74 protein-coding genes and 26 pseudogenes (2 of these 100 cut by a window edge) are annotated in these 115,343 nt (G+C 61.2%); 45 read left to right on the forward strand and 55 right to left on the reverse strand.

Going from position 1 to position 115,343, the window contains the following annotated elements; genetic code table 11:
* From ACZZZP_RS22595 to ACZZZP_RS22605, 3 genes and pseudogenes are all read right to left on the reverse strand, one after another.
* Positions 1-189 (reverse strand): annotated as a pseudogene (locus tag ACZZZP_RS22595) (fimbria/pilus periplasmic chaperone) (it extends 171 nt beyond the left edge of the window).
* A gap of 125 nt (positions 190-314) precedes the next feature.
* Positions 315-788: pseudogene (locus ACZZZP_RS22600) on the reverse strand (fimbrial protein); the annotation flags it as partial.
* A 147-nt stretch (positions 789-935) separates the two neighbouring features.
* The gene (locus tag ACZZZP_RS22605) at positions 936-1,499 is read right to left on the reverse strand and encodes a fimbrial protein (protein WP_463384192.1); all 564 of its coding nucleotides are present in this window, start codon (positions 1,497-1,499) and stop codon (positions 936-938) included.
* 358 nt (positions 1,500-1,857) lie between these two features.
* Here ACZZZP_RS22605 and mtgA point away from each other — a divergent pair.
* Positions 1,858-2,593, forward strand: a pseudogene (mtgA, locus tag ACZZZP_RS22610) (monofunctional biosynthetic peptidoglycan transglycosylase).
* Here mtgA and ACZZZP_RS22615 read toward each other — a convergent pair.
* The 5 genes and pseudogenes from ACZZZP_RS22615 to ftsY all read right to left on the reverse strand — a co-directional run bounded on the left by ACZZZP_RS22615 (position 2,583) and on the right by ftsY (position 7,301).
* Positions 2,583-3,191 carry a hypothetical protein gene (locus tag ACZZZP_RS22615; RefSeq protein WP_122492132.1) on the reverse strand — a complete coding sequence of 203 codons (609 nt, stop codon included), beginning with the start codon at positions 3,189-3,191 and terminating at the stop codon, positions 2,583-2,585. The pseudogene mtgA and the gene ACZZZP_RS22615 sit on opposite strands and share 11 nt — an antisense overlap.
* Positions 3,192-3,273: 82 nt before the next feature.
* A pseudogene (gene rpoH / locus ACZZZP_RS22620) lies at positions 3,274-4,128 on the reverse strand (RNA polymerase sigma factor RpoH).
* Between the two features lie 111 nt (positions 4,129-4,239).
* Positions 4,240-5,264, reverse strand: a pseudogene (gene ftsX / locus ACZZZP_RS22625) (permease-like cell division protein FtsX).
* Complete coding sequence (gene ftsE, locus ACZZZP_RS22630; protein WP_463536861.1) at positions 5,264-5,932, reverse strand: cell division ATP-binding protein FtsE; 669 nt, start codon at positions 5,930-5,932, stop codon at positions 5,264-5,266. Before ftsE ends, ftsX begins: the two are co-directional and overlap by 1 nt.
* Positions 5,929-7,301, reverse strand: a pseudogene (ftsY, locus tag ACZZZP_RS22635) (signal recognition particle-docking protein FtsY). The gene ftsE and the pseudogene ftsY overlap by 4 nt, the downstream one beginning before the upstream one ends.
* Before the next feature lie 146 nt (positions 7,302-7,447).
* Between ftsY and ACZZZP_RS22640 the strand changes: the two are divergent.
* The 4 genes and pseudogenes from ACZZZP_RS22640 to ACZZZP_RS22655 all read left to right on the forward strand — a co-directional run bounded on the left by ACZZZP_RS22640 (position 7,448) and on the right by ACZZZP_RS22655 (position 11,907).
* Positions 7,448-8,803 (forward strand): annotated as a pseudogene (locus ACZZZP_RS22640) (M16 family metallopeptidase).
* Positions 8,796-10,344, forward strand: a pseudogene (locus tag ACZZZP_RS22645) (M16 family metallopeptidase). Before ACZZZP_RS22640 ends, ACZZZP_RS22645 begins: the two co-directional pseudogenes overlap by 8 nt.
* Positions 10,319-10,921 (forward strand): annotated as a pseudogene (gene rsmD / locus ACZZZP_RS22650) (16S rRNA (guanine(966)-N(2))-methyltransferase RsmD). Before ACZZZP_RS22645 ends, rsmD begins: the two co-directional pseudogenes overlap by 26 nt.
* Before the next feature lie 2 nt (positions 10,922-10,923).
* A complete protein-coding gene (locus ACZZZP_RS22655; protein ID WP_463536862.1) occupies positions 10,924-11,907 on the forward strand; it encodes a hydrolase in 984 nt (327 codons plus the stop codon).
* A 3-nt stretch (positions 11,908-11,910) separates the two neighbouring features.
* Here the strand turns inward: ACZZZP_RS22655 and ACZZZP_RS22660 are convergent.
* Positions 11,911-12,569, reverse strand: a pseudogene (locus ACZZZP_RS22660) (TetR/AcrR family transcriptional regulator).
* 305 nt (positions 12,570-12,874) lie between these two features.
* Between ACZZZP_RS22660 and ACZZZP_RS22665 the strand changes: the two are divergent.
* The 6 genes and pseudogenes from ACZZZP_RS22665 to ggt all read left to right on the forward strand — a co-directional run bounded on the left by ACZZZP_RS22665 (position 12,875) and on the right by ggt (position 19,313).
* Positions 12,875-14,306: pseudogene (locus ACZZZP_RS22665) on the forward strand (coniferyl aldehyde dehydrogenase).
* 80 nt (positions 14,307-14,386) lie between these two features.
* Positions 14,387-14,931 (forward strand): annotated as a pseudogene (locus tag ACZZZP_RS22670) (twin-arginine translocation pathway signal protein).
* Between the two features lie 24 nt (positions 14,932-14,955).
* Positions 14,956-16,590, forward strand: coding sequence for a GMC family oxidoreductase (locus ACZZZP_RS22675; RefSeq protein WP_463536979.1), 1,635 nt, complete (start codon positions 14,956-14,958; stop codon positions 16,588-16,590).
* A gap of 108 nt (positions 16,591-16,698) precedes the next feature.
* Complete coding sequence (gene coaD, locus ACZZZP_RS22680) at positions 16,699-17,178, forward strand: pantetheine-phosphate adenylyltransferase (RefSeq protein WP_122492143.1); 480 nt, start codon at positions 16,699-16,701, stop codon at positions 17,176-17,178.
* Between the two features lie 166 nt (positions 17,179-17,344).
* The gene (locus ACZZZP_RS22685; RefSeq protein ID WP_463384198.1) at positions 17,345-17,596 is read left to right on the forward strand and encodes a YfhL family 4Fe-4S dicluster ferredoxin; all 252 of its coding nucleotides are present in this window, start codon (positions 17,345-17,347) and stop codon (positions 17,594-17,596) included.
* 4 nt (positions 17,597-17,600) lie between these two features.
* Positions 17,601-19,313: pseudogene (gene ggt, locus ACZZZP_RS22690) on the forward strand (gamma-glutamyltransferase).
* 80 nt (positions 19,314-19,393) lie between these two features.
* On the opposite strand, the gene ACZZZP_RS22695 reads toward ggt, so the two are convergent.
* From ACZZZP_RS22695 to ACZZZP_RS22705, 3 genes are all read right to left on the reverse strand, one after another.
* Positions 19,394-19,744 carry a multidrug transporter gene (locus ACZZZP_RS22695; protein ID WP_122492146.1) on the reverse strand — a complete coding sequence of 117 codons (351 nt, stop codon included), beginning with the start codon at positions 19,742-19,744 and terminating at the stop codon, positions 19,394-19,396.
* Positions 19,745-19,950: 206 nt separating this feature from the next.
* Positions 19,951-20,763, reverse strand: coding sequence for a bifunctional DNA-formamidopyrimidine glycosylase/DNA-(apurinic or apyrimidinic site) lyase (mutM, locus tag ACZZZP_RS22700; RefSeq protein ID WP_463384200.1), 813 nt, complete (start codon positions 20,761-20,763; stop codon positions 19,951-19,953).
* A 77-nt stretch (positions 20,764-20,840) separates the two neighbouring features.
* Positions 20,841-21,653 carry an HDOD domain-containing protein gene (locus ACZZZP_RS22705; protein ID WP_163016487.1) on the reverse strand — a complete coding sequence of 271 codons (813 nt, stop codon included), beginning with the start codon at positions 21,651-21,653 and terminating at the stop codon, positions 20,841-20,843.
* A gap of 269 nt (positions 21,654-21,922) precedes the next feature.
* On the opposite strand from ACZZZP_RS22705, the gene ACZZZP_RS22710 reads away from it, so the two are divergent.
* The 3 genes from ACZZZP_RS22710 (at position 21,923) to ilvD (ending at position 25,957) form a co-directional block, all read left to right on the forward strand.
* Positions 21,923-22,462, forward strand: coding sequence for a type 1 glutamine amidotransferase domain-containing protein (locus ACZZZP_RS22710; protein WP_463384201.1), 540 nt, complete (start codon positions 21,923-21,925; stop codon positions 22,460-22,462).
* A 162-nt stretch (positions 22,463-22,624) separates the two neighbouring features.
* Positions 22,625-23,821, forward strand: coding sequence for a class I SAM-dependent rRNA methyltransferase (locus ACZZZP_RS22715; RefSeq protein ID WP_463384202.1), 1,197 nt, complete (start codon positions 22,625-22,627; stop codon positions 23,819-23,821).
* Between the two features lie 294 nt (positions 23,822-24,115).
* Positions 24,116-25,957, forward strand: a complete 1,842-nt coding sequence (gene ilvD / locus ACZZZP_RS22720) for a dihydroxy-acid dehydratase (protein ID WP_122492150.1) — start codon at positions 24,116-24,118, stop codon at positions 25,955-25,957.
* A 196-nt stretch (positions 25,958-26,153) separates the two neighbouring features.
* On the opposite strand, the pseudogene ACZZZP_RS22725 reads toward ilvD, so the two are convergent.
* A pseudogene (locus tag ACZZZP_RS22725) lies at positions 26,154-27,212 on the reverse strand (HAD family hydrolase).
* A 186-nt stretch (positions 27,213-27,398) separates the two neighbouring features.
* On the opposite strand from ACZZZP_RS22725, the gene ACZZZP_RS22730 reads away from it, so the two are divergent.
* Positions 27,399-27,857, forward strand: coding sequence for a metallophosphoesterase family protein (locus ACZZZP_RS22730; RefSeq protein WP_122453003.1), 459 nt, complete (start codon positions 27,399-27,401; stop codon positions 27,855-27,857).
* Positions 27,858-27,864: 7 nt separating this feature from the next.
* Here ACZZZP_RS22730 and ACZZZP_RS22735 read toward each other — a convergent pair whose 3' ends face one another.
* Entirely contained in the window at positions 27,865-28,752 is an 888-nt protein-coding gene (locus ACZZZP_RS22735; protein WP_463384204.1) for a LysR substrate-binding domain-containing protein, read from the reverse strand.
* A 240-nt stretch (positions 28,753-28,992) separates the two neighbouring features.
* Here ACZZZP_RS22735 and ACZZZP_RS22740 point away from each other — a divergent pair, with 240 nt between their 5' ends.
* Positions 28,993-30,900: a HAMP domain-containing methyl-accepting chemotaxis protein gene (locus tag ACZZZP_RS22740; protein ID WP_463384205.1), complete on the forward strand. Its 1,908-nt coding sequence runs from the start codon at positions 28,993-28,995 to the stop codon at positions 30,898-30,900.
* Positions 30,901-31,077: 177 nt separating this feature from the next.
* Here ACZZZP_RS22740 and trpA read toward each other — a convergent pair whose 3' ends face one another.
* Both trpA and trpB read right to left on the reverse strand, forming a co-directional pair.
* Entirely contained in the window at positions 31,078-31,887 is an 810-nt protein-coding gene (gene trpA, locus ACZZZP_RS22745) for a tryptophan synthase subunit alpha (RefSeq protein ID WP_122492155.1), read from the reverse strand.
* Positions 31,884-33,101 (reverse strand): tryptophan synthase subunit beta, encoded by a 1,218-nt coding sequence (gene trpB, locus ACZZZP_RS22750; RefSeq protein ID WP_463384206.1) that lies wholly within the window; start codon positions 33,099-33,101, stop codon positions 31,884-31,886. The genes trpA and trpB overlap by 4 nt, the downstream gene beginning before the upstream one ends.
* A 116-nt stretch (positions 33,102-33,217) precedes the next feature.
* On the opposite strand from trpB, the gene ACZZZP_RS22755 reads away from it, so the two are divergent.
* Complete coding sequence (locus ACZZZP_RS22755; RefSeq protein ID WP_463384207.1) at positions 33,218-34,102, forward strand: LysR family transcriptional regulator; 885 nt, start codon at positions 33,218-33,220, stop codon at positions 34,100-34,102.
* A 13-nt stretch (positions 34,103-34,115) separates the two neighbouring features.
* On the opposite strand, the gene ACZZZP_RS22760 is transcribed toward ACZZZP_RS22755, so the two are convergent.
* On the reverse strand, positions 34,116-34,439 hold the full coding sequence (locus tag ACZZZP_RS22760) for a DUF883 family protein (RefSeq protein ID WP_122492158.1): 324 nt from the start codon (positions 34,437-34,439) through the stop codon (positions 34,116-34,118).
* A 138-nt stretch (positions 34,440-34,577) separates the two neighbouring features.
* On the opposite strand from ACZZZP_RS22760, the gene ACZZZP_RS22765 reads away from it, so the two are divergent.
* From ACZZZP_RS22765 to ACZZZP_RS22780, 4 genes are all read left to right on the forward strand, one after another.
* Entirely contained in the window at positions 34,578-34,793 is a 216-nt protein-coding gene (locus ACZZZP_RS22765; RefSeq protein ID WP_463384208.1) for a dodecin, read from the forward strand.
* 151 nt (positions 34,794-34,944) lie between these two features.
* On the forward strand, positions 34,945-35,169 hold the full coding sequence (locus ACZZZP_RS22770) for a DUF1161 domain-containing protein (RefSeq protein WP_463384209.1): 225 nt from the start codon (positions 34,945-34,947) through the stop codon (positions 35,167-35,169).
* Between the two features lie 308 nt (positions 35,170-35,477).
* Positions 35,478-36,473 carry an LLM class flavin-dependent oxidoreductase gene (locus ACZZZP_RS22775; RefSeq protein WP_463384210.1) on the forward strand — a complete coding sequence of 332 codons (996 nt, stop codon included), beginning with the start codon at positions 35,478-35,480 and terminating at the stop codon, positions 36,471-36,473.
* A gap of 85 nt (positions 36,474-36,558) precedes the next feature.
* On the forward strand, positions 36,559-36,984 hold the full coding sequence (locus ACZZZP_RS22780; RefSeq protein ID WP_122492162.1) for an OsmC family protein: 426 nt from the start codon (positions 36,559-36,561) through the stop codon (positions 36,982-36,984).
* A 94-nt stretch (positions 36,985-37,078) separates the two neighbouring features.
* Here ACZZZP_RS22780 and ACZZZP_RS22785 read toward each other — a convergent pair whose 3' ends face one another.
* From ACZZZP_RS22785 to ACZZZP_RS22795, 3 genes are all read right to left on the reverse strand, one after another.
* Positions 37,079-38,428, reverse strand: a complete 1,350-nt coding sequence (locus ACZZZP_RS22785; RefSeq protein WP_463384211.1) for a cation:proton antiporter — start codon at positions 38,426-38,428, stop codon at positions 37,079-37,081.
* A gap of 80 nt (positions 38,429-38,508) precedes the next feature.
* Positions 38,509-38,940: a PA0061/PA0062 family lipoprotein gene (locus ACZZZP_RS22790; protein WP_463536863.1), complete on the reverse strand. Its 432-nt coding sequence runs from the start codon at positions 38,938-38,940 to the stop codon at positions 38,509-38,511.
* Between the two features lie 40 nt (positions 38,941-38,980).
* Positions 38,981-39,394, reverse strand: coding sequence for a PA0061/PA0062 family lipoprotein (locus ACZZZP_RS22795; RefSeq protein ID WP_463384213.1), 414 nt, complete (start codon positions 39,392-39,394; stop codon positions 38,981-38,983).
* A gap of 107 nt (positions 39,395-39,501) precedes the next feature.
* Here ACZZZP_RS22795 and ACZZZP_RS22800 point away from each other — a divergent pair, with 107 nt between their 5' ends.
* Positions 39,502-40,572, forward strand: a complete 1,071-nt coding sequence (locus ACZZZP_RS22800) for an aminopeptidase (protein ID WP_463384214.1) — start codon at positions 39,502-39,504, stop codon at positions 40,570-40,572.
* On the opposite strand, the gene ACZZZP_RS22805 is transcribed toward ACZZZP_RS22800, so the two are convergent.
* Both ACZZZP_RS22805 and ACZZZP_RS22810 read right to left on the reverse strand, forming a co-directional pair.
* Entirely contained in the window at positions 40,569-41,216 is a 648-nt protein-coding gene (locus ACZZZP_RS22805) for an HAD family hydrolase (protein WP_463384215.1), read from the reverse strand. The genes ACZZZP_RS22800 and ACZZZP_RS22805 overlap by 4 nt on opposite strands.
* Positions 41,217-41,454: 238 nt before the next feature.
* A pseudogene (locus ACZZZP_RS22810) lies at positions 41,455-42,355 on the reverse strand (LysR family transcriptional regulator).
* Positions 42,356-42,476: 121 nt separating this feature from the next.
* On the opposite strand from ACZZZP_RS22810, the pseudogene ACZZZP_RS22815 reads away from it, so the two are divergent.
* Positions 42,477-43,236 (forward strand): annotated as a pseudogene (locus ACZZZP_RS22815) (SDR family NAD(P)-dependent oxidoreductase).
* Between the two features lie 104 nt (positions 43,237-43,340).
* On the opposite strand, the pseudogene ACZZZP_RS22820 reads toward ACZZZP_RS22815, so the two are convergent.
* Positions 43,341-43,880 (reverse strand): annotated as a pseudogene (locus tag ACZZZP_RS22820) (gamma carbonic anhydrase family protein).
* Between the two features lie 116 nt (positions 43,881-43,996).
* On the opposite strand from ACZZZP_RS22820, the gene prlC reads away from it, so the two are divergent.
* From prlC to ACZZZP_RS22835, 3 genes and pseudogenes are all read left to right on the forward strand, one after another.
* The gene (gene prlC, locus ACZZZP_RS22825; RefSeq protein WP_463384219.1) at positions 43,997-46,045 is read left to right on the forward strand and encodes an oligopeptidase A; all 2,049 of its coding nucleotides are present in this window, start codon (positions 43,997-43,999) and stop codon (positions 46,043-46,045) included.
* The gene (locus ACZZZP_RS22830; RefSeq protein ID WP_122492172.1) at positions 46,045-46,311 is read left to right on the forward strand and encodes a YheV family putative zinc ribbon protein; all 267 of its coding nucleotides are present in this window, start codon (positions 46,045-46,047) and stop codon (positions 46,309-46,311) included. The genes prlC and ACZZZP_RS22830 overlap by 1 nt, the downstream gene beginning before the upstream one ends.
* Positions 46,312-46,316: 5 nt before the next feature.
* A pseudogene (locus tag ACZZZP_RS22835) lies at positions 46,317-47,098 on the forward strand (DUF1835 domain-containing protein).
* A gap of 98 nt (positions 47,099-47,196) precedes the next feature.
* Here the strand turns inward: ACZZZP_RS22835 and ACZZZP_RS22840 are convergent.
* Positions 47,197-47,998 (reverse strand): annotated as a pseudogene (locus tag ACZZZP_RS22840) (AraC family transcriptional regulator).
* A gap of 87 nt (positions 47,999-48,085) precedes the next feature.
* Here ACZZZP_RS22840 and ACZZZP_RS22845 point away from each other — a divergent pair.
* The 11 genes and pseudogenes from ACZZZP_RS22845 to ACZZZP_RS22895 all read left to right on the forward strand — a co-directional run.
* Positions 48,086-48,421 (forward strand): annotated as a pseudogene (locus tag ACZZZP_RS22845) (bile acid:sodium symporter); the annotation flags it as partial.
* A 79-nt stretch (positions 48,422-48,500) separates the two neighbouring features.
* Positions 48,501-49,078, forward strand: a pseudogene (locus ACZZZP_RS22850) (bile acid:sodium symporter).
* Between the two features lie 84 nt (positions 49,079-49,162).
* Positions 49,163-50,225, forward strand: a pseudogene (locus tag ACZZZP_RS22855) (PA0069 family radical SAM protein).
* A gap of 69 nt (positions 50,226-50,294) precedes the next feature.
* Positions 50,295-51,199, forward strand: a pseudogene (locus ACZZZP_RS22860) (helix-turn-helix domain-containing protein).
* A gap of 224 nt (positions 51,200-51,423) precedes the next feature.
* Complete coding sequence (locus tag ACZZZP_RS22865) at positions 51,424-52,734, forward strand: ABC transporter substrate-binding protein (protein WP_463384223.1); 1,311 nt, start codon at positions 51,424-51,426, stop codon at positions 52,732-52,734.
* Positions 52,735-52,824: 90 nt separating this feature from the next.
* Complete coding sequence (locus tag ACZZZP_RS22870) at positions 52,825-53,757, forward strand: carbohydrate ABC transporter permease (protein WP_463384224.1); 933 nt, start codon at positions 52,825-52,827, stop codon at positions 53,755-53,757.
* A gap of 16 nt (positions 53,758-53,773) precedes the next feature.
* Positions 53,774-54,607 carry a carbohydrate ABC transporter permease gene (locus ACZZZP_RS22875; protein ID WP_463384225.1) on the forward strand — a complete coding sequence of 278 codons (834 nt, stop codon included), beginning with the start codon at positions 53,774-53,776 and terminating at the stop codon, positions 54,605-54,607.
* A 27-nt stretch (positions 54,608-54,634) separates the two neighbouring features.
* Complete coding sequence (locus tag ACZZZP_RS22880) at positions 54,635-55,744, forward strand: ABC transporter ATP-binding protein (RefSeq protein WP_463384226.1); 1,110 nt, start codon at positions 54,635-54,637, stop codon at positions 55,742-55,744.
* A 7-nt stretch (positions 55,745-55,751) separates the two neighbouring features.
* The gene (locus tag ACZZZP_RS22885) at positions 55,752-57,260 is read left to right on the forward strand and encodes a mannitol dehydrogenase family protein (protein ID WP_463384227.1); all 1,509 of its coding nucleotides are present in this window, start codon (positions 55,752-55,754) and stop codon (positions 57,258-57,260) included.
* 9 nt (positions 57,261-57,269) lie between these two features.
* On the forward strand, positions 57,270-58,751 hold the full coding sequence (gene xylB / locus ACZZZP_RS22890) for a xylulokinase (protein ID WP_463384228.1): 1,482 nt from the start codon (positions 57,270-57,272) through the stop codon (positions 58,749-58,751).
* A 34-nt stretch (positions 58,752-58,785) separates the two neighbouring features.
* Positions 58,786-59,724: a carbohydrate kinase family protein gene (locus ACZZZP_RS22895; protein WP_463384229.1), complete on the forward strand. Its 939-nt coding sequence runs from the start codon at positions 58,786-58,788 to the stop codon at positions 59,722-59,724.
* Positions 59,725-59,760: 36 nt separating this feature from the next.
* Here the strand turns inward: ACZZZP_RS22895 and ACZZZP_RS22900 are convergent, their stop codons facing one another.
* From ACZZZP_RS22900 to ACZZZP_RS22925, 6 genes and pseudogenes are all read right to left on the reverse strand, one after another.
* Positions 59,761-60,687 carry a phosphatidate cytidylyltransferase gene (locus ACZZZP_RS22900; protein WP_122492185.1) on the reverse strand — a complete coding sequence of 309 codons (927 nt, stop codon included), beginning with the start codon at positions 60,685-60,687 and terminating at the stop codon, positions 59,761-59,763.
* A 1-nt stretch (position 60,688) separates the two neighbouring features.
* Entirely contained in the window at positions 60,689-61,333 is a 645-nt protein-coding gene (locus tag ACZZZP_RS22905; protein WP_122450040.1) for a lysophospholipid acyltransferase family protein, read from the reverse strand.
* Entirely contained in the window at positions 61,221-61,778 is a 558-nt protein-coding gene (locus tag ACZZZP_RS22910) for a hypothetical protein (protein ID WP_463536864.1), read from the reverse strand. Before ACZZZP_RS22910 ends, ACZZZP_RS22905 begins: the two co-directional genes overlap by 113 nt.
* Positions 61,775-63,121, reverse strand: a pseudogene (locus ACZZZP_RS22915) (phosphatase PAP2/dual specificity phosphatase family protein). The gene ACZZZP_RS22910 and the pseudogene ACZZZP_RS22915 overlap by 4 nt, the downstream one beginning before the upstream one ends.
* Entirely contained in the window at positions 63,118-64,896 is a 1,779-nt protein-coding gene (locus ACZZZP_RS22920) for a bifunctional alpha/beta hydrolase/class I SAM-dependent methyltransferase (RefSeq protein ID WP_463384232.1), read from the reverse strand. Before ACZZZP_RS22920 ends, ACZZZP_RS22915 begins: the two are co-directional and overlap by 4 nt.
* Before the next feature lie 27 nt (positions 64,897-64,923).
* Positions 64,924-65,535 carry a CDP-alcohol phosphatidyltransferase family protein gene (locus ACZZZP_RS22925; RefSeq protein ID WP_463384233.1) on the reverse strand — a complete coding sequence of 204 codons (612 nt, stop codon included), beginning with the start codon at positions 65,533-65,535 and terminating at the stop codon, positions 64,924-64,926.
* Between the two features lie 192 nt (positions 65,536-65,727).
* Between ACZZZP_RS22925 and ACZZZP_RS22930 the strand changes: the two genes are divergently transcribed.
* Positions 65,728-66,462: a carbonic anhydrase gene (locus tag ACZZZP_RS22930; protein ID WP_122492190.1), complete on the forward strand. Its 735-nt coding sequence runs from the start codon at positions 65,728-65,730 to the stop codon at positions 66,460-66,462.
* A 106-nt stretch (positions 66,463-66,568) separates the two neighbouring features.
* On the opposite strand, the gene mhpT is transcribed toward ACZZZP_RS22930, so the two are convergent.
* The 4 genes and pseudogenes from mhpT to ACZZZP_RS22950 form a co-directional block, all read right to left on the reverse strand.
* Positions 66,569-67,759 carry a 3-(3-hydroxy-phenyl)propionate transporter MhpT gene (mhpT, locus tag ACZZZP_RS22935; protein WP_463384234.1) on the reverse strand — a complete coding sequence of 397 codons (1,191 nt, stop codon included), beginning with the start codon at positions 67,757-67,759 and terminating at the stop codon, positions 66,569-66,571.
* Between the two features lie 40 nt (positions 67,760-67,799).
* On the reverse strand, positions 67,800-69,674 hold the full coding sequence (locus ACZZZP_RS22940; protein WP_463384235.1) for a feruloyl-CoA synthase: 1,875 nt from the start codon (positions 69,672-69,674) through the stop codon (positions 67,800-67,802).
* Positions 69,675-69,763: 89 nt separating this feature from the next.
* Positions 69,764-71,213 (reverse strand): annotated as a pseudogene (locus ACZZZP_RS22945) (aldehyde dehydrogenase).
* A 15-nt stretch (positions 71,214-71,228) separates the two neighbouring features.
* A complete protein-coding gene (locus tag ACZZZP_RS22950) occupies positions 71,229-72,059 on the reverse strand; it encodes a p-hydroxycinnamoyl CoA hydratase/lyase (protein ID WP_463384237.1) in 831 nt (276 codons plus the stop codon).
* A gap of 262 nt (positions 72,060-72,321) precedes the next feature.
* Between ACZZZP_RS22950 and ACZZZP_RS22955 the strand changes: the two genes are divergently transcribed.
* Complete coding sequence (locus ACZZZP_RS22955; RefSeq protein WP_463384238.1) at positions 72,322-72,792, forward strand: MarR family winged helix-turn-helix transcriptional regulator; 471 nt, start codon at positions 72,322-72,324, stop codon at positions 72,790-72,792.
* Between the two features lie 246 nt (positions 72,793-73,038).
* On the opposite strand, the gene ACZZZP_RS22960 is transcribed toward ACZZZP_RS22955, so the two are convergent.
* From ACZZZP_RS22960 to ACZZZP_RS22970, 3 genes are all read right to left on the reverse strand, one after another.
* The gene (locus ACZZZP_RS22960) at positions 73,039-76,047 is read right to left on the reverse strand and encodes a beta strand repeat-containing protein (RefSeq protein ID WP_463536980.1); all 3,009 of its coding nucleotides are present in this window, start codon (positions 76,045-76,047) and stop codon (positions 73,039-73,041) included.
* Positions 76,028-77,998: an inverse autotransporter beta domain-containing protein gene (locus tag ACZZZP_RS22965; RefSeq protein WP_463536865.1), complete on the reverse strand. Its 1,971-nt coding sequence runs from the start codon at positions 77,996-77,998 to the stop codon at positions 76,028-76,030. The genes ACZZZP_RS22960 and ACZZZP_RS22965 overlap by 20 nt, the downstream gene beginning before the upstream one ends.
* 486 nt (positions 77,999-78,484) lie before the next feature.
* Positions 78,485-79,081 carry an apurinic/apyrimidinic endonuclease family protein gene (locus tag ACZZZP_RS22970; protein WP_463384241.1) on the reverse strand — a complete coding sequence of 199 codons (597 nt, stop codon included), beginning with the start codon at positions 79,079-79,081 and terminating at the stop codon, positions 78,485-78,487.
* A 24-nt stretch (positions 79,082-79,105) separates the two neighbouring features.
* Here ACZZZP_RS22970 and ACZZZP_RS22975 point away from each other — a divergent pair, with 24 nt between their 5' ends.
* Positions 79,106-79,576 (forward strand): MarR family winged helix-turn-helix transcriptional regulator, encoded by a 471-nt coding sequence (locus ACZZZP_RS22975; protein WP_463384242.1) that lies wholly within the window; start codon positions 79,106-79,108, stop codon positions 79,574-79,576.
* Between the two features lie 122 nt (positions 79,577-79,698).
* On the opposite strand, the gene ACZZZP_RS22980 is transcribed toward ACZZZP_RS22975, so the two are convergent.
* The 3 genes from ACZZZP_RS22980 to ACZZZP_RS22990 form a co-directional block, all read right to left on the reverse strand.
* A complete protein-coding gene (locus tag ACZZZP_RS22980; protein ID WP_463384243.1) occupies positions 79,699-84,924 on the reverse strand; it encodes an Ig-like domain-containing protein in 5,226 nt (1,741 codons plus the stop codon).
* Between the two features lie 438 nt (positions 84,925-85,362).
* On the reverse strand, positions 85,363-86,202 hold the full coding sequence (locus ACZZZP_RS22985) for a sugar phosphate isomerase/epimerase family protein (RefSeq protein ID WP_463384244.1): 840 nt from the start codon (positions 86,200-86,202) through the stop codon (positions 85,363-85,365).
* A gap of 11 nt (positions 86,203-86,213) precedes the next feature.
* Entirely contained in the window at positions 86,214-87,230 is a 1,017-nt protein-coding gene (locus tag ACZZZP_RS22990) for a fatty acid desaturase family protein (protein ID WP_463536866.1), read from the reverse strand.
* Positions 87,231-87,358: 128 nt separating this feature from the next.
* Here ACZZZP_RS22990 and ACZZZP_RS22995 point away from each other — a divergent pair, with 128 nt between their 5' ends.
* The 5 genes from ACZZZP_RS22995 (at position 87,359) to ACZZZP_RS23015 (ending at position 91,652) form a co-directional block, all read left to right on the forward strand.
* Complete coding sequence (locus tag ACZZZP_RS22995) at positions 87,359-88,252, forward strand: LysR substrate-binding domain-containing protein (protein ID WP_463384246.1); 894 nt, start codon at positions 87,359-87,361, stop codon at positions 88,250-88,252.
* 182 nt (positions 88,253-88,434) lie between these two features.
* Positions 88,435-89,664 carry a sensor domain-containing phosphodiesterase gene (locus ACZZZP_RS23000; protein WP_122492199.1) on the forward strand — a complete coding sequence of 410 codons (1,230 nt, stop codon included), beginning with the start codon at positions 88,435-88,437 and terminating at the stop codon, positions 89,662-89,664.
* A 137-nt stretch (positions 89,665-89,801) separates the two neighbouring features.
* Positions 89,802-90,308 (forward strand): DUF3455 domain-containing protein, encoded by a 507-nt coding sequence (locus ACZZZP_RS23005; protein ID WP_463536867.1) that lies wholly within the window; start codon positions 89,802-89,804, stop codon positions 90,306-90,308.
* Between the two features lie 82 nt (positions 90,309-90,390).
* Positions 90,391-90,945: a sigma-70 family RNA polymerase sigma factor gene (locus ACZZZP_RS23010; protein WP_463384247.1), complete on the forward strand. Its 555-nt coding sequence runs from the start codon at positions 90,391-90,393 to the stop codon at positions 90,943-90,945.
* A complete protein-coding gene (locus ACZZZP_RS23015) occupies positions 90,942-91,652 on the forward strand; it encodes an anti-sigma factor (protein WP_463384248.1) in 711 nt (236 codons plus the stop codon). Before ACZZZP_RS23010 ends, ACZZZP_RS23015 begins: the two co-directional genes overlap by 4 nt.
* Positions 91,653-91,730: 78 nt before the next feature.
* On the opposite strand, the gene ACZZZP_RS23020 is transcribed toward ACZZZP_RS23015, so the two are convergent.
* From ACZZZP_RS23020 to ACZZZP_RS23090, 15 genes and pseudogenes are all read right to left on the reverse strand, one after another.
* On the reverse strand, positions 91,731-92,474 hold the full coding sequence (locus ACZZZP_RS23020) for a DUF4160 domain-containing protein (protein WP_463536868.1): 744 nt from the start codon (positions 92,472-92,474) through the stop codon (positions 91,731-91,733).
* 186 nt (positions 92,475-92,660) lie between these two features.
* Entirely contained in the window at positions 92,661-92,912 is a 252-nt protein-coding gene (locus ACZZZP_RS23025) for a BrnA antitoxin family protein (RefSeq protein ID WP_463384250.1), read from the reverse strand.
* Between the two features lie 187 nt (positions 92,913-93,099).
* Positions 93,100-95,220, reverse strand: a complete 2,121-nt coding sequence (locus ACZZZP_RS23030; protein ID WP_463384251.1) for an ATP-binding protein — start codon at positions 95,218-95,220, stop codon at positions 93,100-93,102.
* Positions 95,221-95,637: 417 nt separating this feature from the next.
* Positions 95,638-97,268: pseudogene (gene gspL, locus ACZZZP_RS23035) on the reverse strand (type II secretion system protein GspL).
* Positions 97,265-98,239 carry a type II secretion system minor pseudopilin GspK gene (gene gspK, locus ACZZZP_RS23040; RefSeq protein ID WP_463536869.1) on the reverse strand — a complete coding sequence of 325 codons (975 nt, stop codon included), beginning with the start codon at positions 98,237-98,239 and terminating at the stop codon, positions 97,265-97,267. The pseudogene gspL and the gene gspK overlap by 4 nt, the downstream one beginning before the upstream one ends.
* A complete protein-coding gene (gene gspJ / locus ACZZZP_RS23045) occupies positions 98,236-99,003 on the reverse strand; it encodes a type II secretion system minor pseudopilin GspJ (RefSeq protein WP_463536870.1) in 768 nt (255 codons plus the stop codon). The genes gspK and gspJ overlap by 4 nt, the downstream gene beginning before the upstream one ends.
* Complete coding sequence (gene gspI, locus ACZZZP_RS23050; protein WP_122450111.1) at positions 99,003-99,392, reverse strand: type II secretion system minor pseudopilin GspI; 390 nt, start codon at positions 99,390-99,392, stop codon at positions 99,003-99,005. The genes gspJ and gspI overlap by 1 nt, the downstream gene beginning before the upstream one ends.
* Positions 99,389-99,940, reverse strand: a complete 552-nt coding sequence (gene gspH / locus ACZZZP_RS23055; RefSeq protein WP_463384255.1) for a type II secretion system minor pseudopilin GspH — start codon at positions 99,938-99,940, stop codon at positions 99,389-99,391. Before gspH ends, gspI begins: the two co-directional genes overlap by 4 nt.
* 6 nt (positions 99,941-99,946) lie before the next feature.
* On the reverse strand, positions 99,947-100,333 hold the full coding sequence (gene gspG, locus ACZZZP_RS23060) for a type II secretion system major pseudopilin GspG (protein ID WP_240994389.1): 387 nt from the start codon (positions 100,331-100,333) through the stop codon (positions 99,947-99,949).
* 49 nt (positions 100,334-100,382) lie between these two features.
* A complete protein-coding gene (gene gspF, locus ACZZZP_RS23065; RefSeq protein ID WP_122450014.1) occupies positions 100,383-101,600 on the reverse strand; it encodes a type II secretion system inner membrane protein GspF in 1,218 nt (405 codons plus the stop codon).
* Complete coding sequence (gspE, locus tag ACZZZP_RS23070) at positions 101,600-103,105, reverse strand: type II secretion system ATPase GspE (RefSeq protein ID WP_463384256.1); 1,506 nt, start codon at positions 103,103-103,105, stop codon at positions 101,600-101,602. Before gspE ends, gspF begins: the two co-directional genes overlap by 1 nt.
* A gap of 303 nt (positions 103,106-103,408) precedes the next feature.
* A complete protein-coding gene (locus tag ACZZZP_RS23075) occupies positions 103,409-104,404 on the reverse strand; it encodes a hypothetical protein (RefSeq protein ID WP_463384257.1) in 996 nt (331 codons plus the stop codon).
* Positions 104,405-104,412: 8 nt separating this feature from the next.
* Positions 104,413-105,537 (reverse strand): PQQ-binding-like beta-propeller repeat protein, encoded by a 1,125-nt coding sequence (locus ACZZZP_RS23080; RefSeq protein ID WP_463384258.1) that lies wholly within the window; start codon positions 105,535-105,537, stop codon positions 104,413-104,415.
* Complete coding sequence (locus tag ACZZZP_RS23085; protein WP_463384259.1) at positions 105,537-111,782, reverse strand: Ig-like domain-containing protein; 6,246 nt, start codon at positions 111,780-111,782, stop codon at positions 105,537-105,539. The genes ACZZZP_RS23080 and ACZZZP_RS23085 overlap by 1 nt, the downstream gene beginning before the upstream one ends.
* A gap of 24 nt (positions 111,783-111,806) precedes the next feature.
* Positions 111,807-115,343, reverse strand: partial view of a thrombospondin type 3 repeat-containing protein gene (locus tag ACZZZP_RS23090; protein WP_463536981.1) — the 3' portion only. The gene runs 1,233 nt beyond the window's last position; the window shows 3,537 of its 4,770 coding nt (coding positions 1,234-4,770); its start codon lies beyond the right edge, outside the window — the gene reads right to left on this strand; the stop codon is at positions 111,807-111,809.

Below are 115,343 nucleotides of genomic sequence, written 5' to 3' on the forward strand. Positions count from 1 at the left end.
GTGTCACTGTATCTTCGCGACCTGCCCCTTTTCCGGATCAATTCGGAAGATTGGGGTCGTCACGACAAATGGAACCCGAATATTTTCCGGACTCGCTTTTTTGTCGCCATCGTCAATCCAAATCTGAACGAGTTTTGGTTCTGCGCCTTCATTTGTCATACGTATAGAAACTTCGGTCTTCTTCGGGATATATCACGCGCGTGCCATCCAAAACGACCGAGGCAAATACAGGACCGGAAAAAATAATAGAAATAATAAACGGGGATATTTTAAAAGCTGACCGTAAGTACTGAAGTATATTAGTGTGCATATTTTCACCTGACACCGAAAACCAAAACTAAAACTATTAAAATTGACTCGACTAAAAAGGTAACTGTACCAGTCACTTTTCCTGCGACGGCTGCACCGATAGCGTAGTACTGAACAAAAAAATCGAATTTCACTCTATTTTCGTCCGCCCCTCCTACAGCAACGCCCGCGCTGCTAACTTGCTGGCCTTTCGCTGCATTTACATCCACTGCACTCCCATCGGAATTCAGTATCTGCAACTGGACATTTTGCGCCCCTTTAACCGCAGTATTTGGCAGTCGTCCTGAAGTCCCAACTACAATTGATGCGAGCGGATCGCCTTCGAAGTAGATGAACGAATCAGGTGGACAGCCTTTAATCTCGATTGAAAACGGTGTCCGGCCAGTCGTATCGCTGGCATTCCTAAGTGAAGTACTCGGCGCGATTGGTAACTTAACCCGCTGCTCTTTGCTTACAACAGCACATGTAGCGGCGGTAACTTTTCCTTCGACTGTGAAACTCGAAGTTGCCCCATTGCAATAGGTGCGAGAACAAAAACAAGAGTGCGTAAACTTTTGATTTTTTCATGTAGCACCCAGTATGTTGGAAAAGCAATGCCTGGCGAGGCCAGGCATTTAACTTAGACTTTACTCATAGTCAATTTCATAGTCGACACTGGAGGTCAAGCCACCCGCAGTAGCATTGCCTTGTGAGATGTACTGGACAAAATGGCTAAGATATGCGGTTCCTATACCATTAGCGTCAGCAACAAGGTCTTCTCCGATAGCGCCTTGCGAATCAGCCTCCAGAGACAAATCCATTACTTTGCCATCTTTGTTCAATATTTGAAGTTCGACGTTCTTGGTTGCGTTCGTTTGTGCAGTATTCCGCAAATGCCCTTCCGGAGTAATGTTACCTCCAGCGGAAAAAAACACTTTTGCCTTACTTGCCAGCGTGGACGCGGACGAGCAATCGGAAAGCTGAAAATTTAAGAAGACGCGACCCGCAGTAGAGTCTTTCGTCGCAAGAAGCTTGGATGAAACGATGGGCAGTTTCACCGTTGCGTTATTGGTTTGCTTATTTACTACTACCGTGCAAGTGGTATCAGAAACACCGCCTTCAAAGTTGATTTTTCCTTCGTTCGCAGTCGCCACTTGGGCAAAGCTAGCCAGAACGACGCTAGCGCTGAGTACAGCCAATTTGTTTTTCATAGAAGACCCGTAAAGTTTTGTTTAACTTGAAAAAATATTGATATCTAAAGCCCGAGTAATTTTAGTTAAATCTCACTTCGAAACTGCAATCAGCCTCCGACCGAGACGTGGGAATAATCCGTAGAGCGTGGAATTTCCCGACCTGAAAGACGGATATATGTCTAAGGTGTCGTCGAAATACTGTGCACGGCATGCCGGACTTCGGTAGACGAGACTCAGAAATGTTCGCTCCCGGACAGGTCGCGAAGACGCTCCCGTGAGCTTGCGGAAGCCTTTGAATTCAAAACCCTTAATGTGGGGGAAGCTCTCTATGCGACCAGCGCTATACTCTTTGCCTACTTTTAAGGCCCCGCTACGCATGGTTCGCAAACTTTTCGGACGTCTGTTTAGGTTCCTGCTCTGGTTCGCCACGGCCTCAGTGCTGGTGGTGCTTATTTTCCGCTGGGTGCCGCCGCCTGGTTCCGCTCTCATGGTGGAGCGGAAAATCGAGTCATGGATTGATGGCAAGCCGATCGACCTCAAGCGCACGTGGCGCCCATGGGCGGAGCTGTCGGATGATTTGAAAATCTCCGTGATCGCGGGTGAGGACCAGAAGTTCGCCGAGCATTGGGGGTTTGATGTGGAGGCTATTCAGGCTGCCCTTGATCACAACGAACGTGGCGGCAATTTGCGGGGCGCCAGCACGATCAGTCAGCAAGTGGCGAAGAACCTTTTCCTTTGGCCCGGTCGAAGCTGGCTGCGTAAAGGACTGGAGGTGTGGTTTACCGGCTTGCTGGAGTTGCTCTGGCCGAAGCAGCGAATCCTTGAGGTTTATCTGAACACCGTGGAATGGGGTAGCGGGGTGTTTGGAGCAGAGGCAGCTGCGCGCGCGCACTTTGGCGTGGGGAGCTTCTTATATAACCGCGCGGCAGGCCAGTTTGTTGGCGGCTGTGTTGCCCAATCCGCTGAAGTGGAGCGCCGGTAAGCCGACCGGCTATATCAACCGTCGAGCGAACTGGATTCGCCAACAGATGCGCCAGCTAGGCGGCAGTGACTACATCGTGCAAAATGCAGAAAGGCCGCCGCTCCTGATTGGCGATTCGCTTACTGTTTAAGCGAGCTGCGGGGCACGACGTGCAGTAGCAAGAGGGCCCCATTTTCTACATGAACCGTTAACCCCTGCGCGGGATACACCCAGCCTTCCCCGCTATTGAGCTGCAAGCGCAAACGCGGCGGCCCAAAAGTCGCGACGATCTGATCTTCGGCCACAGGCTGTTCCGGACGTAGCATCAAAGCAGAGAGCCCGTGACCGCTCAGCTCGCCCAGCATGTGACTGCTCAGGGGTTGTTCGGGGTCGGTAGGCTTGAGGCCCGTCGCCTTCATCAAGCTGGTGTGCTCTTGCTCGGTGAGCACCAGAACGGCTTCGAGCTTCCATTGTTCACCCATGCTTCCCAGCCTCGACCGGTACAGTAGCTGAGGGCCGTCCAGTCTAGGTTTTAGCCATAGCTCTCCAGTATTCACTGCGTTTAAACGTCCCAACGTGAGTGTGCCTTCTGCCATCGGCGAGACAATTTCTTTCTGCCAGCGCGCCATGCCAGGCAGCGGTTCCGGAACGCTCCGCCCGTACATTAACCAGCCGCCCCAGGCAAAGAAGGCAACGGCAATCACCACAAAAAGCAGCCAGTGCTGCATACGTAGCGGTGGCATGGACATGGTCAGTCTCCGAAACAGGGATAAACACACGGGCAGAAAAAAGCCGCACCTGGGTGCGGCTTCAGTCCTTTCGCTTTGACACTCAGGCGGCGATTGAGCCTTTGAGTTTGTTCATAGCGTTCTTTTCCAGCTGACGAATACGCTCGGCTGAAACGTTGTACTTCGCGGCCAACTCATGAAGAGTCGCTTTTTCTTCAGCCAGCCAGCGCTGGTAGAGAATATCGCGGCTGCGTTCATCAAGGCCTTCCAGCGCTTCATGCAGATTCGCCGTGGCGCTGTCGCTCCAATCGGAATCTTCCAATTGGCGAGCAGGGTCGTAGCGATGGTCTTCCAGGTAATTGGCCGGCGACTGGAAGGCGCTTTCGTCGTCCGCCTCTGCAGCGGGGTCAAACGCCATGTCATGACCGGTCAAGCGGCTTTCCATTTCGCGCACTTCGCGCGGCTCCACGCCCAGGCTTTCGGCCACAGCGTGAACTTCGTCGTTATTGAGCCAAGCCAAACGCTTTTTTCTGGCTGCGCAGGTTGAAGAACAATTTGCGCTGGGCCTTGGTGGTGGCCACTTTGACGATGCGCCAGTTGCGCAGGATGAACTCGTGAATTTCAGCTTTGATCCAGTGCACAGCGAACGATACCAAACGCACACCCATTTCAGGGTTGAAGCGCTTGACGGCCTTCATCAGGCCAACGTTGCCTTCTTGGATCAGGTCGGCCTGAGCCAGGCCGTAACCGGAATAACTTCTGGCGATATGGACAACAAACCGCAGGTGCGCGAGCACCATTTGGCGAGCGGCTTCGAGGTCTTGATGGTAAAAAGACTCTCGCCCAGTTCGCGCTCCTGCTCAACAGTCAGCAGCGGAATGCTATTGACAGCATGCACATAGGCCTCAAGGTTTGCACCCGGGACTAAAGCATGGACAGGTTGCAAAGAATTGCTCATGCGAATCCTCCGACTCACGAAACTCGTGCCTTTTGAGCACTGCCCGGATAAGACCAGACAGTTGACTCGAAAGTTCAAAAACACGAAAAAACACTAATAAACAATAACTTACTACTTCGGGGCCAACTCGTTCAAGTGACGGGCCACCGCAAGCCAGGCGCCAATATACCCCAACAGCACAGCGCCAAGCAGCAGGGATAGACCATCGGATAATGGCACCCCAGCCAACGCAAAGTCGCTGCCATACAGCCCGGCCAAACGCACCACGGCGCCGTTTAACCAATCCAGACCAAACGCCAGCACGGCCCAAGACAGGACGCCGGCACCCAAGCCATACAACGCGCCCATATAAAGGAAGGGACGCCGCACGTAGCTGTCAGTTCCGCCTACCAGCTTGATGACTTCAATTTCGGTGCGACGATTTTCGATGTGCAGCCGGATGGTGTTCCCGATCACCAGCAGCAAGGCCATCACCAGCAATAGCGTCAGCCCGAAGACGAACCGCTCGCCCAGTTTCAAAATGGCGCTCAAGCGTTCAACCCAGAGCAAATCGAGCTGCGCCTGCTGAACCTTCGGCAGTTCCGCCAGGCGTAAGCGCAAGGCTTCCAGCGCAGGTTTATCCACTTCCTTCGGCGTCACCAGAATCACGGCCGGCAACGGGTTCTCGGGTAGTTCTTTCAGCGCTTCACCCAAGCCGGACTGCTGCTGAAACTCGGCCAGCGCTTGTTCGCGGCTAATCCATTCAGACTCAGCCACATCGTTCATTTCTGCGATCTGCGCGCGCAGCTTTTCGCCGTCCGCTTCGTTGGCATCGAGCGTCAGGAACAAAGAAATCTGTGCCGCGCGCTGCCAGGAACCGCCCAAGCGCTCGACATTGTTGAGCAGCAGCGACAAGCCCATGGGCAAGCTCAGCGCCACGGCCACTGACCAGACAGGTAAAGAAACTGCCGATGGGCTGCTTGGCCAGGCGGCGCAAGCTGTCGATCAAGCTAGAACGATGGGCTTCCAACCAGGCGTGCAGCAAGGTGGAGAAATCTGGGCTGCCGTCGTCTTTTTTTCTGATCGTTCTTCTTTGGCGCGGCGCCGACGCGCTCAGCTGCGGATGACGGTTCCTGAGGATTACGAGTGGCGCTCATTAACCAGCCTCCCCATCACCGATCAATCGGCCGCGTTGCAACGTCAACATGCGGTGGCGCATGCGCGCGATCAGTGCCAGGTCGTGACTGGCGATCAGGACGCTGGTGCCCATGCGGTTGATGTCTTCGAATACGCCCATGATTTCCGCCGCCAATCGAGGGTCGAGGTTACCGGTCGGTTCATCCGCCAGCAGCAAGGCGGGGCGGTGCACAACGGCGCGGGCGATACCGACGCGCTGTTGCTGGCCAGTGGAAAGATCGCCAGGAAACAGATCACGCTTGTCGCTCAGCGCCACACGCTCCAGTGCGGCATCGACGCGCTTGGCGATGTCGGGCTTGGACAACCCGAGAATCTGCAGCAGCAACGCCACGTTGTTGAACACGGTGCGATCAAACAGCAGCTGGTGATTCTGGAAAACCACGCCGATCTGGCGGCGCAGGAAAGGAATCTGAGCGGTGGTGATTTGCGCCAGGTCCTGGCCCGCCAGCAGTAGCTTGCCGGACGTGGGCCGCTCCATCGCCAGAATCAAGCGCAGCAAGGTGCTCTTGCCGGCGCCCGAATGCCCGGTCACGAACAGAAATTCGCCGCGGCGTACGCGAAAACTCAGCTCATGCAGGCCGACGTGGCCGTTGGCGTAGCGTTTACCCACCTGCTCAAAGCGAATCATGCGTGCTCCCGCTCGGCGAACAAGGCCTGAACAAAGGCTTCAGCTTCAAAGGTGCGAAGGTCATCAATGCCCTCACCCACCCCGATGTAGCGGATAGGCAGACCGAATTGCTTGGCCAGCGCGAAGATCACGCCGCCCTTGGCTGTGCCGTCCAGCTTGGTCAGCGCCAGGCCGGTGAGGTTAACGGTCTGATTGAATTGCTTGGCCTGGCTGATCGCGTTCTGCCCGGTGCCGGCGTCCAGCACCAGCAACACTTCGTGCGGGGCGGTTTCGTCGAGTTTGCCGATCACGCGGCGCACTTTTTTCAGCTCTTCCATCAGGTTGTCTTTCGTATGCAGACGGCCCGCTGTGTCGGCGATCAGCACGTCGATGCCACGGGCAGTCGCCGCCTGAACCGCATCGAAGATGACCGAGGCCGAGTCGGCACCGGTGTGCTGAGCAATCACCGCAATCTGGTTACGCTCACCCCACACCTGCAACTGCTCGACCGCCGCCGCGCGAAAGGTGTCGCCTGCAGCGAGCATCACTTTCTTGCCTTCCTGCTGAAGCTTTTTGGCCAATTTGCCGATGGTGGTGGTTTTGCCGGCGCCGTTAACGCCGACTACCAGAATCACGAATGGCTTCTTCTCCGCGGGAATCACTAGCGGTTGCTCGACCGGTTTGAGCAGCGACGCCAGTTCTTCCTGTAGCGCCTTATATAAAGCCCGCTGTCGACCAACTGCTTGCGCGCTACTTTCTGCGTGAGGCTCTGGATGATTGCCGTGGTGGCCTCGACGCCAACGTCGGCGGTCAGCAGACGTGTTTCGATTTCATCGAGCAGGTCATCATCGATGGCCTTTTTGCCAAGGAACAGGCTGGCCATGCCCTCACCGAGGCTGGCGCTGGTTTTCGACAACCCCTGTTTCAGGCGCGCGAAGAAACCGGCTTTGCTTTCTGGCGATGCCGATGCGGCGGGCGCTGGCGCGACCACCACGGGGGCTTCGCTTACAGGCGGCGCGACTGGCGCAGCAACAACTGCCTCAGCCACAACCGGTTCCGGTGTCGGAAAGATCGGCTCTGGCGCTGGGATGGGTGCCGCAATGGGCTCCACAACCGGCGCGATGACCACTTCGGGCACTACGATCGGTTGCTGTTCCTGAGCGGGCAACTCGGTTACCGGAGCGTCGATAACCGGTGCCGCCTCAGCAGGCGCAAACTCGCTCGGCGCTACGGTTTCGACCGCAGTTTCAGGCGCCGCAGCGGGCTCCTGAGGCTTTTTGCGCAGCCAACCGAACAGGCTTTTTTTCTCGCCGGCCTTCTCATCGGAAGTGACCGGAGCGTCGTTCCCAGCAGCGGCTGGGGTCTTCTTGTCGTCTTTGGAACCAAACATGGAGAGCGGCTATCTCAAGGGTGCGACGCGCCAACCGGGTAAAAACCCAACAGCCGTGGCCGCCAATAAAATGGATGAGTATCCTAGCACCTCCGCGCCCGCCGACGCTAAGACCAAGCGGGCCTTCTCGACAGGTCATTCACTTCATGAAAATGCTTGCCCGCAGCGCCACCGGGCTGCTGCTCGCGGCCCTTTGCCTGCCGCTGTCTACATTTGCCGCCGATACCCAACCCACTGAAGAGTTCACCCTGGCCAACGGCCTGAAGGTCGTGGTGCGCGAAGATCACCGCGCGCCGGTGGTGGTTTCCCAAGTTTGGTACAAGGTCGGCTCCAGCTATGAAACGCCCGGGCAAACCGGTCTTTCCCACGCCCTCGAACACATGATGTTCAAGGGCAGCGCCAAGATGAAACCCGGCGAAGCGTCCCTGGTGCTGCGCGAACTGGGCGCCGAAGAAAACGCCTTTACCAGCGACGATTACACCGCCTACTACCAAGTGCTGGCCCGCGACCGTCTGCCCGTGGCCTTCGAGCTTGAAGCCGACCGCATGGCCAGCCTGCGCCTGCCGCCGGAAGAATTTCGTAGCGAAATTGAAGTCATCAAGAGAAGAGCGCCGGATGCGCACCGATGACAAACCCAGCTCCTTGGCTTATGAGCGCTTCAAGGCCATGGCCTATCCCGGCAGCGGCTACGGCACCCCCACCATCGGCTGGATGGCCGACTTGCAGCGCATGAGCGTGGAAGAACTGCGCCACTGGTACGAAACCTGGTACACGCCCAACAACGCCACGTTGGTGGTGGTGGGTGACGTCACGGTCGCCGAGGTGAAAACCCTGGCCGAGCGCTACTTCGGCCCCGTTCCCAGCCGCCCGATTCCCACCGCGGAAAGGCGCCGTTGGAACTGGCTGAGCCGGGTGAGCGACGCCTGCGTCTGTACCTACAAACGCAACTGCCAAGCCTGATGATGGGCTTCAACGTGCCAAGTCTGGCCACCGCCGCCAACCCGCGCGATGCCCACGCCCTGCGCCTGATTTCGGCGCTGCTCGACGGCGGCTATAGCGCGCGCTTGCCTACGCAATTGGAGCGCGGCGAGGAATTGGTGTCTGGCGCCTCCGCCAGTTACGACGCCTACAACCGCGGCGACAGCCTGTTCATGCTCTCCGCCACGCCTAACGTGCAAACCGGCAAAACCTTGGCCCAAGCCGAAGCGGGCCTATGGCGCCAGTTGGAAGCGCTGAAAAAGGCCCCGCCCACCGCTGCCGAACTGGCCCGCGTTCGCGCGCAGGTTATCGCCGGCCTGGTGTACGAGCGCGACTCCATCAGCAGCCAAGCCAGCACCATTGGCCAGCTTGAGAGCGTTGGCTTGTCGTGGAAGTTGATGGACGAAGACCTGGCCGCCATCGAGGCCGTCACGCCGGACGACATCCAGCAAGCCGCCCGCACCTATTTCACGCGCGAACGCCTTGGCGTCGCCGAAGTACCGAAGGAACAAAGCCATGAGTGAACGCAACGGTCTGCGATACGGCCTCCTCGGCCTAAGCCTGCTGGCCTTGCTGGCGGTGCTGGTGTTTGTGGTCAGCCGCCCGGCGCAAGCGCCAACCGAGCCGGCGCCTAGCGAAGCTGCCGCCGCTCAGCCGGCGGCAGAAACGCCAGCGAAAGCCGAAGGCCACTTGGAGTCGCTGGCTGCGTGGAAGGCCAGGCGCCGAGCCATGCGCGCCATCGACATTCAAACCTGGAAAACCGCTGAGGGCGCCAAGGTGCTGTTTGTTGAAGCGCACCAATTGCCGATGTTCGACCTGCGCCTGACCTTTGCCGCCGGCAGCAGCCAGGACGGCGACGTGCCGGGGCTGGCGATGATGACCAACGCCATGCTCAATGAAGGCATTGCCGGTAAAGACGTGAGCGCCATCGCCGCCGGCTTCGAAGACCTGGGCGCCGACTTTGGTAACGGCGCTTACCGCGACATGGGCGTGGCCAGCCTGCGCAGCCTCACCGCCGCCGACAAACGTGAGCCGGCGCTGAAACTGTTCACCGAAGTGATCGGCAAACCGACCTTCCCCGCCGACTCGCTCGTGCGCATCCGCAATCAGGTGCTGGCTGGCTTCGAATACCAGAAACAAAACCCCGGCCGCCTCGCGGGCCTGGAGCTGTTCAAGCGTCTGTACGGCAGTCATCCGTACGCGCATTCCAGCGACGGCGATGCGGCGTCCATTCCGCGCATTACCGTTGCGCAAATGCAGGCCTTCCATCGCAAGGCCTACGCCGCCGGCAACGTGGTGATCGCGCTGGTGGGCGACTTGTCGCGTGCAGAAGGCCGAAGCCATGGCTGCCCAGGTGTCCGCCGCGCTGCCCAAAGGGCCGGCGTTGCCGAAAATGCCACAGCCAGCCGAACCGAAAGCGGGCCTCAGCCACATTGAGTTCCCGTCCAAACAAACCACGTTGATGCTGGCGCAAATGGGCATCGACCGAGCCGAACCGGATTACGCCGCGCTGTTTCTGGGTAATCAGATTCTCGGTGGCGGCGGCCTCGGCACGCGTTTGATGGATCAGGTGCGAGAAAAACGCGGCCTTACCTACGGCATCTCCTCGGGCTTCACGGCTATGCAGGCGCGCGGGCCTTTCATGATCAGCCTGCAAACCCGGGCGGAGCAAAGCGAAGGCGCGCTGAAGCTGGTGCAAGACATTTTGCGCGACTACCTGGCCAATGGACCGACGCAAAAAGAAGTGGATGACGCCAAGCGGGAACTGGCCGGCAGCTTTCCGCTGTCTACCGCCAGCAATAGCGATATAGTTTCGCAATTGGGCGCCATTGGCTTCTACGACCTGTCGCTGACTTACCTGGAAGACTTCATGCAGCAGGTACAAGCGCTGGACGTGGCCTCGGTCAAAGCCGCCATGGCCAAGCATCTGAATGCGGATGCGCTGGTCATCGTCACGGCCGGACCTACCGTGCCGCAGAAGCCACTGCCGCCCCCAACCGATCATCCCGCCGAGCCCGCGCTTGGCGTTCCGAGCACTGATGGCCCGTCCCGTAAAACCAGGTAACGCCCCCGCCCATGGCGGCCAAGGCCAGTTGCGCATCATTGCCGGTGAGTGGCGTAGCCGCCAGTTCAGCTTTCCCATGGCTCACGGCTTGCGGCCAACGCCCAACCGCGTGCGCGAAACCTTGTTCAACTGGTTGGCGCCTTACATTCAAGGCGCTCGGGTGCTGGACCTGTTCACCGGCGGTGGCGCGCTATACCTCGAAGCGTTGTCGCGCGAGGGGCCAGCTTGGCATTGGCGCTCGACCTCAACGGCGCCGCGATCGCCAGCCTGCGGCAAACGCTCGACGCGTTGAAATGCGCCACCGGCCAACTGCTGCAAACCGACACCCTGCGCTACCTGGAAACCCAGAGCCCGTCGCCGTTTGACGTGGTGTTTCTCGACCCGCCGTTCAACCAGAACCTGCTACAGCCCACCTGCACGCTGCTGGAGGAAAAAGGTTGGTTGGCCGATGACGCATGGGTATACACCGAAAGCGAGAACCCGCCGTCGAGCCTGACCATGCCGGGCAACTGGCGCCTCGCGCCGCGAGCAGAAAGCCGGCCAGGTGTATTACGCCCTGTGGCACCGCACGGCGTAACCATGAACACTGGTTTCACCCCGGCCTGGTGGTTGCCCAACCCGCATCTGCAAACCTTGTGGAATTCGCTGTGTCGCAAGCCGCCTGCGCTTGAGCGTCAGCGCGAGCGGCTGTGGCTGGAGGATGGCGATTTCCTGGACCTGGACTGGCACGGCCCGCACGAAGCCGATGCGCCGTTGGTGCTGGTGCTGCATGGCCTGACGGGTTCATCGAGTTCGCTGTACGTGCTCGGTCTGCAACAAAACCTGGCCGCCCAAGGCTGGGCGAGTGTGGCGCTGAACTGGCGCGGATGCAACGGCGAGCCCGACTTATTGCCGCGCGGCTATCACTCCGGCGCCAGCGAAGACCTGGCCGAAACCATCCGCCACCTGCGCGCCAAGCGTCCCATGGCACCGCTGTATGCCGCCGGCTATTCGTTGGGCGGCAACGTGCTGCTCAAGTACCTGGGCGAAAGCGGCGCCGACAGCCATCTGCAAGGTGCGGTCGCGGTGTCGGTTCCGTTTCGGTTGGACCAATGCGCTGACCGTATCGGCTTGGGCTTTTTCAAGGTGTACCAGGCGCACTTCATGCGGGAGATGGTCGCCTACGTGAAGGACAAGCAGCGCCTGTTTGCTCACAAAGGCCAGGCCGATCAGTTATCGATTCTGGAAAAGCTCGGCCCGCTGACCGACATGCGCACGTTCTGGGATTTCGACGGCCGCGTCACCGCCCCGCTCCACGGTTTTGCCGATGCCGACGACTATTACAAGCGATCTTCGAGCCGCTATTTTCTGGGCCGCATCCAGACGCCGACGCTGCTGATTCAGGCGGCCGACGATCCGTTCGTGTTTCCCCACAGCCTGCCCGAAGCGAGCGAATTGGCGAGCTGCGTGCAATTCGAATTGCACGACCATGGTGGGCATGTGGGTTTCGTTCAGGGCTCGTGGCGCCGTCCGGAGTACTACCTGGAACGGCGCATTCCGCAGTGGCTAACCGCACTCGGTTAAGGCTTACACCACGCCATCGAGCGGCACGAACAGGCGCTGTTGCAGCGCATCCACCGCCTCGCGCGCCTGTGGTGCGATATAGCCACCCTCCAGCGCCAACACTTGATAAATGCCACGGCGCAGCATCTCTTCACTGAGGTCGCCCATGTCGCCTCGCGAGGTGCAGAGAAAGCGCACCCACGAGGTCATGATGATCCAGGCGTTCAGCGTCAACGCTTCAATCTGCCGTTCGCCCATCACCAGAATCTGCGCGTCGACAAAGCCCTGATAAATCGCTTTCGCCTGCCCCATGGAGCGCAGCGAAAACTGCTGGTACTGCGCCGCCAGGCCGGTTGTCGCTTTCCAGCAAATGCTCCAGGTCGCGGTGCAAAAAGCGGTAATGCCACATCGCTGCAAGCAAGGCTTCGAGGTAGAAGGTTTTGTCTTCCACCGTCATCGAACGACCCTCGGGCGGGCGCAGAAAGGTGTCGACCTGGTGTTCGTACTGGCTGAACAGTTCGGCGATGATCGCCTGCTTATTGCGGAAGTAGTAATACAAATTGCCGGGAAATCGCCAGATGCGCAGCGATGTGATTGGTCGTCACATTGCGCTCGCCCTGCAGATTGAACAGCTCCAGGCTGGCTTGAATGATGCGCTCACGGGTTTTCATTGGCGCGGCCATGGCGCTCGTACCTACACACTGTTTCTTGAACAAAAAGCCGTCAGCAACTGCGTCCTGCCTAAACGGTCCAGCTCCCTTGCTGCGCCAAAGGTACACGCACAAGCGCAGCAATTGTTACTCATCAACACAGCGACTGCGCACCCTAACTTTTCGTTGGGGTGCATCCCAGAGCCCTTCTCGGCATCCTATTTGACACATTAGAGTAATTGCTCTAAAAATCCAGCGACGTTGTTTTGCGCAACCCTAAACCGACCTTCAAGACGGTTCCGGGTTCTTTTAACTGGACTGCCCAGGAGCCTTCGAAAATGGTCGCCGACATTGCTTACCTGCAACACAACCAACAACAAATCGACCAGCTTGATTCATTGTTGCAGCGCCAGCGCGAAGCGTTCCGCGCCAACCCCATGCCCGAAGCCGGGCAGCGCATTCAGTGGCTCAACAGCTTGTGCGACCTGCTGCTGAAAGAGAAAGACACGCTGGTTCAGGCCATCTCCCAAGACTTCAGCAACCGCGCCGCCGAGGAAACCCTGCTGGCCGAGGTGATGCCCAGCGTGCACGGCATTCACTACGCCACCAAGCGCATCAAAAAATGGATGAGGCCGTCGCGCCGTTCGGTCGGTTCGGCCTTTCAGCCGGCCAGTGCGAAAGTGATTTATCAGCCGCTGGGCGTGGTCGGCGTGATCGTGCCGTGGAACTACCCGCTGTTCCTGGCCATGGGCCCGCTGGTTGGCGCCCTGGCGGCTGGCAATCGGGTGATGATCAAAATGAGCGAATCCACCCCGATAACTTCGCAGCTGATCAAAGACCTGCTGGCCCGCATCTTCCCCGAAGACCTGGTGTGCGTCGTACTCGGTGAAGCCGAAGTCGGCATGGCCTTCTCGAAACTGCCCTTCGACCATTTGCTGTTCACCGGCGCTACCAGCATCGGCAAGCACGTGATGCGCGCAGCAGCGGAAAACCTCGTTCCAGTCACCTTGGAGCTGGGCGGCAAATCGCCTGCCATCGTGTCTGCGGATGTGCCGTTGAGCGACGCTGCCGAACGCATCGCCTTTGGCAAAACCATGAACGCCGGGCAAACCTGCGTGGCGCCGGATTACGTGTTGGTGCCCAAAGATCGCGTGGAAGGGTTCGTCGAGGCGTACCGCAAAACCGTGCAGAGCTTCTACCCCAGCCTCAAAGACAACGCCGACTACACCGCCATCATTAACGACCGCCAGTTGAACCGCCTCAAAGGGCTGCTCACCGACGCAGAGAGCAAGGGCGCCACACTCATACCGTTGTTCCCGGAAGGCCAGGGCCGGCGTATGGCGCAAACCGTGGTGTTGAACGTGAACGACGACATGAAGCTGATGCAGGACGAAATTTTCGGCCCGCTGCTGCCCATCGTGCCGTACGACCGCCTCGGAAGACGCTTTCACCTACATCAACGACCGTCCGCGCCCGCTCGCCCTTTATTACTTCGGCTACAACAAGGCCGAGCAAAAACGCGTGTTGCATGAAACCCATGCCGGCGGCGTGTGCCTGAACGACACCTTGCTGCACGTCGCCCAGGACGACATGCTCTTTGGCGGCGTCGGCCCCTCCGGCATGGGCCATTACCACGGCCACGAAGGCTTCCTGACCTTCTCCAAGGCCAAGGGCGTGTTTATCAAACAACGCTTCAACGCCTCGAAAGTGATCTACCCGCCGTATGGCAAAGCACTGCAAAAACTGGTGCTGAAACTGTTCATCCGCTAAACCAAGCTGAGCTTTGCGGCGCCCGGTTTGCCTGCCGGTGCGCCGTTTTAAAACGCGCTAGCGCGAGGTCAATAATAAAAATGAATGACTCGGTAATCGCTACACCTGGCCTTTCCCGTCGCGGCCTGCTCAAAGTGGGGCTGATGGGCTCGGCCTTTCTGGCCGCGGCTGCTCACCGCCACCTTGAGTGGCTGCTCGGCCAGCCACCCCGGCTAACGGTTTCGCCATCTTGCGCGAGTCCGACCTGCCGTTTCTCAAGGCGCTGATTCCAGTGATGCTGACCGGCGCCGTGCCGCCGGAGCAAATGCCAAGCGCCGTGAACGGCACGCTGCAAAACCTCGATTACAGCCTCAATCGCCTGTCGCCGGAAATGCTCAAGCTCACCGTGCAATTGTTCGATGTACTGGCCATGGCGGTTACCCGCGGCCCGCTGACCGGCATTTGGGGCAGTTGGGAAAACGCCAGCAGCGACGACGTTCGCCACTTCCTCGACCGCTGGCAGAACAGCTCGCTCAGCCTGCTGCGCATGGGCTACGCCTCGCTGTTGCAGCTGGTGATGATGGCCTGGTACGGCCGCACAGAGTCGTGGGCGCATTGCGGTTATCCCGGCCCGCCTAAGGTCTGAGCCGCGCCGCAGCACCCTCTACTAATAAGAACCGACCGAAGACTTAACCGAGAACCGCCTGCATGCCCGTACCCGGATCTGTTTGCCGAAGGCCTGAGCCGCGGCTGGAAAACCTATAACGGCTCGCGCCTGGAACAGGACCTGACCCTGGAAGCCGACGTGGCCATCGTTGGCACCGGCGCGGGCGGCGGCACCACGGCCGAAATTCTCAGCGCGGCCGGTTACAAGGTGCTGCTGATTGAAGAAGGCCCGCTGAAAACCAGCAGCGACTTCAAAATGCAGGAGGCCGAGGCCTACCCGGCGCTGTATCAGGAAGGCATCGGGCGCATGAGCAAAGACGGCGCCATCACCATCATGCAAGGCCGAGCGGTGGGCGGCACCACGCTGGTGAACTGGACGTCGAGCTTTCGCACGCCCGAGCCGACCCTCGAGCACTGGGCCAAAGAGCACAACGTCAAAGGCCATAGCGCGGCCGAGATGGCGCCCTGGTTTGAGAAAATGGAACAACGCCTCGGTGTAGCGCCGTGGATCATGCCGCCCAATGCCAATAACGACGTGCTGCGCGCCGGGTGCGAGAAGCTCGGTTATCACTGGAAAGTCATTCCCCGCAACGTGCGCGGCTGCTGGAACCTCGGCTACTGCGGCATGGGCTGCCCAACCAATGCCAAGCAATCGATGCTGGTCACCACCATTCCGGCCACGTTGGAAAAGGGCGGCGAATTGCTCTATTTGGCGCGCGCCGACAAGTTGCTGATCGAGGGCGACAAGGTCACCGGCATTCAATGCCAAGCCATGGATGACCGTTGCGTGGCGCCCACCGGCCGCACCATTACGGTCAAAGCCAAGCATTACATTCTGTCCGGCGGCGGCATCAACACGCCGGCGATTCTGCTGCGCTCCAACGCGCCCGACCCGCACAACCGCGCGGGCAAACGCACCTTTATTCATGTGGTGAACTTCTCCGCCGCGCAGTTCGACCAGGTGGTGAACCCGTTCTACGGTGCGCCGCAGTCGATTTATTCCGACCATTTCCAATGGGACGACGGCACCACCGGGCGCATGTCGTTCAAGCTCGAAGTGCCGCCCATGCAACCGGCGCTCACCGCCACGCTGCTCGGGCGCTTCGGCATCGACAACGCCATGCGCATGGAGCAACTGCCGCATACGAACGCCATGCTCGCCTTGCTGCGCGACGGTTTCCATCCGGACAGCGCCACTGGCACGGTGGAGCTGCGCAGCGACGGCAGCCCCGTGCTCGATTACCCGATGACCGATTACACCTGGGACGGCATTCGCCGCGCCTTCCACACCATGGCCGACATCCAATTCGCGGCCGGGGCGAAAAGCGTGCTGCCGCTGCACGCCGACGCCGACTATGTAAAAACCATCGGCGAGGCGAAAACCCTGATCGACGGCTTGAGCATGGAGATCTACCGCACCCGCCTGGGCAGCGCCCACGTGATGGGCGGTTGCGCCATGGGCGAAGACCCAACGCAGGCGGTCACCGACAGCCTCGGACGCCATCACCAACTACGCAATTTGTCGATTCACGACGGTTCGCTGTTCCCCACCAGCATTGGCGCGAACCCGCAATTGTCGGTGTACGGCCTCACGGCGCAACTCGCCACACAATTGGCTGATCGCCTGAAAAGCGCATGAGACTAGGGGTGCAGGATTAATCCTACGCCCCAACGCGCCGATGACTTGGCCCACGGGGGTTGCTGCGCTACCATCCGACTCCCCTATGGCCTGCGCCAGGACGTCACGATGAATCGAGTGTTGTACCCCGGTACCTTTGACCCCATTACCAAGGGTCACGGCGACCTCGTTGAACGCGCCTCGCGCCTGTTCGATCAAGTGGTTATAGCCGTCGCGGCCAGCCCCAAGAAGAACCCGCTGTTCCCGCTGGAGCAACGCGTCGAACTGGCCCGTGAAGTCACCAAGCACCTTCCCAACGTGGAAGTGGTGGGCTTTTCCACGCTGCTGGCTCACTTTGCTAAGGAGCAGGGCGCCAACATTTTCCTGCGTGGCCTGCGCGCGGTGTCCGACTTCGAATACGAATTCCAGCTGGCGAACATGAACCGCCAACTGGTGCCGGACGTGGAAAGCCTGTTCCTTACGCCGTCCGAGAAGTACTCCTTCATTTCCTCCACCCTGGTACGCGAAATCGCCAACCTGGGCGGCGACATCAGCAAATTCGTTCACCCTGCGGTGGCCGAGGCATTGCTGGAACGCTTCAAGCGCTAAACGCCGCTGCCACCTGCGCGGTTTGCATGGGAGCGATCAGCTGCGGCTGGGCATTCATCGCCCGGCCGCCTCATGCCGATTGGCGCCTCCCCCGACAATCCGGCACAATTTGCGCTCCGCTGTCCGAACATGCCGTGGCCGTAAGCTGCGGCAGGAGTTGTGTTTCATGTCTTTAATCATCACCGACGACTGCATCAACTGTGACGTTTGCGAGCCTGAGTGCCCGAACGCCGCTATTTCGCAGGGTGAAGAAATCTACGTAATCGACTCCAACCTGTGCACCGAATGCGTCGGCCACTACAACGAGCCGCAGTGCCAGCAGGTGTGCCCCGTCGACTGCATCCCGCTCGATGAAAACAATGTCGAGAGCAAGGATGAGTTGATGCAAAAGTATCGAAACCTCACAGGGAAAGCGTAACGCCATGCACCGCTGCCGCCGATCCAGCTCCTTCTCAACCAAGGCTGTTTTGGCGGCCTGGCTGCTTCTTGTCGTATTCAGCGCCAGCGCGGCGCCGCTGCCCAATCAGGCAGCCATCTCCAGCGCGCACCCCGCCGCGACCATCGCCGGCCTCGAAACACTGGCCGCCGGCGGCAACGCCTTTGACGCCGCCATCGCCGTCAGCGCCGCATTGGCGGTGGTTGAGCCTTACAGCTCGGGCTTGGGCGGCGGCGGCTTCTTTCTGTTGCGCCAAGCCGGCGACCAACCCCAGTACCGCTTCCTCGACGCCCGTGAGCGCGCGCCGCTTGCTGCCCATGCCGACCTGTACAAGCGTGACGGCAAAATAGACCCGAAGCTATCGCTCGACGGCAGCCTCGCCGCCGCGATTCCCGGCTTACCCGCCGCCCTCGTGGAGCTGGCGCGCAAATACGGCCGCCTGCCGCTGATGGATTCGCTGGCCCCGGCCATTCGCTTGGCCCGTGACGGTTTCTCCATCGACCCCGTGTACCGTGAACGCGCCCAGTGGCGGCTCGTCGGCGCTGCGGGACGACCCGGAAACCGCACGGCTGTTTCTCGACGACAAAGGTGAAATTCCCGAAGCGCTCGCCCTGCTGCGCCAACCGGAGCTGGCCAACACCCTTGAGCGGCTTGGCCGCTACGGCAAGCCAGGCTTCTATAGCGGCGAAACGGCGCAACAATTGGTCGACGGTGTCCGCGCCGCTGGCGGCATCTGGACCCTCGCCGACCTTGAGCAATACGAGGTGGTGGAGCGCCAGCCGCTGCGTTATCCGTTACAGGATGGCCGTGAGCTAATCAGCGCCCCGCCACCGTCGGCCGGTGGTATTGCGTTGGCGCAAAGCCTGGCGATGCTGCAGCAGCTGCCGTGGCGCGAGGCCGACAAACTGCAACGCGCGCATTACGTGATTGAAGTGCTGCGCCGCGCCTATCGGGATCGCGGTCTATTGGGCGACCCGGACTTTATCGCCAACCCAATCGCCAAGCTGCTTGACCCTGCCTACTTGAAGCAGCTGGCCAGCGGTATCGACCCGCAAAAGGCCACGCCCAGCAGCGCCCTGCCGCCGTCGCCCGCCTGGAAAGAAGGCAACCACACCACGCACTTTGTGGTGCTGGATGCTGCGGGCAATGCGGTGTCCGCCACGCTGTCGGTGAACCTGCCCTTCGGCGCGGCCTTCACCCCGCCAGGCACCGGCGTGTTGCTCAATGACGAAATGGACGACTTCGCCGCCAACGTGCAAGGCGCCAACGCCTATGGTCTGAGCGGCAGCCAGGCGAATGCCGTCGCCGCCGGCAAGCGACCGCTGTCGAGCATGAGCCCAAGCTTTATCGAAAGCCCCACGCAATTCAGCGCATTCGGCACACCGGGCGGCAGCCGATTCCGAGCATGGTGCTACTGGCGATGCTGCAATACCTCGACGGCCAACCGGTAGCGAGCTGGCCAGCGGCGCCGCGTTATCACCACCAATATTTGCCCGACGTGGTCGAGTACGAACCCAACGCCTTCACGGCCGCCGAGCTCGACGCCCTGCAAGCGCGCGGCTACACGCCCAAACCGGTAGCGCGGCCCTATGGCAACCAGCAAGTGCTGCTGTGGAATAAAGACAGCCGCACGGTGGAAGCGGCGAGCGACCCTCGCGGCATTGGCCAGGCGAAGTTGTCGATGGGCGCCAAGCCCTAGCGATACCTTGCAAGGCGAAACGCGGGCGCAAAAAAGCCGGTCACATGGACCGGCTTTTTTATGTCGCCGAGCGAGGCGGGTTATTGCTGCTCAGGACGCTTGTAACCGCTTTCGGTGCAGCCCAGGCAGCGCACGAAGGCTTCACGGCCCGGATCAACCACCAGCGCCTTGCCGGCTTCGCCGACGTTACCGCCAGCGGCAGTGAACGGCAGGCTGATAACGAAGGCGCCGGCGCCGATGATGGTGGCGGCGATCAGCAACGGACGCGCAACGATCAGGTCGCCCATCATCGCCCAGGCAGGTGGCGCCTGAACGTCATAAGCAGGGTCGCCGCTCTGGTTGCTAGGACCCGACCCATTTGCCATCACCGGCAGAGCCAGGAAGCCAGTGGTCAGCGCCAGGACGACAGCGGTTGAGCGGAACAGGTTCATGAGTGCGGTCCTTCATCGATTCAAAGTGCGGTGGCTGTAACTATAACAGCGCCCCGGAAATTGTCAGCGTGACGGCCGTCAAGCGCTGGAGATCGCATTCTGCGGGTTTTGCAGGGCAATTGGCGAGCGAAAAACCGCCTGTAACTGTGCGCTTACACACGCCCTGCAAACAGCGCGCTCAAGCACGCTGCTTTTTCACCGCTGTATCAGCGCTGACACCGTGGGCAGTACACGCTGGCGCGCTGTCCGAGTTTCACTTCACGCAACGTGCTGCCGCAGGTTTTGCAGAACTCGCCGCCGCGCCCGTACGCGAACAATTCCTGCTGGAAATAACCCGGCTGACCGTCGCCGCCGACGAAGTCGCGCAGCGTGGTGCCGCCGCGCTCGATGGCGTGGGCCAGGATGCGTTTGATCTGTAGCGACAGCTCCAGATACCGCGCGCGGGAAATGGAGCCGGCTTCACGTCGCGGATCGATGCCCGCAGCGAACAACGCTTCGGTCGCGTAGATATTGCCGACCCCAACCACCACGGCGTTGTCCATGATGAACGGCTTCACCGCCATGCTTTTGCCGCGCGAGAGTTTGAACAGGCGGTCGCCGTCGAACAGCTCGGTCAACGGCTCCGGCCCCAACTTCACCAGCAACTCATGCAGCAGCGGCTCGGTGCTCCAGAGCATGGCGCCAAAGCGGCGCGGGTCGGTGTAGCGCAGCGCCAGGCCGGATTCCAGTTCGATATCGACGTGTTCGTGCTTGGCCACCGGCGTATCGATGGGCACCAGGCGCAAGTTGCCCGACATCCCCAAATGGCTGATCAAGGTGCCTGCCTCTGCCGTCAGCAGCAGGTATTTGGCCCGCCGCGTTACGCTTTCGATGCGCTGGCCAGACAGGCGCACGTCGAGGTCTTCCGGAATCGGCCAGCGCAGGCGGCGGTCGCGCACAATCACGCGGCTCACGCGTTGACCTTCCAGATACGGCGCAATGCCGCGACGCGTGGTTTCGACTTCGGGCAACTCAGGCATGGGTTCGCTCAGGCGTGACGCCAGGTCAGAAAAAAGAGGGAGAGCACCTTAGCAAAGCTCGGCTGCGGCGCCGAGGCTCAGTGCATGCTCAGATCGCGGATGCTTTCTTTAAGCGTCTGGAAGTCGTACTCAGACAGGCCGACGTACTCCAGCACCAGTTGCTCGATGCTCTGCCATTCGTAATCGTCGGTCTGGTTCCCCAGCACGCGGTGGCTTTCGCAGATGTGCTCGGACATTTTCAAAATCGCCAACAGCGTTTTCAGCTGCGCATCACGCACCGAATCGTCGGTAAAAATCGACAGCGCGTTGTGGTGGTTGGCGATGGCGTCGCACAGGTGCAACGGCAAATTCCACGACTTGGCGGTGAAGTAACCAACCACCGCGTGGTTGGTATTGAGCACGCGATTTTCCGTGTCGACGATGCGCCGCTCGGCCGTGGCGCTGGCATAGGCCTCTTCCAACACGGTCATGTAGTCGGGGAAGCGCTTGATCATCAGCGGAATGCCGCAGTTGTGGAACAGGCCCAGGGTATAGGCCTCGTCGGCCGCCTGGTAGCCGATGCGCTTGGCCAGCGTAAGGCAGGTCATGGCCACGTCTTGCGCGGTGTCCCAGAAGCGGTTGAGGGTGACGATGGCCTCGTCAGTCATTTCGCCTTTGATCGACTGCGCGTTGATCAGGTTGATGACCGTGTTGCAGCCCAACAGGTTGACCGCTTGCTGAATCGAAGCAATGCGGTTCGACAGCCCGAAAAAAGGCGAATTGACGATTTTCAGCAATGCGCCAGACAAGCCCGGGTCTTGGCTAATCAGCTTGGCGATGCTTTTCAGATCCGGGTGCGGCATCACCTGCTCCATCTGCAGGTCGACCATGATCTGAGGCTGCGGCGGCACGCTGATGCCTTGCAGGACTTTCTGGATTTGTTCGGCGGAGAGTTCGTGGGCCATGACTGCACGGGCTGCTAGCGTGACGAGTTACACAGTCTAACCGCCAACTTGGCAGACGTAACCCTCACCAACGTAGGAAAACACCGACAGACGGAAAGATTTCAATAACGGCGCGGGCGAGCGGCCAGCACCGCTCGTCTGGAGCAAACAGCCTGAACTTTCCCCTCGGCGGCGCCCTCGGAAATACACCTTCCACGAAATAAAAAGGAGCTCCCATGACGACCTCTCTGCAAGGTAAGCGCGTTGCCCTTCTGGTGACCGACGGCTTTGAACAGGTTGAACTGACCGGCCCGAAAGAAGCGTTGGAACAAGCCGGCGCCACGGTCGACATCTTGTCCAAGAGCACCGGCCAGGTGAAAGGCTGGAACCATGACAAGCCCGCCGACGACTTCCCCGTCACCAAAACCTTCGAAGCGGCCAACATCGACGACTACCACGCCTTGGTGCTGCCGGGCGGCGTGATGAACTCCGACACCATCCGCACTATTCCCGAAGCGCAAAGCCTGGTGGTGCAAGCGGCGCAGAAGGAAATCCCCATCGCCGTGATCTGCCACGGCGCCTGGCTGCTGGTGTCCACTGGCTTGGTCAAAGGCCGCACCATGACCAGCTGGCCCTCGCTCAAAGACGACATCACCAATGCGGGCGGCAAGTGGGTCGATGAAGAAGTGGTGCAAGACGGCACCTTTATCAGCAGCCGCAAGCCGGACGACATTCCGGCGTTTAGTAAGAAGCTGATTGAGACCCTGGCGGCATAACAACGCCCCTCCCCAACCTGTGGGAGCGGCTTCAGCCGCGATGCCTTTGATCCTATAGAAGAGCATCGCGGCTAAAGCCGCTCCCACAGAGGGTCATCGTCAGCGCTTCGGACGCTGCGCTGTCTGGGCTATACTCCCGCTCTTTTTTCGGAGAGCGCCCCCATGTCCCTGCCCAGCCTGCGCCTAAAAGCCAATGCCGATCGCCGTCTGCGCGCCGGGCATTTGTGGGTTTACAGCAACGAAATCGATGTCGCCGTCACGCCGCTGTCCGGCTTTCAGGCCGGCGATCAAGCCATTCTCGAAGCCGCCGGTGGCAAGCCACTGGGCGTTGTGGGCATCAGCCCCAACAACCTGATCTGCGCCCGCCTGCTGTCACGCGACACCAAACACGAACTGGATAAATCGCTGCTGGTGCACCGCATCAACGTGGCCCTGTCGCTGCGCGAGCGCCTGTTCGATCAACCGTGCTACCGCCTGGTGTACGGCGATTCCGACCTGCTGCCGGGTCTGGTAGTGGACCGTTTCTTTGACATTCTCGTGGTGCAAATCAGCTCGCCGACCATGGAGCGTCACAAAGACGACGTGCTCGCCGCTCTGGTGCAAGTGCTGCAACCGCGTGGCGTGCTGTTCAAAAACGATTCCGCCGCCCGCGATGTCGAAGGCCTGCCGCGTTACGTGGAAACGCCGTTTGGCGTGGTGCCGGAATGGGTGGCGCTGGAAGAGAACGGCGTGAAGTTCGAAGCGCCGGTAATCGAAGGCCAGAAAACTGGCTGGTTCTACGACCACCGCATGAACCGCGCGCGTCTGGCGCCGTACGTTAACGGCAAACGCGTGCTCGACCTGTTCAGCTACATCGGCGGCTGGGGCGTGCAAGCGGCGGCGTTCGGCGCCAGCGAAGTGTTCTGCGTCGACGCCTCGGCAACCGCCCTGGACGGTGTAGAGCGCAACGCCACCCTTAATGGCGTGGCCGAAAAAGTGACCTGCATCGAAGGCGATGTGTTCGCCGCGCTGAAAGAGCTGAAGTCGTCGGAAGAGCGTTTCGACGTGGTCGTCTGCGACCCGCCCGCCTTTATCAAACGCAAGAAAGACATCAAAAACGGTGAAGCCGGCTACCGTCGCCTGAACGAAATGGCCATGCGCCTGCTCAGCAAGGACGGCATTCTGGTCAGCGCCTCGTGCTCCATGCACCTGGAAGAAGACAACCTGCAGAACATCCTGCTGCAGAGCGCCCGTCACCTGGACCGCAACATCATCATGCTCGAACGCGGCGCCCAGGGCCCGGATCATCCGGTGCACATGGCGATTGCCGAAACCCGCTACATCAAGAGCCTGACCTGCCGGTTGCTGCCCAACGCCTAAGGCATTGAGGCCGATCGCGGCTAAAGCTCCCACCTCTGTCTGTGGAAGCTTTAGCCGCGATTCCTGCAAACGCCCATCCTGACAGCCAGCCTTTCCTCGCCCGCGCTGAGCGGCCGTGAGAATCGGGCCCATTCCTCGCCAACCATCCCCGGCGGGCTTATGAGCCCCGGCCGCACGAGCGGTGACCCCGTTTCGAATTGCGACCTGCCCCGACCGCGCGGCCATCTGCCGTTGCCCCAGGCTCTGCTCACACACGTAAATAAACAGACACCTGATTAGCCGCAGGAACACGTCATGCCTGATTACCGCTCAAAAACGTCTACCCACGGTCGCAACATGGCCGGCGCCCGCGCCTTGTGGCGTGCCACCGGGATGAAAGACGAAGATTTCAAAAAGCCGATCATCGCCATCGCCAACTCCTTCACCCAATTCGTGCCCGGCCACGTGCACCTGAAGGACCTCGGCCAGCTGGTAGCCCGTGAAATCGAAAAAGCCGGCGGCGTGGCCAAAGAATTCAACACCATCGCGGTCGACGACGGCATCGCCATGGGCCACGACGGCATGCTCTATTCGCTGCCGAGCCGCGAGATCATCGCCGACTCCGTGGAGTACATGGTCAACGCGCACTGCGCCGACGCCATCGTGTGTATCTCCAACTGCGACAAAATCACCCCCGGCATGTTGATGGCCGCCTTGCGCCTGAACATCCCGGTGATCTTCGTTTCCGGCGGGCCGATGGAAGCGGGTAAAACCAAGCTCGCCAGCCATGGCCTGGACCTGGTCGACGCCATGGTCATCGCCGCCGACTCCACCGCTTCCGACGAGAAAGTCGCCGAATACGAGCGCAGCGCTTGCCCAACGTGCGGCTCGTGCTCCGGCATGTTCACCGCCAACTCGATGAACTGCCTGACCGAAGCCCTGGGCCTGGCCCTGCCGGGCAACGGTTCTACATTGGCCACCCACAGCGACCGCGAGCAGCTGTTCCTGCAGGCCGGCCGCACCGTGGTCGAGCTGTGCAAGCGCTACTACGGCGAGGGCGACGAATCGGTTCTGCCGCGCAACATCGCCAACTTCAAAGCCTTCGAAAACGCCATGATGCTCGACATCGCCATGGGCGGCTCGACCAACACCATCCTTCACCTGCTGGCCGCTGCCCAGGAAGCCGAAATCGATTTCGACCTTCGCGATATCGACCGTCTTTCGCGCCTGGTGCCGCAGCTGTGCAAAGTGGCGCCGAACATCCAGAAGTACCACATGGAAGACGTGCACCGCGCCGGCGGCATCTTCAGCATTCTCGGCTCGCTGGCCCGTGGCGGCCTGCTGCACACCGACCTGCCGACCGTGCACAGCAAGTCCATGGCCGAAGCCATCGCCAAATGGGACATCACCCAGACCGACGATGAAGCCGTGCACCACTTCTTCAAAGCCGGCCCGGCGGGCATTCCGACCCAAACCGCGTTCAGCCAGTCGACCCGCTGGGAAACCCTGGATGACGACCGTGAAAACGGCTGCATCCGCAGTTTCGAGCACGCCTATTCGCAAGAAGGCGGCCTGGCCGTGCTGTACGGCAACATCGCCCTGGACGGCTGCGTGGTGAAAACCGCCGGCGTCGATGAGTCGATTCACGTGTTCGAAGGCAACGCGAAAATCTTCGAAAGCCAAGACAGCGCCGTACGCGGCATCCTCGCCGACGAAGTGAAAGAAGGCGACATCGTCATCATTCGCTACGAAGGCCCGAAAGGCGGCCCGGGCATGCAGGAAATGCTCTACCCGACCTCGTACCTGAAATCCAAAGGCCTGGGCAAAGCCTGCGCCCTGCTCACTGACGGTCGTTTCTCTGGCGGCACCTCCGGCCTGTCCATCGGCCACGCCTCGCCGGAAGCCGCCGCAGGCGGTGCGATTGGTCTGGTACGCGACGGCGACAAAGTGCTGATCGACATCCCCAATCGCAGCATCAACCTGCTGGTGACCGACGAAGAAATCGCCCACCGCCGCCACGAGCAAGACAAAAAAGGCTGGAAGCCTGTGGAAAAACGCCCACGCAAAGTGACCACTGCGTTGAAGGCTTATGCCTTGCTGGCCACTAGTGCCGACAAAGGCGCGGTGCGTAACAAGGCCATGCTCGACGGGCTGTAATGGTTCAGCGCTGAAATGAAAAAGCCCCGCCTCATGCGGGGCTTTTTCTTGTGTGTCGACATCAAGGGCCCCTCACCCCCAGCCCTCTCCCGAATCGGGAGAGGGGGTCAGACCGCGCTTGGCGTTGCACCGCGATTCGATTCCCCTGTCCCGCTCGCGGGAGAGGGGCTAGGGGTGAGGGGCTGTCGCTTGAGCCCTACTGAATCTCCTCCGGCTTCACCACCACCCAATTCTTATCCGCCGTCACCGGCACCCCTTCCTTGGCTTGCGCCGCGGCATGCTTGGCCATCATGGCGTTGATCTGGCCCATGTATTTGTCCTTGCGATTAACCCACAGGTGAATGCCGCCTTTGGCCACGTCGACGCTGTGGAACAGCATGTAGCCGTCGCTGCTCGGCGTATCGCCCCCCACCAACACCGGTTTTTTCCATTCGTCGATGTACGTAAGAATGGCCGCCTGCTGCCGGCCATCCACGTGGCGGGCGTCCACAGATACGGCGTGACTTCCAGGCCCATATTGGCCTTGGCGTCGTAAGTGCCGGCGGTGATCTGTTTGCGCGCGGTGGTCAGCGCGCCGGTTTTGGGGTCTTTGAGCAGCAGGCTTACACCGATGACGTTCTGCGGTTTGACGTTGTAGCCGTACGCCGGGTCCGAAGCGACCATGCGCACCAGCTCTTCCGAGGCGGCGGTCATCACGTACACCTCGATGCCGTTCTCCATCAGTTTGTTGTACAGCTCGGCCTGGCCAGCAAATACCTTCGGCGGCTGCACCTCGATGGTCTTCACCACATCGCCTTCGAAGTAGGTGCTCGGTACCGGTTTGTTCGAGGCCATCAGCTCATCGACATAGCCTTTGAGCTCGCTCAGCGTGAAGCCGGAAAACACCTGCGCCACCCACGGGTAGCAAACCATGTCGTCGATCTCGCACAGGCGGTAGTAGTAGCTGAACAGACTTTCTTTATGCTCGGCGGTGTCTTTGAAGGGGATCAGTTTTAACGACGGATCGAGCTTTTCGCGGGTCAGCACACCCTTGTTTTCCATGAACGGCAGCAGCGATTCTTCCAAGTCATAGCGGTAGCTGGTGTTGTCCATATCGAAGACAGCGAAGTTGCCCTTGTTGGCGTTCGCCGCAATCATGGCGTCCAGTTGCTTGGCGGCTTCGGCGGAGCCAGTGCTTGAGTTCAGTAGCAGCGGCGGCCGGGCCGGCCAGACTCAGCGCAACGCAGGCGGCGAATACGGTGTGGGCGAATGTCATCGTCGATCCTCCAGAATGAAAGCCCGACGCTAACAAATGGACATGACAGGCCCGGTCCGGCAACGACAGCGCGCTCGCTCTGCGCGCCATCCACTGTCGTGAAAACGTCAGCAAAACGCGGCGAAAACGACTCGTCGTCCACAACCCTATGTTTTTTAACGGCTTAGCCTGTAGGAGGAAACGCCCATGAAGATCGGCCTGATCTCCGACACCCACGGCTTGCTGCGCCCCGAAGCACTGGCCGCGCTTGAGGGCTGCGACCGTATCGTGCACGCCGGCGACATTGGCAAACCGGAGATCCTCGAAGCCCTGCGCGACCGCGCGCCGCTGACTGTGGTGCGCGGCAATAACGACCAGGACGACACCTGGGCCAGCAGCGTGCCGACCCATGCGGTGCTGCGCATTGATGGCATCGGCGTTTATGTGGTGCATGAAATGGCCGATGTGCCGGAACAACTGCCCGCCGGCATCGACGTGGTAGTGACCGGCCACTCCCACAAGCCGCTGCAAAAACAGCAGCACGGCGTGCTCTACATCAACCCGGGCAGCGCCGGACCGCGCCGGTTCAAGCTGCCCATCAGCGTTGGTTTTCTGCACATTGCCGACGGCCAAGTGACGGGCGAGTTGCTTGAGTTGGCGGTGTAGTTCGGCGCTACGGCTTCATCTGCTCGCTGACGTAATCGAGAAAGCAGGTAATGCGCGAGGCCAGCGCGGTGTTGCGGTAGTACACCGCGTGAATGGGCTGGCGGACCTCGACGGTGTGCGCCTCAAGCACCTGCACCAGCCGCCCTTCGGCGCGGTCGTCGTGGGTCATGAAATCGGCCAGACACACCAGCCCCACCCCTTCGATCGCCAACTGCCGCAACGTCTCGCCGCTGGACGCTTTGACCGTCGGCGTCGTCTGCCAATGCTGGCCCGAGGCATGGCGCAGCGGCCATTGGTTGAGCGTTTCCGGCTGAGTGAAGCCCAGCACGCTGCGCTCGCTCAGCTCCTCCACCGTTTGCGGCGCGCCCCATTGTTCGAGATAGCCGGGGCTGGCGAGCACCCGTAAGCGGTTACTGCCCAGCGGCCGCGCGTGCAGGGTGGAATCGCGCAACGGGCCGATGCGAATCGCCACATCGGTGCGCTGTTCGATCAGGTCGATGATTTGGTCGCTGCTGTGCAGCTCCAGTTCGATGTCTGGATAAAGCGCGCGAAAGCCAGGCACCAGCGGCACGATCACATGCAGCATGAACGGCGAGGCGGCGTTCACGCGCAAGCGCCCTGCCGGACGTTGGCGGCGCAACGCCATTTGTTCCTCGGCCTCCTCGACGCTGGCGACAATGCGCCGCGCCTGCTGCACAAACGCATGGCCCTCTTCGGTCAGTTCCAAGCGCCGCGTGGTGCGATGCAAAAGGGTGACGTCGAGTTTTTCTTCCAGGCGACTCAGCGCCCGGCTGACGCCTGAGGCGGTTTGTCCCAATTGCTCGGCGGCGGCGGTTATGGAACCGCTGTCGACCACCGAGGTGAAGGCAAGCAGTTCATCCAGCGTGGTTTTCATTGTTGCTCGATGCTCACAACTAAGCGGGCCAGCCCCGCGTTTCGCGCACAAGTGTGACGCACATGCAGTTTAGCGCCAGTGAGCCACACTGATTGCGTGGCCTGAGAGCCATCCGGGGCGTCGATGCAACGCGAGAACTGGTTCAAAAACAACAAGACCTCCAGGTTTCCTTTCCGACTTAACCGTAAGCCACGTCTTCATTATGCCAACGAAGACGCGCACAAAAGCACTGGAGTGTTTATGAACGAATGGTTCGGCAACATCAGCGTCAACAAGAAACTGGGGCTCGGCTTCGGCCTGGTTCTGGCCCTTACCGTGATTCTCGCCGTGACGGGTTGGAACAGCCTGGGCGGCCTTATCAACCGCAGCATCTGGATGGGCGACATTGCCCAGCTCGACGCGGCGCTGACCAAACTGCGCATCACCCGCCTGCAATACATGATCGCCAACGGCGACGAGACCATTGCGCAAACCGTGCAAACCACCCTCGAAGGCTTCGCCAAGCAGCAACAGAAACTGCTCGACACCTTCAAAAGCCCCGACGATCTCAAATTGCTCAGCGAGCAGAAAGCGCAGATCGAGGCGTACCAGAAATCCCTTAACGCCATGCGCGCCGGCTACATCGCTAACGGCGCCGCGCGTACCGAGATGGGCAGTAACGCCGAAGCGGCACTCAAGCTCCTCGACACCCTTAACGCCGACGCCGTGCAACGCGCCGACCTCGACACCTTTCAAACCATCACCCAGGCGCGCGAACAGCTGATTCTGGCGCGCTACGAAGTGCGCGGTTACACAGCCACGCCAAACGCCGACACCGAGCAGAAAGCCATCAAACAGCTGGACGCCGCCGTGGCCGGCCTGCAAAGCCTGCGCGGCCCGTTTGGTGAGACCCATGCCAGCGAGTTGCAACAACTCGAAGGCCACCTGCAGAACTACCGCGCCGCCCTCGGCCGTTTCAAAGCCGCCACCGACGCCATTGCCCTGGCGCGCAAGGAAATGACCGACCAAGGCGCCGCGATCGTTTCCCTGAACGAAGGGCTGAACAAAATCCAGATCACCCACCGCGACGCCGAAAGCGCCCAGGCCCGTGAACTGCAACTGGGCGCCACCCTGCTGGCGTTGTTGCTGGGTGTGCTGGCCGCCGTGGTCATCACTCGGCAAATTACCCGTCCGCTGGCGGAAACCTTGGCCGTGGTGCAGCGCATTGCCGATGGCGACCTCACGCAAAACCTAAACGTAACGCGCCGCGACGAACTGGGCGTGCTGCAACACGGCATTCAGCGCATGGGCGCCACCCTGCGCGACTTGATTGGCCACATTCGCGATGGCGTTACGCAAATTGCCAGCGCCGCCGAAGAGCTGTCTGCCGTCACCGAGCAGACCAGCGCGGGCGTCAACAGCCAGAAAATCGAAACCGATCAGGTGGCCACCGCCATGCATGAAATGTCGGCCACGGTGCAGGAAGTCGCGCGCAACGCTGAAGACGCGTCTCAAGCTGCAAGCCTTGCCGACCAAGAAGCCCGCGAAGGCGACCGTGTGGTGGGCGAAGCCATCGCGCAGATCGAACGCCTAGCCGAGGAAGTGGCGCGCTCCACCGAAGCCATGCACGTGCTGCAACAGGAAAGCGACAAGATCGGCAGCGTGATGGACGTGATCAAAGCCGTCGCCGACCAGACCAACCTGCTGGCCCTTAACGCCGCCATTGAAGCGGCGCGCGCCGGTGAAGCGGGCCGTGGGTTTGCCGTGGTGGCTGACGAAGTGCGCAGCCTGGCCCAGCGCACCCAGCAATCCACCGAAGAAATTGCCGGGCTGGTCGCCGGCCTGCAAAGCGGCTCGCAGCGGGTCGCCACCGTGATGAGCAACAGCCGCACCCTCACCGACAGCAGCGTGCTGCTCACCCGCAAAGCCGGCACCGCGCTGGAAAGCATCACCGCCACGGTGTCTAACATTCAGTCGATGAACCAGCAGATTGCGGCTGCCGCGGAGGAACAGAGCGCCGTGGCCGAAGAAATCAGCCGCAGCATTCTGAACGTGCGCGACGTGTCAGAGCAGACCGCCGCCGCAAGCGATGAGACCGCAGCGTCCAGCGTAGAGCTGGCGCGGTTGGGCGGACAGTTGCAGCAGTTGGTGAGCCATTTCCGGGTTTAAGCACGCCGTCCCGTAGGTTGGGTTGAGCGCAGCGAAGCCCAACGCAACGCACGCAGCAGAGTTTGGCGGCGCCTTGTTGGGCTTCGCCGTCGGCTCAACCCAACCTACGAGCGCGCTGCCCATAAAAAAACCGCCACACCCTTGCGGATGTGGCGGTTTTTTTGAGCGACGCTGCGCTTATTTGCGCGCGCCACGCACCCCTTCGGCCAGTTCGGCGCACAGGCCCAGCACGCCTTTTACGGCCTCCTGCTGGCTGCCGGCGTTGGCGATGTGGTCGATCAGCGCCGAGCCCACAACCACGCCATCAGCCAAACGCGCGATGGTCGCGGCATGTTCAGCGGTGCGGATGCCAAAGCCGATGCTGATGGGCAAATCGGTGTGGCGACGCAAGCGGGCCACGGCCTGCTCAACGTGTTCCAGCGTTGCCGAGCCCGCGCCCGTTACGCCGGCAACCGACACGTAGTAAACGAAGCCGGAGCTGCCGTTGAGCACTTTCGGCAGGCGCTTGTCGTCGGTAGTCGGCGTGGTCAGACGAATGAAGTCCAGGCCCGCTGCCTGCGCCGGGTCGCACAGGTCGGCGTTATGTTCGGGCGGCAGGTCGACCACGATCAGGCCGTCGACACCCGCTTCCTTGGCGTCGGCGATAAACGCCGGCACGCCGTATTTGTGGATCGGGTTGAAGTAGCCCATCAGCACCAGCGGCGTGTCACTGTTGCCTTCGCGAAATTCACGAACCATCTGCAGGGTTTTTGCCAGGTCTTGCTTGGCGGCCAGCGCGCGGATGTTGGCCAATTGAATGGCCGGGCCGTCGGCCATCGGATCGGTGAAGGGCATGCCAAGTTCGATCACGTCGGCGCCGGCTGCCGGCAAACCTTTGAGAATTTCCAGCGAGGTGGCGTAGCCCGGATCGCCTGCGGTGATAAAGGTCACCAGGGCGGCGCGGTTCTGTTGTTTGAGTTCGGCGAAACGGCTTTGCAGGCGGCTCATATGTGTTCTTCCTGTTCGTCGAAGTGGTGCATGACGGTTTGCATGTCCTTGTCGCCACGGCCCGACAGGTTCACCACCATCAAGTGATCTTTTGACAATTTCGGTGCGCGTTTGAACACTTCGGCCAAGGCGTGGGCGCTTTCCAACGCCGGAATAATGCCTTCCAGGCGGCAGCATTTGTGGAACGCGGCGAGGGCTTCGTTATCGGTGATCGAGGTGTACTCAACGCGGCCGATGTCGTGCAACCAGGCGTGTTCCGGGCCGATGCCGGGGTAGTCCAGGCCGGCAGAAATCGAGTGGGCGTCGATGATCTGGCCGTCGTCGTCTTGCAGCAGGAAGGTGCGGTTGCCGTGCAGCACGCCCGGTACGCCGCCGTTCAGGCTGGCGGCGTGCTTGCCGCTTTCGATGCCGTGGCCGGCCGCTTCCACGCCGATGATCTGCACGCCTTGGTCGTCCAGGAACGGGTGGAACAGGCCCATGGCGTTGGAGCCGCCGCCAATGCAGGCGACCAGCGAGTCCGGCAGGCGGCCTTCCTGATCTTGCAATTGGGTGCGGGTTTCTTTGCCGATTACGGCCTGGAAGTCACGAACCATGGCCGGGTACGGGTGCGGGCCAGCGACGGTGCCGATCAGGTAGAAGGTGGAGTCGACGTTGGTCACCCAATCACGCAGGGCTTCGTTCATCGCGTCTTTCAAGGTGCCGGTTCCGGCGGTGACCGGAATCACCTCAGCGCCCAACAGTTTCATGCGGAACACGTTGGCCTGCTGGCGATCGATGTCGGTGGTGCCCATGTAGATGACGCAGTCGAGGCCAAAACGCGCGGCCACGGTAGCGGTCGCCACGCCGTGCATGCCGGCGCCGGTCTCGGCGATGATGCGTTTTTTGCCCATGCGCCGCGCCAGCAGAATCTGGCCGATGCAATTGTTGATCTTGTGCGCGCCGGTGTGATTGAGCTCTTCGCGCTTGAGGTAAATCTTCGCGCCGCCGCAGAACTCGGTCAGGCGTTCAGCAAAATACAGCGGGCTCGGACGGCCCACGTAGTCGCGTTGAAAGTAAGCCAGCTCCTTGAGGAACGCGGGGTCTTCTTTGGCTTTTTCGTACTCGGCCGCCAGGTCGTGAATCAGCGGCATCAAGGTTTCGGCAACGTATTGGCCGCCGAACGAACCGAACAGGCCGGTGGCGTCGGGGCCGCTGCGGTAGGAAGTCTGGGTCATGGTGGGCTCCTGCTGGAAGCTGGATTTCGATGGCGTTCACTCTAGGCGCGACGTCCGCGGGAATAAAGCGATAAGATCGCTGCCATCTGTTAGAAAAACTCACAGGTTAAACCGCTATGGCTCGCGATCTTCCTCCACTTAATGCCCTGCGCGCGTTTGAAGCAGCGGCGCGCCTGCACAGCCTGAGCAAAGCGGCGCTTGAGCTGAACGTGACTCACGGCGCCGTGAGCCGGCAAATTAAAATATTGGAAGAAGACCTGGGCTTGGCGCTGTTCAGCAAAGACGGTCGCGGCTTAAAACTCACAGATGCCGGCAGTCGCTTACGTGATGCCAGCGCGGATGCCTTCGAGCGCTTGCGTAGCGCTTGTGCCGAGCTGAAACAACAAACCGCCGACGCGCCGTTCGTGCTGGCCTGCCCGGGCAGCCTGTTGGCGCGCTGGTTTATTCCACGCCTGGACCGCCTGAACCGTGAGCTGCCGCACCTGCGTTTGCAGCTCTCCGCCAGCGACGGCGACCTGGACCCGCGCCGGCCCGGCATCGACGCCACGCTATGGTTTGCCGAACCGCCGTGGCCGGCGGACATGCAGGTGTTTGAGCTGGCGGCCGAGCGCATCGGGCCCGTGCTGAGCCCACGCTACTCAGGCTTTGCTCTTCTCAATGAAGCCACTCCAAGCGCGGTCACGGGCGAAGCCCTGCTGCATACCACCTCACGTCCGCAGGCGTGGCCGCAGTGGGCAAACAGTCAGAATATCGAGCGCGCGAAACTACAGCTCGGGCAAGGCTTTGAGCATTTGTATTACTTGTTGGAGGCGGCGGTTGCGGGATTAGGCGTGGCGATTGCGCCACAGCAACTGGTCGCCGATGAGCTGGCGGCGGGGCGGCTGGTCGCGCCCTGGGGCTTTGTTGAAACCACCGCAAAGCTGGCGCTCTGGGTGCCGGCGCGCACGCCGTCGGCGCGGGCCGCCGAGTTGGCGCAGTGGCTGGCGCGCCAACTCGGCTAGTGTCGCCGGGGGATCAATCGTTGTTGCGGAAGATCAGGTAGCCGGCCAATGCCACTACGCCCAGCGCCAGGCTGGCAGAGGCAACCGGGTGCTCGCGGGTGTAGTCACGGGCAGCGACGCCGGTCTGGTAGGTTTTTTCCTTCACGTCGGCGTAGGTGTCGCTGAGCAGGTCGCGGGAATGGCCGAGCACACGCTCAGCGCTGGTACGCAGGCTTTTCAGCGATTTCTGCGATTCATCACTTACTTCGCTCTTTAAGCTGTCGAGGCTGGAGATCAGGTGCTCGATTTCCGTTTCGATGCTGTGCAGCGATTTATTGCGGGATGCAAAAATAGCCATGGTCCGTAACTCCTATCGATTAAGTAGCTCGTAGGGGTGTGACTGCGACCGTGTTGGAAAGTGCAGCTAATCTGAACTTATCAAGCGCTAGGCGGGACTGAATCTGTACAAGCGTTTCCACAAGAAGAGGACTTCAGCATGTCGGATCATCACACCTACAAACTGCTCGATATCGTCGGTTCGTCGCCTACCAGCATTGAAGATGCGATTCAAAGCGCACTCGCCGAAACAGCGAAAACCGTGCGCAACCTGGAGTGGTTCGAAGTGGTCGAAACCCGCGGTCACATTGTTGACGGAAAAGTGGGCCACTATCAGGTGACCTTGAAAGTCGGCTTCCGTATCGACGCGAGCTGATTGACCTGTTAACGCACGGCGGCTCGTGGCCGCCTGCATCCACCGTGGCCCGCCCGGTGTCTGTTTTGGCGACTCAGGTCGCCAATTTTGCTGCTCGAGGTTAGGCGCGGTGTTCGAGCATTTGTTGTTACCAACGAGGGAGCGTTACCCCATGAAAAAAGTGATGTTGGCCGTTGGCCTGTTAGTGATGACCGGCTCGGCCTTTGCGGCGGCGAAACCCTGCGAAGAGCTGAAATCGGAAATTGACGCGAAAATCCAAGCCAAGGGCGCCACGTCCTACAGCCTGGAAATTGTTGAGAAAGGCAGCGCCGGCGACAAGCAAGTGGTTGGCAGCTGCGAAGCTGGAAGCAAAGAGATCGTTTACGCGCGCAATTGACCGCGCTTGAGTAGATAACCGGCGCCCCGTGCGCCGGTTTTTTTATGGGTACGGGAGCGAGCGGCTGCGCGTCGGCATTGCTGCGTTGAAACGCCGCTTTGACTGCTCATTGGCTACAGCCAACTGCGCTTCAAAACGACGTTTCGCCTTGCACTGCTCTAGCTCGCTCGCTCTCGATTTCTGGGGGCTGAAATCGCAAAAGCGGCTGTTTGTTTGCCCGAGGGGTTGTGGAGCAGTACATTAAGCCCCACTTAAACAGTCGGGTATTACATTGCTGTTTTCCCCCGGTACCCGCCCGGAGAGCAATTATGAAGACGATTTCTGACATCAAAATTTCCGTTCTCGACCTCGCGCCTATCCGCGCCGACGGCGGTCCCGAGCAGGCTTTGCGCAATTCCTTGGCCCTCGCCCAACACGCAGAAAAACTGGGCTTCACCCGTTTCTGGGTGGCTGAACACCACAACATGGATGGCATCGCCAGTTCGGCGACGTCGGTGCTGATTGGCTACCTCGCCGCCGGCACCAGCTCCATACGCCTGGGCGCCGGCGGCGTGATGCTGCCGAACCACGCGCCGCTGGTGATCGCCGAACAGTTCGGCACGCTGGCGACCTTGTACCCGGGCCGCATCGATCTGGGCCTTGGTCGCGCGCCGGGCGCCGATCAATACACTGCGCACGCCTTGCGCCGCGAACGCTCGGGCAGCGCCGATGATTTCCCCGAAGACCTCACCGAGCTGCAAACCTACCTCGGCCCGCTGCAACGCAATCAGCGCGTGATCGCCATGCCCGGCGCCGGCACCGAAGTGCCGATCTGGCTGCTCGGTTCCAGCCTATTCAGCGCGCAGTTGGCGGGGCAGCGCGGCTTGCCCTATGCCTTCGCCTCGCACTTTGCGCCGCGCATGATGCATGAGGCGATTCGCGTGTACCGCAACCACTTCAAGCCCTCGGCGGTGCTCGACAAACCTTACGTGATGCTCGGCGTACCGCTGCTGGCAGCCGACACCGACGAGCAAGCGCAATACCTGGCCACCAGCGCCTATCAACGGATTCTCGCCCTGTTGCGCGGCCAGAGCCTGGTGCAAAAGCCGCCGGTGCAGAGCATGGAAGGCCTGTGGTTGCCCCATGAACGCCAGGCAGTCGGTGAGTTTTTTGGCCTGGCGATGGTCGGCGGCCCGGAAACGATCCGCAGCCACGTCAACCAATTGCTGGAGCAGACCGACGCCGATGAGCTGATTTTCACCAGCGACATGTATGACTTCGTCGACCGTCTGCACTCCTACGAAGTGCTGGCCGGCCTGCGCTAAGCCGAACGCCGCCTGACCAAAAAAATAGGAACGACTGCCGCTTCGCCGCCTCTGAAACCTATACCCACAGGTAAGGAGAACGACGATGAAAAAGACAGCATCTGCTCACTGGCAAGGCGGCATCAAAGACGGCAAAGGCACCATCTCCACACAAAGCGGCGTGTTGAAACAAAGCCCCTACGGCTTCAACACCCGCTTTGAAGATGGCCCGGGCACCAACCCGGAAGAACTGATCGGCGCCGCCCATGCCGGCTGTTTCTCCATGGCCTTGTCCAAAGAACTCGGTGAAGCCGGCATGACCGCCGAAAGCATCGACACCCACGCCGAAGTGACCCTCGACAAAGTCGACGGCGGCTTCGCCATCACCGCCGTACACCTGAAACTCAGCGCCAAGATTCCGGGCGCCGACCGTGACGCCTTCGAGAAAGCCGTGGAAACCGCCAAGACCGGTTGCCCAGTATCGAAAGTGCTGAACGCGGAAATTACGCTGGAAGCGACGCTGGAAAACTGAAAAAAGCTCGCGGCTGAAGCCGCTCCCACAGAGTACGGCTGTACCTGTGGGAGCGGCTGGGCGGCATTCCGATTAGCCGCGATTCCTGCAAACGCTAGTCTCCGCCTTTGCGCCGCCCTTTCACCCGTTCATACCGATCCAGCAACGGCTGCGTCGTCAGCCCGTGCACGCAAATACTCAACGCCACCACCGACAGCGTCAGCCCAATCGCTTCTTGCGCCGCCGGGCCTTCCAAGCCGTGGTTCAACACATACGCCAGGTAGTACAAGCTGCCGATGCCGCGAATGCCGAACCAGCCCATGAGCCAACGCTGCCCTGCGCTCAATGAATTGCCACGCACCAGCGCCACCACGCTCAGCGGTCGAACAATGCAGAACAGCGCCAGCCCAAGCGGCACCGCGCGCCAGTCCCAGTGAAAGGCCAGCAGCGCGCCGAGCAAGGTGACAAGCAGCACTTCGAGCACCCGCTCGACAATGTCGCCGAACGACAGAATTTCCCCGACTAACAACCCAGCGACCACTTTCGGTTCGTCGGTATGGCTGACTTGCTCTTTCACTTCATCCAGGGTGCCGCCTTCCTTGGGAACAGCCATGGCCACCTCCTCGGCGGGCACGCTGGAGTTGTCGGACGAGGCCACTTCCGCGTGCCGAAGCCCGATACCGGCGGCGAACGCGGCGAGAAAGCCCCAGGCGCTGACCGTTTCCGCCAGCCAGTACGACAACGCGATCAAGGCCATCGCCAAAAAGTCATTGGGCGAAATCGCCGCGTCGCGGTGGCGGGTGCGCAGGTAGATGGCCAAGCGCCCGACGCCGCGTCCGAGCACAAAGCCGATCAATAGCCCGGCCGGCACCGCCCATAGCAGGCGATGCAGCGCCCATTCGCCGACCCATTCCTGCGGCGCGCCTTCGTGCTGAATCCAGAGCAGGGCAAAAAACACGAAGGGGAAGGCCATGCCATCGTTCAGCCCCGCTTCGCCAGAAAGGCCATAGCGCAGCCGGTCGAAGTCGCGCGCGTGGTTGACCTGCACCAAGCTCGCCAGTACCGGATCGGTCGGCGCCAGCACCGCGCCGATCATCAGCGACAGCCCAACGCCCAGCCCGAACCCGTAATGGCCCACCAGCGCCACCCCGAGAATGCACGCCACCATCACCGGCCCGGCGAGTAGATAGGCGCTGCGCCATGCCGGGTCGGAGAAGCGCAGGCGCAGTTTCATGCCGCCACTGAACAGGGAAAACAGCACCGCCACTTCAGTCAGGTGTTCGAGCCAGGGGGCCACGTCTTCGAATTTCATTTCCCACAGGCCCAGCCCCAATGGCCCAATTGCCAGGCCAAACAACAAGTACAGGGCGGAGGTGGAAACCGGTAACCAACGCAGGTAGGCCGAAGCCAAGGTGAGAATCAGCAGAATGCTGCCGAGCACCGCCATCCAGTGCAGAAAGCTCATCGCCTGAAATGCCCCAGGTGCCTGGCGCCTCGGGATGACGGCGCGCTATCTAGGTTCGAGGCAGCGGCACGCCGTTAGGTTCAGGCCATCGCAGGGCTCACACCGGGCCGCATTTTTTTTTCCACGCTCACTTGCTTGAGCGCTTTTCGCGGCGATGCGTACAGCCAGGCTTGAGTGCTCATCGCCACGGGCCGCGCTTCCAGGCGATAGCGCTGACCGGCGACGAAGTCGTAGTTGACCTTCAAATGGCAGGTGATCTGCCTTGGATTGCCCATCATGCCGCCGCCGGTTTCCACCTCGAATTGAAAGCGCGCGCGCAGCTCGTGGCTGCCGGGGCTGACTTGGAAAAAACGGCCGTCGCTGACTTTTTTGCCGTCCAGCTTTTGCGCCATCAAGGTATTACCCGGCGTGCTGTACAGCTCGATCCACGCTTGCTGCGGGTCGGGCTCGGGCAGCGCCGCAGCGCAGGCGGTCAGGGGCAAGGCACAGAGCAAAATCGGCAGCAGGCGCATGGTCGTCTCTCTTTTTTACAAGCTCGCATCATCGGAGCAATTACACCTCGCCGCAACGGCTCTCCCGCGCCCGCGCCAGCAGCTGATGCTGCTGATCATAGAGCTTGGCCCATGGGCGAAAACCGATGCTGCCGGCGACTAGTTTGTAGCGCTGGCCGGCGGCGAATTCGGGGTAGTCGAGTTTGAGCACGCAGGTGCGTTCCAGCCCCTGGCTGTCGGGGCCGATGTTGCTGGGCGTCACGGCAAATTGCAGGCGCATGTGCAACTCGTGCTGGCCGGGGGTCACCTGGAAATAGCGATCATCTTCCAGCTCGCTGGCGTCTACTTTCGCGGCTTGCAGGGTGTTGGCTTCGCTGGTGCGTAAATCGACCCACGCCTGGCTAGGATCGGGGGACGGCATCATGGCGCAGCCACCAAAACTGAGCAGGCTGGTGGCGAGCAAAAATTGGCGCATGGTTCGGGCTCCGTGGTCGGTCTGATTTTTATAAGGACGAGCCTGGAGCGCGCCGTCGGGATGGGGTAGGTTTTGTGGCTTCGCCACCGCCCTGCCCGGATCGCCCGATGCTGCCCTGCTTATCCTGGTTACTCGACCTGCCGCGCTGGCGCTGGGTTCCGCTGCTGCTGGTTTTGCTGCTGAACGGTTGCAGCTACTACACGCAGCTGCTCACCGGCCAGGTCGACCTGCTGAGGCGCCGCGAGCCCATCAGCGAATTGCTCGCCAAGCCGGACCTGAATCCCGCCCTGCGCCAACGTTTGCAGCTGGCAGAGGAGGCGCGCCGCTTCGCCAGCGCCCAACTCGCGCTGCCGGATAACCAGAGCTACCGCCTGTATGCCGACCTCGGCCGCCCTTACGTGGTGTGGAATGTGTTCGCCACGCCGGAATTCTCTCTGGACCCGCAGACCCACTGTTTCCCGATTGCCGGGTGCGTGGCCTACCGCGGTTTTTACGACCAGAACCGTGCGCGCGGCGCGGCGGCGTTGATGAAGCAGGAGGGCCTCGACACGTATGTCGCCGGCATCGAGGCCTACTCCACCCTCGGCTGGTTTGCCGACCCGCTGCTCAACACCATGCTGCGCTGGGACGACCAACGCTGGGTGGCCGTTATTTTCCATGAGCTGGCGCACCAGCAGTTCTATTTGCCGGGCGACACCGCCTTCAACGAGTCGTACGCCAGCTTTGTTGAAACCGAAGGCCTGCGCCAATGGCGTGAGGCTCGCGGTTTAAAAGCGCCCGAAGAGGGCGCGCGGGAGAAGCAACGCGAGCAGTTCAGCGCCCTGGTATTGGCCAGCCGCGAGCGCCTGCAAACCCTCTACGCCAGCGGCAAACCCGAGGCGCAGATGCGCGTGGAAAAGGCGGCGGAATTCGAGCGCCTGCGCCGCGACTACCTCACCTTGCGAACCACCGCCTGGGCCGGTGATGGTCGTTACGACGCCTGGATGTTCGGCCCGCTCAACAACGCCAAGTTGCTACCTTTCGGTCTGTATGACCAATGGCAGCCGGCCTTTGCCGCGTTGTTCAACCAGGTGCAGGGCGACTGGCCGCGCTTTTACGCCGAGGTCAAACGCCTCGGCGAGTTACCGGACAACGAGCGACAAGCCCGCCTGGCTCAGCTGCAACGCGAAGGCCGTTAACGCGCGAATGCCTGGTGCAGCTCGGCCAGCGTGCGGAAGTGAAACGTCGGGTGTTGCGCCTGGATCTCTTCTTCGCTGCCAAAGCCATAGCCCACCGCCACGCTTTGCAGGCCATTGCGGTGCGCGCCGATGAGGTCGTGTTTGCGGTCGCCGATCATCAGGGTCTGGCTGGGGTCCAGTTTTTCCTGTTCCAGCAGGTGGGCGATCAGCTCGACTTTGTCGGTGCGGGTGCCGTCCAACTCGCTGCCGTAAATCACTTTGAAGTGTTTGGCGAAGTCGAAATGGCGAGCAATTTCGCGCGCGAACACGTGGGGTTTCGAGGTGGCGATGTACAACGTGCGGCCTTGCGCGGTGAGGCTGCCGAGTAACTCGCCGACGCCGTCGAATACGCGGTTTTCATAGAGACCGGTGACCTTGAAACGCTCCCGGTAAAAATTCACCGCCTGCCAGGCTTTGGCTTCGTCGAACCCGTAAAACTGCATAAACGCTTGGAGCAGCGGCGGGCCAATAAAGTGCTCGAGCTGGCGCAGGTCTGGCTCGTCGATGCCGAGTTGGGCGAGGGCAAATTGAATCGAGCGGGTGATGCCTTCACGGGGGTCGGTGAGGGTGCCGTCGAGGTCGAAAAGAATGGTTTGTTGATGCATGGCTAGGCGGGCCCAAGAGTTCGGAGGCGCCATGATAGCAAGCCAAACGCGGCCAAAACCTGTGGCAGCCGCTGGGCGGCATTCCCATCAGCCGCCGCGCGTTTATGACTGCCTACCCAAGCCAGATCACAAGCGGTGGATCACAAGCGGCAGATCAAGAACATCGCGGCTGAAGCCGCTCCTACGGTTTGCGGTGCTCTTGTGGGAGCGGCTTTAGCCGCGATGTGGGCGGGGCCACTCACGCATTCAGCTGCGGTTCCAGCACCTGCGCCAACCAGTCCATAAACACCCGCACCCGCTTGGGCAAATTGCGCCGGTGCGCGTAAAGCAAGGTGACCTTCATGGGCGCCGGGACAAACTCGGGCAACACCTCCACCAGCTCACCCCGCGCCAGGCTGTCGCGCTTTGCCGGCCACCGGCGCCTGAATAATGCCGAAGCCCGCCAGGCACGCGGCGTAGTAACAATCGGCGTTGTTAACCGTCACCGCGCCCGCCATCGGCAGGCAGTGGCGTTTGCCATGCAGCTGGTATTCAAACCCCGTCGGGCGCGAGCCAAAGGTGGACGCGTAATGCACCAGCCGGTGCTCGGCCATATCGGCCAACGAGCGCGGCGTGCCATAGCGCTTCAGGTAGCCGGGGCTAACGAAATTGCCTTGGCGATACGCGCCAAGCGGACGCGCCACCAGCGTGGTGTCGGGCAATTCACCAACGCGCATGACGCAGTCGAAGCCTTCGCGTACCAGGTCGACGAGGCGGTCGGTGGCGCTCACTTCTATTTCGATCAGCGGATGCTGGTCGCTGAATTCCGCCAGGCGCGGCAGCACGAACTCACGCGCGGTGACCGTGGGCATGTCGATGCGCAAGCGCCCGCGCACGCTCTGATCCTGGCGGAACAGGCTTTCCAACTCGTCCACTTGGTCGAGCATGTCTTTGCAGCGTTCGTAGAGCACCAGGCCGTCCTGGGTCGCTTGCACCTTGCGCGTGGTGCGCTGCAGCAGGCGCGCGCCGAGCATTTCCTCAAGCAAGCGCACGTGTTCAGACACGGTCGATTTCGGCAGCCCCAAGCTGTCGGCGGCGCCGGTGAAACTGGCCAATTCGGTTACGCGGGCGAAGGTTTTATACAGCTCAAGCTTGTTCATGGCGGCGGCCTTATTGTTCGGCTAATCCGCATGGTATGTGCAGATTCTTCGGCTTTATCGGCTTATACGTCGAGCCTACAGTGGCGTCGACTTCACCACCAGCCCACCGGGAGAAACCACCATGACGCGCAAAATTGCTCTTATCACCGGCGCCAGCCGCGGCCTCGGCAAAAACGCAGCGCTGCACCTGGCAGCCCAGGGCGTCGACATTATCGGCACCTACCACAGCCGTCGCGACGACGCCGATGCGCTAGTGAAGCAAATCGAAGAAGCCGGCAGCCGCGCTGTGATGCTACAACTGGACGTCGGCGACAGCGCCAGCTTTGCCGCGTTTGCCGACACCGTCGACACCGCGCTGGGCAGCCATTTTGATACCGACACGTTCGACTTCTTGCTGAACAACGCCGGCATGGGCATCCACGCCAGCTTTGCCGACACCAGCGAAGCGCAGTTCGACCAGTTGGTGAACGTGCACCTCAAAGGCCCGTTCTTTCTGACCCAACGCCTGTTGCCGCTGCTGGCCGATGGCGGGCGCATTCTCAATGTGTCGTCGGGCCTGGCCCGCTTCGCCTTGCCGGGCTACGCGGCCTACGCCGTGATGAAAGGCGGCATCGAAGTGCTCACCCGCTATCAAGCCAAGGAGTTGGGCGCGCGTGGTATCAGCGTGAACACCCTGGCACCCGGCGCGATCGAAACCGACTTCGGTGGCGGCGCGGTACGCGATAACGCTGACCTCAACGCCATGGTCGCCAGCAACACCGCCCTGGGCCGGGTCGGCGTACCCGGACGACATCGGCGCCGCCATCGCCCTGCTATTCAGCGACGGCAGCCGTTGGATCAACGCCCAGCGTATCGAGGCGTCGGGCGGGATGTTTCTGTAAAACTGCGCGGCGTTGATCCCCTGTGGAGAGGCTTTAGCCTCGATGCGTTTGATCTTAAAAGCATCGAGGCTGAAGCCTCTCCTACAGGGGTGTTAACCGCCTAGTTAGTCGTAACCTTCGGCGAGGTGCTGATCTTTCAACCGCACGTAATTCCCCGCGCTGTGGTAAAAAACGCCCGCTCCTTTTCCGTGAGCGGGCGCATTTGTTTGGCGGGGCTGCCCACGTACAGAAAGCCGCTCTCCAACACGCGCCCCCGGTGGCACCAGGCTGCCGGCGCCTAGGATCACTTCATCTTCGATCACCGCGCCGTCCATCACCGTCGAGCCCATGCCGATGAGGATGCGATTGCCCACGGTGCAGCCGTGCAGCATCACTTTGTGGCCGATGGTCACGTCATCGCCGATCAACAGCGGGAAGCCGTCGGGGTTGAACGGGCCGGCGTGGGTGATGTGCAACACGCTGGCGTCTTGCACGCTGGTGCGCGCGCCGATGCGGATGCGGTGCATGTCGCCGCGAATGACGGTGAGCGGCCACACCGAGCTGTCATCGCCCACCACCACATCGCCAATCACCACGGCCGACGCGTCGACAAATGCGTTTGCGCCGAGCTGCGGCGTGGTGCCCTGGTACGTTCGAATAGCCACGATAGAAACCTCTAAAGCTGCGTTAAAGGTTGATTGTAATTAAGATGGCGCCATATCTGCTTCAGCGCATCCAATGTTGATGAAGCACACCATTCATAGCCAGACAGGTGACCGTCGTGAGCGAGAACAACCCTCTACTGCAAGCCTTCGACCTTCCACCCTACTCCGCCATCCGCCCCGAACACGTTGAACCTGCCGTCGACACACTGCTGGCCGAAGGCCGCGCGGCGTTGGCCAAATTGCTCGCCGAACAACCCGCCACCCCGACCTGGGAAGGCCTGGTATTGGCGCTGGATGAGCAAGGCGAACGCCTGGGTCGCGCCTGGAGCCCGGTCAGCCACCTGAACGCCGTGCGCAATAGCCCCGAGCTGCGCGAAGCGTACGAGGCCTGCTTGCCGAAACTGTCGGAGTACTGGACCGAACTGGGCCAGAACCGCGCGCTGTTCCAAGCCTATGAAGCGCTGGCCCAGAGCCCCGCCGCCGCCAGCTTTGACGTGGCGCAGCAGACCATTCTGCAAAACGCCCTGCGCGATTTCCGCCTCTCGGGCATCGACCTGCCGCCGGCTGAGCAACAGCGCTACGGCGCCATTCAAATGAAATTGTCCGAGCTGGGCAGCCGCTTCTCCAACCAGTTGCTCGACGCCACTCAGGCGTGGACCAAACACATCACCGACGAAGCCGCCCTCGACGGGCTGCCCGATTCGGCCAAGGCGCAAATGGCCCAGGCCGCCGCCGCCAAAGAGCTGGACGGCTGGCTGATCAGCCTGGAATTCCCCAGCTACTACGCGGTAATGACCTACGCCAACGACCGCGCCCTGCGCGAAGAGCTGTACGCCGCTTACTGCACGCGCGCCTCGGACCAAGGCCCGAACGCCGGCCAGAACGACAACGGCCCGGTGATGGCGGAAATTCTCGACCTGCGTCAGGAACTGGCCCAACTGCTGGGCTTCGCCAACTTCGCCGAGCTGAGCCTGGCGACCAAAATGGCCGAGAACAACGAGCAGGTGCTGACCTTCCTGCGCGACCTGGCGCAGCGCAGCAAACCGTTCGCCGCCCAAGACCTGAGCGAGCTCAAAGCCTATGCCGCCGAGCAAGGCTGCGCGGACCTGCAAAGCTGGGACGTCGGTTATTACAGCGAGAAACTGCGCGAGCAGCGCTACAGCATTTCCCAGGAAATCCTGCGCGCCTACTTCCCCATCGACAAAGTGTTGAGCGGCCTGTTCGCCATCGTGCAGAAGCTCTACGGCATCGAAATCACCGAGCTAAAAGGCTTCGACACCTGGCATCCCGACGTTCGGCTGTTCGAAATCAAGGAAAACGGCGAGCACGTCGGCCGCTTCTTCTTCGACCTCTACGCTCGCCCCAACAAACGCGGCGGTGCCTGGATGGACGGCGCCCGCGACAAACGCCGCACCGCAGCCGGCAGCATCGTCAGCCCGGTGGCCAACTTGGTGTGCAACTTCATGCCTGCCGTGGGCGACCAACCGGCGCTGCTGACGCACGATGAAGTCACCACCTTGTTCCACGAATTCGGCCATGGCCTGCACCACCTGCTGACCCGCGTCGAGCACGCCGGGGCGTCGGGCATCAACGGCGTGGCGTGGGATGCCGTGGAGCTGCCGAGCCAGTTCATGGAGAACTGGTGCTGGGAGCCGGAAGGTCTGGCCTTGATTTCCGGGCACTACAAAACCGGCGAGGCGCTGCCGCAAAACCTGCTGGAAAAAATGCTGGAGGCGAAGAACTTCCAGTCCGGCCTGATGATGGCGCGGCAGGTGGAATTCTCGCTGTTCGACTTCGAACTGCACGCCACCCATGGCGACGGCCGTTCGGTATTGGACGTGCTGGAAAACATCCGCGCCGAGGTCTCGGTGATGCGTCCGCCAGCCTACAACCGCTTCCCCAACAGCTTCGCGCACATCTTCGCCGGGGGTTACGCGGCCGGTTACTACAGCTACAAATGGGCTGAAGTGCTGTCGGCCGATGCCTTCTCCAAATTCGAAGAAGACGGCGTGCTCAACCCGGACACCGGCCGCGCGTTCCGCGAAGCCATTCTGGCCCGTGGCGGCTCGCAGGCGCCGATGGTGCTGTTTGTCGACTTCCGTGGCCGCGAACCGAGCATCGACGCCCTGCTGCGCCACCTCGGCCTGAGCGCGGAGGCCGCGTAATGACCACCAGCAAAAAACGCTTTATCGCCGGCGCCGTGTGCCCGGCGTGCAGCGAGGGCGACAAAATTCAAATGTGGGACGTCGACGGCGTTCCCCACCGAGAATGCGTGGCCTGCGGCTACGCTGACACCCTCAACGAGCAAGGCCAGTCGGTTCCAAAAGAACTGGGCACACGGGTCAACAAAAACGCCGCGAAACCGGCAGACCCGAAAGTGCAGGGCGTGCAGTTTTTTCCGAATCCCAAGCTGAAGAAACCAAGCGAGTAGCGTCTATGTGGCATGTCGTGTGTGGCGACAACGCGGTGAAGGGCGTAACACGCGTGGTGGGTGAAGGGTTATCGCTGCAAGTGTTGCGCGATGACCTTGCGGTTGGGCCTTTGGTAGATGTCGACCAGCCGCCGTGCGCCGAGCGCGCTGCGTTCTGGCAAGGCGCGTGTGGCCCGCCGCCGTGCAACCGGCGCCGGACTTTTCCACCCTGGGCGACGACGTGCACTGGCTGGCCAGCCTCGCCAACGAAACCAAACCGGTCACCGTGTGGCATGGCGACAGTGCCTCGGAGCAACTGATGCTCTGTCGCGTGGCCGCTGCGTTGCAGCGCAGTAGCCTGCCCTTCTTCGAAGTGCCTTGCGGCACCGGTGACAGCCGCGTGGCCTGGCGCCGCGCCGTGGCCATGCACGCGCCGGACGAACTGGTCAGCCTGTACCAACCTCGGCTGGTCAGCTTCTTCGCGGCGCCAGCAATTGGGGGGCAATGGCGGCAGGTGGTGGCGGAAAATGCGGGAGTTCGGCGCTGGTCGAACAACCGCTTCCAAGGCGAGGGTTACCTCACCACCGACGAAACCCTGCTGGCAGCGTGTACCCAGGATTGGCAGCCGTTGGCGCAGGTGATGGCCGAGGTGATGGCCGAGGTGATGAAGCGCAGCGACGGGTTTTTCGCCACCGACTTCTTCGTATTTTGGCGAGCCCGGGAATTGGCGAAGGCGGGGCGGTTGGCGTTATCGGCGGATGCTGAGGCGGTGAGTTATGGGGGGTTGGAGGTTCGGAGGCTGGGTTAGGTTTGGGCGATTAAAAGCTCGAGGCTAAAGCCTCTCCTACAGAAGTCACCGCTCACCTGTAGGAGAGGCTTCAGCCTCGATCCCTGCAAACCTCGCAATCAGGCACTAGCCCCGCCGAAAAACTCCCCCGGCGTGCATTCAAATCTGCTGCCGAAACGCCGCAATAAACGCCGACGTCGAGTCATACCCGCACCCCAACGCCACATCCGTGACCCGCGCCCCTTGCTCCAGCGGCGACAGCGCGCCGAGCAAGCGCAGCCGTTGCCGCCAGGCGCGAAAGGTCAGGCCGGTGTCGCGCAAGAACAGCCGGCTCAAAGTTTTCTCCGAAGCGCCCAATTGCTTGCTCCAATCGCTCAGGCTGCGGCCATCTTCGGGATGCGCCTGCAACTGCCGGCACAGCTGCTGCAAACGCGGATCGGTGGGCAACGGTAGCGACAGCCGCACTTCCTCAGCGTTACGCAGCTGATCCAACAACACCTGCACCAGGCGGCCATCGGCGCCGGCTTCGTCGTATTCCACTGGCAATTGCGCGAAGCGGCTGATCAGTTCGCGGGTCAGTGGGCTCACGCTCAACACGCGGCAATGGCTGGGCGCCCAGTCGGTGACGGCGCAATCGAGGTACAAGCCGCGCAATTCAGTGCGCGGCGAACTGATCACTTCATGCTCCAGGCCCGCCGGAATCCAGATGGCCCGCTGCGGCGGCGCAACGAAACTGCCGGCGTTGGTGTGCACGTGCAGCACGCCCTGGATGGCGTAGGAAAGTTGCACCCACGGATGGCTATGACGCGGCGTGCTGACTTGCAGCGGCAGCGACTCAGCGCGGGAATACACGGGGCGCGGCAGGCGCGGAAGGTCCGGCACCTGGCGTTGCCCGAGAAAAATCTGTCCGTTTGCCGGCATATTGTGGCTTTCTTGCGTTAGTCGGTAACAAGGGCCCCACGGTAAAGTCCGCCCTACTCTTTGGCAACCCGACCGGAACCACCGCCCATGGCCCGCTCCCGACTTCTTCCCGACAATTTCACCCTCACGCTGATCGCCGTCGTCGCCACCGCCAGCCTGCTGCCGTGCAGCGGCCAGGCGGCGGTGGCGTTTGGCTGGATCACCAATATCGCCATCGCCCTGCTGTTCTTTTTGCACGGCGCCAAATTGTCGCGCGAGGCCATCATCGCCGGCGCAGGCCACTGGCGCCTGCACCTGGTGGTGTTTGCCTGCACCTTTGTGTTGTTCCCGTTGCTGGGCATGGCGCTGAAGCCGGTGCTGTCGCCGCTGGTGGGCACTGAGCTGTATATGGGCATGCTGTACCTGTGCGCGTTGCCGGCCACGGTGCAGTCGGCCATCGCCTTCACTTCGCTGGCGCGCGGCAACATTCCTGCGGCTATTTGGCAGCGCCGCTGCCTCCAGCTTGTTTGGGATTTTTCTGACACCACTGCTGGTTACGCTGCTGCTAGACGTACACGGCGAAGGCGGCTCCACCCTCGACGCCATTGTGAAGATCAGCGTGCAGTTGCTGCTGCCGTTTATTGCCGGCCAGATCGCGCGGCGCTGGATCGGAACCTGGGTGGCTGCCAATAAAAACTGGCTGCGCTTTGTCGACCAAGGCTCGATTCTGCTGGTGGTCTACACCGCCTTCAGCGAGGCGGTGATCGAAGGCCTGTGGCACCAGCGCCGTTGCCGAAACTGCTTTGGCTGGTGCTGGCCTGCGTGCTCTTGGCGCTGGTGTTGGTGCTGGTTCACCTGCTCGGCAAGTGGCTGGGTTTCAACATGGAAGACCGCATCACCATTTTGTTTTGCGGTTCGAAAAAGAGCCTGGCGACCGGCGTGCCCATGGCGCAGGTGTTGTTCGCCGGCGGCAGCATCGGCCTGTTGATTCTGCCGCTCATGCTGTTCCACCAAATTCAGCTGATGGTATGCGCGGTGCTGGCCCAACGCTACGCCGAACGCGAAGAACCCGAGATCAGCGCGACTGCAGAAAGCCGCTGAGCGGAAACTTCCCGCCCGCACTGGCGCGTTTCCGGCAAACGATTTACTGTACATCCATCCAGTTAAATCGTTTGCAGGTGCGCCATGTCGCAGTTTCTCCCGCCCCGTGGCCGAGGTACGGCCAGCAACCCGCACAACCGCTTCGCCGCCACCCGCTCGGTACGTGAAGACGACGGCTGGTTTCAGGAAGAAACCCCGCTGACCTTCACCACCGAAGTGCGTGAAGAGTTCGCCAAAAAGCGTGATCACCCGCAACACCTCGCCTGACGTTGGCTTCGACCGCTCGGTAAACCCTTATCGCGGCTGCGAACACGGCTGCATCTACTGCTTCGCCCGCCCGAGCCACGCTTACTGGGACATGTCGCCCGGCATCGATTTCGAAACCAAGCTGATCGCCAAAACCAACCTCGCCAGCCGCCTGGAAGAACAGTTGCAAAAGCCCGGTTACGAGCCGGCGCCCATCGCCCTGGGCATCAATACCGACGCCTACCAGCCCATCGAGCGCGAGCAACAGCTGACCCGCCGCAGCTTGGAAATCATGCTGCGCTACCGTCACCCGGTGCACATCATCACCAAGAGTTCGCTGATCCTGCGCGACCTCGATCTACTCAGCGAACTGGCCAGCCGCAACTTGGTCAGCGTGGCCTTTAGCCTGACCACGCTGGACGATGAACTCAAACGCATCATGGAACCGCGCGCCGCCTCGCCAAAGGCGCGCTTGCGGGCCATGAAAGAGCTGCACGAAGCCGGCGTGCCGGTGAGCGCCATGGTGGCGCCGGTGGTTCCGATGATCACCGACATGGAGTTGGAGCAGATTCTCGCCGCCGCCAAAGAGGCCGGCGCACGCTCAGCCGGTTATGTGCTGCTGCGCCTGCCGCTGGAAATCGCCGAGCTGTTTGAAGAGTGGCTGACCAGCCATTTTCCCGACCGCGCCGCCCATGTCATGAGCCTGATTCGCCAGTCGCGCGGCGGCAAAAATTACGACAGCCGTTTCGGCGTGCGCATGAAAGGCGAAGGCGTATTCGCCGAACTGCTGAGCCAGCGTTTCAAACTGGCCATCAAGCGCCTGGACCTCAACCGACGCGGCGACTACGGCCTGGATTGCACGCAGTTTTGCCCGCCCGGCGCACAAATGTCGCTGATCTAAGCGCTGGGCAGCGCAGGCGGCTCGCGCTAAGGTTTAGCGCCTCAGCCTCTCTGTTTCTGGTAGCGCAGCATGGCCCGTACGTCGCGAATTACCGACCCCTCCTACGAGTTGATGGATGACCACGAAGGTCATTCGCTGATCTATCGCCAGCACGGCTTCCCCAGCCCGCTGGTGCGTTGGCACTTCCACAAGGAGTACGAGCTGCACCTGATCGTGGCCAGCTCGGGCAAGGTGTTTATCGGCGACTACATCGGCAACTTCGCCCCCGACACGCTGTTTCTCACCGGCCCCATCTGCCCCACAACTGGATCAGCCAGGTGGCGGCAGACGAGGTGTATCCGCAGCGCGACATGCTGGTGAATTTCACCGACCAAGTGCTCGACAGCGGCAGCGCAGTGTTCTCCGAACTTCAGGGCTTGGCGCCGCTTCTGGGGCGCGCGCAGTACGGCATCGAATTTCGCTGCCCGCGTTTGATCAGCGAAGCGCGCGGCCTGATGCAGCGCATTGCCGAGTCCAGCGGCATGACGCGCCTGGGCCATTTTCTGATTCTGATGGAGCTGCTCGCCGCCACCGAGGACTACCAACTGCTCTCCGGCGTGCGGGCCACGCAACTGGCCGACGAGAGCAATGTGGAGCGCATCAACCGCGCGGTGGATTTTATCTTTCAGCACTACGTGCAAGACCTCACCCAGGAGCAGGTCGCCGAGCAGTTGGGCATGACGCCAACGTACTTCTCGCGCTTTTTCAAGCAGGCCACCGGGCGCGGTTTCGTGGAGTTTGTTAATCGCCTGCGGGTGAGCAAATCCTGCGAGTTGCTCAGCACCAGCGACAAGCCGGTGACTGACGTGTGCTTCGAATCCGGCTTCAGCAACGTGTCGAACTTCAACCGGCGCTTCCAGCAACTCAAAGGCATGACGCCGTCCGGTTACCGACGGCTGGTCACACAACGCATGACCGAGCAAAACCGGTACTGATTCACACCGCCTGACTCACCACTTCCGCCTCAAATCAGCGTGCTAAAGGGGCGCGGCGTACACTTTTGCGCGAATTGCCCTACAGACGGACTGCAAAAAAGTATCGGTCGCGGTGCAGGCAAGGCGTTGTTTGCGCTGGCGAGGCGGCGTGTAATCGACCCCGGTCAAACAAAAACAATAATGTCTTGCGCCGCCGACCTGGCTGCCAAGAGGAGTTCAACACCATGAACCACACGCTCAAGGCACTGGTTGCCGCCCTCTGCTTGTCGTCGTCCGCCGTTACCCTGGCGGGCGAAACCCTGACCATCGCCACGGTCAACAACAGCGACATGATCCGCATGCAAAAGCTCTCGAAAACCTTCGAAGAGCAGCATCCCGATATCAAACTGAAGTGGGTCGTTCTCGAAGAGAACGTCCTGCGCCAACGCCTGACCACTGACATCGCCACCGAGGGCGGCCAGTTCGACGTGCTGACCATCGGCATGTACGAAGCCTCGCTGTGGGGTGCCAAGGGTTGGCTCGAACCGATGAAAGACCTGCCCGCCAGCTACGACCTCGACGACGTGTTCCCCTCCGTGCGCGAAGGGCTGTCGGCCAAGGGTCAGCTCTATGCGCTACCGTTCTACGCCGAAGCCTCCATCACCTATTACCGCACCGACCTGTTCAAGGCCGCCGGCCTGGAAATGCCCGAGCACCCGACCTGGGAACAGCTCGCCGGTTTCGCTGAAAAACTGCACAAGCCTGACCAGGGCCAGTACGGCATCTGCCTGCGCGGCAAAGCCGGTTGGGGCGAAAATATGGCGCTGATTACCACCATCGGCAACGCCTACGGTGCGCGCTGGTTCGATGAGAAATGGCAGCCGGAATTTGACGGCAGCGAATGGAAAAACGCGCTGAATTTCTACGTCACCACTATGAATAAATTCGGCCCGCCCGGCGCCTCGAGCAACGGCTTCAACGAAAACCTGGCGCTGTTCAACAGCGGCAAATGCGGCATGTGGGTCGACGCCAGCGTGGCCGGCTCGTTTGTGACCGACAAAGCGCAAAGCAAGGTCGCCGACCACGTGGGCTTCACCTTCGCGCCCAAGCAAGTCACCGACAAGGGCGCGACCTGGCTGTACTCCTGGGCGCTGGCCATTCCCACCAGTTCCAAAGCCAAAGACGCCGCCAAGCTGTTCAGCGCCTGGGCAACCTCCAAGGAATACGGCGCGCTGGTCGCCGAGAAAGATGGCGTCGCCAACGTGCCGCCAGGCACCCGCGCCTCGACCTACAACGACGCCTACATGAGCGCCGCGCCGTTCGCCAAGGTCACCCTGGAATCACTAAAAGCTGCCGACCCGACCGCCCCTGGCGTGCGCCCGGTGCCGTACGTGGGCATTCAGTTGGTGACCATCCCTGAGTTCCAGGCCATCGGCACGCAAGTCGGCAAGCTGTTCGCCGCCGCGCTGACCGGGCAGATGCAGGTCGACCAGGCGCTGAGCGCCGCGCAGGCCAGCACCGTGCGTGAGATGAAGCGTGCGGGCTATCCGAAATAGTCAGCCGACGTAACGCCTTCTTTCCCCCGTAGAGGCACCCCGCCGGCACGCTCCCCCGCGCCGGCGTTTCAACCCTGTCATGGAGTCGCCATGAGTTCCTCGGTTCTCGACACCGTTGCCAACGCACCCGCTGCCGCACCGCGCGCCAGGCGGCGAGCGTTGAAACCGGGCTGGTTTCTGGTCAGCCCCTCCGTCGCCCTGCTGCTGTTGTGGATGATCGTGCCGCTGGGCATGACCGTGTATTTCTCTCTGATCCGCTACAACCTGCTGTCGCCCGGCGAGAACGAATTCGTCGGTCTGGAGAACTTCGAGTTCTTCGTCACCGACCCCGGTTTTATGCCCGGCGCGCTGCACACCCTTACCCTGGTGGGCAGCGTATTGGCCATAAGCGTGATCTTCGGCGTGCTGATTAGCGCCTTGCTGGAGGCCTGCGAATTCTGGGGTCGCGGCATTGTGCGCGTGCTGTTGATCTCGCCTTTTTTCATCATGCCGACCGTCAGCGCCTTGCTGTGGAAGAACCTGATCTTCCACCCGGTGTCGGGCATTCTCGCGGCCGTTTGGCGTTTCTTCGGCGCTCAGCCGGTGGACTGGCTGGCGCACTATCCGCTGCTGTCGATCATTCTCATTGTGTCGTGGCAGTGGCTGCCGTTCGCCATTCTGATTCTGATGACGGCCATGCAGTCCCTCGACCAAGACCAAAAAGAAGCCGCGCGCCTCGACGGCGCCGGCCCCATCGCCATTTTCTGGCACCTGACCCTGCCGCACCTGGCGCGTCCGATTGCCGTGGTGGTGATGATCGAGACCATCTTTCTGCTCTCGGTATTCGCCGAAATCTTCACCACGACCAGCGGCGGGCCGGGCTACGAATCGACCAACCTGGCGTACCTGATCTACAACCAGGCGCTGCTGCAATTCGACGTGGGCATGGCCTCGGCGGGCGGCTTGATCGCCGTGCTGATCGCCAATATCGCCGCCATCATCCTGGTGCGGATGATTGGCAAAAACCTCACCGACCAACCCTGAAAAAAGGAGCCTGACGATGCTGACCTTGAAGCAATCCCGGCGCCTGCAAAGCGTGGTCGTGGGCACGCTGTCCTGGGCGGTGGCGCTGCTGATTTTCTTCCCGATTTTCTGGATGATCCTCACCAGCTTCAAAACCGAAATGGACGCCATCGCCACGCCGCCGCAGCTGTTCTTTGTGCCGACACTGGAGAACTACCTGCACATTAACGAGCGCAGCGACTACTTCAGTTTTGCCTGGAACTCGGTGCTGATTTCCTTCGCCGCCACGGCGCTGTGCATGTTGATTGCGGTGCCGGCGGCGTACTCCATGGCCTTCCACGAAAGCCGCCACACCAAGCGCACGCTGCTGTGGATGCTGTCGACCAAAATGCTGCCGCCAGTGGGCGTGCTCATGCCCATTTACCTGCTGTGCAAAAGCATGGGCCTGCTCGATTCGCGCCTGGCGCTGATCGTGATCTACACGCTGATCAACCTGCCGATCGTGGTGTGGATGGTCTACACGTACTTCAAAGATATTCCGGTGGATATCCTCGAAGCGGCGCGGCTGGACGGCGCCACCACCTTTCAGGAAATCGGCCGCGTGCTGCTGCCCATCGCCCGTGGCGGCCTGGCCTCGACCATGTTGTTGTCGCTGATCCTGTGTTGGAACGAGGCCTTCTGGTCGCTCAACCTCACCTCGTCTGCCGCCGCCCCGCTCACTGCGCTGGTGGCGTCCTATTCCAGCCCGGAAGGGTTGTTCTGGGCCAAGTTATCCGCCGTCTCGACCCTCGCCTGCGCGCCCATTCTGATTTTCGGCTGGATCAGCCAGAAGCAGCTGGTGCGTGGCCTGTCTTTTGGTGCCGTGAAATGACCGGCCTGGTTTCCAAGGAGTGCTCACATGGCTGATCTCAGCATCCGCAATCTGCAAAAAGGCTTCGATGGCCACGCCATCATCCAAGGCATCGACCTGGACGTACGCGACCGCGAATTCGTGGTGTTTGTCGGCCCCTCGGGCTGCGGCAAATCGACCTTGCTGCGCCTTATTGCCGGCCTGGAAGAAGTCAGCAGCGGCACCATCTCGCTGGACGGCAAAGACATCACCGACCTGGCCCCGGCTAAGCGCGATCTGGCCATGGTGTTCCAAACCTATGCGCTGTACCCGCACATGACCGTGCGCAAAAACCTGTCATTCGCCCTCGACCTGGCGCGCGTCGACAAGGCCACCGTGCAAGCCAAAGTCGACAACGCCGCGCGCATTCTCGAACTGGAGCGGCTGCTGGAACGCAAGCCCAAACAGTTGTCTGGCGGGCAGCGCCAGCGCGTGGCCATCGGTCGGGCGATTGTGCGCAACCCCAAAATCTTCCTCTTCGATGAACCGCTGTCCAACCTCGACGCCGCGCTGCGCGTGCAAACCCGCCTGGAACTGGCGCGCCTGCATAAAGAGCTGAAGGCCACGATGATTTACGTGACTCACGACCAGGTTGAAGCCATGACCCTGGCCGACAAAGTGGTGGTGCTCAACGGCGGTCGCGTGGAGCAAGTGGGCTCGCCCCTGGAGTTGTACAACCACCCGGCCAACCTGTTTGTCGCCGGTTTTCTCGGCACGCCAAAGATGGGCTTTTTGCGCGGCACGGTTGGCCAGGTAGATGGCGGCAGCTGCGAAGTGCAACTTGATGCCGGCGCCAACCTGCACCTGCCGCGCGAGGCCTGCGGTTTGTCGGCGGGCGCCAGCGTGACCCTGGGCGTGCGGCCTGAACATTTCAATATCGTGCCGGCCGGGCAAGGCCAGTTGCAGGTGGTCGCCGACGTTAGCGAACGCCTGGGCAGCGACACCTATTGCCACGTGCGCACCGCCTCCGGCGAGGCGCTGACCATCCGCGTGCGCGGCGACTTCGGCCCGGCCTACGGCCAGCCGTTGGAACTGGCCTTCGACACCGCCCACTGCCACCTCTTCGACGCCAATGGCACGGCCATCGACAAACGCAGCGCTACCGAGCAGGCGGCGTAAGGACTTTATGAAACTCAGTCGCTCCACGTTGTCCCGCCTGGTGCCCTACATCGCCGTGCCCACCTACGACCTGGGCGCGCGCCAGCAAGGCATCGCCCATATTGGCGTCGGCGGTTTTCACCGCGCCCACCAAGCCATCTACACCGAAGCGCTGCACAACAGCGGCCAGGACATGGACTGGGGCATCTGCGGCATCGGCCTGCGCGGCGAAGACAAAGCCATGCGCGACGCGCTCGCCGGCCAGGATTACCTCTACACGCAAGTGGAACTGGGCGACGTGCCCAGCCTGGAAGTCCGCGTGGTCGGCGTGATCGGCGACATGCTGCTGGCTGCCGACGGCGCGCAGGCCGTGATTAACAAACTGGCCGAGCCGGCCATTCGCATCGTCTCGCTGACCATCACTGAAGGCGGCTACTGCATCGACGACGCCAGCGGCGAATTTCTCGCCGACTTGCCCGCCATTCAGCATGACCTGGCGAACCCGCAGGCACCGACCACCGTGTTCGGCTTTCTCTGCGCCGCCCTGGCCAAACGCCGCGCCGAAGGCACGCCGGCGTTTACGTTGATGTCGTGCGATAACCTGCCGCACAACGGCGCCGTCACCCGCAAAGCGCTGCTCAGTTACGCGCGGCTGGCCGACGCCGAACTGGCCGCATGGATCGACGCCAACGTCAGCTTTCCCAACGCCATGGTCGACCGCATCACGCCCATGACCAGCGACGCCCATCGCCAGCAATTGGCGCGCGAACACGGCATCGACGACGCCTGGCCGGTGGTGTGCGAGCCATTTTTGCAGTGGGTGCTGGAAGACAAATTCGTCAACGGCCGCCCGGCATGGGAAGCGGTCGGCGTGCAGTTCACCGACGACGTGTCGCCGTATGAAGAGATGAAAATAAAGCTGCTCAACGGGAGCCACCTGGCGCTCACGTACCTGGGCTTTATCAAGGGCTACCGTTTCGTGCATGAGGCCATGAACGACGAGCTGTTCCGCCGTTACGTGCGGCGCTTTATGGACCTGGACGTGACCCCGCAACTGGCGCCGGTGCCGGGCATTGACCTGACCACTTACAAGGACACGCTGATCGAGCGCTTTTCCAACCAGGCCATCGCTGACCAACTGGAGCGCGTGTGCTCCGACGGCACCTCGAAATTCCCTAAATTCATTGTGCCGACGCTGAACCGCTTGATCGCCGACGGCGCCGAACTCGACCGTGCTGCCTTGGTCGTCGCGGCCTGGGCGGTGTACCTCGATGGTGTGGACGAAAACGGCACCGCGTACCGCATTCCCGATCCGCACGGCGAATGGGCGCAAGGTCTAGTCGCCGACAAGGCCTCGCTCACCACGCGCTTGCTTGGCGCCGACCGCGTCTTCGGCCCGGCCATTCCAGCCTCGGCTGCGTTTGTTGCCGCCTTCGAGCGCCAGCTGCATAACCTGCGCACCCTCGGCGTAACCGGCACGTTGCAGACGTTGCTCGACGGCGACGGGCGTGCCGATCCGCTGAACCATCAGCGCTGAGGTCCGGCCATGGCCTTGTACCTCGGCATTGATTGCGGCACCCAAGGCACCAAGGCGCTGGTGCTCGACGCCAGCAGCGGGCAGGTGTTGGGCGCAGGCGGCGCGCCGCACCGGCTGATCAGCGGGCCCAACGGCCATCGGGAACAGCAACCGGCGGACTGGCTCAGCGCCTTCGAACACGCCACCCGCGCGGCATTGGCCGACGCGGGTGTTAGCGGTGAAGCGATTGCCGGCATCGGTGTTTCCGGCCAGCAACACGGCCTGGTATTGCTCGACGCCCAAGGCCAGGTGCTGCGCCCGGCCAAGCTGTGGTGCGACACCGAATCGGCGGCAGAAAATCAGCAATTGCTGGATTTTCTCGGCGGCGAGCAGGGCTCGTTGGCGCGCCTCGGCGTGGCGATTGCGCCGGGCTACACGGTGTCGAAACTGCTGTGGACGCAAAAACACCACCCGGCCCTCTACAAGCGCATCGCCCACATTTTGCTGCCCCACGACTACCTGAATTTCTGGCTCACCGGCCGCGCCTGCAGCGAATACGGCGACGCGTCCGGCACCGGCTATTTCAACGTGCGCACCCGCGACTGGGACCACGACCTGCTGCGCCTGATCGACCCCAGTGGGCGCCTTAACAACGCGTTGCCCACCTTGATCGGCGCCAACGAATCGGTCGGCACCGTACTGCCCGACATTGCCGCGCGGCTGGGCCTGAACCCACGCGCGCAGGTGGCCAGTGGCGGCGGCGACAACATGATGGGCGCGATTGGCACCGGCAACATCCGCCCCGGCGCCATCACCATGAGCCTGGGCACGTCGGGCACGCTGTACGCCTTCGCCGACCAGCCCCAGGTGAGCACGCACGCCTCGGTCGCCACGTTCTGTTCATCGTCCGGCGGCTGGCTGCCCTTGATCTGCACCATGAACCTGACCAACGCCACCGGCGCTATTCAGGAGCTGCTGGAACTGGACCTCGCCAGCTTCGGCGCCCTGGCCATGCAAGCGCCGATTGGCGCCGACGGCGTGCTGATGCTGCCCTTCCTCAACGGCGAGCGCGTACCCGCGCTGCCCAACGCCAGCGCCAGTTTGCTGGGCCTGACCAGCGATAACCTCACCCGCGCCAACCTGTGCCGCGCCGTGTTGGAAGGCGTGTGCTTCGGCCTGCGCTACGGCCTGGATTTATTGCGCGCCAGCGGCATCGAAAGCCGGGAGATTCGCTTGATCGGCGGCGCCGCAAAAAGCTCGGTGTGGCGGCAAGTAGTCGCCGATATCATGGCCACCCCGCTGGTCTGCCCGCAGCACACCGAAGCGGCGGCCCTGGGCGCGGCGATTCAGGCGGCGTGGAGCGGCGGCGAAGGCAGCTTGCACGCGTTGTGCGACCGCTGCGTGAGCCTCGACCTGCGCACGCGCACCGAGCCGAACCCCGCAGCCAGCGCCGCGTACGAGCCGGTCTACCAGCGTTACCGCCAGCAGGTGATGCAGGTGCAACAGGCGTAAAAACAGCCAATCCCTTTTGTTTCAGGAGTTCGACATGTACCTGGTTTGCGGCGAAGCGTTGTTCGACTTTTTCACCCAGGCGGCCGGCGCGCGCAGCAGCGAGCTGGACTACAAAGCCATCGCCGGTGGCTCGCCCTTTAACGTGGCCGTGGGCCTGCGCCGCTTGGGCGTGGAGTCGGCGCTGTTTGGCGGTCTGTCCACCGACTTTCTCGGCGCCCGCCTGCGCCGGGTGCTGGAAGAAGAAGGCGTACGCGACGACTTTCTGATCGCCAGCGACTGCCCCACCACCATGGCCATGGTTGCCCTCGACGGCAACGGCCACCCGCACTACTCCTTTCGCGGCGAAGGCTGCGCCGACCGCGCCGTGCGCCCGGAACATCTGCCGGCCTTGAGCCGCGAGGTACGCGGCCTGCACGTGGGCTCGTTCTCGCTGGTGGTGCAACCCATTGGCGACACCCTGCTGGAGCTGATTCGTCGCGAAAGCGGCAAGCGCCTGATCAGCCTCGACCCCAACGTCCGCCTCAACCCTCAACCTGATGCCGCGCTGTGGCGCGAGCGTGTGGAAGAACTGGCGCAGTTGGCCGACCTGATCAAAGTCAGCGACGAAGACTTGGGTTTGCTCTACCCCGGCATTGAGCCGGAACAGATTATTCAGCGCTGGCTCGGTGGCCGTTGCCAGTTGGTGGTGATGACCCGTGGCAGCCAAGGCGCCACCGCGTTTAGCCGTGAGCATGGCGTGGTGTCGGTGCCGTCACGGCGCATTGACGTGCGCGACACCGTCGGCGCTGGGGATACGTTTCAGGCGGCGTTGTTGGCGTGGCTGACGCGGGCGGAGCTGGACAGCCCGGAAGGAATGGCGCGGTTGAGCCGGGAGCAGCTCGCTGAATTGCTGAGCTACGCGGTGGCAGCCGCTGCCGTCACCTGCTCGCGCACTGGGCCGGATCTGCCCAGGGCGCATGAGGTGGTGGTTTAACCGGCCTCAACGCCCACGGCAGACGATCGCCCAGGCTCAGGTGAAGTTGTAGCGCACCAGGTGGAAGAACACCGGGGCGGCGAAACACACGGAGTCGAGGCGGTCGAGCATGCCGCCGTGGCCTTCGATCATATGGCCCCAGTCTTTCACCCCACGGTCACGCTTGATCGCCGACATCACCAGCCCACCGATAAAGCCCATCAGGCAAATCACAAACGCCAAGGCCAGCGCGCCCAGGAAGCTGAACGGCGTCATCCAGAACAGCGCACCACCCAGCAGGGTGGCCGATACCACGCCGCCGATCAGGCCTTCCAGGGTTTTCGAGGGCGACAGGTTTGGCGCCACTTTGGTTTTGCCCATCAGCTTGCCCCAGATGTATTGCAGTACGTCCGAGGACTGCACCACCAGAACCAGGAAGGCGATCAGCAGCAAGTTGCGGCCTTCGTAGCCGGCGATGTTCAGGGTCAGCAACGCTGGCACATGGGAAATGCTGAACACGCAAATCATCAGCCCCCACTGCACCTTGGCCGTACGCTCCAGAAAGCGCGTGGTGTCGCCGCCCAGGGACGCCAGAAATGGCATCAGCAGGAACACGAACACGGGGATGAAGATGCTGAACATCCCGTACCACTCGATGTACACCAGAAAGTACTGGAACGGCAGCACGCAGTAGAACGCGGCCACCAGTGCCGGGTAGTCGCCGCCACGGGTTTGCGTCAGGGTGATGAATTCGCGCAGGGCGAAGAACGACAGCAAGTAGAACAGCAGCAACACCCCGGGCTTGCCGAAGAAGAATGCGACACCCAGAACCGCGACCATCACCCACCACGCGTTGATCCGCGCGTTGAGGTTGTCGATGACTGGCGTTGCGCCTTTTTTCCACTTGAGGATTTGCCCCACCAGCGAGGCCAGTGCGAGGAATAAACCGACAGCGATAAATACGTTAAGCGTTTGCCGATCCACGTCAGGACTCCTTGGGCGTCAGGGCCAGCAATGCCTCGCGGCTGCGGGTGAGAAAGTCCGCCTTGGCTTCGCCTTCGAGCAACTGCAGGGGCGTGCCGAAGGTCAGGGTGCACAGCAACGGCAACGGCAGCGTGCGGCCTTTGGGCATCACGCGTTTTAGGTTATCGATCCACACCGGCACCAGCTCGACGTCCGGGCAGCGGCTGGCGAGGTGGAACAGGCCGCTTTTGAACGGCAGCAAACCGTCTTCAAGGTTGCGTGTGCCCTCGGGAAACAGAATCAGCGACTCGCCGCCTTCGAGCACCGCTGCCATCTGGTCGATGGGGTTGGGGTCGGTTGCGGTGGGCGAGCGCGCGATCAACACGCCGCGAAACACCTTGTTGATCAGAAAACTGCGCACACCGCCCTTGGCCCAGTAATCGGCGCCGGCCACTGGCCGGGTGCTGCCGCGCATGTGGCTGGGCAGCGACGACCACAGCAGCACGAAGTCGCCGTGGCTGTTGTGGTTGGCGAAGTACACCCGTGCTTTGGGCTCAGGCGTGCAGCCCACCCACAGCGCGCGGGCGCCGGTGATGGCAGCAGCAAAGCCGATAATCAGGCGGGCGACAAAGGCTCCGCGCCAGCTGTATTGCGATACACGTGACATGTGCCGTCCTCCAGGCAAACGCGCCAGCCGCCACTGCGGCCACCGCTAACAGCAGTTGTACAGCGAGTGTCAGACCCTGCTTGCGCAGCAGGCCCAGGGCGCCCTTGCAGCGCAGGGTCCAGTCACGTCCCACGTTGGCGGCCGGCATCAGGCCCAGGCCGAGCAAGCCGTCGTCCAGTTCCACGGTGGCCGCGCTCAGGTCAGCGGCATCGGCCAGACGGGCAAATAGCGCCGCGTCGAAGGCCACGCGCATGGCCCAGTATTTTTCCAAAGCGCCTGCCAACAACGTGAGCACCAGCAACCCGGCGACCAGCAGCAGTTGGTAGTGAATGGTCACCAGCAAGGCGCTGGCCAATGCCACGACGCTAAGGCCGGTGGACAACTGATCCAGACGCTGCCCCTGCTCCAGCAAGCGCGCGCAGCTGAGCAAACGCAGGTCGCTCATGTGCCGGCTTCCATCGCAGCCAAATTGCGCAGGTGCCCTTCTCGCAGCACTACGCCGGGGCGCACCTGACGCAGTATCGCTTCGGCGGCTTGCGGGTTGGCAGCCCGGCCGCTATGCAACAGCCATGCGGCTACCGCTGCGGCGCTGCGCGAATAACCAAGGGCGCAGCACACCAGCACGGGGCCTTGCTGACGCGCCTGCTCAATGGCCATGGCAGCCGCGCGCAGCAGCTCGGGGCTCGGCGGCAACAGGTCGAGCGTGGGCAGGCTTCGGTAAGCGCGGCCGCCGCTGGCGCACGGCAATTCGGCGCACAGGTCGACAATGGCGCGGATTGGCGTGTCGTCCAGCTCGCCTTTGTTGGGAACTCGCCCCAGCCATACGTCATCCATGATCAAAACCGGCGCCGGCTGACGCGCGGTCCACAACCGCGAGTTCACCCAGGCGCCAATCAGGTAGGGCCCGAACAGAAAGTTCGACGCCCAACTGAGCGTGCCGTCGCTGTGCTTCTGGAAACCGGTCGCGCCCACCAGCAGGTAATCCAGGGCCACCAGGCACAGCGCCGTGGCCGGCCAGGTCAGCCACCAACCCAGGCCGCCGACACTAACCCCCAACGCACCGAGCGCCACGCCGCCAAGCGCGTAGTAAAACGCCAGCCGGCGCCCTTGGCCTGTGGCTGCCAGCGCAAGTTCGCCAGCGGGCTGGGGCGGTCCAAGGGCCACAGCCAGATGCACAGCCAGCCCACCAGAACGCCGGTGGGTAAGTCGATGAAATGGTGCTGGTAGGTGGTCAGTACCGACAGGCCGATCAGCCCAAACCAGAGGTGCAGCAACCACCGCAACACGCCTTCCGGCGTGTGAGCGGCGTAGCGCACCCACAGCACAATCAGCAGCACGATATGCAGCGACGGAGCCTGGTTGAAGGGTTTGTCAAAACCCATCAACACCTCAAACATCCAGGCGAAAAAGCCGGTCATTTCCGGGCGGGAAAAAGGTGTATGTGAGCGGAAATAACAGGAACCCGGCAATCGCTAGAACCTGCGCGCTGAGCAAGCGCCGGGCATGAATATCCAGCTCATGGCGGCTACTGCACAGTAGCAGCGACAAGCCGTAGAGCAAGTCGATGGACCAGTAGGGCACGATGGTCCAGGCCCAAAATGGCGTGTGCTGTTCCCAGGCAAACACCAGGGTGCCGACGTCCGCGCGCTGGCTGGTAAACCAGTTGGCCAAACTGTAGGTGGCGAAAAACAGTGGCGCCAGAATCAGCAGCCACACCAGCGCCCGGGGAAAACGCTGGCGCACGCTCAGTTGCGGATAAACCGGCGCCAGGGTCAGGGCCTCGCTCATGCCTCGATCCGCTGCGCCAGGCTGACGCTGAAAATGCCCCATTGATCGATGCGCTGAGTCACCTTGCGAAAGCCGGCGGCTTCGACCAATTGGTCCATTTCCGCCTGCGTACGACGGCGCATCACCCAGGCCTGGCCGCCGCGATGGCTGGTCAGCGCGCGGGCAATCAACTGCAACTGCGGGTGCCAGGGCTGACCGGTGTAGATCAGATAACCACCTGGTTCCACGGCTTGCGCCAGGCCACCCAGCGAAGCGCTGACCATGCCGTTATCACCAAACAGCTCATACAGGCCGGACACAATCGCCAGGGTCGGTTTGGGGTCCAGGCTGGCCAAGCTGGCCAAGCTGGCCGGATCAAAGGCATCGCCTTTTACAAACGTAGCGACATCGCTCAAGCCCTTTTCGCTAATCAGCGCCTGGCCCTGGCTGACGTTGAGGTCGCTGTAGTCGCGCAGCAGGATTGAGTCCGGACGCTGGGCAAGACCTTGCAGCGCTTCGAGTACATAGCGGCCGTGGCCCGCAGCAATGTCGACAATACGCGTCGGCTTGCCCTGCGCCTGCAACGTTTGCAGGGTGTCGCGCAGCAGCTCCTCAATGTGCAGCTTGCGCTGACGAATGCCGCGCCAACCAATAGAGTTGAGGTAGTTGGTATCGATCATCCGGCCAAGCGAACCGGTGCCGGTCGGGGTGTTGCGGTACACGTAGTCCAGGGTGCTGCCCGAGTCGAAGCCGGTGTCGAAACCCAGCTTTACCCCGGCCGACAACTTGGCGCCCAAGCCCATCGAGGCGCGGGTGGCGCGCCAATACAGGCCGGTTGGCGACAGCGGCGGCAGCGGTGTGGCCAGGCCTTCGGCTTCGGCCTTGGTGAAGCCGATGCGGTCGGCCGTGAGCAGTTCCGGCCGGCTCAGCGGCTGGCTGAACAGCAGTTCGATAAAGCCACGCGCCTTGTTCACAGCCAGGTGGCGATCAGCCTCGCCGAGGGTGTCGTGGTAAAAACCCGGGAGCAGATGACGCTCTTTTTGCAACGTGCCCAGACGCTGAAAAAACAGCTCTTGAGGTTTGCGCTTGACCACGAAATCGGCGCCGGAAATCAGCAGTTGAGTCGGCACCTGAATCGCCTCGGCGTCGGCCACCACGCGATCAGCGGCCTCGTACAGACCGAGCAGCTGATTGACCGAAATTGCCTTGGCAATCAACGGGTCGTTGGCATAGCTGTCGGCGCGCGCCTTGTCATGGGTGAGCATGCCGGGGCGCACATAGCTTTTAACGAAGAAGTTGCCTTTGAGCTTGCGCAGCAAGGTCAGGCCGGGGCGCGCCAGGGGCACGTACAGGTTGATATCGAAGGCCGGCGAGGCCAGCACCATGCAGCGGATGCGCGGGGCGTAGTCATGGGCCCAGGTAGCGGCAAGCACGGCGCCGACGCTTTGCGCCACCACGGCGATGTTTTCGATGGCGAGGCCATGCTCGCGCTGGATGAAGGCGACGAAGTCTTCCACGTCGCGCACGCTGGCGGCAAAGCTCGGGCTGTCGCCGCGCTCGCCTGGCGAGTGGCCATGGCCACGGGCGTCCCACGCAAAAAAGCTGAAATCCGGCAGATTGAGTTCGTCCACCAGGTGCGCCATACGCGCGGAATGTTCATGGCCACGGTGCAGCAAAACGATGGCTTTGCGCGGGGTGTCGGCGGCGGCGTCGTGGGCAGGCCAGTGGCGGTAGAAGAGGTCTACGCCGTCATGGGTGGGAAACGTTGCGTGGTGCTGTTGGCGTTGAGTTTCCATCCGTAGAATTCCTGTAATGAATCGAGATTAGTGGGCAGGTTGCTCTGCCAGGCCGCGCTTGACGCGGTTGAAGGTGGTGTACACCAGCAAGACCGCCAGCACGGCCATGATTGCCGTCAGCCATGGCTCGACCGCGATGCCCAGGGCCAATAGAAAGCCCAGCAGGCCAAAAACGAAGGCGCGGTCACTTTTGCCCATTGGCCCGTCGTAACGGCGCGAAGCACCGACCATCAGTCCCAGCACGCCGGCGTATTCACTTAGCCAGGCCAACAGCACCACGGCGCCGACAGCCGCGCCGGACACGCCGGCCAGGCAGGCAAACGGCAGGTACAACGCGGCATCGGCAACCAGGTCGGTGATCTCGTTGAGGTAAGCGCCCAGGCGTGATTGCTGGCCAAACTCGCGCGCCAACATGCCGTCTACGGCATTCAGGCCCATGCGCAGGAGCATCCACAGCGGCAGGAGCGCAAACACCGCGCGGTGTTCGGCGAATACCGCCACCAGTGCGCCGACCATAATCGAAATGGCGCAGGCAAACAGCGTCACCTGGTTGGCGGTGACGCCACGCGCATGCAGACGGGTAACGGAGGGGCGCAGCAGGTTCTGAAAGCGGGGTTTGAGGTCGTAAATCGACGGCATGGGGCGCTCGCGGTGAAATAGGCCGAAAGGACTGTACTCACAACAGAACGCCAATGCCAAAAACTAGTCACACCGCTAGCTCGGTGGTGCGGTTAGGTCGATCAGCGGACCGAAGATAGCCCGTGAAGGGCGAAGCTGGAACAATAGCCGCCTATAGTCATCCAGGCCCCGTTTCTCGCTCAGGAGTTTTTTATGAACACGCGCGACCAACAGAACCTCGATCGCCTCGACCAGGCCGAAGGCGAGGGTGCCGATGAGGCGTTGCAGCAGATCGTTTCCGGCTTTCAACGCTTTCGCACCGAAGTGTTTCCCGAGCAGGAAGAACTCTTTCAAAAGCTCGCCACCGCGCAACGCCCGCGCGCCATGTTTATTACCTGCGCCGACTCGCGCATCGTTCCCGAACTGATTACGCAAAGCTCGCCGGGCGATCTGTTCGTGACCCGTAACGTGGGCAACGTGGTGCCGCCGTATGGGCAAATGAACGGCGGCGTTTCCACCGCCATCGAGTACGCGGTGCTGGCGCTGGGCGTACACCACATCATCGTCTGCGGCCATTCCGATTGCGGCGCCATGCGCGCGGTGATGAACCCCGACACGCTGGAAAAAATGCCCACGGTCAAAGCCTGGTTGCGTCATTCCGAAGTGGCAAAAATCATGGTGGCGGATAACTGTAATTGCGGCACGGAGCACGAAACCCTGGGCGTGCTGACTGAAGAAAACGTGGTCGCGCAGTTGCAGCACTTGCGCACCCATCCTTCGGTGGCTTCGCGCATGGCCAGCGGTCAGTTGTTTATTCACGGTTGGGTCTACAGCATCGACACCTGCGAGATTCGCGCTTACGACGCCGAGCGTGCCGAGTTTCTGCCGCTCGATGGCACCAGCCCGATTCCGGTGGCCACGCCGCGTCCGCGTTATTCGGCGCAATAAAAAACGCGAAGAAAAAACCGCGCCGTAGCGGGCTAAAGGCTGCGGCGCGGTAAAAGTCATCCTCAGTGGAGTCCAGTGGAGCTGAGGATGTGTGTCGCTCGGGAATTCAGTTGTTCAGGTCACGCTTGAGCAGCACGGCGGCAGCACACGCCGCTATCGCCACCAACGGCGTAGCGGCCAGCAACAAACCGCTGACGCCAGCACCGGCCGCCAGCAACTGGCCGGCCGCCAATGGCCCACTCATCGAACCCAAACGCCCCACCGCAACGGCCACGCCAACGCCCGTGGCGCGCACGTTGGCGGGATACAGACGCGGCGCCAGGGCGTAGAGAATCAGTTGCCCGCCGACCGCGCAGGCGCCGGCGGCCAGGCCAGCGAGGTACAGCCCTTGCGCCTGTTCAACGCTGCCCAGCGCCAGCAAGGCGGCGAGCATGCCGAGGTAGGCCAACAGCACCGCGAGCAGCGCCTTGCCGCTGTCCATCAGGCGTCCGGCCAACAGCGAGCCGGCGACGCCGCCGATGTTGAACAGCACTTGAATGGTGGCGGTGTCCAGGCGGCTGAGGCCGCGCTGGATGAGCAAGGTCGGCAGCCAGTTGAGCAGCATGTAGAGAATGGTCAGCGTGCAGAAACAGGCGCCCCACAGCAGCAAGGTCGACGCGCCACGGCGTTGCCCGAGCAGTTCGCGGCTGATGGCGCCCACCGGCAACGTCTGCCCTTGGCGCGCGTTGGGCGTTGGCAGCCAGCGCATCAGCAGCAAGGCGATCACCAGCGGCGCAAAGCCGCCGACGTAGAAGACCAGCCGCCAGTCGCCCGACACTGAAAAGATCCCCAACAGCGCCGCCACCGCGCCGCCCAGCGGCACGCCGCAGTAGGTGAGGCTGACGGCCAGGTTACGCAGACCGGGGCTGGCCACTTCCGAGGACAGCGCGATCAGGATCGGCAGCGCGGCGCCCATGCCCAACCCCGTCACCAAACGCGCCGCGAGCAGTTGCTCGTAGGTGGCGCTGTGGGCGGTGAGCAGCGAAAACAAACCGAACAACACCACGGCCGCCACTAGCACGCTTTTGCGCCCGAAGCGGTCGGCCAGCCAGCCACCGAACACTGCGCCCGGTAACAGGCCGAACAAGCCGGCGCTGAACACCCAGCCCAACGCGGCCGAGTTCAGGGCGAAGTGCTGGGCCATGGCCGGCGCCGCGACGCCGACGGCTTGCAGGTCGAGGCCTTCAAGCATGGCGACGATAAAACACAGGGCAATAGTGCGCAGCGACGCGCCGTTCTGCGCAGTAGAAGTGGGCATGTAAACCTCGAAGTTTTTATTGTTGTGTGCGGCGGTTTGCTCAGCCGTTGGAGCGAATGATCTGCGGCGCCTGGCCTCGATACAGCGCTTCCACCAACGCGCTGCGGTGCTGCAACACCGCGCGCTGGTTGAGCGAGCCTTTGTCGGTAATTTCGCCCCGGTCGATCGAGGGTGGTTCGCTCAACAAGCTGATCCATTCCAGTCGCGTGGCATTGCCGGTGGCGCTCTGGTTAAGGCGTTTGAGCCAGTCGGCGAACCAGCCGCGCACCCGCTCGTGGGCCAACACTTGTGCGTCGCTGGCCACGCTGGGCAGGCCGGATAACACGCGGCAGTCGGCCAGGCGCGGAAACACCAGCAAGCCCAGGCATTCGCGGTCCGGCGCGGCGACTACCACGTCTTGCACATAGGGCGTGCCGTCGAGAACGGCGCGGTTGCGCAGCGGGCCGACGCTGACGAACACGCCAGAGGACAATTTGAAGTCTTCGGCGATGCGGCCGTCGAACATCAGGCCCAGCTCAGGCCGCTCGGGGTCGGCAAATTTCAGCGCATCGCCGGAGCGGTAAAAGCCTTCGGCATCGAAGGCGTCGCGCGTCTGCTGCGGCGAACCCCAGTAGCCGGCCATGATGTGCGGCCCGCGAAAACGCGCTTCCAGCTTGCCGTCTACCGGCACCAGTTTGGTCTCGCAGCCAGGCGCCGGCAGGCCGACGTAACCGGCCAGGGAAAGCGGGCCGGTGGTGAAGGTGCACGAGGGCGAGGCTTCGGTCATGCCCAGGCCGGCCATCATGCGGATGCGCTCGCCGCAGTGCTGCTCGGCGATGCGGTCGAGACGATCCCAGATGCTTTGCGACAAACCCGCAGCGGCGAAAAAGAACAGCGTGACCTTGGCGAAAAAACGCGCGCGCAGTTCGGCGTCTTGCTCCAGGGCGGTGACCAGTTCTTCCCAGCCTTTGGGCACGGTGAGGTAGGCGGTGGGGGAAATGTCTTTGAGGTTGCGCAGGGTTTCGGCCATGCCGTTGGGCGTTGGCTTGCCGTTGTCGATGTACAGGCTGCCGCCGTTGTAGAGCACGATGCCGACGTTATGGCTGCCGCCAAAGGTGTGGTTCCACGGCAGCCAGTCGACCAGCACAGGCGGTTGCGCGGCGAATTCGGGGAAGGTTTGCAGCAGCATTTGTTGGTTGGCGCAGAGCATGCGCTGGGTGGTGGGCACGGCTTTGGGCAGCTTGGTGGAGCCGGACGTGAACAGGAACTTGGCGATGGTGTGTGGGCCGGTGGCATCAAAGGCGATGTCGGCCGCCTCGACGTTGCCGGTGGCGAGCAGGTCGGCAAAGGTTTCGCAGCTCCGACCGGGCAGCGCGCCTCGGGTGAACACCAGCGGCAGGTCGGCAGGCAGCAGCGTTTCGATGGCGCGCTGGTACGGCGGCGCATCGGCGGCAAACACCAGACCGGGCTGCAACAGCGTGACGATGTGGCGCAGCTTTTCCAGGTCTTGGGACAGCAGCGAATAGGCCGGCGACACCGGGCAGTACGGCACGCCGATATACATGGCGGCGAAGGCCAGCTGCAGGTGCTCAAGATCGTTGCCGGACAGAATCATCAGTGGCCGCTGCGCGCTCAGGTCGTAGCGCAACAGCGCTTGGCCGAGGGCGCGCACGTTGCTGAGCATTTCGCCGTAGCTGAGGGTTTGCCATTTGCCGTCATCACCGCGCTGCGCTGCAAACGTGGCCTGCGGTTTCACCTGCGCCCAATGCAGCAGCCGGTCGAGCAGGCGCGCCGGGGCAGGCTTGAGTGACTCCTGCGCGCGCAGGTAGATGGTGCCGTCGTCCGCCTGGGTGATGTTCACCCCTGGATTGCCGATGGCCACCTGGCGATAGCGCACCACGTGGTCAGCGCGGGTTGCTACGAATTCTCCATTCACGAGCCTTTCCTCTGTGCGCGCCCGCCCTCACCGGTCTGGCGGCGGGGGGGCTTGTTTGTTCTTGTTATTGCGGGATGGACCGGCGTGTTTCAGATCGGGTAGTGACGCGGCCCGTTCTGCACCGTGACCCAACGCAGCTGGGTGAAATGCTCAATCGAAGCGCGGCTGCCGAAGCTGCCGTAGCCGCTGGATTTCACCCCGCCGAAGGGCATCTGCGCTTCGTCGTGCACGGTCGGCCCGTTGATGTGGCAAATGCCCGATTCCACCCGTTGCGCCAAGGCCAGAGCACGGGAAACGTCGCGGCTGAAAATGGCAGCCGACAGGCCAAACTCCGAGTCGTTGGCCAGGCGCAGCAGCGCTTCGTCGCCCTCGCCACGCAGCACCACGGCCACCGGGCCAAACGACTCTTCGCGGTACAAACGCATGCTGTCGGTGACGTTATCGAGCAGCACGGGCTGCATGATGCTGCCCTGCACACCGCCACCGGCTGCCAGCGTCGCGCCTTTGCCAAGGGCGTCGTCCACCAGGGCTTGAATGCGCTCACCAGCGGCGGCGTCGATCAGCGAACCGAGCACGGCACCGCTTTCGTTCGCCGGGCCGGCGCGCAGTTGCGCCACCTTGGCAGCCAGCTTGCTGACAAAGGCATCGGCCACCTTGGCATCGACGATCAGGCGTTCGGTGCTCATGCAAATCTGCCCCCTGATTGAAATACGCACCAAAGGCGGCGGCTGCGACGGCGGCGTCCAGGTCGGCATCGTCCAGCACCAGCAGCGGCGCCTTGCCACCGAGTTCCAGCAAGGCCGGCTTCAGCTGCCGCGCGCACAGCTCGGCGACGATACGACCGACGTGTGTGGAGCCGGTGAAATTCACCCGCCGCACCGCCGGGTTGGCGATCAGCCGGGAGACGATGGCGGGCGCATCTTGCGGTGCATTGCAGATCACATTCACCACACCGTCACCCAGGCCGGCCTCGTGCAGCACCTGGCCGATCAGGCGATGGGTGAACGGGCTGGCTTCCGAAGCCTTGAGCACCACCGTGTTGCCGCAGGCCAACGGCATGGCCAGGGCGCGCACGCCGAGAATCACCGGCGCATTCCACGGCGCAATGCCAAGCACCACGCCGCAGGGTTGGCGCAGGCCCATGGCGAAGCTGCCTGGCACGTTGGACGGGATGACCTCGCCGAGAATCTGCGTGGTCATCGCCGCGGCTTCACGCAACATGCCGGCGGCCAGTTGCACGTTGAAGCCGTACCAATTGGCGGCGGCGCCGGTTTCGCTGGCGGCGGCCATGAATTCGGGGGCGCGTGCTTCCATCAGTTCGGCGGCCTTTAACAACCGCAAGCGCCGCTCGCCCGGCGCCAATGCCGACCAAGCCGGGAACGCGGCCTGGGCCGCTGCCACCGCAGCATCGGCATCTTCCAGCGTGGCGGCGGCCACGCGTGACACCACCTCACCGGTGAACGGGCTCAAGCGGTCGAAGGTGCGACCGTCAGCGGCGGGCCGGGCCAGGCCGGCAATCAGTAAAGGCACGTCGAACATGGAACACCTCCGGAATCAGCGTTTGTAGGCTTGCAGGCCGGGCTTGATGCTTTTGTCGTCGAGGAACTGCTTCATGCCTTCTTCGCGACCGCCTTCGGTGTCGAGCAACCGCGACTGGTCGAGCTTGGCGTAGAGGTAGTCCTCGTTCTGCTCCCACGTGAGTTCGCGGCAGCGCTTGAAGCCGACTTTCGCCGCGCGCAACACCACCGGGTTTTTCTCCAGCAGGTTCTTCGCCAATTCGACTGTGGTTTCGCGCAACTGCGCCAACGGCACGCTTTCATTGACCAGACCCATGGCGGCGGCTTTCTGCCCGCCGAAGGTCTTGCCGGTCATGATGTAGTACAGCGATTCGCGGTGGCCGCAGGTGTCGGCCATGGCCTTGCTCACCAGGTTGCCCGGCGGAATGCCCCAGTTGATTTCCGACAGGCCAAAGGTCGCTTCGTCGGCGCAAATCGCCAGATCACACGCCACCAACGGGCTGAAGCCGCCACCGAAACACCAGCCGTTGACCATGGCGATGGTCGGCTTGCTGTACATGCGCAGCAGCTTCCATTGCCAGTACGAGGCTTCGCGGCGAATTTTCTCTTGCAGGATTTCCGGGCCGGCGTCCACTTCGCGGAAGTATTCCTTGAGGTCCATGCCGGCTGTCCACGACTCACCGGCGCCGGTCAGCACCAACACGCGGGCGTCGGCGTCTTGTTCCAGGGTTTCCAGCACGTCGGCCATTTCGCGGTTGAGCGTGGGGCTCATGGCGTTGCGTTTTTCCGGACGGTTGAGAATGACCCAGGCGATGCCTTCGTCCACTTCCACCTTCACGGTTTGCCACCGGCCTTCGTAGGTACTCATGTCACTGCCTCATGTCTGGGTTGGATGAGGCGAAGTTAAGCCGGATTTTTAGTTATGTCAATTAACTATAAATCGGTTCTAGGTTTCGAAAAACAATCTACACCTTTAGCTGGAGGGCCGCAGAAACGCTGGCCATAGCCTCAAATACAGGGCAATCGCGAGCCTAACCGGTTATTACCAATAACTAAATATTCATCCCGATTGTGCATCTGGGCGGAAAAATTATTAACATGCCTAACCATTTCCCCATCAGGACGCCACCATGCCCCGCAAAGCCAAAACCCAGGCAGCGCCCGCCGACCCGACGACGCTCGACGCTGCGCTCGATAATCTGGTGGGCTATGTAATGCGGCGGGTGCAGCTGAAAATCTTCCAACACCTCACCGCCCGCCTGGAAGAACACGCCATCCGCCCCGCGCAATTCACCGCGCTGAGCATCATCGAGCAGTCGCCCGGCCTGATGCAGGCCGACCTCGCCAAAGCGCTGGCCATCGAGCCGCCGCAAGCGGTGCTGATGGTGAACAAACTCGAAGAACGCGGCCTGGCCATGCGCGTACGCAGCAACCCGGACAAACGCTCCTACGGCCTGTTTCTCAGCAAAGCCGGAGAGCAGTTGTTGAAGACCTTGAAGGACGTGGTGGTGCAGAGCGACCTGGACGCCACGGCGGCGTTGAGTGCGCAGGAGAGGGAGCAGCTGTTGGGGTTGTTGAATCGGTTGTATCGGGAGGGGTAATGCCATACCGGCGCGATCGTCGTTAGTCGCGGCGAGCCACTCGCAGAAGCGATCAGGTGCCTGATGCCCATGCAAATCCGCCAAAATGGCGATCGGCCCGGCACTAATGGCGTGCAACTCGCCCGGCGCGTTATCAATCAAGTTCGCTATCGCGTGGCACAGGCAGGCAAGTACTCCATCTTCCAAGACGCAAAAAAAAGCCCCAGGTGCTTATCCAGGGGCTTCTTATACAATTAAAACAGGACCTTAATAAGGGTTATACACACCAAAGATTGGTGTCTCGACGGTAGAGCGGAAACCGCTTCCGACTCCAGCCGAAACTGTATATGCCTGAGCCCAGTAGTGATGCAGCTTGGGAGCAAACGTCATTTGCGCGTTACCGGCAGAATCAGTGACTGAAAATGACTGGGTTGGCAGGAAGTGAATGTCGGATACATGGCTGTTCCAAATATCCAGGTCTAAATCAACGTAAGTTGCTTTCCAATATACCTTCACTCCTTTAACTGGTCGCCCTTGATCATCAGTTACCACCGCGTTAAATGTCGCCTGCCCCCTTAGTGACGCAGTCAAGTCAGGTATTGTTCCAAACCTCAATTGACCGCCAGTAAAGGCTACGCTTGCACGACCTTTAACCGAACCCACCGATGCTTCGATGGCAGCATTGGAAACCGCGTCGGAACTGGTCAACTCTGTTTTGGCTACACCAGCGGCGTCCGTCAAAGACGTTTTGTCTGAGAGAGTGCCGGCGCTTGATGTCCACTGCACCGCCACACCTGCGCCTACCGGTTTGCCTTGGTTGTTGACGACTGAAGCCGAGATAGTTGAGCTCGTATAACCATCGGCGATAATCGCCGCATTCGATACTGAGACCGTGACGCTATTCACTGTAGGGGCAAACGTCACTTCCGCCGAGCCAGTTATCTTGTCTACCGTCGCAACGACCTTAGCTACCGCAGCGGTTTTCGAGCTAGTCAGGGTCATAGTGGCAATCCCTAACGCGTTTGTAGTTGAAGCATCATTTACTAAGGTGCCTGCACTGGTCGTCCATCGAACCACTGCGCCAACGACAGGGTTGCCGCTAATGTCTGTGGCCGCAACGCTTAATAGCGACGTACTTTTGCCGTCCCCATCGATGACTGTAGGGGTAGGCGTCAGTTGAAGGTTCGCGGTTACGCCACCGGTAAAGCGCACATGGGTGAGATTAGTCGCGCTCTGTGCGGTGGCATGAACCGTAGCAGTGACCAGTTCTGAAGCGCTGGTCAGTTCCATAACTGCAACGCCGCTGGCATCAGTCGTGGATGAGCTATTACCAAGCGTACCTGCAGTGGTCGTCCAGTAAACCACGATGCCTGCACCTACCGGTTGTAGGTTAGAGTCCCAGACTTGCGCACTTAAAGTAGATTTCGAGTTGCTATCCGCAACAATGGAGGTATGGCTCGCACTGAGCGTCAAGGCTGCCGGCGCGCCCACAGTGAAGACCACCTTAGCCGAGCCCTGCACCGCACCCACCTCGGCGTCTACCAAAGCAACATGCGCGCCCGGAATACTGGTGAGGGTGGTACTAGCGACGCCATTTGCATTTGTCATCGACTCATCGCTCATAAGCGTTCCCACTGAGGTACTCCACTCAACCAGAACCCCTGCGCCTAGCGGCATTCCCCTTACATCTGTCAGCGCCGCGCTCACCACGGTGTTGCTAACGCCGTCGCCGGTAATGGAGGCTGCTGCGGGTGTGACCGCTATATGGGTCGGCGCGGGCGGACTGAAGGTCACGCTTGCGGCGTTATTGGCGGCGTTGGCGCTTGCCCCAATATTGGCGGCGCCGGGAGTCGTCCCGCTTGTCAGCTGTACGCGCGCCACGCCGTTGACATCGGTGCCGGTAATTGTGCTGGCCAACAGGCCGCGGCTGGCGGTCCAGGTGACCATAGTGCCGGGCGCCACCGGGTTGTCGAACCGATCGCGCACCTGCGCACTGAGCATGGTCGTGCTGCCGCCGTCGGCGGGAATAACCGCAGGTGTAGCCGTGATCGTCAAACCGTTTGCGCCAGCAGCTGGCACGCCCGGAGCAAAGGTGATGTCAAGCTGATCGTGGGCAGCGCCCGACACAGCCTGCACATCCGCGCTTCCCGAAACGGTCGACGAGGTAAGCACGGCATTGGCTTGGCCGTTCGAGTCGGTAGTGGAAACCGTCACGTTCAATTGACCGGCCGATGTTGTCCAGTTCACCGGAATACCCGCGCCAACTGGCTGACCTTTAATGTCTTTCACCGTCGCGGTCAGGCTCGACGTACTTGCTCCATCGGCGAGCAGCGAGCTTTGCGAAGCGGCCAGGTTTAGCGTCGCACTGGTGATGGTCGCGGCGCCGAGGACAAACAGAATATCCGCAGAATTTTGCGCGGCGCCGGCTTCAGCTTGCACGGTCGCAGTCTCTACCAATGCAGTGCTGGTGAGCACGGCAGTAGCCTTACCGGTCGCATCGGTGACGGCGTTAGACGGAGTCACACTGCCGGCGCTGGTTGTCCAGGTCACGTTCACGCCAGCGGCAACGGTGTTGCCGTGTTCATCTTTAACCACAGCGGTCAGCGCCGAGGTGCTAATACCATCAGCCTCAATCACCGAAGGAGCAGTATTGATCGCCAGACCGCGGTTGCCGGCGGCCGGAGCCCCCGCCGCGAAGGTAACGTCCACCGCGTTGGATGCCACGCCGGCAGAGGCGTCTACCGTGGCTGTGCCGGTGATCGTCGAACTGATCAATGTGACCGTGGCCACACCGTTTACATCGGTACTGGTGGCCTCGCTCGTCAATGTACCGATCGAGGTACTCCAATCCACTTGCACGCCGGCGCCGACGGGGGCGCCTTGGTTGTCGAGTACGGTAGCCGTCAGCACGGATGTATTGACACCGTCGGCTGTAATCGAATCAGGGGAGGCGACTAGGACAAGCCCGGCGCTGCCTGCCGCAGGCACACCCGCGGCGAAGGTAACGGTCACTTCGTTATTGGACGCGCCTGCGCTTGCCTTGACCTTCGCCGCGCCTGGCGATGCTTCGCTGGTCAAGGTCATCGTGGCGACGCCATCGGTGTCGGTATACGAAACATCACCAGTGAGGGAGCCGGCATTGGCGCTCCAGTTGACCGTTACGCCGGCTTCGACGGGGTTTCCTTTGTCGTCCGAAATCAGCGCGCTTAGCGTCGAAGTGCTAATACCATCTGACTTTATGGTCGTAGGCGTAGCGCTAAGCGCCCAGACCTTTATTGCCGGTCGCTGGAATGCCGGGAACGAAGCTCACAGGGACGCGCTGCTTGGCCGGGCCAATGCTGGCTTGAACCTGGGCTACGCCGGCTTCGATCGAGCTGGTCAGTTTCATCCTAGCCACACCAGTGGCATCGGTAAGCGACGCTGTATCGGCCAATTGTCCAGAGGTCGTTTCCCAGGCCACCGCATGGCCGGCATCGACCGGGTTGCCTAGGTCGTCGTAAATGGTCGCCGTCAGCGAGGAAGTGCTGACGCCGTCGGCGGTGATGGAAAGCGGTGTTGCCTCCAACAAGAGCGCGCTGCTATTGGCACTTGGAAGACCCGCCGCAAAGCGTACGGAGGTCGTGCCTTTGACGGTACCCATCTGCGCTTCAATCTTGGCCAGTCCGGCCGACGTAGGACTGGTCAAAACCACGCGCGCAACGCCGCGGCTGTCTGTATCAGATGTGTCGCTAGCCAGCGTGCCGGCGCTAGTAGTCCAAGTCACGGTTTGACTGGTACGCGTGCCCTTACCAAGTGAATCCACCGGATAAGCGCTGAGCGTGGTAGTGCTGAAGCCGTCGGCAGCGATAGTGGCGGGAGCCGCGTCAATCTGCAGAACCGTAGTCAGCACATTGACCGTCATCACGTTGGACAGCTGGCTACGACCCGAACGGTCCATACCCATGGCTTGCAAGGTGTAGGTGTTAACGCCGCCGTCAATATGCTCAGGCAACGTCAGGCTGGCAGTACCATCAACAGAGGGGGAACTGGCGAAGCTGGCAGCAGGGCCCACCCAGGAAAGCGACGCGAAGTTGCTCGCTCCGGTGACCGTAAACACTACGGTTTCATTGCTCTTGCCGCTAACCGCCGCCGGAAGTTTCAGCTCTAGCGCTTTTTTGCGGTTATCCAGCACGATCTCATTATTACGTGCGACAAGGTCGTACCGCGCGTTGGCCACCAGTCGGCTGGCAATGAGGCTCGACGATGAAACCTGTTTGGCGAAGGACTCGCCCAATCGGTAATTGAACGTAAGGTTGGCAGAGGTATCTGACAGACCGTCCTGGCCGATGCGGTGATTGACGCCGAGACTTAGCAGCGGCACCGGATTGTATATAGCGCCAAGGGTCATGGCGTGGGGGTTCTTCTGCCGATCGTTGGCCGAGAACAGGCTCACCTCATCGCCGTAATATTTTTCAACAATCATCTGGCCGCCCAATTGTGGGTAATCGGGCAGATAACCTTCCGCACGCACATCCCAGCCAGCAGCTGGGCGTTCCTGGTAATCGGCACGGTCGGGAGAATCCTTCCAGTTCGATAAGCGCTTGTAGCTGTTGGCGCTGACTTTCAGGAAATCAGTCCACGCTTCCACACCCATACCCAGGCGGTCATGCTCGCCCTGGGCATCGCGGTCCAGAAAGCTATTCACGCCAAGAAGCCAGCCATTCGTCTCGTGGCGATAACCAAGGCCCATGTTGTAGGTGTAGCGGTAGTCGGCGGTGTAGGAGTTCGCGCGGCGCATGCCAATCTGGGTGAAGACTAGATTTTTGCCCGCGTTGTAGAACGGCACGAGCATGTCGAGGCTGCCGCTACGAAGGCCACCGTCCTCGATATTGAGTGAGACCGCCGATGTGATGTGGTGCCCTGCAAGCCAACTTTCAGTAGCGGCGCTAGCAGCGCCGGAAAGCATTCCCGAGCCCATGCTTACTGCTTCATCGGCACCTTTGGTGCGGTCACGCAGGACGCTGGGCGCGAGGTCAACGTCGTGTGGCTGGGCAAGCCATGCTGAGTCCGCACTCTTCGGCGAGGACTTGCCAACGCTGCCACCCAACTCAGGTAGGTCTTGCTTTGCGGCGCACGAGCAAGGAGGTGGATCGGAGGTCGCAAACGCTGGCGCGATGGGCGCAAACAGCGTGCAAACAGATAGGTATACGGCAAGAGACTTGCGTAAAAACGATTGCGGTTGAGTCATGGTCATATGCTGCCTATGGGCGCCGGGTGGCGGTTAGGCGGCGAATACTTCCATCACAGCGAAGCGAATTCGGTCAGAAGGGAAAACACGGCCGGTAGGGCCATTCCGAATGGCCCACCTCCGAATTCTTTTTGCACACTGGGTGATCTGGCGGTTTTTAACGTACGTATTTGCCTGCAAGGAAACCAAAGTAAAATTAGGAACGACTCTTCCCCTGAGACCCTTAGCCCTTGCATACATTGGCCTCGGGCGCTATCGGTCGTCCGAGGCGAAGCCTTTTGTTCAAAACGCGACCCGGATCGACATCCGTTGGATACGTAAGACCGTTCCGCAATTCGAATCGGACACCGACACCCCTAACCTATTGCGACTCCGAGTCACGCATCGACAAAAGCACTTAAAAGTCAGACCGAAATCGCAGTGAAGCGCCATGTGCGATTACTCATCTGTCCAACTCCCCCCACAATTCTTCCGCCCACCCCTTAATCACCAACGCCTCCTGCCAACGATCCGACAGCTCCAACCCATCGCGCCCGGTAATCGCGTACGGCGGCGGCCCCAGTTCACAGAGGAACACGCAGTTCGCATCCGCCGCATTGCGCGCGCGCCAGCTGGCCATGCCTTGTTTCCACCAGACTTTGAACTGCTCGACCCACGCCTGGCGTTGCGCAAAGTCGATTTGAATTTGCACCTGCTCGGCCGTGGCGATGCGGCCTTGCAAGCGTCGGTACGTTCGTGAATGCGCTGGATAAACCCTTGGTCCCGCGCGCTGATGGGCAGCGGAAATTCGCGGTCGACTACAAAGTGCGAAAGGTCGGCGGTGAGCTGCAGTTCGGGAATGGCGTCGATCACTTCGAGGGTGAAGTACAGGTCGTTGAGGATGCCGTTGCGGTGGGTTTCAAACAGCAACTCAATGCCCATGCTTTGCGCTTCTTCCAGCCAGCGACTGATCAACGGCACGGCGCCGGCCACGCTCACCGGCATCACCTGGGCGATGGTGTTGACCTTCACTGCGTTCACTTCGCGGGCAAACTCCAGCAAGGGGCGCATGTCACTCACGCGGCGCGGGAACAGGTTGACCATGCTTTTTCTCATCAGGACGCCACCATGCCCCGCAAAGCCAAAACCCAGGCAGCGCCCGCCGACCCGACGACGCTCGACGCTGCGCTGGATAATTTGGTGGGTTATGTGATGCGGCGCGTGCAGCTGAAAATTTCCCAGCACCTCACCGCCCGCCTGGAAGAACACGCCATCCGCCCCGCGCAATTCACCGCGCTGAGCATCATCGAGCAGTCGCCGGGCCTGATGCAGGGCGACCTGGCCAAAGCGCTCGCCATCGAACCGCCGCAAGCGGTGCTGATGGTGAACAACCTCGAAGAACGCGGCCTGGCCATGCGCGTACGCAGCAACCCGGACAAACGCTCCTACGGCCTGTTTCTCAGCAAAGCCGGAGAGCAGCTGTTGAAGACGTTAAAAGACGTGGTGGTGCAGAGCGATCTGGACGCCACGGCGGCGTTGAGTGCGCAGGAGATAGAGCAGCTGTTGGGGTTGTTGAATCGGTTGTATCGGGAGGGGTAATGCTGGGTTGTTCCGGGGTAAAGATGTCGCCGTCAGCGATTGCAATTGGCCTCGCTGGGTACGGGTCGATTTCGAAAGCATAAAAAAACCCCGGGGGTTAACCCGGGGCTTGTTGCGCTTATTTATTTGAAAACGTAGGTAGTAGTTTGTTGCGGTGTAAGAAAATTACTCCCAACCCCTGCCGATACAACGTAATGAGCAGCAAAAATACTATCCCCTCCGCTCGATGCTCTAAAAATCATTCTCGCATAACCCGCGTTATCACTGGTCGAGCTAGTCAAATCTGGTTTAAAACCTTTTTCTGACTCAACGGCGTGGACCGGCGTAAACACAGCCCGCCAATTAATAGTCACGCCAGGTAGCGCTTTACCCTGCGCATCTTTGACCAACACTACATAAGTCACCGGACCACTTGCTTGGGAATTAGTGGTACTCCAAGACAGAACAACTTGCACAAATTCAACTTGCGCGGTGTTCGTTCCGGGTCCGGATTTGGCTGTAACAGTCGCGGTTTTGTAGGCATTGGCGCTGGTCAGCGTAATCTGGGCGACGCCCGAACTGTCGGTTTGCGAACTTGCGGCAGAAAGCGTCCCGGCAGAAGTGCTCCAGTTGACGGTCACGCCCTGGCCTACCAGGTTGCCGTTTACGTCTTTAACCGTTGCTTTCACGGTAGTAGTGGCGGCCCCATCACCTGGAACGCGCGCTGACGTGGCGGCAACCGTCAACGATGCAGCGGCACCTGCGGTGAACCGAACATTAACTGTGCGAACGGTGTTGCCCCCTGACACTTCAACCACAGCAGTGCCAATGGTTGTCGAGCTGGTGAGCACCATCGTGGCGATGCCGTTGGCATTCGTTTTTGAGGACAAACCAGCCAATGTGCCGGCATTGGTAGTCCAGCGAACAACAACGCCGCCACCCACCGCTACACCGTGTTCATCAAGCACTTGAGCGCTGATGGTTGAGGTAGAACTGCCGTCGGCTACCATTGCGGCCGGGCTCGGTGAAAGAACCAGGCCACCCGCTACACCGGGCGTAAACGTAACGTTGGTTTTAGCTTCGACCGCACCGATAGACGCCAGCACCTCAACCGGTCCCGCATTGCGCGAGCTGGTCAGTACCATGGTGGCGACACCCGAGCTGTTCGTAATGGATGTCTTATTGGCCAACGTGCCCTCAGTGGTGGACCACTGAACTGTTGCGCCGGCAACCGGGTGACCACCAATGTCTTGCGCCTCGGCAGACAAGCGCGTCGTGCTGCTGGCATTAGCAACAATTGAGGTTTGCGACGCCGACGCCTCGAGCGAGGTCGTAACGCCGGCTACAAACCGCACGTTGGTGGAGTTGCTGGCACTGTCTGCGGTGGCGTGTACCACAGCGGTTACCAATTCAGCAGAACTGGTGAGCTCCATGGTGGCGACACCCGTTGCGTCGGTGGTTGAGGAACTGTCCTTCAACGTTCCGGCTGTAGTGGTCCAGTAAACCGTTACACCTGCGCCGACTGGCTGGCGCTTGTCGTCCCATACGCGGGCAGTCAATGTGGATGTGGAATTGCCATTCGCGAGAATCGAAGACTGGCTAGGCGTTATCGTCAGTACGGACGGCGCGCCTACAACAAACACCACCTTACCGGTGCCTTCCACACTACCCACCGACGCCACGATGGACGCCGTATCGCCCGAGCGAGCGCTGGTCAATGTGGTAGTCGCTACGCCGAGGGCGTTGGTAATGGAAGAATCTGTGGTTAACGTGCCGGCCGAAGTGGTCCACTGAACCACCACGCCAGCACCCATTGGCATACCGCGAGCGTCCGAGAGCGTCGCGTTCACCACTGTGCTGCTGGCGCCATCGCCCTGAATGGATGCCGAGGCAGGCGTTACGGCGATGTGAGCCGGAACGGGCGCACCGAAGGTAACCGCGCCAGTATTGTTCGCTGGGCCAGCACTTGCGCCGATATTGGCCGTGCCTGACACGGTGCTGCTAGTCAGCTGCACGCGCGCCACGCCTGTGGAGTCGGTAGCGGTCGAGCTGCTGGCCAGAGTTCCGCGGCTGGTGGTCCACGTCACCATCACACCGGCTGCGACAGGGTTGCCGAACCGGTCTTGCACCAGCGCATTGAGGGTCGAGGTGCTACCGCCATCGGCAGGAATGGTTGCAGGTGTTGCGGTTATAGTCAGACCGCTCGCCCCAACCGCCGGTGAACCCGGGATAAACGCAATTTCTACGTCGTCATGTGCCGCCCCGGAAATCGCTTGCACATCCGATACGCCGGCTACGGTAGAGCTCGTCAAAATTGCGGTGGCCCGGCCATTTGCGTCAGTGTCGGAAACGCTTGTGCTAAGCGTGCCGACCGAAGCGGTCCAGTTCACCGGAATGCCCGCACCCACGGACTGTCCCTGGCTGTCTTTTACGCTGGCAGTCAGGGTGGAAGTGCTCACGCCATCAGCTAGCAGTGAAGTGGTGGAAGCGGTCAATTCGAGCGTTGCGCTGGTAACAGTCGCCGCGCCAAGCGCGAACATCACGTTAGTTGAATTCTGCGCGGCACCCGTTTGGGCTCCGACAGCAGCGGTTACGGCCGTAGCACTGCTGGTAAGCACGTTTGTCGCGACGCCTTTGGCGTCGGTAACGGTAACGGCGTCGGCCAACGTACCTGCGCTGGTGGTCCAGCTCACATTGATGCCGGCTCGTACGGGGTTGCCATGCACATCTTTAACTGCGGCGCTGAGCGCGGACGTGCTCACTCCGTCAGCTTCAATCACAGACGGACTTGCACTTAGGGCCAGGCCCGCATTGCCGGCAGCTGGCGCTCCCGGAGCGAACGCTACATCAACGGAATTGAATGCTGCGCCTGACGAAGCATCTACAGTCGCAGTACCCGCTGTGGTCGAGCTGATCAGCGAGACCGTAGCCACACCGTTTGCATCCGTATTGGAAGAGTTGCTCGTCAGGGTGCCGGCTGAGGTTACCCAATCAACGTTCACACCTGCCCCAACGGCATCGCCCTGATCGTCCAGGAGCGTAGCGGTAAGCACTGATGTACTGCTGCCGTCGGCGAGCACCTCATCAGGCGACGCCACCAACGCCAGACCCGCATTGCCAGCCGCAGCAACGCCCGCGGCGAAAGTAACGCTCACATCGTTAAAAGCGGCACCGGCGCTGGCTTTCACCGAGGCTACTGCCGGTGAGGCCGCACTGGTCAACGTCATGGTGGCGACCCCGTTATTGTCAGTAAACGAGGTGGCAGCTGTAATCGTGCCGCCCGTGCTAGTCCAACTGACTTCCACACCTGCTTCGACCGCATTGCCTTGGGCGTCCAGCACATGGGCACTGAGTAGCGAAGTGCTTACGCCGTCAGATTTGATGGTTGTGGGTGTGGCGGTAAGGGTAAGCCCACTGTTACCAGTAGCAGGAATTCCAGGAGTAAAGCTGACCGGAACCCGTTGCTTGGCGCCACCAATGCTCGCCTGGACTTGCGCAGTACCTGGCTTGGTTGCGCTCGTTAGCTGCATGCTCGCCACGCCATTGGCGTCGGTAAGCGAAGTGGCGCCGGCCAAAGTACCAGCGCTCGTTTCCCAACTGACAGCAAAGCCAGCGGCAACCGGGTTGCCCTGGTCGTCTGAAATGGTCGCTTTGAGCATCGACACGCTTGTGCCATCTGCAGTGATCGCCAGTGGCGTAGCGGCCAGGTCAATGGCGCTATCAGCGGTGCTAGGCGAACCGGAGGTGAAGCTAACGGCGCTACTGCCCTTAATGTTGCCAGCAAGCGCAGTCACTGTGGCTGAACCGGCCACTGTTGGACTGGTAAGAAGCACACGTGCAACGCCGTTTCCATCGGTGACCGATGTGTCGCTCGCAAGCGTGCCTGCCGACGTGCTCCACGTCACCGTTTCACCGCTGCGTGCTGCTTTGTTCGATGCATCCACTACAAGAGCGGTCAGCGTGGTGGTGCTAATACCATCGGCCACAATAGCCGCAGGTGTGGCATCAACTTTCAGGGTTGCGGAACGAACACTCACGGTCATGACGTTGGACAGTTGGCTACGACCCGAACCGTCAATACCCGAAGCCTGCAGCGTGTAGGTGTTGAGTGCGCCGTCGATGTGCTCAGGCAGCGTGACGCTGGCATTGCCGTCGCCTGCGACCGCACCGGCAAAGCCGGCTCCAGTACCCACCCAGGTAATGGTGCTGAAGTGGCTCGCCCCGGTGACAACGAACGGCACAGTTTCGTTACCTTTACCGCTAACAGCGGCCGGAATTTTGAGCTCGAACGCATTTTTGCGGTTATCCAGCACGATCTCGTTGTTACGTGCGACAAGGTCGTACCGCGCATTGGCCACCAGTCGGCTGGCAATGAGGCTCGACGATGAAACCTGTTTGGCGAACGACTCGCCCAACCGGTAATTGAACGTAAGGTTAGCGGCGGAATCTGCCCGACCGTCCTGGCCGATACGGTGATTGACGCCGAGACTTAGCAGCGGCACCGGGTTGTAGATAGCGCCCAGTGTCATGGCGTGAGGGTTCTTCTGCCGATCGTTGGCTGAGAACAAACTCACCTCATCGCCGTAATATTTTTCGAAAATCATCTGGCCACCCAATTGCGGGTAAGCGGGCAGATAACCTTCCGCGCGCACATCCCAACCTCGGGCCGCACGCTCTTCGTAGTCCGCGCGGTCAGGCGAGCTTTTCCAGTTGGAGAGACGCTGGTAGCTGTTGGCGCTGAGTTTCAGGAAATCAGTCCACGCTTCCACGCCCAGACCCAGGCGGTCATGGTCACCCTGGGCATCGCGGTCCAGAAAGCTGTTCACGCCAAGGAGCCAGCCATTCGTCTCATGGCGATAACCAAGACCCATGTTGAAGGTGTTGCGGTAGTCGGCGGTGTAGGAATTCGCGCGGCGCATGCCAACCTGGGTGAAGACCAAATCCTTACCGCCGTTGTAAAACGGTACGAGCATGTCGAGGCTGCCGCCACGAAGGCCACCTTCGCCCAAATTGAATGACACCGCCGAGGTGATGTTATGTGCAACCAACCAGTGTTCAGCGGCTGTGCTGGCCGTGCTGGAGAGCATGCCAGCACCCATGCTGATCGCGTCGTCCGAACCTCTTGTGCGGTCCCGCAACATGCGGGGAGTGAGGTCCGCGTCATGGGCAGGAGGAAACCAATCGGCAGACGAACGCGACGGCGACGGCTTGGCAGGGGCGCCACCTAGTTCAGGAAGTGGTTGCGTAACCGTGCACGAGCAACCGCCTGGATTGACGTCTGCCAGGGCGGGCGCGATAGGCGCAAATAAGGTGCAAAGGGAAAGATAAGCTACAAAAAACTTGCGTAAAAATAGGGGCAAGAAGGTCATGTCATACGCTGCCAGTTAGCGCCTGAGGCGAATAGGCGGCGGATACTTCCATGGCAGCTGAGCGTGCAACATAAGAGCAGTCATCGGCTTAACGCAGGACCGCTCGCAACGACGCCAAGAAAAATCGAGCGTCACAAATCACGCTAAATTCGCGTGTGGCGACCCCGTAGGAAAAAGAAGCGAGCCACCTTAGGCATGGAGGCGAGCGCAAAGGTGTGACAACCGGCGCCCCCGCCACAGCGAACACCGGCAAACGCGCCAGCGTGCCGACCTATGCAGCGCGAAGTAATCAGGCAAGGGCGCTTGAAATCACCCGACTCATTTCGCAAATCTTCGTGAGATAACGCCAGAGTGGCTCATCTCAAAATAACGGACATGCAGATTGTCGAGTGCGTCAGATAGGTTCTTCTTTGTTGTCAGTGACGTGACTGCGCCACGCTACGACCCCAACTCCCCCCACAATTCTTGCGCCCACTTCTTAATCACCAATGCCTCCTGCCAGCGATCCGACAGCTCCAACCCATCGCGCCCGGTAATCGCGTACGGCGGCGGCCCCAGTTCACAGAGAAACACGCAGGTCGCATCTGCCGCATTGCGCGCGCGCCAGCTGGCCATGCCTTGTTTCCACCAGACTTTGAACTGCTCGACCCAGGCCTGGTGTCGCGGGAAGTCGATTTGAATTTGCACCTGCTCGGCCGTGGCGATGCGGCCTTGCAGGCAGTCGGTGCGTTCGTGAATGCGCTGGATAAACCCTTGGTCACGCGCGCTGATGGGCAGGGGAAATTCGCGGTCGACCACGAAGTGCGAAAGGTCAGCGGTGAGCTGCAGTTCGGGAATGGCGTCGAGCACTTCGAGGGTGAAGTACAGGTCGTTGAGGATGCCGTTGCGGTGGGTTTCAAACAGCAACTCAATGCCCATGCTCTGCGCTTCTTCCAGCCAGCGATTGATCAACGGCACGGCGCCGGCTACGCTCACCGGCATCACCTGGGCGATGGTGTTGACCTTCACTGCGTTCACTTCGCGGGCAAACTCCAGCAAGGGGCGCATGTCACTCACGCGGCGCGGGAACAGGTTGACCATGCTTTTCAAGCCGTACTTTTCGAACAGCGGCAGGGTTTCGCGGTAGTACGGCAGTTCGTCCGTGTTGGGGTCCAGACACATGCCGGCGAACCCCGCTTCGGCGGCCATGGCGAAGTTTTCTTCATGGCTGCGTTCGGGCTGCGTCGGGTGCTTGAGTTCCATGCCCCACAGCGACTGAAAGACTTCGAGTTTTTGCATGGTGGGCACCGTTAGAAAGAGGTCAGAAAGGACGCTGCGTTACCGCCGCGAATCTCGCCGTTGCGCATCATGGTCATGTAATCCGCCGCAGCCGGCTCGGGTCCGTCACCCGTGCCGGCGACACGCGCCACACGAAAGCGGTGAAAGCTTTTCAGCTGCGCCCGGAACGGCAACAGCATCGAACGTTCGGCGCCATACAGCTCGTGGTGTACGGCTGGCAGGCGATACCACGGCGTAGTCGGCTTCACGTGATGGGCATTGTGGTAGCCGAAGTTCAGCACCAGCACATTCACCCACGGGTGTTTCCTCGACAGCACGTTGCTGAAGGTGTGTAGATGCTCGTAGGCACGGTCGCCCTTATGCGGCGCTGGGCTCTTGTCGAACAGCGTCGCCGAGTTGCCATAGTCGTGCTGCGGCGCATCCATAAAGCGCAGCACAGTCATCATCAGCAGGTAGGCGACGACGTAGAGCAGCGCCGCAAACGGGGCGAACCACAGCAGCGCCGCGAACAAGCTGCCGCGCACCAGCACAAACATCAGATTGCGGGCGCGCTGGCCTTTGCGCTGGGGAATGATGAACGCGCTAAACACCATCACCGCGTGCATCAACAGGTCATGGGCGGGGATGTACAGCCATTCCAGCGTTTCGATGGTCTTCAGTACGCGCGGATGGCGGGCCAGCCATTTGTCATGCTCAAACCAGATCACGTCGGCGTTATCGACGTGGTGGCGAAAGTGTTTGAAGCGAATGTCCTCATACGTGCCGTAGCAGCTTCCAGTTACCCACGTCAGCAGTTTGCCCAGCCGAGCATTGTGCTCGTTGCGCTTGAATACGGTGTTGTGCGCGCACTCGTGCAGCAAATAACCGGCGATAACCATGGCGTGCGCCAGCCACAACGTGGCCAACAGATTGACCAGCAGGTTGGCGCTGAATAAACCGGCAAGCCCCAGGCCATAGCCCACTAAGGCATAAGTGAGCGCCAGGCCATGACAGACCGCGCCCCGCGTTTCTTTGAACAGTTGCAACACGCCGATTTCCCCCGCTACCGCTATGGCTTGATAACCCAGCGTGGCAAAAACGATGGGCCGGGGATATCAAAAAAAGCGCATGGCTGGTATGACTAGCACGCATACCAGACCTCGCCACCGAGCCCGCCATGACGCGCTTTCCTTCCCTCGATGCCCTGCGCACCTTTGTGTTGGCAGCCACCTACCTCAACGTCAGCCGCACCGCTGAAGAACTGTGCTTGACGCAATCGGCCGTGAGTCGCCAGCTCAAGCAATTGGAAGCGCAGCTCGACGTGCAGCTGTTTCACCGCACCAACCGGGGCCTGGCGCTGACCGACAGCGGGCAGAAGTACCTGTCGCAGGTGCAAAAACCGCTGCAGCAGATTCAACGCGCCACTGCCGAGCTGCTGCCGCGCGTGTCGACCCTCAGCCTGTTTGTCGACGGCGCTTTCGCCCACACCTGGCTGGTCAAACGCCTGCCGCAATTTCGCGCCCAGCACCCGGACATCGAACTGGAGCTGAAGCTCGGCGCCTCCATGCATTCGCTCACCGGCAGCCAGCTCGGCGCCAGCGGCGCAGTGCAGATTATTTTTGGTTCGCCGCCGTGGCGCGGATTTCAGGCGCAGCCGCTGCTGCGCATGGAGGAGTTTCCGGTATGCAGCCCGGCGTTATTGGCCGGCGCCGTGCCGCTGAAAACGCCGGCAGACTTGCCCAACCACACGCTGATTCACGAAGGCGACCGCCGCACCTGGCGTCGCTGGCTGGCCGCTGCTGACGCGCTGCCCTACGAAAGCAGCAAGGCGACCACCGCTCACGACTCACTCACTTGTCTGACCATGGCCATCGACGGCCAGGGCATCGCGATCGGCGATCCGCTGACCTGCGCCGACTACTTGGCCGCCGGCGTGCTGGTCGCGCCGTTTGGGCAGCGCGTGGTGCTCACCGACACCTTCTGCCTGGTGGTCGCCGAAGCGCAGCGGAGCAGCCCCAGCGCGCAGCTGTTCTGCCACTGGTTACAGGGTCATTTCCCGCCGCTTCGCTAGTCGTCTGCCGCCCGAAACCTCCAACTTTCCGCGCCCAGCGTGTTCCACAGGCAAGAGAGGGCCGCGCCGTTTGAATACTCGCCTGCATTCGGCCGCACGCACTGCGAATGCTGCTGGCAGCAGTGGCCAGCAGCGGTTTTTCCGGCTTTAGTTTCAGGTGATCTGTAAGGGAGGCTCAGGGAATGACCGCCGTACAACTCGCTGAACTGATCGCCCTGCGTCCTCAGGGCGTATCCGATTCGAGCTACATCGACCGCGTGCTGAAAGCGCTGCGCACGCACCTGGGCATGGATGTCGCGTTCATCGCCCAGTTTCGCGTCGAAGACCGTGTGTTCACCCACGTGGACGCCGAGGGCGAGCCGCCCATCAACCCCGGCGACACCCTGGGCCCGGAAGCCGGCTACTGCCAGCGCGTGGTTGACGGGCTACTACCGGAATTAATCGCCGACACAGCCATGTGCCCGCTCGCCCAGGAACTGCCGGAAACCGCCGAGCTGCCGATTGGCGCGCACTTGAGCGTGCCAATCTGGCTCAGCGACGGCCGCCTCTACGGCACCCTCTGCTGCTTTGGCTACGCGGCCGACGACACCTTGAGCGAGCGTGACGTGCAGGTGATGCGCGTGTTTGCCGAGCTGATCGCCGACCAGCTCGATAGCGAGCTCAAACGCGTACGCGACCGCGTGCACAAGCACCGCCGCATTTCCGAAGTGCTGGCCAGCGACCAGCCCACCATCGTTTATCAGCCCATTCTGGCGGCGCAAAGTTTGGAACTGTGCGGCTGGGAATGCCTGTCGCGCTTCAGCACGCAGCCACCGCAAACGCCAGACCAATGGTTTATCGAAGCGGCCGAAGCCGGCCTCGGCGTCGACCTGGAACTGCGCGCGATCCAACTGGCCGTTAAAGCGCTCAGCGATATGCCCGGCCACACATACCTGGCGCTCAACTGTTCACCGCAATTGGTTTACAGCGGACGCTTGACGCCCTTGCTGCAAAACCTGCCGCCGCGCCGCCTGGTGCTGGAAATTACCGAGCACGCCGCCGTGGCCGACTACGTGCGCCTGGAGCAAGCGCTCGCGCCGCTGCGTCAGCGCGGGGTGCGTTTGTCTATCGACGACACCGGCGCCGGCTACGCCAGCATGCGGCACATCCTGGAACTGAGCCCCGACATCATCAAGCTCGACATGAGCATCACCCAAGGCATCGACAACGACTTCAAACGCCGCGCCCTGGCCTCCTCCCTTATCGCCTTCGCCCGCGAAACAGGCAGCAGCGTGGTGGCCGAAGGTGTGGAAACCCAACAGGAGCTGGAAACCCTGCGCGCCTTAGGCGTGCACAAGGTTCAAGGCTACTTGCTGGGTCGCCCGCAACCCTTGAGCGAGGCGTTGCAGGGCATGCGCCGCTATCCACACTGAGCGGTAAAAACCATGGGCGAAAAATATTTTTCCGCTGCTGCATCCAATCGCCCCTCCCACGTGTAGTACCTCCAGCAGCCGATTGCGCTGCCCGCTGATCCCTACTGGAGATAACTGCATGAACAGCAAAAACCTGCTTGGCCTCGCCCTGCTATCCAGCTGCCTGCTGGCCCGCTGCGCACGCCGCCATGGAACTGCCCGACAGCGTAAAAGTACCGGACGGCCACAAAGTGGCCCTGGAAACCGTCGGCAAAGGCGAGATCACCTACGAATGCCGCGACAAAGTAGACGCCGCTGGGCAAATGGAATGGTTCTTCGTGGGCCCTAAGGCCGTGCTCAGCGACCGTAGCGGCAAGCAAGTCGGCACCTACTTTGGCCCGCCCGCCACTTGGCAAGCTCAGGACGGTTCGAAAGTAACCGGCACCCAAGTGGCCGTAGCACCGTCGGGCGCCGGCAACCTGCCGTATCAACTGGTTAAAGCCAACCCGGCTGAAGGTAAAGGCGCCATGACCGGCGTGACCTACATTCAACGTGTAGCGCTCAAAGGCGGCGTTGCGCCGGCCACCGCATGCACCGCCGCCAACAAAGGCAAACAGGAAATCGTCAGCTACCAGGCCGACTACATTTTCTGGGCCGCCAAATAACCGGAAACGATCACGGCGTATGGGCACGCGTAAAGTCGTCTAGGCTGGCGCGTGCCCTTTCCTTCTGCTGACGAACCTCACCTTGTCCGAACCTATTTTTGACTACGCCGCCGCGCTGGCCGCCTGCGCTCGGGGCGAACGCGAGGCGTTGCACCGCTTGTACCAACAAGAAAGTCCGCGCCTGCTTGGCGTGGCGCGGCAGTTGGTGCGCGACACCGCCTTGGCCGAAGACATTGTGCACGACGCCTTTCTGAAAATCTGGGCCGGCGCCGGCAGCTTCGACGCCGAACGCGGCTCCGCGCGTGGCTGGATCTACAGCGTCACCCGCCACCTGGCACTCAACTACCTGCGCAGCCACGGTCGTGAGGTTCAAGTAGACGATACGCACACGCTGGAGGCGCTGGCCGAACAAGCCGGCAGCAACGACAGCGCAGAGAATTTGGATAGCCTGATGCAAGCCGAACGCATCCACGGCTGCCTGGAACAACTGGAACCCGAACGCCGCCAGTGCGTGATTCACGCCTACGTCGACGGTTACTCCCACGCAGAAATTTCACACAAGCTGGCGACGCCGCTGGGCACCGTCAAAGCCTGGATCAAACGCAGCCTGGTGGCCTTACGAGGGTGCATGGGATGACCACACACCACGAAACAGACGACGCCGCCCTCAACGAACTGGCCGGCGAATACGTGCTCGGCACCCTGCCGGCAGAAGAACGCGCCCAGGTGCAAGCCCGGCTACCCTTCGAACCCGCGCTGCGCCGTGCGGTAGATGAATGGGAGCAGCGCTTGCACCCGCTGACCGCGCTGGCCAAACCGCACACACCGTCGCGTCAGCTATGGGCGCGTATCGAACGCAGCCTGCTGGCAAATCGACAAACGCCACCCGCCGCCACGCCTTGGTGGAACCTGCTGGCCCTGTGGCGCGGCCTAACGCTGGTGGGCCTGAGCGCCTCGCTGGTGCTCGCCGTGTTGCTTGCCACACAGACCGTACCGTCCGCCACGCCAACCTACCTGGTTGTACTGGTGGCCCCGCAAAGCAACGCGCCGGGCTGGGTGGTGCAAGCCAACAACCCGAACGAAATCCAGCTGATCCCGCTGGGCGTGGCTGAAGTACCGAGCGACAAGGCGCTGGAGTTCTGGACCAAGGGCGATGGCTGGCAAGGGCCGGTATCGCTGGGCCTGGTCAAGCCTGGGCAAACCCTGCACGTGCCGCTGGATAAACTGCCGCCGCTGCAAGACAACCAGCTGTTCGAACTGACCCTGGAACAGAAAACCGGCTCGCCCATTGGCAAACCGACCGGGCCGATTCAGTTTATTGGGCGGGCGGTGAAGGTGATTTGAAGGCGCAGCCTCAGCGCATAAAAACGGAGCCTCGAGTGAGGGGCTCCGATTTTATTGGGCAGCCGCTACACCTTCCGCTTAGTTTTCCCTCACCGCACCCTGCGGCTGTTTCGTCTGCATTGCATTCGGCTGAACATCATACTGGCCGAGAGACTCACACACCCCGCTCCAGCCTTCGCTCGCCAGGCCTGCGCGATGGGGAATCTGGCTCGGTCCAGAGCTACGAGTTGTGAGGGTCCGCCGGGTAAGGTTTGACGTATTTGCTGCCCGCTTCAGTGATAAGCCGTACTGGTGCATCCACTCATTGAAGGCCCACTTGGGCATGGCTTGCTCCGCTTGCTCTATGGCCAAACCATAAAGTGTGCAGGCAGGCAGTTCGATGCCGCCGGGCCAAACGACGTCAAATCCCCAGTCGCCCACCTCCACGTCATTAAACAACGCAGGGTCGGCCAAGGGCGCCAACACCTTGAAGGTCTGAATCGGTTCCGCAAGATTCACGTTCAGTGAACTGCCGTCGCTCCACGTAACCTCTAACGTCATTTGGCCAAGGGACTCCACGTCAACTATTCGCAGCTCCTGGTTCATAGGTCGCTCCTGCAGTTTTTGCTCGCCCCACACTCGGGCCAGCGTGGTGTGGTTATGAATGGCCCAAGCCAACGCTTCTTGGAGCGCTTGCTTATCGGCTCCCCTTCGCCGCTCTGCCAGCGTAGCTATGTTGACCAATGACTCACCCCCCTGGGTTTGCACGTGAAAATGTGGAGGCGGATCGTCGTTTGGGTAGATTTTTACCTTCCAATTAGCTGTGCTTTCTATCGTCGTCATGGTGGTCCTTCCTTGGATAACTCCAGCCCATTAGGAACGCAGGGCCGTCTCGCAACAATCCGACCCAGCCAGCAAGCGCGCAGGCAACGCCGGGAGATGCAGTGAGAAAAGCGCACGGAAAATCCACATTCCCTTCGCCCATAAAAAAACGGAGCCCCAAGGCTCCGTTTTTTGTGAAAGCTGCGCTTAAGCGCTGTGCATCTGCTTCGGATCGTTCTCGGCCAACCAGGTACTGAGTGCCAGGTTGATGCGCTGTTGCCAGTCGCCACCAGCGGCGCGGAAGGCTTTGAGCACGGCGGGGTCGAGTTGCAGTTGCACATCTTCCGGTTCGTGGCGCTGCGCTGGCTTGGCCATGCGTGCGCGGGCCGCTGCGGCAGCGGCTTGGGGGTCGCCGAAGAGCTCTTCGAGCAGTTCATCGGTGCTTTGTAATTCGGTCATTGGTTTCCCTCTGCTTACCGGCGCTCCCGGCCGGGTCGCTGCAAATCTTCTTTCCACAACGTTGGTCCAGAATTCTGTACACCCGACTGGGACTCGCCAATTCGCTCAGGAGTTCAGGCAGATCGACCAACAGCAGGGCAAATATGTGAAGTCGGTTAAGCCAGAGGCTCAAAATCGCGGGTTTTGCTCAGGCCGACTTGCTCAAAACGCTCTGCAACATGTCCATCAAAGCTTGCGGGCCGTAGGGTTTGCTCAGCAGATGAATGTCGGGGGTGAGCTGGTGGTTGCGCGAAATGATGTCGCGCGTGTGGCCGGAGGTGAACACCACGGGAATAGCCGGTTGTTGCAGTTTGGCCCACGCGGCCAGGTCGGCACTTTTGATGGTGCCGGGCATGACCACGTCGGTGAATATCAGGTCGACCTCCGCTCCGCTTTGCAGCACGTCCATGGCGGCGTCGCCATTGGCTGCCAGCAGCACTTTGTAACCCAGTTGCTGCAGCAGCTCGTCTACGGTGCAGCGCACGTCCGGGTTGTCTTCCACCACCAAAATTCGTTCGCCGCCCGCGCTGCCCGCCTGGTTGAGCCCGGTGGTGGGTTGAGGATTTTCTTCCAGCGTGCTGCGCGGGAAGTACAGGTGCACCGTGGTGCCCTGCCCCAGCTCGCTGGTCATGTCGATGTGGCCGCCGCTCTGTTTGACGAAGCCAAACACCATGCTCAAGCCCAGGCCGGTGCCGTGTCCGTTGGGCTTGGTGGTGAAAAACGGTTCGAAGGCGTGACCGAGTACGTCGGGGCTCATGCCGCTGCCGCTGTCGGAAATGGACAGGTGCACATAGTCGCCGGGGCTGATTTCCTTGCCTTGGCAATAAGCTTCGTCGAGCGCCACGTTGTCGGCGTGAATGCGGATGGTGCCCTCACCTTGCATGGCGTCGCGCGCGTTCAGCGCCAGGTTCAGCAAGGCGTTTTCCAGCTGATTGCGGTCGACGTGCACGCTCCACGGCTCGTCGACCAGTTGCAGGTCGACACGAATCATTTCGCCCAACGCCCGCTGCAGCACCTCGCCCAAGCCGTCAAACAGGCTGGTAAGGCTGTACACCGCCGGCGACAAAGGCTGCTGACGGGCAAACGCGAGCAGTTGCGACGACAACTTGGCACCGCGCTCCACTGCCGCCAGCGCCGAGCCCAGGCGACGCTGCACGTTGGCGTTGTCCGGTTCCTGGCGAGCGAGCAGGTGCAGGTTGGAGGCGATCACTTGCAGCAGGTTGTTGAAGTCGTGCGCCACGCCGCCGGTAAGGCCGCCGATGGCTTCGAGCTTTTGCGCCTGACGCAGGCGCGCCTCGGCGTCGGCCCGCGCCTGCACTTCCGCTTCCACCCGTTGCTCGAGCGTGTGAGTCAGTTGCAGCAGCGACTCTTCCGCCACCTTGCGTTCGTGAATATCGAAAATCAGACCGGGAAACCGCTGCGGCTTGCCGGCCTCGTCGAACTCGCAGCGGCCGCTGGCTTGCACCCACAGGTACTCGCCATCGGCGCGGCGAATTCGGTACTCGGCGTTGTAGGGACCGCCTTGCGTGAGGGTGTAATGCACCAGGCGCTCGACGCGCGAGAAGTCGTCGGGATGAATCACTGCGTTGGCCAGCGCAATGGGCAGGTTGTCCAGCGGCTGATCGAGCGGATAGGAAAAGGTGCGGGCAAAACGCTCGTCGCCAGACAGCTGATCGTTGGCCACATCCCACACGAACGACCCCAACAAAGCGCCGGCGTTAAGGGCCAGTTGCAGGCGCTCGTTTGCCGCGTCAAACGCCGCTTGAGCTGCACTGCGCTGGCGCTCGGAAATCACGTGGGCCGTGGTTTCCACCACGATAGCCAGCACCCCGGCCGGGCTGCCGATGTCGTCGCACACGGGGCTGTAGTAGAGGTCGAGCCACACTTCTTCGGGCTGGCCGTTGCGCAGCAGAATCAGGTCTTTTTTCTGGTATTCGAGGGTGCCGCCGCCGAGGCAGACATTCATGATGTTGCGGTTGAAATCGGCCACTTCCGGCCAACCCAACTCAACCGGCGTACCGAGCAAATAAGGGTGACGACCGCCGGCGAATTCGGCGTAGGCGTCGTTGTAAATCATGTAACCGGGCTGGTCCCAGAGCATTACCAGCGGCACGGGGGATGCCAGCAACATTTGCACGTTAGTGCACAAACTCTTAGACCAGGTGTCGATGGCTCCCAAGCCGGTGCTCGACCAGTCGAATGCACGAATGCGCTCGGCCATCTCGCCTCCCCAGCCTGCGCATGCATGGTTCTCCATCAAAAACGACATCGTCCTGTCCACCCCTAAAACCTGCACCAGACCCACGAGTTACTGCGGGTTTTGAGCGCGACTGCTGAGGAAAATTCACTGACTTTTCAAGAATGGGCGATGAGCGCGAGGTAGGAGGGCCGGATAAGACTGGCGCCGTATCGCGTGTTAGAAACCAGGCGTCACCCGCGTCATTCTGGATTCCGAATCGTCGGACCGCCGCCTTCGGGAATGACGGGTGAAGTTTACCGGCTACGTTCCAGACCAAGACCACCGTCATCCCCGCGCAGGCGGGGATCCAGGCTCGCTCAGAAATACGCCTTACTCTTGGCACCCTGGATCCCGAACCCTCAGACACCGCACGCCACCTTCGCGCATTCACCCCCGCGAGAAAATGCCTGCCTCACGAACCATCCGTTGCCGACTCAACAACGCCCGTCACTCACCCGCCTGCAGCGTCACCTTGGCATCCACCTTCCCGGTCTCGGCCTTGTCGAAGTTCACTTCGCTCAACCGCACGCCCTGGCTTTGCAATTCGCTCAGCCACAGCAGCAACGGTTCGAAGGGCGCCTTGGCCAACGAGATGAGCAAACCGCTGCTGCCGTCGTTGTCCAGGCGTTCCAGGTTCAGCCCGCGCTGCTGGGCGCTGCTGGTGACCAGCCCTTGCAGTTGTTCCGGCGCGAGCACGGTTTTGGTCTGGGCCAGGCCGCGTGCACGAGGGCGTTTTCCTGGATGTACGCGTAAAGCACCTGCTGACTTTCGTAGTAGCTGCGCGCGCGCTCCAGCCGCTGAACAATCGGCTGCCAAACGAACATGTACAGCAGCACCAGCGCCAGAAACCCGGCCAGGGCCGACAACGCCACCCGTTCGCGGCTGGGTAAATGCTGCCAGCGCTGGCCCAGCGACGACTGGCGCCACTGCGCCAGCGCCTGTTCTTTCCATAAGCTCAAGGGGTTCATGCGCCACCTCCCCAGCACAACGCGCGCCGTAATGCCTTCTTCTTCGCGACTGGCAGAGCCCAGCTGCACTTTCATGCCGCCTTCCACCAGGCGCTGGCGAAGCTGCTCAAGCGCGGCGAAATCTTTAGCGCGAATTTGCAAGGCCAGGTCACCGCGCACCTGGCTGTAGTCCACCTGCACCACCGACAGCGGCGACTTGGCTTCGGCAATCGCGCCGGACGCCTGCTCCAGCATGCTGATAAACCCGCCTTCGCGTTGCTGGCCCTGGCTCAGGTGCTCGGCGAATTGCGCCTTGAGGTTGACGATGCGCTGGTCCTCGGGGAACAGCTCTTTGTACAGCGCCACACTCGCGGCGTTGAAGGCATCGCCGCGCCGCTCCAACTGCCAGGCCTGCACCACACATGTGCCCAAATACAGCACCGCCCACACACCCAGCACGGCCACGAACGGGCGCCAGATGGTCCAGGCTTTGTTGTCGCTGCGCGGGGCGAATTCGCCTTGGGCTAAGTCAACGGCCCTGCCACGGCCTTGGGCCAACAGCGTGTACGGGTCTTCGCTGGTAGTCGGCTGCACCAGGGTGTCGAAGAACGGCTGGAACTGCGGCCAGCGCTCGGCGGCAATCGCCAGTCGCGTATCCAGCTCGCCGCCGAGCAACACGCGCTCGCCCACCGCCAGCGCTTGCTCGCCGGAGCGCGGCAGCAGGTCGGCGTCGAGGTAAATGGAGGCGATGTTCAGACCGATCTCTTGCAGCTCATCTAGCCAGCCGCCCAGCAGCGCGCGGCGAATGGCGAACACGCGGTAGCGGCCCTCGGCGGTCATGTCGCCCAGCGCCAGGTGAAACAACTCGACCTCTTCGGCGAGCAATTCTTCGACGGCGTAAGGCAAGGCCTGACGCATCCACCGCGCCTTTTGCGTCGGCAAGCTGATCACAAACGCGCTCGCCGCTTCCATCGGCAGCACCAGCGCCACCACGCGGCCTTCCAGGCTGGCAGCGCATTCGCTGGCGGGCAACCACTGGCCGATGCCGTTTTCAGGCTGCCAGTACAGCGCGGCCTGTTCGCCCAGTTCGCGGCCACAGGCGGGCGGCAAGAAAAGGCAGTCCATGGTCATTCTCCCGGTTGCTCGGCCACCGGGCTGAGGTAGCCCGGCTGGCCTGTGTCTCGGCGCAGTACGCGCACCACGCCCTTGGGGTCGCGTTGCAGGGTGCTGAGCAATACCTGGCGGCGACCGCCCAGGCGCACTTCGCTGCGCACCTGAAAGTAGGCGCTGCCCACACCCAGGCCCGCCGCCGTTACCCCGGTGCCGGCCAGAGCCGGCTGATCGAGGAAACTGCGAATCTCTTTGTAGCCTTCGCGCCCACGGCCGGCGAGCAGGCCTTGCGCCGATGCCGGGTCCAGACTGTCGCTCAGGCACGACAGCACCATGGCGCTGGCCGTGTTCACGTTCAGCGCCACCTTGGCCGGCAGCACCGCCACGTAGGGCAGCAAGCGGCGGTAGTCCTGCTCGGTCATGCCCAGCAGCAGGCGCAGTTCGGAGATGTCTTGCATGGCGTGGCCGGCGGTGCGGTAAGGCGGCTGCATGAGCAGATAGGCGTTGTCTTCGGCGCCGAATTCGCCGTTGGGCTCCTGGTCTTTGTCGAGCCAATCAACCAGGCGCTCGGCATACGGCTGCTCGATTTTCAGGCGCAGCAGCAAGCGCTTGAAGCGCTTCACGGCCGGGTCGTTGGCGCGCTCGTCGATCACCAGGCTGTTGAGGTTGAAGCGCCCTGCAAGGTCTTCGATGGCCACGCCAATTTCTCCACCGTCGATGGGAAACACCGGCAGCGGTTTGGCCCAGGCTTCAAGCGGATGATCGATGGTGGCGCGCGGGTCCACGCCCTTACCTTTGAGGTCGCGCAGCAACACCGCCTGGCCCAGTGCCTCACCGCCCAGTGCGTATTGCCGGGCCTGGCTGATGACCAATTGATTGCCGGCATTGCGGATCGACAGTTGCTGGCGTGCAATCAAGCCCGCGCACACCAGCGTGACAATGGCCACCACTAGCAACACGGTAATCAGCGCCACGCCACGCTGTCGTTTCATAGCGCGGCCTCGCTCTCACTGCCTTTTTCAGGCGAGGAGACCGGGGGTTTCCCCGGCGCGTTTTGGTCGTCTTTTTTATCGACCGAACCACCGCCGTCGGGGTCGGCCGGCGCGTCGCCGGTCTCTTCTTTCATGCCCGGCTCAGGCAGGCGATACAGGCGAGTCAGCTCGCCGTAGTGGCGATGTTCAAGCTTCACTTCCACCGCCAGCGGCATCAGCTTTTTCGCCTCGTCGGCACTGACGTTGTTCTGGCTTGAGGGCCACTGTTCCTGCCACTCGCCTTTGTCATCCATAAAGCGCAGGTGCATGGCCTGCACGCCGGTGAGTACTTTTTGAATGCGCGGCTGGCTGTCCACCGCCTGATCGAGCACGTTCCAGTACAGGCGCTCCAGATTCCCACCGGCCAGCCGCCAGCGCACGCGCTGCACTTGCGCACGCGTGCCACCCAGCGGATTGCGCCAGCCGTTGCGACTGAACTCCAGCGCCGCGTCGCCATCGCTGGCGCCCAGCTCGCCGATCAGCGTGGCGCGCTCGTCGCCGTAGGCATCACGCACGCTGCGGTTCAGGGTTTGGGTAATGTCGCGGTCGAGCGAGGCGAAGGCGCGGCTCAGTTCGCGCAGGTCGCGCTCGTGTTGGCGGGTCACTTCATCGGTCTTCAGCACGGTGGACAACATGCGGTACGTGCCCATGGCCAGCAGGGAAAAAATCGCCACGGCGATCATCACTTCCAGCAGGGTAAAACCCCGTTGCGCGGCGTGCTTCATCAACTGCGCACCGAGAGAAAACCAGTCAGGCTTTGCACCGCACGGTCTTTCACCGGCCCGGTGCTGCCGCGCTCGGCCTTGGGCGCGACCCATACGGTGACGCGGCGCATGCCCTTGTCGCTGGTGCTCTCGATTTCGCTGTGGGTTTCCCATTCGCGACCGCCGAACTCCAGACTTTTGTCGTCGCGCCCTTCACCGGGGGTCGGTACTTTGAGCTGCAATTCGGTCACGCGGTTTTCCGCAATCCAGCCCGCCAGGGTTTTCGCCTCAAGCTGCTGCGCCACCACCAGGCTGCGGCTGCTGGCGGTTAAGACCGACGCGGCAACCGTGGCGAAAATGGCCAACGCCACTAACACTTCCAGCAAGGTAAAACCGCGCTGCTGATTCATGGCGAACTGTCCATTTCTGCGCTGGGCAGTTGGTAGCCATCGCTGGCCAGCGCATAGGCGTTGCCGCCAGCGCGCCGTTCTTCCAGGCGCAGGCGAAAGGGCGAGAGCTCGCCGCTGGACAAAATCAGCACCTGCGGCACCACCGGGTCTTTCTTTTCTTCGCTGCTTTTCGCCAGGCCGGGCTGGTCGTCCTGCGCTTCAGGCTCGGGCAGTTTTAGCGCTTCGCCATCCAGCTCAAGCACCAGGCGCAGGCTGGCCGGGGTGCGGTGTTCCTTCTGGGTAGCGGCGTCGGTCCAGGTGCCGGAGAGGTTGTCGTAGCTGAGCACGCGGTAGCCTTCGGCATTCACCAGCAGGCCGTATTCCTGGCCGTCGAGCACGGCCTCATCGGCCAGCACGCCGATCAGTGCAGCCAGGCGCTCGGCTTCATTGCGCAGCTCGCGACTGCCGGTGCCGTTGCCCATCGAGAGCACGGCCAGGCCCACCATCGTGCCGATGATGACCAGCACCACCAGCAACTCGATCAGGGTGAAACCACGGGCGGCGCGCATGGCTGCTTAGTTGTCCCAGTTGCCGATGTCGGCGTCGCTGTCATTGCCGCCTTCTTTGCCGTCGGCGCCCAGCGAGTACAAATCGAACGGGCCTTTGGTGCCCGGCGCCAGGTACTGATACGGGTTGCCCCACGGGTCGACCGGCAAGCGCTTGAGGTAACCGTCTTTGTTCCAGTTCTTCGGCGCCGGGTTGCCGCTCGGTTTTTTCACCAGTGCATCGAGGCCTTGCTGGGTGCTGGGGTAGGCGAAGTTGTCGAGTTTGTACATGTCGAGCGCAGCGGAAATGGCCTTCACGTCGCCACCGGCCACGGTGACTTTGGCCTGGTCCGGACGGCTCATTACCTGCGGCACGATAAGCGCGGCGAGAATGCCAAGAATGACCACCACCACCATGATTTCAATCAGCGTAAAGCCGGCCTGTTTAACGCGCTGTTTCACTCAGCTACCCCACAAGTTGGTTAAGAGAAAGAATCGGCAGCAGGATGGCCAGCACAATCACCAGCACCACCGCGCCCATAAACACCAGCATGAACGGCTCAAACAGCCCGACCATCATGGCAATGCGCGCCGCCAGGTCGTTCTCCTGATTGCGCGCGGTGCGCGAGAGCATCTGGTCGAGCTCGCCAGACTTTTCGCCGCTGGCAATCATGTGCCGCATCATCGGCGGGAATTCATTGGTCTGCTCCAGACTGCGCGTCAGGCTGCCGCCCTCGCGCACTTTTTGCGCGGCCACTTGCACCTTGGCGCGGATAGAACGGTTGGTAATCACCTGCGAAGAAATGCCCAGCGCATCCACCAACGGCACGCCGCTGCGGGTGAGAATCGCCAGGGTCGAAGCAAAGCGCGCCGTATCAGTCGCGCGTGCCAGGCGGCCGATCACCGGCAAGCGCAGCAAAATAATGTGCCAGCGCAGCCGCGTGGCCTCTTGGCGCAACGCAGCGCGAGCCATCACCGTGCCCGCCACGCCCGCCACCACAAACAGCCAGCCCCAGTTCTTCACCAGGTCGCTGGCCGCGATCAGGCCGCGGGTAAGCGCCGGCAGTTTCTGCCCGGAATCAAGGAACACCTTGACCACATCCGGCACCACATAGCCGAGCAAAAACCCGACGATGATCAGCGACGTCGCCATGAGAATCAGCGGATACAACAACGCCAACTGCACACGCTGGCGCGACTGCTGACGCTGCTCGGTGTAATCGGCCAACTGCTCCAGCACCAACGACAAATGCCCCGCGTGCTCCCCGGCCGCGACGGTGGCGCGGTACAGCTCCGGAAAGGCCGACGGGTATTCCTTGAGGCTGGCCGCCAGGCTATTGCCCTCCAGCACCCGCGAACGCACCGCCAGCATCATCGACTTAACGCGCGGCGTTTCACTCTGCTCCGCCACCGCCGACAGCGCTTCCTCAATCGGCATGGCCGCTTGCACCAGTGTTGCCATCTGCCGCGTCAGCAAGGCCAGGTCCGCCGCCGACAAGCCGCGCTGAAAACGAAAACTGCCGCCAGCGCTGTGCTCTTTGTGGCTGCGCGTGGGCTTTACATCCAGCGGCGCGAGTTGTTTATCGCGCAGCAACTGACGCACCTGACGGGCGCTGTCGCCTTCCATCACACCGCGCCGCTGCTGCCCGCGCAGGTCCAGCGCCACATATTCGAAAGCCGCCATTACTCCTCCCGGCTCACGCGCAACACTTCTTCCACCGTGGTAACGCCGGCCAGCACATTGCGCCGGCCGTCATCGCGAATGCTCGGGCCGCTGGTGCGGGCGTGGCGGGTCATTTCCTGCTCGGAGGCGGCGTTGTGCACCAGCGTGCGCATGTGGTCATCGAACACCACCAACTCATAAATCCCGGTACGCCCGCGATAGCCAATCTGGTTGCACTCGCTGCAACCCTTGGCGCGATGCAGCGTCGGCGTGGTGGCCGGGTCGATGCCCAGCAGCGCGCACTCGGCGGCGTCGGCCTGATACGGCACCTTGCACACCGGGCACAACGTACGCACCAGACGCTGGGCCAACACGCCTAGCAACGAAGACGACAACAGAAAGGGCTCAATGCCCATATCGACCAGCCGCGTGATCGCGCCGATGGCGCTGTTGGTGTGCAGCGTGGACAACACCAAGTGCCCGGTAAGCGAAGCCTGCACAGCGATTTCAGCAGTTTCTCTATCGCGAATTTCGCCGACCATCACCACGTCCGGGTCTTGCCGCAAAATCGCCCGCAGGCCGCGAGCAAAGGTCATATCGACCTTGGAATTCACCTGGGTCTGGCCGATGCCTTCCAGGTGGTACTCGATAGGGTCTTCCACGGTGAGGATATTGCGCGTGCCGGTGTTCAGGCTGACGAGGCTGGCATACAGCGTGGTGGTTTTACCGGAACCGGTCGGCCCGGTAACCAGAATGATGCCGTGAGGCTTGCGCACCGTGTCTTCCATCAACCGCTGATCGCGCTGGCTCATGCCCAAGTGCGTCAGGGTCAGGCGCCCGGCCTGCTTATCGAGCAACCGCAACACCACCCGCTCGCCATTGGCCGACGGCAACGTGGATACCCGCACATCCACCTCACGCCCGCCGACGCGCAGAGAAATACGTCCGTCCTGCGGCACACGCTTCTCGGCGATATCCAGCTTGGCCATTACCTTGATCCGCGACACCAGCAGCCCGGCCAACTCCCGGCGCGGCTGCACCATCTCGCGCAAAATGCCGTCGATACGAAAGCGCACCACCAAGCGTTTCTCAAAGGTTTCAACATGGATGTCCGACGCGTTTTCCTTCACCGCCTCCGAAAGAATGGCGTTGATCAAGCGAATGATCGGCGCGTCGTCCTCCTGCTCCATCAAATCTTCAGTTTCCGGCAAGCGCTCGGCCAGGCTGGCCAGATCCATGTCATCACCCAGGCCCTCCACCATCTGCATGGCGGCGGACGAATCCTGCTGATACGCCTCGCTCAACGCCTGATCGAACGCCGCGTTATCCACCTGCGCCACATCCAGCGGCGCGCCGGCAAACCGCAACGCCTCCGCCACCGCCATCAACGCCGCCCCCGGCCGATACACCACCCGCCCCGCCTGCAACAACACGCCATGGCGCTTGGCAAACGCAAACGGCAAACGACGCACCGCCACCGCTTCCGCGGGGGTGTCGAGCGAATCGAGAGAAGGGGGAACCGACATTGCACAATCCATGTGAAAACAGCGACGGGAACACGGGCAAAACAGCCCGCTAAACAGCGCCAGACGGGGGCTGGCTAAGTGCCGGCAATTAAATCACAGGTTGAGGGGGGAATTGGTGCGGGAGTGCGCAGGGTTGGGGTGCCGTTCGGCGGGGAGGAAATGGCTTACCGATTCACTCAGCTCTTTAGATCGGGTCTGAGTTGGTGAAAAATTTAAGAGTAGTGTTCCAAAGATGGTAAATGCCGCGCATCCACGGGGAAAAATGAGGAAAAATTTAAAAGCGTTGATTGGGTTCTTCCCGAGCTACAGCCAATCAAAATGCACAATGACCGCCACCAGTACCAAGGCCATTAGCAACGACGCACCGATCAACACAAGTTGCTTGATAAAACCTCGACGGCGCGCTCCCTGTTTAAACGCACTCTTGAGCAATTCTCCTTGACAGATATACGTCAAAAGCGCCGCTCCCAATGCAGCGAGCAGGGGGAAGAGACGATCAATGGGGGTTTTCGGGGCTTTTAAGTAAAAGGCGAGGACGAGGGGAATGGTAAGGGTCGCGCCGCTGAGTGCCAGCCGGTACTTCAATACCAACCCTAGCTCACGAAAATTGAGAGCCACGGCATAAAGGCCTGCCCAGATTCCGCCGAACATCGTGATAAAGACCACTTGCCCCAACGAATAAAGGCTCGGCCGCACGCACTGTTCAGCAGGGCTCTTTATGCCCGACAACACTGACTCGTTTAGCTCAAGTCGATCGCAAAGCAGCCCCTCGCGTACCTGCCAAATAATGGGCGAGATGGCTTCATTAACCGGGTTGGCGAACAGCTCAGCGCAAAACGAGGCAAAGGCAAGCGTGGTAGCGGGCTGGTCGGCTCTGTATGGCATCACAATCAGTTGGCCACGCTGGGGAGTTGCCGCTAACAATTCCTCTGTTGCCAGAAGGCTATGGGCTTCTTGCAGGCGCTCTGGTAACAACAGCGCTTCGGCTGCATGGAAGTCACCCTCCAGAACTAACAAGGACAAATCAAGCGCAGGGTTTACTGGCAAGCTCTGCCATTCGAAATCGGCAAGCGTGGCTCTTAATCTGGCAAAGCTAAGGGTCACGCTCTCATCGGTTATCACCTCGGAAAAATCGCGCTGCAGGTAGTTGACGGTGCTGTCCTCAACTACTGCGAACGCAATTTCCGGCGCGTTTTTCAACAGCTCTGAACGCACGTTGGGCAGCGGCTGGTGGAAAACTTCTCGGCGTCTGTTTTTGGAAAACCAAGTATCGGCTTGGAGTACCGGAAAGAAATCCATGGATAAACTCAGGCCTTGGCAGGCGACTCATAGAGGGCTTCGAGCTTGAAGCATTTGGTATCCCCAGCAGAGCCAGAAAACACTAGCCAGCGATCGCTGATCTGGGCGCTAACTGCGTCTATACCCTCATCCGCCGACCACACCTGCTCACCTGTATTGATATCCCACGCTGTCGGAATCAATGCGGCAGCGGCATATACCAGCTCCCCCTTGGCAACGATGCCCTTTACCCGTTGCTGGTACCCTCGCAACCAAACAACGTCCTGAAGCTGAAGGTCGACACACAAGATGTACCCCTTCAGAATACTGGACGCCAAAAATACTTTGTCGCCCTGAACAGCCATTTGTGTGGCATAGGCATTGCGCGCGTCGTAGTTGAACTCCTGCAAAAAGGCCTGCATTTTGGCCGAAGCTAGGTATTTGATTTCGAACAGTACAGAGCCAGAAACAAGATCGCCGACCAGTAGCGTGTCACCGGCAATAAAAAACACACGGTGATTATCAAATGCTATTCCGCCAATTACCGCAGGGTCGTCGCGAAAAACATAATTTTCTTGGGGCGCTTCGAACACATACTTCTGCGCCTCAACGCAATAGACCGCTAGGTCGCCAGACTCGCGAAAGCCGGCAAAGTAATGCTCATGCCACGGATCATTGAAGGTGAGGTCAATATCCAAATGCGCAACAAGAGTGGGACTGCCCTCAAGGGTGAATACGTCGACACCCTCACCATCGAAACTGACGCCGCGATACGCTTTTCCATCCCAGAACTGCACCCAGGAATAGTCATCCCAACCTGGTTGGGTCAGCCCGTTGCGCTCGGCATACAACACATCGGCAGAGTCGAGTGCCACCAACTCTGGCGCCTCACCATAGATAGCAAGAACATCGCCGCACACATCCATCAGGCAAGATCTATTTTTGGCAGTTTCTCGAGAGAGACAATTAGGCTCAGACCACTCACTACCGGTAAAGGTAGACAAGTCGAATTTCTTCAAGAAAGAAGAGCCCCCGAGCGATGGAGTTTCATTACAAAAGTAAAAAACATACAACGATTGGCCAACAAGCCGGCAAGTCGCCATCCCCGAGAAATGGGTTGCAAAGGTAAAACTCGCTTTTCGGGAAGGAATCATCAATTCGCTGCCTTGGTAGTCAGTGGGTCGATGAAGTCCTCGACCACGTTGAAGGTAATGTCCGTTGCGCAATTGAACTTCGGCCTAACCCGAGGTTTTGCCTCCATCATTTTTTCGCACATTTTAATCACGGCATCTTTTCGATTCTTCACACTCACTTCCTTGCCAAAGCCCGACCCCATCCATTCGAAATGTAGATGAGGTTTGCCGGCCTCCCAAGCATTCCCTTTCATCATGGCAAAAATCCGCGACTCAAAGTGCTTTTTGACCTGTGCTCTCAGGTCATCCAACTTGTAAGTGCTGGTGTAGTTTTTAACCTCGGCAAGGAAGGGACCGCCAGAGCTGTTCGTGCCTTGCAGGACCGTACCCTCAATATCCAGCCCCTGTACGTTCGATGCATTTTTCCCCGCATCTACGTTAGGCCCAACCTGTAGATCTTTGCCCACCGTGATACTGCCGTCCGCAGGGAGTTCACGAGGAATCGTCGGATTGTTACTCAGACGTTTGAAGGTCGCTGCCTCACCGTATACACCACGCACGTTACTAACGTTGGCAATCGCCAGGTTCTTGAAAGCGGTGCCTTGCGCTTCTTTGGGCACATACTTCATGGCGTCCATCAGCACATCAAACGGCGTCAAACCATCGGCTCCGACCTTGCTCATCTTCTCGAAGTTGAAAGCTTTCATGTTACCTGCCCCCTCCTCCATGTTTTTCAGGAACAGCAGGATGTTTTCACCGTGTCCCTCTTTAACGAACTTTGCCAGATCGTCGACTGTCTGCGAGGTGAAGCGCAGACCGTCGAGGGTGGAGTCTGCACGCGTTGCAAACACAGTTATGTCGCTGAACAGCTTGGCTTCGGCGTCAGACATTTTCACCGCGTCTACTGCGGCGGCGATTTTCTCTGACAATGCTGCACCGCACATCGGCGCCGCGTGCACTTGCGAAATCGATAGATCCAGCGGCACCAGACGTGCGTAGAGACGATCTAGCGGGTAGTCCGTTGCAGAGACTGAACAAGGCAACTTGTTGAGCTTGCGAATATTCAGAAACGCCATGAATCCCTTGGGACTCTTGCCGATATTTTTCAGCAAATTCCAGGTCGCGACACTACCGCTCTTGATCAGATCAACGAACAGGTCCTTGAAATCCACCAACTGCTTGAGCGCCGTCTCGCGGCCGGCCTTACCAGAAAGCAGCTTGCCCACCAGGTCAAAGGACCAACGCGCGACGGTGCCGCCAATTTTCAGGATTTGCCCAGGGTCTTTGAGAAAGATTTCTTTAAGCGTGCCCTTGAGTACCTTGAGTGCACCTTTTACCGACACCATCGCCGCGATGGAACCTGGCCCCCCTGCACCCACGGTGCCCACCGTAGTCACAACGGTAACAATGGTCAGCGTCAAACCAATGCCAGCAAAGGCCAGCTCGATTTTATCCACCTCGTCGAAACGTCCATGAGTCCATAAGTAAACCGCTTTGCTCAGTTGCCAAACATCCGAGATGCTGGTCATCTCAAATAGGAACTGTGCCGCCGTCTTGATTGCGTCAAGCGCTGGCTTACCAGCCTTCTTGAGCATCTCAATTGCATCAGCCATGGCCTGACCATCGACCACAGCAACCCCACCTTCGTTTTCGTTGGCCTGTTGGATAGAGTCCGCGTATGCCTTGCCCATCGGATCGTTGGCAAAGGAGAAACGCGAGAAAAACTTCTGGTAACGCAGCTCCTTGACCTCGGCCTTGGCTACGCCAGAGTCCATTTGCACCGTGAACCCCACGCGAGCACCAAGGCTGTTGAGTTTGGCAGTGCCACCGGAGATGGCTACCTTGGCTTTACCGTCCTTGCCAAAGGTGATCTGTTTTTCCGTCTCGCCATCAATCAGCACCAGCGAGCCACGGGAAGCGTGGATCTGGCCCAGCTTGAGCTCGTTGATATTGCCGTCAAAACCCTCGCCCACCACAAGGTTGTTGGCGAATCCGGAGTTGTTGGGGAGACCGGGCGCCGGTGCGGTGTCGCGGGCGGCACCGACCCCAAGAGTCAGCTCCCCGCCCTTGAGCTGCACACCCACCAGGTACCAGCTACCAACCTGAATAGGTGTGGAGGAAAGAACGGTGAAGTCGCCCTGGTCAGTGGAAACCCTTGCTTGCAGGCGGGCCACGTTGGCGACCACAACCACCTTGAGTTCGTAGCCGTTGGAGTCGTTGCTGCCCTTGCGCAGCAATACAGCACCGTCGGAAACCGACGCCACTTTGAAGCGAACATTGGCGTAGTAATCAGTGTTGAAATCCAGCGAGTCGTTATCCAGAACTACCAGCTTGCCTCCATCGAAACGCATGCTGCTGCCTGGACGGAAGTAGGAGTCAGATTCATCCCAGCTCACCCGTCCCTCAACCTTGCCAGTAAGCCCACCCAATGTATCGAGCAGCACCTTGTTGCCCTGAGCGTCGACGTCAAAACCAGACATAGGGAACATCGCTATGGGTGCGAAGTTCTGAGTAAAGAAGCCGCCGGCGCTGAGGGTTACAGTGGTGTTGGGCTTTCCGTGCACCGTGGCATTGGTGGAATTAACTACTTGTTGATCGGTGCTGCTGTTCAGCGTTTCGACTGAATAGCTGCTCTGATTGCCCGACGCCACTGCTGCGTAATCAAATTTGATGGTGCCTTCTGGATCGACTGGCGTGATGGTGTAGGGCAACTCCTTAACCACTCCGGCAATGTTGACGGCCACGTGGCCATCGCTAGAGCTGTCGCCGCCGACCTGAAAGCTCGCCTGCATAGTCGTGCCCTGGGTGACATCAGGACCGCTGACTGGCCCACTGGAGTTGAACCAGTTGATATCCAAGGCTTCCTCTGGCGCCTCACTCAGAGTGACGGTAACCACCCCAGTACTGCCCGGCTCGAAGTTACTGGCCGACAACGAGGCCGTGAAGTCAAAGGCCTTCTTCTCCACCGTAGCCTTTTGCGCCACAGCGCCAGCAGACAACGAAACATCAGTAGGTAATGTTTCTAGACCCGCACGATATTGAGCGGTGGCTACACCCTGGGCATTCACTTGTGTTTCGACCTTGTCCAGGTCGCCGCTATAACCGTTATCCCAGGCAACCGGCGTGCCTTCTTGAGCGGGGTTGTCATGTTGATCGTAGACAGTTGCAGTAAGCGTAGCCGTATCAACACCGGTGCTCAGCAGCGCTGCGCTATCGCTAGTGACTTCCACCTTGGTCGGAGCCCCAGCCACCACAGTCATGGGTTCCATTACCACTTCCGAACCCAGTCGCACGCGACTGTCTTGCGACTCCACCACACGCGCAGTTACGACATGAGCTGCACCGGCCACCTTGGAAGCGGTCAGTTTGTTGTGAAAGACACCATCACTGGATTCGGTAATCGACTCTGCAAGCGAACCGCCGTCGCTAACACTCCAGTGAACTTTGATCTTCTTCGGGTCGTTTTCTTCAGAATCCACTGGCACATAGGTGACCAGTTCCACGTCACGGGTGTCCGCACTGACATACTTGACCGGAGCCTGGCCTTGAAGGTCGGTGGTGAAGCCAAACTCCCACAAAATATTCCCGGCATCGTTATTAGCGAACAACCGGATGGTCAGGAAGTCGTTCGAGCCCAGCGACGCCAAGTGCTCGATATTGTCAAAAACGATGTTCTGCGCCTTACCAACGGTAGCTTTAATCTCCTCCCCGCCCAGCGCCAGCACTAATTGCCGATCACCTGTATAGCTGTACGAGTCAAGTGCACCAATCGATGATTTGAGCAGGTCATAAACCACAGTCACATAGTCGACTGAGCCCTCAATCCTCGGTTTGGTCTCTTCGAGGATATCGGTGACAGTCTTGTCCGCATTGGTCTTGCGAATAGCACTGACATTCAGCTCATACAAACTGAACTGCATCTCCGGCCGGTACTGCCACGAGTACAACGGTTGCGGTGCCTTGAAGGTCTGCTCGGGGAAGTCTTTGATGGCCTTGCGATAGGCTTGGCGCGCCAGCTCGCTGGCCTCTTCGTCATGCAGCGCCACTTTTACCGGCACATAGCGCGTGGGGCGGTATTTGAGAATGCCGCTACCCGAACCTTTCGAGGAGAAGTCTGGATTGCGGTTCTCCGGCTGCCCCGCCACTTGCAAATAAAGGTGCTGCTTGGCCAATACCTGCTCAGGCAACTGGATCACCTGCACTTGCTGGCCTGGCTTGATCTTGAACTGCGACAGGTTGTTCGCGCCGACCGGCGCCAGTTGGTTGGCGGCGACAATTTTGGCCAGTCGACCGGTGTAACCGTAGTCGGCCAGCTCCTCGGGGAGCGCGGTGCCATCGGCATCGCGCCAGTCGGTGTAGATAGCAATGCTGACGTCGCTACCCAGGCCAGCACCTTCGTTACTGATCAGCTGTTTCTTGTCAGTGCCTTTGGTTAGGCCCTTTTCGATCTTGTTTTTGCGCTCAGCCCAGATTTTCAGGTTGGGCGCCTTGAGCGTAATAACCTCGGTGTTGAGGTTGATAGCGTTGCCGCTCAGGCCTGTCTTGAGCTGCACCACCTTACTGCCGACGTAACCGGTGGGGCGGTTGATGGCAATCAGGCGGACATTCTCGCCAGCCTTTAAGTGGTTGGCCATGCGCTTTTGAAACTCGTCCTTGAAACCGCCAACGCTCTGCCATTTTTTGAAGTTAGCGTCGCCACGGGCGGTATCGTTGTACAGGCTTTCCACCGAGCCACGCAGTTGGATGGTGAATCGGAAAGCGTCGTTCTTGCTATCCAGACCGGAGCTATTGTTTAGCTCCTGATCTTTGAGGCCGCGACGCTCCGCCACCAGTTGCCCAGTGGATTCGCGGAACACGTAGATATCGGTGTCTTTCAGATCTTTTTCGCTGATGTCCTTGAGCAGGCCGCGGTCTTTGAAGTCCGGCGCAGTATCGATCAAACGGGTGAAGTCAGGACCTTTTTCCTCGGTGTTCTCAGGCACGCTGCTGTACTTGCTGGACAGGTAGATGCCCTGCAGTTGCGCCTCCTCCAGGCTAGTCTTGACGAACACCTCCTTCTCGACGCCATTGACGTCCTTTTTCAACTTCTTGCCGGGCACCACGAAGTCCGGTTTCTCGTCGCCGTCGAAATCGTACTTTTCTTGCAGGAAATGCTCGCGATCACTGGTCTCCGCGTTGTAGGTGGTGCTGCCACCCACCTTGACGTCTTTGAGCTTGGCGCTGGCATCCAGCACCATCAGATCGACCGGAAAATCCAGATTGGGCTTAACCGGAGTGGCGGCGGTGGCAATAATGTTGGCCGCGTTCAGATCCCATACGCCCAGACCGTTGCAGTAGTCGTAGTCCGGGCGGCTCATGTAATACGGCATCATCGAGCTGCCACGTGGGCTGAAGCGCTTGTAACGCAGCTCCAGGGTCAACGGCGTAGTGAACTCGATGTCGAACCCTGGGCAGGGCGGCAGCCAGTAGCTAAAGCTGTATTTGCCGTCTTTGTCGCTGACACCCCCACCGAAGAACCCCCAGCCGCCTACGCCAACTACAACGCCAGACATAGGGCCATAGATCTTCGCATCGCGATCGCGCGAGGTCTTGATGGCTACCTGCCCGTCCTTGCCGAAGAACCCCACACGAAAGGCAATGCTGTTGGCGCTCTGATGAAGGATGCTGCCGTCGGTAGCCAGGAGTAGCGACTCGCTCGACGCATCGGGTGTCACGCCGTCCTTGATCGGCATTTCCAGCAGCACCAGGTCTTTGCCCGTTGTGCTGAACAGATCCTTGTCTGCGCGCACCATCACGGTCAGCGTGGAATCGTCGATGTCCGGTTTGTCGATGGTTTGTCCGGTTACGGTCTTGAAAGCACGACTGCGGTACGCCGAATCGGTCATTACCTGCGCATCGGGATAGAGCGCACGAATCTCAGTCTGGCGCTTCAAGTAGGCCCGGTAGGTATCACCAGCCATGACTTTGGCAGTCGCATATTGGCCAACAGCTTCGCCAATCTCCCGGCCTTCCTTGCCGCTGCTGTCGTATTCCACCCAAGTCGGCTTTCCGGACTCGTTGAGCACGATAGCCCGCGTGTACACAGCCCCGTGTTTGAAATACTGCTGCGGAATGAAATACCCAGGCAGGTGCCCAAGGCTAAACGCCTGCGCAGTCATCGCCGCCCCACCCAACACCAGGCCAAATGCCAGGGCAAACAACGAGACCTTACGGCGCACGTTAGTGCGCGAACTGGAGGCGGTGGTTGGCATACGCAACATATCCATCTGTCAGTGATTCCTTGAGCCGCCTCAGCGGTTCTTACTCAAGCGGTAGAGCTCAGCTTGCAGCTGACGCAAGTTCATTTGTCCGTCGGCGTAGGCCTGCAATGCGGGCTGCGCTTCGATACCGGCCAGGGCGAAGCCGAATAGGTCGAGGTTGCCGGGTTGCAATGGGCCTTTACTGCGGATGCGCAGGTTGGCGATCTGGCCAACGCCCACTGGCACCACACGGCCAGCGGTGCGGTCGAGGCCAACCAGCACCACGTAAGCGCCGTCGTCTGGCAGGTAGTCGTAGCTGTCGGCATATTTCAGCGCGGCGATATCAACGCTGAGGTTGCCTTGCACGCTTACGCCAGCCGGTTGCAGCGCATACATCCAGTACGGCATAGCCATCGGATCGACCGGGTAGGCCAGTTCGCTGAACTGGAGCATTTGCACGTGCAGGTCGCCTTCCTGGCGGCCGTCGGGGAATTGCAGTTTGGCGTTGCTGAGGTCGAGTTTGAGTTCGCCGCTGAGCAGGCTCAGTTGGCTGCCGCCTTTGACCGGTACGTAGGGCAGCGTGGTGTTGAGCTGGGCCAGTTGCAGTTGGCCGAGTTCGTTAAGCACGCCGTTCTGAACGCTGATGGTGCGGCTGTCGCTGCCGTAGCTGCGCACGCTCTGGCCGGGGTTGAGTTGCAGGCTGTAGCGCCCGGCCGGAATGTTTTGCGCGGCGCTGTCGCCGAAGCCGAAGTTGAAGGCGCCGTCGCCGTTGGTTTGTACGCTGCGGTCGAGTTCGTCGATGCGCACTTGCACGCCGGCCACCGGTTGCTGCAGTTGGTCCATGACCACGCCGCTGATAAAGGTCGGCAGCGGGCGCGTGTGGTAGCGAATGCGGCTGAGTTCCTGGCCGTCGTAGGTCACTTCCACCGACACCTCGGCGTTGTAGGCCAGGTCTTGGCTTGGGTAGAAGGCCACCACCTGGCTGCCGGGCAGTTCGGCGAGGTTGCCGGCTACGGGCAGGTAGTCGCGGTTGACGTCGATCAGTTGGTAGCCCTGGGCTTGCAGCTCGCTGGTGCCGAGGCCATCGAGGTCTACGTAGGTTTTGCCGTGGGCGGTTTCGAAGACTTTGAGCTGCAGCTTGCTAATGTCGATGGCCTGGTTGAAGTACAGGCTGATGAAGTCGTTGGGGTTGGCGTTGCGCTCGCCGCTGGCCGGTTCGATGCGTTCCAGGGCGACGGGCACTTGCTGCGGGGTGACCACGGTGATGCTGCGGCTGCTCTGCGCCACCACTTGCCCGCTGCTGTTTTGCAGCACGGCGAGCAGGCGGTATTGGCCGGCGGCGGCCGGCACTTGCAGGTTGGCGCTTTTGAGCGTGGTGTCGCCGGTGAGGGCGGCGTCGGCGAGGTTGTCGCCGTTGCTCCCCAGCAACAAGGCGCGTGGGAACAGTTGGCCGCTGAGGTCTTCGATCCGTGCGGCCACTTGCAGGCTGATCGGCTCGCCGAGGTTGAGCAGTTCGGTGCCTTCGGTGGGGATAACCCAGTTGATGGCGGCCTGGCTGTTGAGCTCCAGGCTGTACTCCTGACGGGTCAGATTGCCGGCCTGGTCGCGCGCTTCCAGGGTCAGTTCCACGCTTTTGCCCAAGGGCAGACTCAGGCTGGTGGCGAAGCGGAATTCGCCAGCGCTGGCGCCGGGTTCCAGGGTTACGTCGCTGCCGTTGATTTGGAAGCTGCCAGGGTTGGCTTCACGCAGGGTGCCTTTGACTGGGAACGGCTGCTCGCTCACGCGGTTTTCGGCGGGCAATTCCACCAGTGGCGTGTCGAGCTGAATCACCGGCGCGGTCTGGTCGAGCTGCCAGCTGAGGGTTTGGCGGGTTTCCTGGCCGCTGCGGTCGCGGGCCAGCAGCTCGACGCTGTAGCTGGAGTGGCCGACCGGCACGCCAAGGGTTTCTTTGAGGTCGAGCAGTTGGGTGCCGGCTTCGCGCAGCACCAGGTTGCGACCGTTGAGGCGCACGCTGTCCAGACCGGCTTCGGCGTACACCTGGCCGCGCAACACGAAGCCATTGCCGGACAGCAGGCTGCCGCTGGCCGGGCTCAGACTGTCGAAGCGTGGCGGTTTGAAGGTGGTTTGCGCCGGCTGGTAGGTGACCAAGACGCTGCGCTGAGTGCTGCGTTGGTCGACCCAGGCCTGAACCACCAGGGTGTTGGGGCCGACTTGCAGGTTGATGGGCCCCGACTGGTAGGCGAACTCGGTGACCTGGCTGGTGGCGGTCAGGGTCGCGGCCTGGCCGTTGATTAGCACTTCCATGCGCTGCGCAGCCTTGTCGCTACGCAGCACGCCGCGCACCACCACGGTGGCGTCTTTGACGGTGGCGCCAGCGCTCGGGTAGTCGATGGTCAAGCCGATGTCGCTGGACACCGCCACGCGCTCAACGCGGCGTACCACGCTGGCCTGATTACCGGCTTTGTCGAAGGCGGTAAGCGTGAGCGTGTTCGCGCCTTCCTGCAGGGGCACGGTGGCGGTCCAGTTGCTGCCTTGCAGGGTGACGGCAAAGCGGCTGGTGGCGAAGCGGTCGGAGGTGAATTCCAGCCGCGCCACGCCAACGCCAGCGTCTGTCGCGGTACCGCGCAAGGTGATGCTGTCTTCGCTGACGCTGGCGTTGTCGGCGCCTTCGATGGTCACCACGGGCGCTACACGGTCCGGGAAGCTGGCGGCGTCGTCGGGGTTGGCACCGGCGGCCACTTCGTCTGCGTTGCTGACGCCATCGCCGTCACGGTCCGGGTCTTTGTTGTCGCCGATGCCGTCTTTGTCGAGGTCGCGGGTTTCCGTTGGGTCGTTGGGGAAAGCGTCGGCGTCGTTGGCTACGCCATCACCGTCACGGTCGCTATCCAGCGCGTCGGGAATACCGTCTTTGTCGAGGTCGGCGGGCACGCTGGTTTTGTCGTCGGGGTTAGTGCCGGCTTGCACTTCGTAGTCGTTGGAGATGCCGTCGCCGTCGCGGTCCGGGTCTTTGCTGTCGCCGATGCCGTCGCCGTCGAGGTCGCGGCTTTCAGTCGGGTCGTTGGGGAACGCGTCCTGGGCATTGGGCACGCCGTCGCCGTCGATATCGCTGTCGAGGCTGTCGGGAATGCCATCTTTGTCGAGGTCGGCGGGCACGCTGGTTTTATCGTTCGGGTCGGTGCCGGCCTGGGTTTCGTAGTCGTTGGAAATACCGTCGCCATCACGGTCGGTATCGGCGTTATCGCCAATGCCGTCGCCGTCGAGGTCGCGGCTTTCGCTGGCGTTGTCGGGGAAGGCATCGGCGTCGTTGGCCACGCCGTCGCCATCTCGGTCGCTGTCGAGGCTGTCGGGAATGCCGTCTTTGTCGAGGTCTGGCGGCGTGCTGGTTTTGTCGTTCGGGTCGGTGCCGGCCTGGGTTTCGTAGTCGTTGGAAATACCGTCGCCATCGCGGTCGGAGTCGGCGTTGTCGCCAATGCCGTCGCCGTCGAGGTCGCGGCTTTCGCTGGCGTTGTCTGGGAAGGCGTCGGCCTCGTTGGCCACGCCATCGCCGTCACGGTCGCTGTCGAGGCTGTCGGGGATGCCGTCTTTATC

This window comes from Pseudomonas sp. AC211 (assembly GCF_979258055.1).

Excerpts from the sequence above, each read along its gene's own strand:
- trpB (WP_463384206.1), bottom strand. The coding sequence starts at position 33,101 with ATGACCCAGACTTCCTACCGCAGCGGCCCCGACGCCACCGGCCTGTTC.
- ACZZZP_RS22800 (WP_463384214.1), top strand. The coding sequence starts at position 39,502 with ATGCTGCCCTGCTTATCCTGGTTACTCGACCTGCCGCGCTGGCGCTGG.
- ACZZZP_RS22795 (WP_463384213.1), bottom strand. The coding sequence starts at position 39,394 with ATGCGCCAATTTTTGCTCGCCACCAGCCTGCTCAGTTTTGGTGGCTGC.
- ACZZZP_RS22980 (WP_463384243.1), bottom strand. The coding sequence starts at position 84,924 with ATGACCTTCTTGCCCCTATTTTTACGCAAGTTTTTTGTAGCTTATCTT.
- ACZZZP_RS23030 (WP_463384251.1), bottom strand. The coding sequence starts at position 95,220 with ATGTCGTTTTTGATGGAGAACCATGCATGCGCAGGCTGGGGAGGCGAG.
- ACZZZP_RS22805 (WP_463384215.1), bottom strand. The coding sequence starts at position 41,216 with ATGCATCAACAAACCATTCTTTTCGACCTCGACGGCACCCTCACCGAC.
- ACZZZP_RS22865 (WP_463384223.1), top strand. The coding sequence starts at position 51,424 with ATGAACCACACGCTCAAGGCACTGGTTGCCGCCCTCTGCTTGTCGTCG.
- ACZZZP_RS23085 (WP_463384259.1), bottom strand. The coding sequence starts at position 111,782 with ATGGATATGTTGCGTATGCCAACCACCGCCTCCAGTTCGCGCACTAAC.
- xylB (WP_463384228.1), top strand. The coding sequence starts at position 57,270 with ATGGCCTTGTACCTCGGCATTGATTGCGGCACCCAAGGCACCAAGGCG.
- ACZZZP_RS22910 (WP_463536864.1), bottom strand. The coding sequence starts at position 61,778 with ATGAGCGACCTGCGTTTGCTCAGCTGCGCGCGCTTGCTGGAGCAGGGG.
- ACZZZP_RS22955 (WP_463384238.1), top strand. The coding sequence starts at position 72,322 with ATGCCCCGCAAAGCCAAAACCCAGGCAGCGCCCGCCGACCCGACGACG.
- ACZZZP_RS22920 (WP_463384232.1), bottom strand. The coding sequence starts at position 64,896 with ATGGAAACTCAACGCCAACAGCACCACGCAACGTTTCCCACCCATGAC.
- ACZZZP_RS22970 (WP_463384241.1), bottom strand. The coding sequence starts at position 79,081 with ATGGTCAACCTGTTCCCGCGCCGCGTGAGTGACATGCGCCCCTTGCTG.
- ACZZZP_RS22760 (WP_122492158.1), bottom strand. The coding sequence starts at position 34,439 with ATGGCTATTTTTGCATCCCGCAATAAATCGCTGCACAGCATCGAAACG.
- ACZZZP_RS22965 (WP_463536865.1), bottom strand. The coding sequence starts at position 77,998 with ATGACTCAACCGCAATCGTTTTTACGCAAGTCTCTTGCCGTATACCTA.
- ACZZZP_RS22755 (WP_463384207.1), top strand. The coding sequence starts at position 33,218 with ATGGCTCGCGATCTTCCTCCACTTAATGCCCTGCGCGCGTTTGAAGCA.
- ACZZZP_RS22930 (WP_122492190.1), top strand. The coding sequence starts at position 65,728 with ATGAACACGCGCGACCAACAGAACCTCGATCGCCTCGACCAGGCCGAA.
- ACZZZP_RS22905 (WP_122450040.1), bottom strand. The coding sequence starts at position 61,333 with ATGTCACGTGTATCGCAATACAGCTGGCGCGGAGCCTTTGTCGCCCGC.
- gspK (WP_463536869.1), bottom strand. The coding sequence starts at position 98,239 with ATGAAACGACAGCGTGGCGTGGCGCTGATTACCGTGTTGCTAGTGGTG.
- ACZZZP_RS22830 (WP_122492172.1), top strand. The coding sequence starts at position 46,045 with ATGACCACCAGCAAAAAACGCTTTATCGCCGGCGCCGTGTGCCCGGCG.
- ACZZZP_RS22775 (WP_463384210.1), top strand. The coding sequence starts at position 35,478 with ATGAAGACGATTTCTGACATCAAAATTTCCGTTCTCGACCTCGCGCCT.
- ACZZZP_RS22985 (WP_463384244.1), bottom strand. The coding sequence starts at position 86,202 with ATGCAAAAACTCGAAGTCTTTCAGTCGCTGTGGGGCATGGAACTCAAG.
- ACZZZP_RS22765 (WP_463384208.1), top strand. The coding sequence starts at position 34,578 with ATGTCGGATCATCACACCTACAAACTGCTCGATATCGTCGGTTCGTCG.
- ACZZZP_RS23000 (WP_122492199.1), top strand. The coding sequence starts at position 88,435 with ATGACCGCCGTACAACTCGCTGAACTGATCGCCCTGCGTCCTCAGGGC.
- ACZZZP_RS22735 (WP_463384204.1), bottom strand. The coding sequence starts at position 28,752 with ATGAAAACCACGCTGGATGAACTGCTTGCCTTCACCTCGGTGGTCGAC.
- ACZZZP_RS22740 (WP_463384205.1), top strand. The coding sequence starts at position 28,993 with ATGAACGAATGGTTCGGCAACATCAGCGTCAACAAGAAACTGGGGCTC.
- ACZZZP_RS23020 (WP_463536868.1), bottom strand. The coding sequence starts at position 92,474 with ATGACGACGATAGAAAGCACAGCTAATTGGAAGGTAAAAATCTACCCA.
- ACZZZP_RS23080 (WP_463384258.1), bottom strand. The coding sequence starts at position 105,537 with ATGATTCCTTCCCGAAAAGCGAGTTTTACCTTTGCAACCCATTTCTCG.
- ACZZZP_RS22715 (WP_463384202.1), top strand. The coding sequence starts at position 22,625 with ATGTCCCTGCCCAGCCTGCGCCTAAAAGCCAATGCCGATCGCCGTCTG.
- ACZZZP_RS23015 (WP_463384248.1), top strand. The coding sequence starts at position 90,942 with ATGACCACACACCACGAAACAGACGACGCCGCCCTCAACGAACTGGCC.
- mutM (WP_463384200.1), bottom strand. The coding sequence starts at position 20,763 with ATGCCTGAGTTGCCCGAAGTCGAAACCACGCGTCGCGGCATTGCGCCG.
- ACZZZP_RS22870 (WP_463384224.1), top strand. The coding sequence starts at position 52,825 with ATGAGTTCCTCGGTTCTCGACACCGTTGCCAACGCACCCGCTGCCGCA.
- ACZZZP_RS23025 (WP_463384250.1), bottom strand. The coding sequence starts at position 92,912 with ATGACCGAATTACAAAGCACCGATGAACTGCTCGAAGAGCTCTTCGGC.
- ACZZZP_RS22615 (WP_122492132.1), bottom strand. The coding sequence starts at position 3,191 with ATGTCCATGCCACCGCTACGTATGCAGCACTGGCTGCTTTTTGTGGTG.
- gspE (WP_463384256.1), bottom strand. The coding sequence starts at position 103,105 with ATGTCGGTTCCCCCTTCTCTCGATTCGCTCGACACCCCCGCGGAAGCG.
- ACZZZP_RS22875 (WP_463384225.1), top strand. The coding sequence starts at position 53,774 with ATGCTGACCTTGAAGCAATCCCGGCGCCTGCAAAGCGTGGTCGTGGGC.
- ACZZZP_RS22880 (WP_463384226.1), top strand. The coding sequence starts at position 54,635 with ATGGCTGATCTCAGCATCCGCAATCTGCAAAAAGGCTTCGATGGCCAC.
- ACZZZP_RS22790 (WP_463536863.1), bottom strand. The coding sequence starts at position 38,940 with ATGCGCCTGCTGCCGATTTTGCTCTGTGCCTTGCCCCTGACCGCCTGC.
- ACZZZP_RS22975 (WP_463384242.1), top strand. The coding sequence starts at position 79,106 with ATGCCCCGCAAAGCCAAAACCCAGGCAGCGCCCGCCGACCCGACGACG.
- ACZZZP_RS22780 (WP_122492162.1), top strand. The coding sequence starts at position 36,559 with ATGAAAAAGACAGCATCTGCTCACTGGCAAGGCGGCATCAAAGACGGC.
- ACZZZP_RS22925 (WP_463384233.1), bottom strand. The coding sequence starts at position 65,535 with ATGCCGTCGATTTACGACCTCAAACCCCGCTTTCAGAACCTGCTGCGC.
- gspH (WP_463384255.1), bottom strand. The coding sequence starts at position 99,940 with ATGCGCGCCGCCCGTGGTTTCACCCTGATCGAGTTGCTGGTGGTGCTG.
- ACZZZP_RS22885 (WP_463384227.1), top strand. The coding sequence starts at position 55,752 with ATGAAACTCAGTCGCTCCACGTTGTCCCGCCTGGTGCCCTACATCGCC.
- gspJ (WP_463536870.1), bottom strand. The coding sequence starts at position 99,003 with ATGAAGCACGCCGCGCAACGGGGTTTTACCCTGCTGGAAGTGATGATC.
- trpA (WP_122492155.1), bottom strand. The coding sequence starts at position 31,887 with ATGAGCCGCCTGCAAAGCCGTTTCGCCGAACTCAAACAACAGAACCGC.
- ACZZZP_RS22950 (WP_463384237.1), bottom strand. The coding sequence starts at position 72,059 with ATGAGTACCTACGAAGGCCGGTGGCAAACCGTGAAGGTGGAAGTGGAC.
- gspI (WP_122450111.1), bottom strand. The coding sequence starts at position 99,392 with ATGAATCAGCAGCGCGGTTTTACCTTGCTGGAAGTGTTAGTGGCGTTG.
- ilvD (WP_122492150.1), top strand. The coding sequence starts at position 24,116 with ATGCCTGATTACCGCTCAAAAACGTCTACCCACGGTCGCAACATGGCC.
- ACZZZP_RS22895 (WP_463384229.1), top strand. The coding sequence starts at position 58,786 with ATGTACCTGGTTTGCGGCGAAGCGTTGTTCGACTTTTTCACCCAGGCG.
- mhpT (WP_463384234.1), bottom strand. The coding sequence starts at position 67,759 with ATGCCCACTTCTACTGCGCAGAACGGCGCGTCGCTGCGCACTATTGCC.
- ACZZZP_RS22605 (WP_463384192.1), bottom strand. The coding sequence starts at position 1,499 with ATGAAAAACAAATTGGCTGTACTCAGCGCTAGCGTCGTTCTGGCTAGC.
- ACZZZP_RS22995 (WP_463384246.1), top strand. The coding sequence starts at position 87,359 with ATGACGCGCTTTCCTTCCCTCGATGCCCTGCGCACCTTTGTGTTGGCA.
- ACZZZP_RS22710 (WP_463384201.1), top strand. The coding sequence starts at position 21,923 with ATGACGACCTCTCTGCAAGGTAAGCGCGTTGCCCTTCTGGTGACCGAC.
- ACZZZP_RS22730 (WP_122453003.1), top strand. The coding sequence starts at position 27,399 with ATGAAGATCGGCCTGATCTCCGACACCCACGGCTTGCTGCGCCCCGAA.
- ACZZZP_RS22785 (WP_463384211.1), bottom strand. The coding sequence starts at position 38,428 with ATGAGCTTTCTGCACTGGATGGCGGTGCTCGGCAGCATTCTGCTGATT.
- coaD (WP_122492143.1), top strand. The coding sequence starts at position 16,699 with ATGAATCGAGTGTTGTACCCCGGTACCTTTGACCCCATTACCAAGGGT.
- gspG (WP_240994389.1), bottom strand. The coding sequence starts at position 100,333 with ATGGTGGTGGTGGTCATTCTTGGCATTCTCGCCGCGCTTATCGTGCCG.
- ACZZZP_RS22685 (WP_463384198.1), top strand. The coding sequence starts at position 17,345 with ATGTCTTTAATCATCACCGACGACTGCATCAACTGTGACGTTTGCGAG.
- ACZZZP_RS22655 (WP_463536862.1), top strand. The coding sequence starts at position 10,924 with ATGAACACTGGTTTCACCCCGGCCTGGTGGTTGCCCAACCCGCATCTG.
- ACZZZP_RS22770 (WP_463384209.1), top strand. The coding sequence starts at position 34,945 with ATGAAAAAAGTGATGTTGGCCGTTGGCCTGTTAGTGATGACCGGCTCG.
- ftsE (WP_463536861.1), bottom strand. The coding sequence starts at position 5,932 with ATGATTCGCTTTGAGCAGGTGGGTAAACGCTACGCCAACGGCCACGTC.
- ACZZZP_RS23075 (WP_463384257.1), bottom strand. The coding sequence starts at position 104,404 with ATGGATTTCTTTCCGGTACTCCAAGCCGATACTTGGTTTTCCAAAAAC.
- ACZZZP_RS22695 (WP_122492146.1), bottom strand. The coding sequence starts at position 19,744 with ATGAACCTGTTCCGCTCAACCGCTGTCGTCCTGGCGCTGACCACTGGC.
- gspF (WP_122450014.1), bottom strand. The coding sequence starts at position 101,600 with ATGGCGGCTTTCGAATATGTGGCGCTGGACCTGCGCGGGCAGCAGCGG.